This is a genomic window from Pedobacter duraquae (assembly GCF_004362245.1).
GTDB lineage: Bacteria > Bacteroidota > Bacteroidia > Sphingobacteriales > Sphingobacteriaceae > Pedobacter > Pedobacter duraquae.
The window spans coordinates 57,672-173,014 of record NZ_SNWM01000007.1 but is presented as its reverse complement, the minus strand read 5'-3'; the positions used below and the strand labels follow the sequence as shown (position 1 = coordinate 173,014).

General features: G+C 41.8%; 100 protein-coding genes and 1 tRNA gene (2 of these 101 cut by a window edge). 41 read left to right on the top strand and 60 right to left on the bottom strand.

What is annotated here, in order from left to right:
- On the bottom strand, nucleotides 1–603 hold the 5' portion of the coding sequence (locus CLV32_RS22065; protein ID WP_133559142.1) for a DUF6624 domain-containing protein. The gene continues 54 nt to the left of window position 1, outside the view; the window shows 603 of its 657 coding nt (coding positions 1–603); its start codon is at nucleotides 601–603; its stop codon lies beyond the left edge, outside the window.
- A 138-nt stretch (nucleotides 604–741) separates the two neighbouring features.
- Complete coding sequence (locus CLV32_RS22060; RefSeq protein ID WP_133559141.1) at nucleotides 742–1,950, bottom strand: porin; 1,209 nt, start codon at nucleotides 1,948–1,950, stop codon at nucleotides 742–744.
- Between the two features lie 259 nt (nucleotides 1,951–2,209).
- On the opposite strand from CLV32_RS22060, the gene CLV32_RS22055 reads away from it, so the two are divergent.
- The 3 genes from CLV32_RS22055 to CLV32_RS22045 all read left to right on the top strand — a co-directional run bounded on the left by CLV32_RS22055 (nucleotide 2,210) and on the right by CLV32_RS22045 (nucleotide 8,244).
- Nucleotides 2,210–4,411 carry a family 78 glycoside hydrolase catalytic domain gene (locus CLV32_RS22055; RefSeq protein ID WP_133559140.1) on the top strand — a complete coding sequence of 734 codons (2,202 nt, stop codon included), beginning with the start codon at nucleotides 2,210–2,212 and terminating at the stop codon, nucleotides 4,409–4,411.
- Between the two features lie 200 nt (nucleotides 4,412–4,611).
- On the top strand, nucleotides 4,612–7,383 hold the full coding sequence (locus tag CLV32_RS22050; protein ID WP_133559139.1) for an outer membrane beta-barrel protein: 2,772 nt from the start codon (nucleotides 4,612–4,614) through the stop codon (nucleotides 7,381–7,383).
- A gap of 198 nt (nucleotides 7,384–7,581) precedes the next feature.
- Nucleotides 7,582–8,244, top strand: coding sequence for a Type 1 glutamine amidotransferase-like domain-containing protein (locus CLV32_RS22045; protein WP_133559138.1), 663 nt, complete (start codon nucleotides 7,582–7,584; stop codon nucleotides 8,242–8,244).
- 58 nt (nucleotides 8,245–8,302) lie between these two features.
- On the opposite strand, the gene CLV32_RS22040 is transcribed toward CLV32_RS22045, so the two are convergent.
- Nucleotides 8,303–8,374 (bottom strand) — tRNA-Arg (locus tag CLV32_RS22040).
- Nucleotides 8,375–8,379: 5 nt separating this feature from the next.
- Nucleotides 8,380–10,488 carry a methionine--tRNA ligase gene (gene metG, locus CLV32_RS22035; RefSeq protein ID WP_133559137.1) on the bottom strand — a complete coding sequence of 703 codons (2,109 nt, stop codon included), beginning with the start codon at nucleotides 10,486–10,488 and terminating at the stop codon, nucleotides 8,380–8,382.
- Between the two features lie 40 nt (nucleotides 10,489–10,528).
- On the opposite strand from metG, the gene CLV32_RS22030 reads away from it, so the two are divergent.
- Complete coding sequence (locus CLV32_RS22030) at nucleotides 10,529–11,425, top strand: S66 peptidase family protein (protein ID WP_133559136.1); 897 nt, start codon at nucleotides 10,529–10,531, stop codon at nucleotides 11,423–11,425.
- Between the two features lie 128 nt (nucleotides 11,426–11,553).
- Here the strand turns inward: CLV32_RS22030 and CLV32_RS22025 are convergent, their stop codons facing one another.
- The 5 genes from CLV32_RS22025 to CLV32_RS22005 form a co-directional block, all read right to left on the bottom strand.
- Nucleotides 11,554–13,014, bottom strand: a complete 1,461-nt coding sequence (locus tag CLV32_RS22025; protein WP_166642003.1) for a RagB/SusD family nutrient uptake outer membrane protein — start codon at nucleotides 13,012–13,014, stop codon at nucleotides 11,554–11,556.
- Between the two features lie 10 nt (nucleotides 13,015–13,024).
- Nucleotides 13,025–16,159 carry a SusC/RagA family TonB-linked outer membrane protein gene (locus CLV32_RS22020; protein ID WP_133559134.1) on the bottom strand — a complete coding sequence of 1,045 codons (3,135 nt, stop codon included), beginning with the start codon at nucleotides 16,157–16,159 and terminating at the stop codon, nucleotides 13,025–13,027.
- Nucleotides 16,160–16,471: 312 nt separating this feature from the next.
- The gene (locus CLV32_RS22015) at nucleotides 16,472–17,980 is read right to left on the bottom strand and encodes a SusD/RagB family nutrient-binding outer membrane lipoprotein (protein ID WP_133559133.1); all 1,509 of its coding nucleotides are present in this window, start codon (nucleotides 17,978–17,980) and stop codon (nucleotides 16,472–16,474) included.
- 10 nt (nucleotides 17,981–17,990) lie between these two features.
- On the bottom strand, nucleotides 17,991–21,122 hold the full coding sequence (locus CLV32_RS22010; RefSeq protein ID WP_133559132.1) for a SusC/RagA family TonB-linked outer membrane protein: 3,132 nt from the start codon (nucleotides 21,120–21,122) through the stop codon (nucleotides 17,991–17,993).
- Between the two features lie 153 nt (nucleotides 21,123–21,275).
- On the bottom strand, nucleotides 21,276–23,747 hold the full coding sequence (locus tag CLV32_RS22005; protein WP_133559131.1) for a M14 metallopeptidase family protein: 2,472 nt from the start codon (nucleotides 23,745–23,747) through the stop codon (nucleotides 21,276–21,278).
- Nucleotides 23,748–23,872: 125 nt separating this feature from the next.
- Here CLV32_RS22005 and CLV32_RS22000 point away from each other — a divergent pair, with 125 nt between their 5' ends.
- Nucleotides 23,873–25,174, top strand: a complete 1,302-nt coding sequence (locus CLV32_RS22000; protein WP_133559130.1) for a UDP-N-acetylmuramoyl-tripeptide--D-alanyl-D-alanine ligase — start codon at nucleotides 23,873–23,875, stop codon at nucleotides 25,172–25,174.
- Here the strand turns inward: CLV32_RS22000 and CLV32_RS21995 are convergent, their stop codons facing one another.
- Genes CLV32_RS21995 through CLV32_RS21985 form a run of 3 tightly spaced genes read right to left on the bottom strand, consistent with a single transcriptional unit; the run spans nucleotide 25,175 to nucleotide 28,271 of the window.
- Nucleotides 25,175–25,642, bottom strand: coding sequence for a gliding motility lipoprotein GldH (locus CLV32_RS21995; protein WP_133559129.1), 468 nt, complete (start codon nucleotides 25,640–25,642; stop codon nucleotides 25,175–25,177).
- The gene (locus CLV32_RS21990; RefSeq protein ID WP_133559128.1) at nucleotides 25,635–27,122 is read right to left on the bottom strand and encodes a PSP1 domain-containing protein; all 1,488 of its coding nucleotides are present in this window, start codon (nucleotides 27,120–27,122) and stop codon (nucleotides 25,635–25,637) included. The genes CLV32_RS21995 and CLV32_RS21990 overlap by 8 nt, the downstream gene beginning before the upstream one ends.
- Nucleotides 27,123–27,128: 6 nt before the next feature.
- The gene (locus tag CLV32_RS21985; protein WP_133559127.1) at nucleotides 27,129–28,271 is read right to left on the bottom strand and encodes a DNA polymerase III subunit; all 1,143 of its coding nucleotides are present in this window, start codon (nucleotides 28,269–28,271) and stop codon (nucleotides 27,129–27,131) included.
- Between the two features lie 86 nt (nucleotides 28,272–28,357).
- Between CLV32_RS21985 and ruvX the strand changes: the two genes are divergently transcribed.
- Genes ruvX through CLV32_RS21955 form a run of 6 tightly spaced genes read left to right on the top strand, consistent with a single transcriptional unit; the run spans nucleotide 28,358 to nucleotide 32,713 of the window.
- On the top strand, nucleotides 28,358–28,771 hold the full coding sequence (gene ruvX / locus CLV32_RS21980; protein WP_133559126.1) for a Holliday junction resolvase RuvX: 414 nt from the start codon (nucleotides 28,358–28,360) through the stop codon (nucleotides 28,769–28,771).
- A gap of 12 nt (nucleotides 28,772–28,783) precedes the next feature.
- A complete protein-coding gene (locus CLV32_RS21975) occupies nucleotides 28,784–29,419 on the top strand; it encodes an O-methyltransferase (RefSeq protein WP_133559125.1) in 636 nt (211 codons plus the stop codon).
- 1 nt (nucleotide 29,420) lies between these two features.
- Entirely contained in the window at nucleotides 29,421–29,990 is a 570-nt protein-coding gene (locus CLV32_RS21970) for a glucosaminidase domain-containing protein (RefSeq protein WP_133559124.1), read from the top strand.
- A gap of 6 nt (nucleotides 29,991–29,996) precedes the next feature.
- A complete protein-coding gene (locus CLV32_RS21965; protein ID WP_133559123.1) occupies nucleotides 29,997–30,872 on the top strand; it encodes a glucosaminidase domain-containing protein in 876 nt (291 codons plus the stop codon).
- A 46-nt stretch (nucleotides 30,873–30,918) separates the two neighbouring features.
- A complete protein-coding gene (locus CLV32_RS21960; RefSeq protein ID WP_133559122.1) occupies nucleotides 30,919–31,671 on the top strand; it encodes a hypothetical protein in 753 nt (250 codons plus the stop codon).
- 52 nt (nucleotides 31,672–31,723) lie between these two features.
- A complete protein-coding gene (locus CLV32_RS21955; protein WP_133559121.1) occupies nucleotides 31,724–32,713 on the top strand; it encodes a DUF3078 domain-containing protein in 990 nt (329 codons plus the stop codon).
- 1 nt (nucleotide 32,714) lies between these two features.
- Here the strand turns inward: CLV32_RS21955 and CLV32_RS21950 are convergent, their stop codons facing one another.
- Entirely contained in the window at nucleotides 32,715–35,156 is a 2,442-nt protein-coding gene (locus CLV32_RS21950; RefSeq protein WP_133559120.1) for a DUF5916 domain-containing protein, read from the bottom strand.
- 173 nt (nucleotides 35,157–35,329) lie between these two features.
- Here CLV32_RS21950 and ffh point away from each other — a divergent pair, with 173 nt between their 5' ends.
- Both ffh and CLV32_RS21940 read left to right on the top strand, forming a co-directional pair.
- Complete coding sequence (gene ffh / locus CLV32_RS21945; RefSeq protein WP_133559119.1) at nucleotides 35,330–36,670, top strand: signal recognition particle protein; 1,341 nt, start codon at nucleotides 35,330–35,332, stop codon at nucleotides 36,668–36,670.
- 64 nt (nucleotides 36,671–36,734) lie between these two features.
- Nucleotides 36,735–38,273, top strand: coding sequence for a YifB family Mg chelatase-like AAA ATPase (locus tag CLV32_RS21940; RefSeq protein ID WP_133559118.1), 1,539 nt, complete (start codon nucleotides 36,735–36,737; stop codon nucleotides 38,271–38,273).
- Here the strand turns inward: CLV32_RS21940 and CLV32_RS21935 are convergent, their stop codons facing one another.
- The 5 genes from CLV32_RS21935 to CLV32_RS21915 form a co-directional block, all read right to left on the bottom strand.
- On the bottom strand, nucleotides 38,274–38,546 hold the full coding sequence (locus tag CLV32_RS21935; RefSeq protein WP_208111076.1) for a hypothetical protein: 273 nt from the start codon (nucleotides 38,544–38,546) through the stop codon (nucleotides 38,274–38,276). It lies immediately after the preceding gene.
- Nucleotides 38,547–38,569: 23 nt separating this feature from the next.
- The gene (locus CLV32_RS21930) at nucleotides 38,570–39,973 is read right to left on the bottom strand and encodes a COG3014 family protein (protein WP_243732384.1); all 1,404 of its coding nucleotides are present in this window, start codon (nucleotides 39,971–39,973) and stop codon (nucleotides 38,570–38,572) included.
- Between the two features lie 28 nt (nucleotides 39,974–40,001).
- On the bottom strand, nucleotides 40,002–40,595 hold the full coding sequence (locus tag CLV32_RS21925) for a penicillin-binding protein activator LpoB (RefSeq protein ID WP_133559115.1): 594 nt from the start codon (nucleotides 40,593–40,595) through the stop codon (nucleotides 40,002–40,004).
- A 23-nt stretch (nucleotides 40,596–40,618) separates the two neighbouring features.
- Nucleotides 40,619–41,011 (bottom strand): hypothetical protein, encoded by a 393-nt coding sequence (locus tag CLV32_RS21920; protein ID WP_133559114.1) that lies wholly within the window; start codon nucleotides 41,009–41,011, stop codon nucleotides 40,619–40,621.
- 76 nt (nucleotides 41,012–41,087) lie between these two features.
- Nucleotides 41,088–41,657 (bottom strand): TlpA family protein disulfide reductase, encoded by a 570-nt coding sequence (locus CLV32_RS21915; RefSeq protein WP_243732383.1) that lies wholly within the window; start codon nucleotides 41,655–41,657, stop codon nucleotides 41,088–41,090.
- Nucleotides 41,658–41,803: 146 nt separating this feature from the next.
- On the opposite strand from CLV32_RS21915, the gene CLV32_RS21910 reads away from it, so the two are divergent.
- Nucleotides 41,804–42,691 carry an MBL fold metallo-hydrolase gene (locus CLV32_RS21910; protein ID WP_133559112.1) on the top strand — a complete coding sequence of 296 codons (888 nt, stop codon included), beginning with the start codon at nucleotides 41,804–41,806 and terminating at the stop codon, nucleotides 42,689–42,691.
- A 63-nt stretch (nucleotides 42,692–42,754) separates the two neighbouring features.
- On the opposite strand, the gene htpG is transcribed toward CLV32_RS21910, so the two are convergent.
- Nucleotides 42,755–44,644 carry a molecular chaperone HtpG gene (gene htpG / locus CLV32_RS21905; RefSeq protein WP_208111075.1) on the bottom strand — a complete coding sequence of 630 codons (1,890 nt, stop codon included), beginning with the start codon at nucleotides 44,642–44,644 and terminating at the stop codon, nucleotides 42,755–42,757.
- Nucleotides 44,645–44,800: 156 nt separating this feature from the next.
- Between htpG and CLV32_RS21900 the strand changes: the two genes are divergently transcribed.
- On the top strand, nucleotides 44,801–46,030 hold the full coding sequence (locus CLV32_RS21900) for a M16 family metallopeptidase (RefSeq protein ID WP_133559111.1): 1,230 nt from the start codon (nucleotides 44,801–44,803) through the stop codon (nucleotides 46,028–46,030).
- Nucleotides 46,031–46,086: 56 nt separating this feature from the next.
- Nucleotides 46,087–46,647 carry a peptide deformylase gene (def, locus tag CLV32_RS21895; RefSeq protein ID WP_133559110.1) on the top strand — a complete coding sequence of 187 codons (561 nt, stop codon included), beginning with the start codon at nucleotides 46,087–46,089 and terminating at the stop codon, nucleotides 46,645–46,647.
- Nucleotides 46,648–46,650: 3 nt separating this feature from the next.
- Here the strand turns inward: def and CLV32_RS21890 are convergent, their stop codons facing one another.
- The 3 genes from CLV32_RS21890 to CLV32_RS21880 are packed head-to-tail and all read right to left on the bottom strand — an operon-like array spanning nucleotide 46,651 to nucleotide 48,728.
- On the bottom strand, nucleotides 46,651–47,316 hold the full coding sequence (locus CLV32_RS21890; protein ID WP_133559109.1) for a hypothetical protein: 666 nt from the start codon (nucleotides 47,314–47,316) through the stop codon (nucleotides 46,651–46,653).
- A gap of 55 nt (nucleotides 47,317–47,371) precedes the next feature.
- Nucleotides 47,372–47,617 carry a NifU family protein gene (locus CLV32_RS21885; protein ID WP_133559108.1) on the bottom strand — a complete coding sequence of 82 codons (246 nt, stop codon included), beginning with the start codon at nucleotides 47,615–47,617 and terminating at the stop codon, nucleotides 47,372–47,374.
- A gap of 34 nt (nucleotides 47,618–47,651) precedes the next feature.
- Nucleotides 47,652–48,728 (bottom strand): Mrp/NBP35 family ATP-binding protein, encoded by a 1,077-nt coding sequence (locus tag CLV32_RS21880; protein ID WP_208111074.1) that lies wholly within the window; start codon nucleotides 48,726–48,728, stop codon nucleotides 47,652–47,654.
- Between the two features lie 119 nt (nucleotides 48,729–48,847).
- Between CLV32_RS21880 and CLV32_RS21875 the strand changes: the two genes are divergently transcribed.
- Genes CLV32_RS21875 through CLV32_RS21865 form a run of 3 tightly spaced genes read left to right on the top strand, consistent with a single transcriptional unit; the run spans nucleotide 48,848 to nucleotide 52,285 of the window.
- Complete coding sequence (locus tag CLV32_RS21875) at nucleotides 48,848–51,025, top strand: transglycosylase domain-containing protein (RefSeq protein ID WP_133559107.1); 2,178 nt, start codon at nucleotides 48,848–48,850, stop codon at nucleotides 51,023–51,025.
- Nucleotide 51,026: 1 nt separating this feature from the next.
- A complete protein-coding gene (gene hpt / locus CLV32_RS21870) occupies nucleotides 51,027–51,566 on the top strand; it encodes a hypoxanthine phosphoribosyltransferase (RefSeq protein ID WP_133559106.1) in 540 nt (179 codons plus the stop codon).
- Between the two features lie 59 nt (nucleotides 51,567–51,625).
- Entirely contained in the window at nucleotides 51,626–52,285 is a 660-nt protein-coding gene (locus tag CLV32_RS21865) for a phosphatidylserine decarboxylase family protein (protein ID WP_133559105.1), read from the top strand.
- A 46-nt stretch (nucleotides 52,286–52,331) separates the two neighbouring features.
- Here the strand turns inward: CLV32_RS21865 and CLV32_RS21860 are convergent, their stop codons facing one another.
- The 3 genes from CLV32_RS21860 to CLV32_RS21850 form a co-directional block, all read right to left on the bottom strand.
- Nucleotides 52,332–53,558: a Glu/Leu/Phe/Val dehydrogenase dimerization domain-containing protein gene (locus CLV32_RS21860; protein ID WP_133559104.1), complete on the bottom strand. Its 1,227-nt coding sequence runs from the start codon at nucleotides 53,556–53,558 to the stop codon at nucleotides 52,332–52,334.
- 97 nt (nucleotides 53,559–53,655) lie between these two features.
- Complete coding sequence (gene rplS, locus CLV32_RS21855; protein WP_133559103.1) at nucleotides 53,656–54,003, bottom strand: 50S ribosomal protein L19; 348 nt, start codon at nucleotides 54,001–54,003, stop codon at nucleotides 53,656–53,658.
- A 99-nt stretch (nucleotides 54,004–54,102) separates the two neighbouring features.
- A complete protein-coding gene (locus tag CLV32_RS21850; protein ID WP_133559102.1) occupies nucleotides 54,103–54,471 on the bottom strand; it encodes a hypothetical protein in 369 nt (122 codons plus the stop codon).
- Nucleotides 54,472–54,598: 127 nt separating this feature from the next.
- On the opposite strand from CLV32_RS21850, the gene CLV32_RS21845 reads away from it, so the two are divergent.
- On the top strand, nucleotides 54,599–54,955 hold the full coding sequence (locus CLV32_RS21845; RefSeq protein WP_133559101.1) for a hypothetical protein: 357 nt from the start codon (nucleotides 54,599–54,601) through the stop codon (nucleotides 54,953–54,955).
- Here CLV32_RS21845 and trmD read toward each other — a convergent pair.
- The 3 genes from trmD to CLV32_RS21830 all read right to left on the bottom strand — a co-directional run bounded on the left by trmD (nucleotide 54,952) and on the right by CLV32_RS21830 (nucleotide 56,855).
- Entirely contained in the window at nucleotides 54,952–55,629 is a 678-nt protein-coding gene (gene trmD / locus CLV32_RS21840; protein ID WP_133559100.1) for a tRNA (guanosine(37)-N1)-methyltransferase TrmD, read from the bottom strand. The genes CLV32_RS21845 and trmD overlap by 4 nt on opposite strands.
- A gap of 38 nt (nucleotides 55,630–55,667) precedes the next feature.
- Nucleotides 55,668–56,195, bottom strand: coding sequence for a ribosome maturation factor RimM (rimM, locus tag CLV32_RS21835; RefSeq protein WP_133559099.1), 528 nt, complete (start codon nucleotides 56,193–56,195; stop codon nucleotides 55,668–55,670).
- A 99-nt stretch (nucleotides 56,196–56,294) separates the two neighbouring features.
- Nucleotides 56,295–56,855: a 30S ribosomal protein S16 gene (locus tag CLV32_RS21830; protein WP_133559098.1), complete on the bottom strand. Its 561-nt coding sequence runs from the start codon at nucleotides 56,853–56,855 to the stop codon at nucleotides 56,295–56,297.
- Between the two features lie 140 nt (nucleotides 56,856–56,995).
- Between CLV32_RS21830 and CLV32_RS21825 the strand changes: the two genes are divergently transcribed.
- Entirely contained in the window at nucleotides 56,996–57,316 is a 321-nt protein-coding gene (locus CLV32_RS21825) for a heavy metal-binding domain-containing protein (protein ID WP_133559097.1), read from the top strand.
- Nucleotides 57,317–57,377: 61 nt separating this feature from the next.
- On the opposite strand, the gene pfkA is transcribed toward CLV32_RS21825, so the two are convergent.
- The 4 genes from pfkA to CLV32_RS21805 form a co-directional block, all read right to left on the bottom strand.
- Nucleotides 57,378–58,361: a 6-phosphofructokinase gene (gene pfkA, locus CLV32_RS21820; protein WP_133559096.1), complete on the bottom strand. Its 984-nt coding sequence runs from the start codon at nucleotides 58,359–58,361 to the stop codon at nucleotides 57,378–57,380.
- A 7-nt stretch (nucleotides 58,362–58,368) separates the two neighbouring features.
- Nucleotides 58,369–60,060: a protein-disulfide reductase DsbD family protein gene (locus tag CLV32_RS21815; RefSeq protein WP_133559095.1), complete on the bottom strand. Its 1,692-nt coding sequence runs from the start codon at nucleotides 60,058–60,060 to the stop codon at nucleotides 58,369–58,371.
- Between the two features lie 147 nt (nucleotides 60,061–60,207).
- The gene (locus tag CLV32_RS21810; RefSeq protein WP_133559094.1) at nucleotides 60,208–60,657 is read right to left on the bottom strand and encodes a protein-disulfide reductase DsbD domain-containing protein; all 450 of its coding nucleotides are present in this window, start codon (nucleotides 60,655–60,657) and stop codon (nucleotides 60,208–60,210) included.
- 57 nt (nucleotides 60,658–60,714) lie between these two features.
- Nucleotides 60,715–61,494 carry a biotin--[acetyl-CoA-carboxylase] ligase gene (locus CLV32_RS21805; RefSeq protein ID WP_133559093.1) on the bottom strand — a complete coding sequence of 260 codons (780 nt, stop codon included), beginning with the start codon at nucleotides 61,492–61,494 and terminating at the stop codon, nucleotides 60,715–60,717.
- Between the two features lie 43 nt (nucleotides 61,495–61,537).
- On the opposite strand from CLV32_RS21805, the gene rsfS reads away from it, so the two are divergent.
- The 4 genes from rsfS (at nucleotide 61,538) to CLV32_RS21785 (ending at nucleotide 65,934) form a co-directional block, all read left to right on the top strand.
- Nucleotides 61,538–61,912 (top strand): ribosome silencing factor, encoded by a 375-nt coding sequence (rsfS, locus tag CLV32_RS21800; RefSeq protein WP_133559092.1) that lies wholly within the window; start codon nucleotides 61,538–61,540, stop codon nucleotides 61,910–61,912.
- Nucleotides 61,913–61,992: 80 nt separating this feature from the next.
- Nucleotides 61,993–64,092 (top strand): ATP-dependent zinc metalloprotease FtsH, encoded by a 2,100-nt coding sequence (gene ftsH, locus CLV32_RS21795; RefSeq protein WP_133559091.1) that lies wholly within the window; start codon nucleotides 61,993–61,995, stop codon nucleotides 64,090–64,092.
- A 49-nt stretch (nucleotides 64,093–64,141) separates the two neighbouring features.
- Nucleotides 64,142–64,786, top strand: coding sequence for a LutC/YkgG family protein (locus CLV32_RS21790; RefSeq protein ID WP_133559090.1), 645 nt, complete (start codon nucleotides 64,142–64,144; stop codon nucleotides 64,784–64,786).
- Between the two features lie 65 nt (nucleotides 64,787–64,851).
- A complete protein-coding gene (locus tag CLV32_RS21785) occupies nucleotides 64,852–65,934 on the top strand; it encodes a 3-oxoacyl-ACP synthase III family protein (RefSeq protein ID WP_133559089.1) in 1,083 nt (360 codons plus the stop codon).
- Here the strand turns inward: CLV32_RS21785 and CLV32_RS21780 are convergent.
- The 5 genes from CLV32_RS21780 to CLV32_RS21760 all read right to left on the bottom strand — a co-directional run bounded on the left by CLV32_RS21780 (nucleotide 65,931) and on the right by CLV32_RS21760 (nucleotide 70,872).
- On the bottom strand, nucleotides 65,931–67,427 hold the full coding sequence (locus CLV32_RS21780; protein ID WP_133559088.1) for a tetratricopeptide repeat protein: 1,497 nt from the start codon (nucleotides 67,425–67,427) through the stop codon (nucleotides 65,931–65,933). The two genes, CLV32_RS21785 and CLV32_RS21780, sit on opposite strands and share 4 nt — an antisense overlap.
- A 115-nt stretch (nucleotides 67,428–67,542) precedes the next feature.
- Nucleotides 67,543–68,286: a zinc ribbon domain-containing protein gene (locus tag CLV32_RS21775; protein WP_133559087.1), complete on the bottom strand. Its 744-nt coding sequence runs from the start codon at nucleotides 68,284–68,286 to the stop codon at nucleotides 67,543–67,545.
- 777 nt (nucleotides 68,287–69,063) lie between these two features.
- Nucleotides 69,064–70,164, bottom strand: coding sequence for a Nif3-like dinuclear metal center hexameric protein (locus CLV32_RS21770; RefSeq protein WP_133559086.1), 1,101 nt, complete (start codon nucleotides 70,162–70,164; stop codon nucleotides 69,064–69,066).
- Complete coding sequence (locus CLV32_RS21765; protein WP_133559085.1) at nucleotides 70,161–70,547, bottom strand: TM2 domain-containing protein; 387 nt, start codon at nucleotides 70,545–70,547, stop codon at nucleotides 70,161–70,163. The genes CLV32_RS21770 and CLV32_RS21765 overlap by 4 nt, the downstream gene beginning before the upstream one ends.
- Nucleotides 70,540–70,872, bottom strand: coding sequence for a DUF2752 domain-containing protein (locus tag CLV32_RS21760; RefSeq protein WP_133559084.1), 333 nt, complete (start codon nucleotides 70,870–70,872; stop codon nucleotides 70,540–70,542). The genes CLV32_RS21765 and CLV32_RS21760 overlap by 8 nt, the downstream gene beginning before the upstream one ends.
- Nucleotides 70,873–70,945: 73 nt before the next feature.
- On the opposite strand from CLV32_RS21760, the gene mfd reads away from it, so the two are divergent.
- Together mfd and CLV32_RS21750 are read left to right on the top strand one after the other, a co-directional pair.
- Nucleotides 70,946–74,293 (top strand): transcription-repair coupling factor, encoded by a 3,348-nt coding sequence (gene mfd, locus CLV32_RS21755; RefSeq protein ID WP_133559215.1) that lies wholly within the window; start codon nucleotides 70,946–70,948, stop codon nucleotides 74,291–74,293.
- Nucleotides 74,293–74,514, top strand: coding sequence for a DUF3820 family protein (locus CLV32_RS21750; protein WP_208111083.1), 222 nt, complete (start codon nucleotides 74,293–74,295; stop codon nucleotides 74,512–74,514). Before mfd ends, CLV32_RS21750 begins: the two co-directional genes overlap by 1 nt.
- 34 nt (nucleotides 74,515–74,548) lie before the next feature.
- Here CLV32_RS21750 and CLV32_RS21745 read toward each other — a convergent pair whose 3' ends face one another.
- The 4 genes from CLV32_RS21745 to CLV32_RS21730 form a co-directional block, all read right to left on the bottom strand.
- A complete protein-coding gene (locus CLV32_RS21745; protein WP_133559082.1) occupies nucleotides 74,549–77,287 on the bottom strand; it encodes a M14 family metallopeptidase in 2,739 nt (912 codons plus the stop codon).
- A gap of 83 nt (nucleotides 77,288–77,370) precedes the next feature.
- Nucleotides 77,371–78,180 carry a phosphatidate cytidylyltransferase gene (locus tag CLV32_RS21740; protein WP_133559081.1) on the bottom strand — a complete coding sequence of 270 codons (810 nt, stop codon included), beginning with the start codon at nucleotides 78,178–78,180 and terminating at the stop codon, nucleotides 77,371–77,373.
- Nucleotides 78,170–78,385, bottom strand: coding sequence for a putative signal transducing protein (locus CLV32_RS21735; RefSeq protein WP_133559080.1), 216 nt, complete (start codon nucleotides 78,383–78,385; stop codon nucleotides 78,170–78,172). Before CLV32_RS21735 ends, CLV32_RS21740 begins: the two co-directional genes overlap by 11 nt.
- Entirely contained in the window at nucleotides 78,354–79,295 is a 942-nt protein-coding gene (locus CLV32_RS21730) for a CPBP family intramembrane glutamic endopeptidase (RefSeq protein WP_133559079.1), read from the bottom strand. The genes CLV32_RS21735 and CLV32_RS21730 overlap by 32 nt, the downstream gene beginning before the upstream one ends.
- 52 nt (nucleotides 79,296–79,347) lie before the next feature.
- Here CLV32_RS21730 and dusB point away from each other — a divergent pair, with 52 nt between their 5' ends.
- On the top strand, nucleotides 79,348–80,355 hold the full coding sequence (gene dusB / locus CLV32_RS21725) for a tRNA dihydrouridine synthase DusB (RefSeq protein ID WP_133559078.1): 1,008 nt from the start codon (nucleotides 79,348–79,350) through the stop codon (nucleotides 80,353–80,355).
- A gap of 34 nt (nucleotides 80,356–80,389) precedes the next feature.
- Nucleotides 80,390–80,776 (top strand): Co2+/Mg2+ efflux protein ApaG, encoded by a 387-nt coding sequence (apaG, locus tag CLV32_RS21720; RefSeq protein ID WP_133559077.1) that lies wholly within the window; start codon nucleotides 80,390–80,392, stop codon nucleotides 80,774–80,776.
- On the opposite strand, the gene CLV32_RS21715 is transcribed toward apaG, so the two are convergent.
- Entirely contained in the window at nucleotides 80,773–81,468 is a 696-nt protein-coding gene (locus CLV32_RS21715) for a zinc metallopeptidase (RefSeq protein ID WP_133559076.1), read from the bottom strand. The two genes, apaG and CLV32_RS21715, sit on opposite strands and share 4 nt — an antisense overlap.
- 350 nt (nucleotides 81,469–81,818) lie before the next feature.
- Here CLV32_RS21715 and CLV32_RS21710 point away from each other — a divergent pair, with 350 nt between their 5' ends.
- On the top strand, nucleotides 81,819–83,123 hold the full coding sequence (locus CLV32_RS21710; RefSeq protein ID WP_133559075.1) for a DNA recombination protein RmuC: 1,305 nt from the start codon (nucleotides 81,819–81,821) through the stop codon (nucleotides 83,121–83,123).
- On the opposite strand, the gene thiL is transcribed toward CLV32_RS21710, so the two are convergent.
- Together thiL and nadA are read right to left on the bottom strand one after the other, a co-directional pair.
- Nucleotides 83,118–84,161: a thiamine-phosphate kinase gene (gene thiL, locus CLV32_RS21705; protein ID WP_133559074.1), complete on the bottom strand. Its 1,044-nt coding sequence runs from the start codon at nucleotides 84,159–84,161 to the stop codon at nucleotides 83,118–83,120. The genes CLV32_RS21710 and thiL overlap by 6 nt on opposite strands.
- Before the next feature lie 33 nt (nucleotides 84,162–84,194).
- The gene (nadA, locus tag CLV32_RS21700; RefSeq protein WP_133559073.1) at nucleotides 84,195–85,187 is read right to left on the bottom strand and encodes a quinolinate synthase NadA; all 993 of its coding nucleotides are present in this window, start codon (nucleotides 85,185–85,187) and stop codon (nucleotides 84,195–84,197) included.
- A 398-nt stretch (nucleotides 85,188–85,585) separates the two neighbouring features.
- Between nadA and nadB the strand changes: the two genes are divergently transcribed.
- Nucleotides 85,586–87,172: an L-aspartate oxidase gene (nadB, locus tag CLV32_RS21695; RefSeq protein WP_133559072.1), complete on the top strand. Its 1,587-nt coding sequence runs from the start codon at nucleotides 85,586–85,588 to the stop codon at nucleotides 87,170–87,172.
- Between the two features lie 8 nt (nucleotides 87,173–87,180).
- Nucleotides 87,181–87,690, top strand: coding sequence for a gamma carbonic anhydrase family protein (locus CLV32_RS21690; RefSeq protein ID WP_133559071.1), 510 nt, complete (start codon nucleotides 87,181–87,183; stop codon nucleotides 87,688–87,690).
- Here the strand turns inward: CLV32_RS21690 and CLV32_RS21685 are convergent.
- From CLV32_RS21685 to CLV32_RS21635, 11 genes are all read right to left on the bottom strand, one after another.
- Nucleotides 87,683–89,323: an Ig-like domain-containing protein gene (locus CLV32_RS21685; protein ID WP_133559070.1), complete on the bottom strand. Its 1,641-nt coding sequence runs from the start codon at nucleotides 89,321–89,323 to the stop codon at nucleotides 87,683–87,685. The two genes, CLV32_RS21690 and CLV32_RS21685, sit on opposite strands and share 8 nt — an antisense overlap.
- A gap of 144 nt (nucleotides 89,324–89,467) precedes the next feature.
- Nucleotides 89,468–91,330, bottom strand: a complete 1,863-nt coding sequence (gene mnmG, locus CLV32_RS21680; protein WP_133559069.1) for a tRNA uridine-5-carboxymethylaminomethyl(34) synthesis enzyme MnmG — start codon at nucleotides 91,328–91,330, stop codon at nucleotides 89,468–89,470.
- Between the two features lie 64 nt (nucleotides 91,331–91,394).
- A complete protein-coding gene (locus CLV32_RS21675; RefSeq protein WP_208111073.1) occupies nucleotides 91,395–91,643 on the bottom strand; it encodes a CBU_0592 family membrane protein in 249 nt (82 codons plus the stop codon).
- Nucleotides 91,644–91,645: 2 nt separating this feature from the next.
- Complete coding sequence (locus CLV32_RS21670; RefSeq protein ID WP_133559068.1) at nucleotides 91,646–93,517, bottom strand: ABC-F family ATP-binding cassette domain-containing protein; 1,872 nt, start codon at nucleotides 93,515–93,517, stop codon at nucleotides 91,646–91,648.
- Between the two features lie 166 nt (nucleotides 93,518–93,683).
- The gene (locus CLV32_RS21665) at nucleotides 93,684–94,346 is read right to left on the bottom strand and encodes a GIN domain-containing protein (protein ID WP_133559067.1); all 663 of its coding nucleotides are present in this window, start codon (nucleotides 94,344–94,346) and stop codon (nucleotides 93,684–93,686) included.
- Nucleotides 94,347–94,542: 196 nt separating this feature from the next.
- On the bottom strand, nucleotides 94,543–94,974 hold the full coding sequence (ybeY, locus tag CLV32_RS21660) for an rRNA maturation RNase YbeY (protein WP_133559066.1): 432 nt from the start codon (nucleotides 94,972–94,974) through the stop codon (nucleotides 94,543–94,545).
- Between the two features lie 10 nt (nucleotides 94,975–94,984).
- The gene (locus CLV32_RS21655; RefSeq protein WP_133559065.1) at nucleotides 94,985–98,293 is read right to left on the bottom strand and encodes a DUF4175 family protein; all 3,309 of its coding nucleotides are present in this window, start codon (nucleotides 98,291–98,293) and stop codon (nucleotides 94,985–94,987) included.
- Nucleotides 98,294–98,430: 137 nt separating this feature from the next.
- Nucleotides 98,431–98,622: a cold-shock protein gene (locus tag CLV32_RS21650; RefSeq protein ID WP_037441187.1), complete on the bottom strand. Its 192-nt coding sequence runs from the start codon at nucleotides 98,620–98,622 to the stop codon at nucleotides 98,431–98,433.
- Nucleotides 98,623–98,718: 96 nt separating this feature from the next.
- Complete coding sequence (locus CLV32_RS21645; protein WP_133559064.1) at nucleotides 98,719–99,669, bottom strand: hypothetical protein; 951 nt, start codon at nucleotides 99,667–99,669, stop codon at nucleotides 98,719–98,721.
- A gap of 31 nt (nucleotides 99,670–99,700) precedes the next feature.
- Nucleotides 99,701–100,573 carry a phosphodiester glycosidase family protein gene (locus tag CLV32_RS21640; RefSeq protein WP_133559063.1) on the bottom strand — a complete coding sequence of 291 codons (873 nt, stop codon included), beginning with the start codon at nucleotides 100,571–100,573 and terminating at the stop codon, nucleotides 99,701–99,703.
- Between the two features lie 7 nt (nucleotides 100,574–100,580).
- Nucleotides 100,581–101,834 (bottom strand): aspartyl protease family protein, encoded by a 1,254-nt coding sequence (locus tag CLV32_RS21635; RefSeq protein ID WP_133559062.1) that lies wholly within the window; start codon nucleotides 101,832–101,834, stop codon nucleotides 100,581–100,583.
- Between the two features lie 47 nt (nucleotides 101,835–101,881).
- On the opposite strand from CLV32_RS21635, the gene CLV32_RS21630 reads away from it, so the two are divergent.
- Both CLV32_RS21630 and CLV32_RS21625 read left to right on the top strand, forming a co-directional pair.
- Complete coding sequence (locus tag CLV32_RS21630) at nucleotides 101,882–103,207, top strand: D-alanyl-D-alanine carboxypeptidase (RefSeq protein ID WP_243732381.1); 1,326 nt, start codon at nucleotides 101,882–101,884, stop codon at nucleotides 103,205–103,207.
- Nucleotides 103,194–104,252, top strand: a complete 1,059-nt coding sequence (locus CLV32_RS21625; RefSeq protein WP_133559060.1) for an aminotransferase class I/II-fold pyridoxal phosphate-dependent enzyme — start codon at nucleotides 103,194–103,196, stop codon at nucleotides 104,250–104,252. Before CLV32_RS21630 ends, CLV32_RS21625 begins: the two co-directional genes overlap by 14 nt.
- On the opposite strand, the gene CLV32_RS21620 is transcribed toward CLV32_RS21625, so the two are convergent.
- From CLV32_RS21620 to porX, 4 genes are all read right to left on the bottom strand, one after another.
- Nucleotides 104,242–104,925: a M15 family metallopeptidase gene (locus CLV32_RS21620; protein WP_133559059.1), complete on the bottom strand. Its 684-nt coding sequence runs from the start codon at nucleotides 104,923–104,925 to the stop codon at nucleotides 104,242–104,244. The two genes, CLV32_RS21625 and CLV32_RS21620, sit on opposite strands and share 11 nt — an antisense overlap.
- A 4-nt stretch (nucleotides 104,926–104,929) precedes the next feature.
- Nucleotides 104,930–106,156, bottom strand: a complete 1,227-nt coding sequence (locus tag CLV32_RS21615; RefSeq protein WP_133559213.1) for an alanine dehydrogenase — start codon at nucleotides 106,154–106,156, stop codon at nucleotides 104,930–104,932.
- 64 nt (nucleotides 106,157–106,220) lie between these two features.
- Nucleotides 106,221–106,637 (bottom strand): tRNA (adenosine(37)-N6)-threonylcarbamoyltransferase complex ATPase subunit type 1 TsaE, encoded by a 417-nt coding sequence (gene tsaE / locus CLV32_RS21610; protein WP_133559058.1) that lies wholly within the window; start codon nucleotides 106,635–106,637, stop codon nucleotides 106,221–106,223.
- 6 nt (nucleotides 106,638–106,643) lie between these two features.
- A complete protein-coding gene (gene porX, locus CLV32_RS21605) occupies nucleotides 106,644–108,197 on the bottom strand; it encodes a T9SS response regulator signal transducer PorX (RefSeq protein ID WP_133559057.1) in 1,554 nt (517 codons plus the stop codon).
- 102 nt (nucleotides 108,198–108,299) lie between these two features.
- Here porX and CLV32_RS21600 point away from each other — a divergent pair, with 102 nt between their 5' ends.
- The 7 genes from CLV32_RS21600 (at nucleotide 108,300) to CLV32_RS21570 (ending at nucleotide 114,850) form a co-directional block, all read left to right on the top strand.
- On the top strand, nucleotides 108,300–109,523 hold the full coding sequence (locus tag CLV32_RS21600; protein WP_133559056.1) for an HD domain-containing protein: 1,224 nt from the start codon (nucleotides 108,300–108,302) through the stop codon (nucleotides 109,521–109,523).
- Nucleotides 109,524–109,650: 127 nt separating this feature from the next.
- A complete protein-coding gene (lpxD, locus tag CLV32_RS21595; RefSeq protein WP_133559055.1) occupies nucleotides 109,651–110,736 on the top strand; it encodes a UDP-3-O-(3-hydroxymyristoyl)glucosamine N-acyltransferase in 1,086 nt (361 codons plus the stop codon).
- Nucleotides 110,726–112,138 carry a bifunctional UDP-3-O-[3-hydroxymyristoyl] N-acetylglucosamine deacetylase/3-hydroxyacyl-ACP dehydratase gene (locus CLV32_RS21590; RefSeq protein ID WP_133559054.1) on the top strand — a complete coding sequence of 471 codons (1,413 nt, stop codon included), beginning with the start codon at nucleotides 110,726–110,728 and terminating at the stop codon, nucleotides 112,136–112,138. Before lpxD ends, CLV32_RS21590 begins: the two co-directional genes overlap by 11 nt.
- Nucleotides 112,135–112,920: an acyl-ACP--UDP-N-acetylglucosamine O-acyltransferase gene (gene lpxA / locus CLV32_RS21585; protein ID WP_133559053.1), complete on the top strand. Its 786-nt coding sequence runs from the start codon at nucleotides 112,135–112,137 to the stop codon at nucleotides 112,918–112,920. Before CLV32_RS21590 ends, lpxA begins: the two co-directional genes overlap by 4 nt.
- 11 nt (nucleotides 112,921–112,931) lie before the next feature.
- Nucleotides 112,932–113,549 (top strand): ABC transporter ATP-binding protein, encoded by a 618-nt coding sequence (locus tag CLV32_RS21580; RefSeq protein ID WP_133559052.1) that lies wholly within the window; start codon nucleotides 112,932–112,934, stop codon nucleotides 113,547–113,549.
- Between the two features lie 88 nt (nucleotides 113,550–113,637).
- Complete coding sequence (gene efp, locus CLV32_RS21575) at nucleotides 113,638–114,198, top strand: elongation factor P (RefSeq protein WP_133559051.1); 561 nt, start codon at nucleotides 113,638–113,640, stop codon at nucleotides 114,196–114,198.
- A gap of 85 nt (nucleotides 114,199–114,283) precedes the next feature.
- Complete coding sequence (locus CLV32_RS21570) at nucleotides 114,284–114,850, top strand: 5-formyltetrahydrofolate cyclo-ligase (protein ID WP_133559050.1); 567 nt, start codon at nucleotides 114,284–114,286, stop codon at nucleotides 114,848–114,850.
- Here CLV32_RS21570 and CLV32_RS21565 read toward each other — a convergent pair.
- Nucleotides 114,840–115,343: the 3' portion of a formimidoylglutamase gene (locus tag CLV32_RS21565; RefSeq protein ID WP_133559049.1), read on the bottom strand. The gene runs 474 nt beyond the window's last position; only the last 504 of its 978 coding nucleotides appear in the window; its start codon lies off the right edge, out of view; it ends in the stop codon at nucleotides 114,840–114,842. The genes CLV32_RS21570 and CLV32_RS21565 overlap by 11 nt on opposite strands.

The following is a 115,343-nucleotide window of genomic DNA, read 5'->3' as shown; positions in this document are numbered from 1 at the left end:
ATTGGCCTCTACAGTAGTATCAAAGCCCATTTTCCTTCTCCGTTTGTTAACTCCGGCGGGATCCTGAATAGGGAAAATAATCATTTCGGACTTGCCGTTTTTTAGCTTTCGATAACTCCCCTGAGTACCATAAATCTGTGGCTTTCCGCTATACATCAATACACGGTCTTCCATCAGGGCAGCATATTTCTTTTCTACCTCTCCCTTTCTGGCTGCCTCCTGAACAAGGGTAAGGTAAGATGCAATCTGATTAGAGTGCTGGAGCACAGACCAGGCTACACTGCTACTTTCCTTGCCAACAAGTGTTTTTCCAGGATAGCCATATTTGAGCATGATTTGCTGGATGAGTCGCGTGTTACTGGTGTCGGCCTCAATCATCAACTTATTGAGGCCGTTGAAGAAATTAGTGCTATCAAGTTGATAAACGATGATCAGGGAATCTCTTTTGGCTTTGTCGATTCCATTTGCAAAATATTCCCTGAATTTCTGGTCTTCATGCAAAATGCTATCCAGCCGTTTTTTTAAAGCGGGCAGGTATTTCTGTTGCGCCCGGGCGGTACAAAGTAATGTGATGCACAAGAACAAAGTGAAAAAGTATCTCATAGCAATATGGGTTATGTTAAAGCAAACATAACCCATATTGAAATTTGTGAATTGTATTTTTCGGCCATTAACATTATCCTGTTTTTTGCTGATGCAACCTTCGGTGTTTGTCAAACAGTCAGGCTTGGTAAATCTATCTTAAAAATTGACCTGTGCCTGTAGCCGGAGCAGGTTGCCTTTTTGCAGATTGTCCTGCAGTTCGTGGTCTTCGAATCGCCTGGAAGACATCGTATATTGACAAACCAATTCGAACTGCTTAACAGGCTGCCATTCCAGGCCAATTTCAAGCTCTTTAACATCGTATGCACGGGCATCAAGTTCATGTTTTTTGCCGCCATTATAATAATGGGCGCGGGCGAAGGGAATCAGTACTTGTTTTTTTATTTTCGTGAGATAGGATAAGGTAACGTAACCGCCATTCAGATTTTTAACCTCAATGGAGTCTGTTGCTTTATTATACGTTGGTCCTTTCCCCACATTATATTCCGCCTGAATCCCAAAAGGCTGCGGATATAGGATAAATGACGCAGCAACCCGCTGATCCAGATAATTGCGATCGGCTTTAACCTTTACGCCCTTGCTGGTTTGACTTTCTGTTACGTTATAGGCACCAGTATATCCCTGAATAGATGCTTCTACAATTTGCTTTCCGATGGCTATAGGATAGGTAAACCTGGTAACCCAGTGCTGTTGGTTATTGGCCTCAGGCTTGTTTGCCGTCTGCCCGTTGAACAGGCCGAAGGCAAAAACACCGTAATCGCCAGAACCTTTCAACCCTTGTTTTACCAACATATCGAACCGCGCACGAATCTTTTTTGGCGCCCAATAAAAAAAGGCACCCAGGTCACGTTCATTAACAAAAGCGCTGTTGGTACCATCAGCACGATCCATAGGGAGGCGGTTTTGACTGGACTGCATATTCTCAAAACCGTAGGGTATTTTACTTTGCCCAAGACGGATCCTGAATTCATTCTTGTCATCCAGCCCCAGATCAAAATAAGCGTCGCGCAGCTGTCCGAAGTTGAGGTTACCGGACGAGCCTGCAGTCGCAAAATCGGGTTGCAGATAGAAATATACACGCTTGCTGATCTGCCCATAGAATACCAACCTGATGCGGCGCAGAAAAAGTCCGCCATTATCACCCCAACTTTTATCTCCCTGCTCATTTTTAAGTTCCGGATTTGTTTCCAGCAGTCTGTTATATCTGAGTTGGGCGTATCCTCTAATTGAAAAAGTATCGTACCACTTTGGTGCTTTTGCTACGGTGTCTGTTTGTTGTGCAAATGATGTTGATGTAACCAGCAAAAACAATAAATGAATTGCAATAAGGGTCTTTGATATTTTCATGCTAATCGGCAAGGTTAACAAGACATTAAGTTTGTTACCGCCACAAAGATGTTAAGTCTATGTTAAGACAACATTCGGTATGAGTTAATTAAATGTTAAACTTTGTACATGACTTAATATTATTCTAATGGTTTTTTAATGATCAGTCAGATCAATCATTTAATGATCAACCATCCTGTACTGTAGGTTTGAAACAAAGAAAACTTAAATTATATTCGTTTTTGTTTCATGATAGGACACACAAATTAGTTAAAACGGTATGTTTAAAAACGCAACGCTCTTTTTTATTGCTATTCTTTTAAACGTACAACTCTTCGCGCAAAAAACAACTGTCCTAGCCCCAAAAGGATTGATGTGTGATCTAATCGCTGCAAAGTCAAAACCAGCCAATGATAAGGCGGTTATTTTTAATAAAAATCCGGGTTTCAGTTGGGAACAAAATAAGAGTGGGCAAAGCCTTAAGCAGACGGCCTATCAATTGCTGGTATCAGATAATCTCATGCAGCTGAATAAAGACATTGGAACTATTTGGAATTCAGGAAAAATAAGCAGCTCCAACTCTTCGGCCGTATTGTTTAAAGGCGCAGCATTAGCGCCAGGTAAAAAGTACTATTGGAAAGTTAGAATTTGGAACGGTCAGAGTGTGGCAAGTGCTTATTCATCAGCTGCCTCATTTATGACCTCAGCTGAATTATCAGACTATAAGAATCCCAGCTATCCGCTACAAATCACGGGGCAGAAGCCAGTCTCGATAAAGACAATTGATAGTTTTTACCAGGCGGATTTTGGAAAAGATGCGTTTGCTCAGTTAAAAATGGAGCTGTTTTCGAAAACAGCTGGTGATACGGTCGTAATAAGATTAGGTGAAACCCTCGATCAGGAGGGGAATATCAATAGGAAACCTCCAGGCACAATTCGTTATGCAAGATATGTATTGACGCTAAAAAAAGGTCTGCACACGTATAAAATCAACCTCAAAAAAGACGCTTTCAATACGAAGCCTGCAGCGATGAAAATGCCTGATTACATTGGCGAGGTTACCCCGTTCCGGTATTGCGAAGTTGAAGGTTATGCATTGCCATTAGATAAAAATACCCTGACCCGGTTGTTTGTGCACTATCCTTTTGATGATCATGCAGCATCTTTCCACAGTTCAGACCCGACGCTGAATGCAATCTGGGATCTGTGTAAATATGCTATCAAGGCAACATCGTTTCTGGGCATCTATGTAGATGGCGACAGGGAACGTATCCCTTATGAAGCGGACGCATACATTAACCAACTCAGCCATTATGCCGTGGACAAGGAATTTACGATGGCCCGCAATTCTCATGAGTACCTGATTACTCATCCTACCTGGCCAACAGAATGGAACCTTCAATCTGTGTTGATGGCCTGGAATGATTATCTGTACACAGGAGACAGCAGGTCGATAGCACACTATTATAAAGATCTTCAGGCAAAAACACTCGTTTCCCTTACTGATTCCACCGGTTTGATCAGCACATTGAACGGACGCCTTACCGACGAGGTTAAAGCATCGATACATCGTGGAAATGGAGCATTAAAAGACATCGTAGACTGGCCGCTTAATACCGAAACCGATGGTTTTGTGTTCACCAAATACAACGCTGTGGTCAATGCTTTTCATTATCGAAGCCTGATTATTATGGAGCAGATTGCGACAGACCTCGGAAAGGCTACAGATGCGGAAATGTATAGAAACAAGGCTGCAAATGTTAAAGTTGCATTCCACAAAATGTTTTTCGACAGCAATAGGAAAGTCTTTGTAGATGGAATAGGAACAGATCATGCATCTTTGCACGCCAACGCTTTTGCTCTGGCTCTGGGCCTGGTGGATAGTAAAGATGTAGATAACGTATTGGCTTTTATCAAATCCAGAGGTATGGCCTGCAGTGTATATGGAAGTCAGTTTTTATTGGACGGGATCTATGATGCCCAGGATAGCGATTATGGGCTGTCACTGTTAACATCTAAAACCGACAGGAGCTGGTTCAATATGCTGAGGGTAGGAAGCACCATCACGTTAGAGGCTTGGGATAATAAATACAAACCTAATCAGGATTGGAATCATGCATGGGGAGCTGCTCCTGCAAATATTATTTCGCGTAAGCTAATGGGCATAGCGCCAATCACCCCAGGCTGGACGAGCTTTGTAATAAAACCTCAGATTGGCACATTGAAGGAAGCACAGATTACTGTTCCAACAATTAAGGGTACAATCCTGGCAGCTTATCAACAAACCAGGGATTGGTTCATTGCCAACATTGAGATCCCAGGAAACACCACTCCTAAGATTTATCTCCCACTAAAAAACGGATCTCCGTTTAAGGTATTCCTGGATGGCAAACTTGTTAAGGCACAGCAAATCAACCGGACAGCTTTTGTAGAACAAGTAGGCTCAGGGAAACATACACTCAAAATTGTTTATCTGAACTAGTTTTATTTGGCAGAAATCCAATTTATTTTGCAGCAACTACAGCTATCAGTGTTGATTTTAAATCTTTGACACAACCCTCTACGCAACAACATCTACGAAAAACTTCGTAACAATTCTGTTATTGGGTAATATCGCTAAAACTAATTGATTCGTTTATGCAACGTTTTAGCCAATCTGGCGTCTGGTAAGTAGATTCTAATATGATGAAGAAAATTTTACTTGCGCTCGTTTTAATGTTTTCCACCCAATTATTGTTTGCCCAGAAGGGAACAGTTACTGGAACATTGGTGGATAGCACCAATCACAAAAACACATTAAATTACGCCACCGTTTCAGTATTTAAAGGAGCTGACACCGTTTTAACAACGTATAAACTATCGGATGATAAGGGTATATTTAAGATTCCCAATCTGGATTTAGGTATAAAATACCGCCTGGTAATTAATGCCTGGATGTACAATATATTGCGAATGGAAATAACGCTCACCACAGCGGAGCCGAACTTAAACCTGGAAAAATTATTCCTTTCCGAAAAAAGAAATAACCTGAATGAGGTTGTCATCCTTTCCGAACGGCCACCAATCATAGTAAGAAAAGACACTATCGAATTTAACGCAGAATCATTTAAAACTTTGCCTTCTGCGGTTGTAGAAGACCTGCTGAAAAAACTACCTGGAGTGGCTGTTGCAGCCGATGGCTCGATACAGGTTAACGGCAAGAGCGTGAGCAAAATTTTAGTCGATGGTAAAGAGTTCTTTGGTGGCGATCAACAAATGGCGACAAAAAACCTTCCCTCAAATATTATAGATAAAGTAATGATCAGCGATGATCCTGAAGCGAAACGCAGGGATCTGGATTTGTTAGCCGGTAATACCCCACAGGTTATCAATTTGAAATTGAAAAAAGCAATTAAAAAGGGGGCTTTCGGAAAGTTATATGCCGGTGTTGGCTTAAAAGAACTTTATGAAACGGGAGGGATCATGAACTTTTTCAGGGATACCACGCAAGTTAGTGTCCTGGCTTATTCAAATAATATCAATAAACCAGGCTTCAGCATTGGAGACGTTTCGCGGATTGGCGGTTTTAGCAGGGCGGGAGTTAATTCGGTTAGTATTGATGGAGATGTCTTCTCCCTAAATAATGTTAGTTTTGGGGGATCTTCTACAGGGATCCAAAAATCAGCAGGTGCAGGTGCAAACTTTAATACGCTAACCAAAGGAGGGATCAAGCTTAACGGAAAATATTTCTTTGGACAGGGAGATAATCTTCTTGAACAGCTGGTAAATATCGATCAGAATTTAGGAAACGATAAATTATTTTCAAGCACCAATACCAACAAACGGAGCAAGAGCTATAGCCATAATTTTGGAGGCAAAGCAGATTGGAAAATAGATAGTTTAACAAATTTCACCTTCGAACCAACGGTAACGCTCAATTTACTTCGTAACCTAAACAATGAGCAGCTGGAGAGTAGAAATGGCTCCAGTGAGCTGGTAAACAGCGGAATAAATAGCTCCAGATATACAGCCAACAACGCAGAGTATTCCTTGCTGACCAGCTTATGGAAAGATTTTAAAAAATCTGGACGGTCTTTCAATACGAGTGTAAGTATCACTAAAAGAGACAACCTGAGCGATAATTTTAACAATTCGACTACTAATTTTTATGATCCTGTATCTACTGCGTTTTTAGATCAGTTAAGAGATAATAACATTAGGAACTTTGGGATCTATCTAAGCACAAACTACAGTGAACCGATTAGCAAGAAATTAAGTTTAAGGTTTGCCGTTAACGCAAATTATATTGATAATGAGAATGCACTTTACACTTTCTATAAAGACCCCCTAAATCAAGCTTATGATGTTGCGGTGCCTGAATTATCCCAGACTGTTGCACAGAGTGGGTATAAAGCGAATGCACGCATCAATTTGAGATGGAAATTGAATAAAGACCTGAGCATTCAACCAGGATTTGTTTACAACATGATTAGTTTAGAAAATGGTTTCAGCAGCTATCCATCATTTGATCAAAATTTCCAGTTCTTTGCCGCCTCCTTAAATATCAACTACAAGGGCTATAGTTTCAGTTATACGCCTTCTTTTAGAGAACCTGACGTAACTTATATTCAGCCTGTAGCCAATAACACAAATCCATTTTATGTACAACTGGGAAACCCTAACTTACTACCGGCAAGATCTCATCAGATCAACCTGAACTTATATAAATATGATACCAAACGTAGCTTAAATTATAGCCTTAATGCGAATGGGGCTTTGCAAAATGATGCGGTAATTATGGAAAGAACTATTGATCAGGGAATACAGACCAATAAACCAGTTAATGCCGATGGAATTATCAGGTTGCATATGAACGGGAGTCTGAACAAGGACTTTAAAAGCGCTAAAAGACAGTTTAGTATTGGCGGAGGCTTTTTCGGAAACTTTAATAGAAATATCGTTTCTGTTAATGGACTAAGAAGTTTTGCCCGTACTTATCAGATAGGCCCAAGGGCCAATGGCAGGATTAATCTAAATGATAAGATGGAGTTGGGAGAGACCTATAGTGTTGTCTACAACAAAAGTGCTTATGATGATTCGTTTTACAGGGATATCAACTTTTACACCCACAGTAGTGAAACAGAATTCATAGTACGCTTACCCAAAAAAATGGTCTGGGAAACTACCTATAGGATTCAGCACAGCACCCAAACCGTAGCGGGCTATAACAATGATGTTAAGATCTGGAATGCCGCTTTAACACTACTGTTTATGAAAAATGATAGGGCACAGTTGAAATTTGCAGTAAATGATATATTAAATGCAAATACCAGGAGGTACGTTAATATTATTGATAATTCTGTTAGGGATATGCGGATTAATAACCTGGGCAGACATGGTTTAGTAACATTAACATACAACATCCAGAACTTTGGTGGAAAAGTTGGTGGGAAGGATACGTTCTTTAAGTTCTAAACCAAGGATACATACGATCAAAATAGTTTACGTTAACTCATTTATCTGGCACAAATCCCCTCATATTTTGTCGTGATGAACACCCCGATCTCGTAATATCTTTGCGGATATTTGTTAGGAAGAAAACACATCTAATAAAATAAGAGGTATGCAGAAATTAACATTGCAGGTACAAATGACCATCAACTTAATAATCCCATGAAATTTCTTTTAACTTCTGCCGGGATTAGCAACACGAGCATCCGAAATGCATTGGTTGATCTGCTGGGCAAGCCCATTGCTGAGTCGACTGCACTTTTTGTACCGACGGCGATATACGCTATTCCCGGCGGCACAGAGCTTTCCAGAAAAGTAATCTGCGGATCTTTAGGCGACTCTTTCTGTGACCTAGGCTGGAAGTCATTAGGGTTATTGGAGCTAACTGCTTTACCTACGCTGAAACCGGAACTTTGGTTACCTATGCTTCGGGAAACCGATGCTTTATTGATTGGAGGTGGCGACTGCCAGTACCTATGCTATTGGATGAAGCAGTCGGGCCTGGCAGATCTGCTGCCACCGATACTGGCGAAAATTGTCTATGTGGGTTTAAGTGCCGGTAGCATGGTAATGACCCGCTATGGAACTACTTACGGTAATCATGCCTTGCCGGCAGAAACGGGTAAATCCTTGAACATCCTTGATTTTGCCATCCACCCGCATATGGATCACGAATGGTTTCCTGAAAATTCCATGGCCGAGCTTGAGAAGTTAGCCGCAACGCTTCCAATACCGTCATACGCGATAGATGACCAAACAGCTATCAAAGTTACGGCAGATGGACTAGAAGTTATATCAGAAGGGCATTGGAGAGTTTTTGGGTGATAAACAAAAAAGCCTCTCTGCAATCAGAAAGGCCGTTTGACTTGTTAAAATTTTTACGTGGTCCCGACGAGAATCGAACTCATATCTAAAGTTTAGGAAACTTCTATTCTATCCGTTGAACTACGGGACCATTGCCTATTTGATCACGCTACCAGCGCTATGATTTTCCACAGGAGCCACAAAAGTAAGTTTTCCTTCTGAATTTTCAGACATTAAAATCATTCCCTGTGATAAAATTCCTTTAATCTCACGTGGCGCGAGGTTAACAACAACGCTTACACGCTGCCCAATAATATCTTCGGGCTTATAGTGCTCTGCAATTCCCGAAACAACGGTACGCTCGTCAATCCCTGTATCCAGGGTTAACTTCAGCAGCTTCTTGGTTTTCTCAACTTTCACTGCGGCGGTAATAGTTGCTACCCTGATGTCCACTGCACTAAAATCTTCAAAAGAAATGTTCTCTTTGGCAGGTGCAACAACAGCGTTAGCCAGTGTATTTTGCGCTTTGCTCGCATTTAGCTTGTCAATCTGTGCCTGGACCTGTTCGTCTTCAATTTTCTCAAACAAAAGCTCAGGTTGGTTCAATTGATGACCACGTTGCAACAAGCCCATTTTTCCGGCATCAGCCCATAAATAGCCGCCATAATTGAGCATCTTCATCAACTTATTCGCTGTAAAAGGAAGGAATGGCTCAATTAAGATCTCTATAGTTGCGGCAATCTGTAAGCTAATATTCAGGATCGTTCTTACCCGGTCTTCTTCTGTTTTAATTGCTTTCCAGGGCTCAGTGTCTGCCAAGTATTTATTACCCAAACGGGCCACATTCATCACTTCGGTAAGGGCTTCTCTAAAACGGTACTGCTCTATCGAGGCACTAACCTTTGCCGGATAAGCAGCAAGGTCTTCTATCACCTGCTGATCTTCTGCGGTGAGCTCCATGAGCATCGGCACCTTACCTTCAAAGTATTTATGTGTGAGCACCGTTACCCTATTGATAAAATTGCCAAGCACAGCAACAAGCTCATTGTTATTTCTCGCCTGGAAATCTTTCCAGGTAAAGTCGTTGTCTTTAGTTTCGGGAGCCGTTGCAGTTAATACATAACGCAACACATCCTGTTTATCTTTAAAATCTATCAGATACTCATTTAGCCATACCGCCCAGTTCTTTGAGGTAGAGATCTTCTGCCCTTCCAGGTTCAGGAATTCATTAGCAGGCACGTTATCAGCCAGGATATAATCCCCATGAGCCATTAACATCGCCGGGAAAATAATACAGTGGAAAACGATATTGTCTTTACCAATAAAGTGAACAAGCTTGGTTGAATCGTCTTTCCAATATTCTTCCCAATGTCCTTTTTCAACACCATTCTGGTTGATATAAAACTCTTCGGCTTTGGGATTCCAGACATCAAGATTAGCGTAGTTGAAAAGCTCCTTGGTAGCAGAAATATAACCAATAGGTGCATCAAACCAAACGTATAAAACCTTGCCATCTGCTCCTTTTACAGGAACCTTAACACCCCAGTCCAAATCACGGGTCATAGCACGCGGGTGAAGGCCTGCTTTTAACCAGCTTTGACATTGACCATATACATTAGGTTTCCATTCCTTGTGGCTCTCTATATAGGCTCTTAGTCGATCTTCATACTGATCAAGCGGCAAAAACCAGTTTTTTGTTTCCTTACGCACAGGAGGTTCTCCGGAAAGGGTAGATTTAGGATTGATCAGGTCGGTTGCATTCAGTGTAGTCCCACAGTTTTCACATTGATCACCGTAAGCGTGTTCGAAACCACAATTTGGACAGGTCCCGGTTATGTAGCGGTCAGCAAGAAAAGTCTGTGCTTTTTCGTCGTAGTACTGCTCAGTGATTTCCTCCGTAAAAACACCCTTGTTGTAAAGATTTTCAAAGAAATCTGAAGCCGTCTGGTGGTGGGTTAATGACGATGTTCTATGGTAGATATCAAAAGACACGCCAAATTCCTGAAAAGAATCCCCGATAATTTTGTGGTATTTATCAACAACCTGTTGCGGGGTAATTCCCTCTTTTTTGGCTTTTAGAGTGATAGGAACACCATTTTCATCAGAGCCACAGATAAACTTTACGTCCCTGTTATTTGCGCGCAGATAACGCACGTAAGTATCCGCAGGAAGGTAAACTCCAGCGAGGTGACCGATATGCACTGGTCCGTTGGTATATGGCAAAGCCGCTGTAACGGTATATCTTTTTATTTTACTGTTATCCAAAACTATTTTTATTATTTTGCCAAAGATAAGGGTTTTACCAATGATTCAACAGCCGCCACATTTAAAAAAAGGGGACAAACTTGCAATAGTTTGTCCGGCAAAAAAACTACCTAAACGAATAGACGATGCGGTAGCGCTGTTGCAGGAATGGGGTCTGGAAGTTATTATAGGCGAAAGTGTATACGCCTCAGAAAATCAGTTTGCCGGCAGTGACGCCTTGCGTGCTTTAGACCTCCAACGTTTTCTGGATGATCCGGAAATCAAGGCAATTATTGCCGGCAGGGGTGGATACGGTACCATCCGTATTATTGATGAACTGGATTTCACAGTTTTCAATGCCTTTCCAAAATGGATCATCGGCTTTAGCGATATCACCGTGTTACTATCCCATCTACTGGGCGAGAATAATACCATGAGTATCCATGGCCAAATGCCCTATACCTTTAGTGATGCCAGCAACGAATCACTCTTATCGCTGCACAACGCCTTATTTGGAAAACCAAACATATACAAGATCCCTCCATCTCCGTTAAACATCCCTGGAAACACAGAGGGTGTATTGATTGGAGGAAATTTAACACTGCTCGTTATGCTGTCCGGCTCAGTTTCGGAAATGGATTATACCGATAAAATTCTTTTTCTGGAAGATGTAGGAGAGCAAGAGTCTTCAATCGACAGGATGATGCGCATGCTGAAAAGATCAGGAAAATTGGCCCGGTTAAAAGGTTTAATTGTTGGTGCCCTGAATGAGATTGAGACCGAAACAATTCCTTTTGGAGAGACACCACAGGAAATCATCCACAATCTTGTAAAAGAATATGGTTTCCCGATTTGTTTTGATTTCCCGATTGGACATATTGATGACAACAGAGCAGTCATTCTCGGGCAGCACGTTGCGCTTCAAGTTTCAGCCGAAGGGGTCACTTTTCAGTCCTAAATCGTAGGTCCGCGTATAATTCGCAGAGAGTTTTCCGATACTGTACATAAAAAATGCCCTGATAGCGAACTGTCAGGGCATTTTTAGTGTGGGATACTTTTTCAGTACCCTAACCTATATACTGAGATCTATGGATTCTGATCAGCAGCAGTGAAAGATTTGTTAGTGTTAATCTCAGACTGAGGAATTCTCATTAAGAATTTAGGAGAAGCATCAGGCAAAGTATAAGTCACCGCATCAAAGTTTGGTGCGCCGTGATTTCCAGCTCCTGTAGGTCTTACTAAACCTTGTTTAAGACGTTTGATGTCATTCAATTGGAAACCTTCACCATATAACTCGATTCTTCTTTGTAATAAGATCTCGTTAAGCAATGCAGTTCCTGTACCAGCGAAAGCATAAGAAGGGTTTTTAGTTTTAACCAAGGTAGTTAATACTGCTAACGCATTTGCATCATCACCTAATCTAGCAGAAGCTTCAGCTTCAATCAGATACATCTCACCTGCACGCATCAACAGATAATCACCATCCCAGGTAGAAGCGCTAGGCTTTCTGAATTTTAAGATTGTATAATCTGGCAATCCCGTAGTACCTGGCGCTTTGAATGCTGTTTTGCGAGCATCAGTAGCTGGGATTTGATCATAAAGTGCTTTAGTAATCTTTTTGTAAGAACCTAAACCTGCGTATCCAGATGCAGTGTTATCCATGTGCGAGAAATACGACGCATAGATTGTAGCCTGCTCGATGTTTACAGTTAAGCCCCACATCCACTCAGTATTTGTTGTAGAAGAGAATCCTGCGTTATACGTAGCGCCAGACATAGGAGCGATAGTTCCACGTGCTTTTTTAGCATAGTCTCTTGCAGTAGCGTAGTCTTCCATTTGAAGTGCAACACGGGCAATAATACCCTGAGTTACTGCGACACTAATGTGAGATTTAACTGTTTGCGCTTTTCCCGTTAACAAAGTCTCAGCTTGTTTCAAATCCGCAAGGATCTGAGTATAGTCTTGCTGAACTGTTCCTCTTGGGTTACCAACAGAGGTAGGCGTTGTGTACAATGGAACACCTGGCTTAGTCTCATTACCTTTGTAGGTTTGTTGAAAGAAGTTCACCAGATAGAAATAAGAGTGTGCTCTGATTGCTAAAGCTTGGCCTTTGATATCTTCTCTTTCTGCCGGAGTTCCGGTAGCGTTGTCGATATTGGCAATGATTCTGTTTGCGTTGTTAATTAGGGTATAGTAGTAATACCAGATACGCTCAGACCTACCTGCATCAGCAGCACTTGCATTTGCAGTGTACTGATAATCGGTGTTAAACCAACCATAACCTTGTGCGTGAAGCACAATGTCTGTACCCATTAAGTCTGAAACAATCTCGTAAGATTTCTGACCAAAGTTACCGTGGTTAGTATAAGATGTATACATCATTCTATAAGTACCTTCCAATGCAACTTGTGCACCTTTGGTAGTTGCGAAAACAGTTTCGCCAGAAACATCTGCCGTAGGCAGTGTTTCCAGGTATTCTTTTTTACAGCTGCTTACTGCAAGCACGCCAGCCAAAAGAAAGCCGAATTTTTTAAAGTTATTTTTCATTTTGCAGATATTATAAATTAACATTTAAACCTAAAGTAAACGTTCGGTAGATAGGGTATGTGTAATCAGACACACCTGTGATAGAGCGCTGAGGATCCATACCTTTTGGTCCGTCGAACGTCCACAATTTAGCATTATCAACAGTACCGAAGATTCTTGCGCCTTGGATACCTAAAGTAGTAGCCCATCTTTTAGGCATTCTGTAGCCGATAGATGCATTTTTCAAGTTTACAAAAGATGCGTTGTATAAGAATCTTGTAGAAACACCTGATTGAGTAGCTAATGCGTTCTGAACTCTAGGTACATCCGTAACCTGTCCTGGTGTAGTCCATCTATTTAAGATGTCTGTAGACCAAGCTGTTCCATAACTACCTACGTGCATTAAGCCTGCATAGTTTCCATCATAGAACTTTCCACCTTGTTGACCTGTGAATAAGAATGACAAATCGAATTCTTTGTATGTGAATGTGTTGGTCAAACCACCAGTAATGTTAGGTAGAGATGTTCCTTTGTAGTAGAAACTAGCGTTGTTGATATTGTTAATGGTGATACGTTCACCTGTTGGTTTACCCGCCGCATCCAATTTATCCTGATAGTATAAAGCGTCTCCGTTTGCAGGGTCAACTCCAGCATATTCTTTGATCCAGAAATCGTAGATTGATTTACCAACCATTAATTTTTTGGTTCCAGAAATGAGCTCTTCTTGAGGAAGCTTAGTGATTTTATTTTTGAAGTGTGTAAGGTTTAGATCAACTCTCCATTCGAAATTCGATGTACGAACTGGTGAATAACCTAAAGATACGTCAATACCTCTGTTATATAAGGTACCAATGTTTTGTGTGATCGTTGAAATACCTGTTGACAATGGAAGTGGCACAGGGAATAACAAGTTATCAGAAACTCTATTATAAACCTCTACAGTACCTGATAAACGGTTGTTGAACATAGCAAAATCAACGCCAATGTTGGCATTTTTGCTTTTTTCCCAAACAAGATCCGGGTTTGCTAATGAATTGATCAAAGCACCTGGAGCATTTACGTTGTTGTTACCTAACTGGTACAAACTTAAAGTTGGATAGTAGTTAGTACCTAAGTCCTCATTACCTTGCTCACCGTAACTCGCTTTCAGTTTCAACTCATTAATCCATGTAGCACTTTTCAAGAAATTCTCTTGAGAAAGTCTCCACGCAGCACTTGCAGAATAGAATTGACCCCATTTGTGTCCGTCAGCAAATCTTGATCCACCATCTGTACGGAAACTTCCAGAAACGAAATATTTGTTTTGAAAGTTATAATCTACACGGCTAAAATAAGCCTCGATCCTGTGGTCATACTGATATGAAGTAGATGCTTCAGGTGTAGCAGCTGGAGCTAACTCACTTGTACCAGGGAAAGGGAATCCAGTTCTTGTAGCAGAAAGTACATTCTGTCTGAAGAAATAGTTTTCATGACCAGCCAATACAGTCAGGTTATGATCACCGAATGACTTGTTCCATGTTAATACCTGGTTGAAGGTATATGTAAACTGTCTGTTCATTTGTTTTGTTGAACGACCAGCTACGTTATCTGCATCTCCGAACAATGAGTTCTGGAAAGTAGTGGCATAAGCATCATAGTAAGTACTAGCTAATGTTGATCTTAATTTGAAGTCTTTCAGGAAAGTCGCTTCTAAATAAGTATTTGCATTGATGTTGAACGGCTTAGTACTACGGTCATCCAATGGTAAAGTACCTAACAAGTTAGAGTTAGGAGCATAAGGCCTTAAACCCATTTGATTTGCTTTACCGTAATCTAATGCATTCTGACCTGTGGCAGGATCAACGATATACGCTCCTGTAGTCAGGTTTCTTTGATAAACCGGATAAATAGGACCCATCATACGGCTGTAGTAAAAAGGGTTAGTTGTTGCAGTACCAGTAGCTACGTTATTAGCCTGATCAGTTAATGCTCCGTCCATACTCACTCCAGCCTTTAACCAGTTTCTAACTTGTGAATTCAAGTTCAATCTGATGTTGTATCTTTCGTAATCTGTGAATTTGGCAGTACCTTCTTCTTTCAAATATCCCATAGAGACATAGTAATCCGTTTTATCACTCGCACCACTAATGTTCAAGTTGAAATCCTGTCTTTTACCAGTTTGGAATAAAACGTCAGACCAGTTATCTTCCCAAAGCAATTGCGCATTAGGGTTTAATTTCCCAGTAGTAGGATCTACTAATGTGTTTCCGGGAACGTTGTAAGCGTTATACACCAATCCGTTAGCACCAGTTAACACGTTTGAAGCATTTTGACCAGCTACAGCACGTGTTTGACCAGAAGCAAGTTGTAAACGGTTTCTTGTAGCTTCCCACATCATTTCGTAGTAATCTTTAGAGCCCAAACGATCATATTCAGGAATACCACGAGTACTCCAGCCTGTTCTCAGGTTGGCATTAACTTGTGGAGTACCTTTTCTACCTTGTTTACTTTTCAGCATGATAACACCATTCGCACCACGTGAACCATATAAAGCAGCTGCAGCAGCATCTTTCAATACCGTTACGCTCTCAATATCATCCATTGATAAAGAAGCGATTGATCCGTTGTAAACGGCACCATCTAAGACATATAGCGGAGCAGAGCTTGCGTTAACAGAACCCACACCACGAATTAAGATAGATGCACCACTTCCCGGCTGACCGCCACCATTTGTCACAACGATACCCGGTACAAGACCTTCAAGTGCTCTAGTTACAGAAGTTACTTGTTGTCTACGTAAGGTTGTTGCATTAACAGTACTTTCAGATCCTGTAAATGACGTCTTTTTAACAGTACCGTAAGGTACCTGGACGGTAACCTCATCTAATGATTGTGCATCAGTTCTTAAAGTAACATTTACATTTGTTTTGTTGCCAACCGAGGCCTCTGTTCCTTCATATCCTACTGAAGAGAATACAAGGACAGCACCTGAACTTACTTGGATAGAAAAGACACCGCTTGCATTGGTGATTGCGCCGGTTCTCGCACCTTTAATTTTTACTGTAACACCTGGTAATGGTGTACCATCTTCTGATGATTTAACAGTACCAGTAACTGTTCTTTCTTGCGCAATTGCAGAGACTGCAAATAACATAAGTAAGAACAAACTTTGTAGAAGTTTTTTCATGAATTTTTAATTTAAGTATGTAATAAATGCTAAATATAAAATTTTCACACAATAAACTCAAACACTTACATAATTAAATTGTTAATTCTTGTTGCTTTCGATCCTTTCTATCCCTGAATTACAAATTCTTTTTTGTGAACGCCACGCATTCAAGCAAGAAATCTTGTATTAATAAAAGAATAATTAAGTCAAAAATAAAATACTAAGGACTTGGGCATTAACCACCTTACATTGTTAAGAAATTAAAAAAATTCCAAAAAAAACGTCCGGCACAAATAAGTACCGGACGTTTTTTTCCAAAAGATTGTATTCTTATTTAAATAACCAGATTGGTGTATTTAATTCATCAGGACCTTGACTTGCGATTACTAATTTATAATTAGCAGCATTTAAGCTTGGCTCATCATTAGTATATGCTTGTCTTACCGGGATCTTACCACCGATGTTTTGAGGATAAGCAGATGGAGTTAATACAGGGAAACCTGTTCTTCTCCAATCAGACCATGCCTCATAACCGTAACCCATGTAGTTAGCGATCCATTTTTGTGTAATGATCTGCTCTAAACCTGTAGCAGGTACGTATGCAACACCAGCCTGAGTGTAGTAAGTAGCCGGAGCAGTTACACCGTTCAAGGTCATGTTTGCAGCAATTGCAGCAAGGTAAGTAGTTGCAGCCTGAGCTTCGTCTGGAGCACCAGTGATCCATCCCAATTTGTAAGCCTCAGCTTTAGAGAACAACACCTCAGGATAAGTGAAGATTCTGATTGGTGAATTTTGTGATCTGAAAGCAGTTCCAATTAAAGATATAGTTCCCGGGTTACCTACTTTTCCTGGTAAATATTTAGCTGCCAATGCTTGAGTCAAACCGTACGGCATACCTACGTAAGTACCATCAGTAGTCTTGTCAGCATAAACTGGAAGTCTAGGATCTGAAAGAGAAATTAACTTATTAACCATAGTATTACTTGTAGCATAGTCATAACGACCAACAACCTGGTAGTTGTAGTAAATGTTATTCTCGTTTGCAGACTCTCCTAAAGTTAAGTATGTAACGTTATCAGCATTAGAGTTAATTACTCCAGCAGCTAATGCCAGATTAAATTCTGCTTTACCTGTTGTAGGATCTGCTTTAGATAATCTTAAAGCCATATTCATACGAATCGTTGCAGCGAAGATTTTCCATTTTGCAACAGAGCCTGAGAAAAGAAAATCTCCTTTTACTGTAGCACCGCCATCAAATTGCGCAGCAGCTTCTTTCAATTCTTTAAACAAAGCAGTATAAACCTCTTGTTGTTTGTCGAATTTAGGAGTTAAGAAAGCCGCTCCCTGTAAAGCCTGGCTGTAAGGGATATCTCCCCAACGATCAGTAACGTTTTGTAGGTAAAATGCTTTTAGGATACGCGCAGTAGCAATTTGATTTGCATTCGAGCCACTACCTAGAACACTTGGTAAGCTCTTAGTTGCAGCATCGGTATTCAAATTAATGATCGTTGTTAAATCTTCAAGCGGATTGTTATAAATACCTGTGTAGTTATAAATTTTAGTATTGTAACGTGATTCTGATGTGTATAACGTCTCAGAAATCTGTTGTGTATACAACTTAGGTGCATAGTCGTTGATAATACCTGGCGCAGTAGCTACAGAAGTTGAAGCCGTTGTTCTGCCCATGTATCTTTCAGCACTTGTTAAAAGCAATTGAGGTACCGCTGAAGATGGAGAGTTCGGACTCACATTGATGTCCCCAAAGTCTCCCGGTTTGCAACCACCAATAACTGTTATTGCTGTGGCTACAAGGAATAGGTTTAAAATATTTTTTTTCATGTTGGTAAGATTAGAATGTCACTTTAAGGTTAAGACCGATAGTTCTTGTTCCTGGCAACTGTCCACCTTCGATCCAGCTACCAGCTGACTCTGAAGGATCAATTCCCGGAACTGCAGTATAGATCAACCATGGGTTACGTGCAACAAGTGTTAATGATGCTCTTGAAGCTTTGATTTTAGATGCAAAACTAGCTGGCAAAGTATAACCTATAGATACTTCTCTTAGTTTAACGTAAGTAGCTTTATAAGTTTGCTCTTCCCATGCATAAGGGATATAGCCTTCGTAATAGTCTTGAGCACCAATGTAAGTTGTGTTAGGCTGGCCGTTTGATGCACGCACTCCCGGAATCAGGATACCTCCACCGTTTGCAGGATCATCACGTTTAGGATTTCCTTTATCATTCAGGCCTGCAGTTTCTTCAGCAAGACCTGATCCGAAGGTATTACCTCTTGTTACAGAGAATAATTTACCACCAATCTGGAAATCTACTGATACACCTGCCGTAAATTGTTTGTAAGTAACGGATGTAGTTAAACCACCTGTTAAATCAGGAACAAATGACCCCAAGTTATGGTTATCTTCCAAGATAGGGAAACCGTCATCATCGATTAAGGCAACGCCATCAGCGTTACGTTTGATACCGGTAGTTACGATAGAACCCCACTCCTGACCAACTCTACGCTCAACATTGATACGTGGTGTACCAGTGTAACCGAATGAATCATAAGGGAAATTGTCTAATCCTGGGTAAAGTGCAACGATTTTGTTTCTGCTTCTTGCAAAGTTTGCATTGATATCCCAGGTAACATCTTTAGTTCTGATCGGCGTACCACCCAAGGTAAACTCGATACCATGACTCTTGATCTCACCAGCGTTAACAAGTGCTGTAGAGAAACCTGTTGATGATGGCAAGCTTAGAGAAATGATTTGATCTTTAGATGATCTGTTGTAGTAGTTGAAACTGAATCTCAGTCTGTCTTTAATAAATCTCAAATCGATACCTGCTTCATATGCTGTTGATAAAGCTGGTTTCAAGTTTGCATTTGGAATCTGGTTAGGAACAGTTAATGAAGGATTCGTTCCATAGAATCCATTAGAAGAATAAGTCTGGTAAATGTTGTACGGATCTAAGTCAGAACCTGTACGACCAGCGGATACTGTAGCTTTACCAAAAGAAAGGAAATTGTTTTTAGGCAATAAATCTGTGAAAACAAAGGCTAATGAACCTCCACCATACAGATAAGAGTTGTTAGCATCTGGTAATGATGACGACCAATCGTTACGGATGTTCAAATCCAAGAATAACAAGTTGTTGTAGCTTGTTGAGATAAATCCGTAAGCACTTCTAACTTTTTTGTCTGAACTTGTGTTTGTGGCAACAGGTCTGTCTTTAGAAGCAGAAATGTTGTAGTAGTTAGGCACCGTAAAACCACCGGCAGTAGAACTGTTCAGGTTTTCTGCACGGTTGATACGCAACTCACCAAAAGCACCCGCATTAACACTGAACTGACCGAACTTTTTGTTGAACAAAGCGTCCAATACAAAGTTGTTCTCTCTTGAACGAGATTGTCCTGTTGTATATTTCTCCAGATTTAATGTTCCTGAGTTTACCCTTGAATCAGTGAAGCCGTTAGAATAGTTACCTTTAGCTGTGAAGTCAATAGAAACCTCTGGAATTATTTTATAGGTAGCAGACATCAATCCAAAGACTCTTGAGCTGTTATTTACAGCAGTATTTAAATATGATTCTACATATGGATTATCCCAATATTTAGGACCCAAACTTCTTGGTCCACCAATATTCCAGGTAGTAAAAGTACCATCAGGGTTTCTGAAGTTTTTCAATTTGTCGATCTCCAAATCACGGTGGAACCATTGACTGAATGATCCTGTAGTTTGGTTACCGTAACCCTCAGCAGGTCTGTTGAAATAATTAATCACGTTAAAGTTAACCTGAGTATTAAAGATCAATTTAGGAATTGGTGTGAATGTAGCATTTACACCTACCCTGTTCTGATCCATTTTAGTGTTGGGAGAAACACCTGTTTGATTGATATTGGTATAAGAAGCTCTTCCGTTGAACTTATCAGTTGCCTGAGAAACAGCTACGTTACTGTTATTCTGGATACCAGTCTCATAGAAATCACGTACGTTGTTAGGTTGAGCAACCCATGCTTGTTGTTGTGCATACTGTGGATCATATTTGTTCCAGGCATACCAAGGAGCATAAGGCTGTCCATCGAATTTAGGACCCCAGCTCTCATCAACTGAATAGTCATAGTATCTTGCACCGTTCATTGCTGCTAATGCAGGAGCATCAGTTGCAGCATTGTAGGTGAATTTATTCCAAACCTGTGAAGCACCACCACCATATTCATTTTGATATTTTGGTAATGTAGCAACGTTTTCAAAAGTAGTTGTATGATTTACCTCAATACCTAAACCTTGTCTTAACGCACGTTTAGTTTTGATTACAACCACACCCGCATCACCACGCTGTCCATACAATGAAGTAGCAGCAGGGCCTTTCAATACAGTCAGGTCTTCTACATCGTCCATGTTAACACTTGTTGAAGGAACAACTACCCCATCAACTACGTATAACGCATCACGACCACCATCAATACTACTAATACCCCTAACACGGATAGAAGAAGTTCCGAAACGCGCACCTGATCCACCAAGAACCTGAACACCCGCAATCTTTCCTGCCAATGCAGTACCTAAATCCGGTTGCTTAGTCTGAGTAAGTTCAGATCCTTTTAGAGACTGTTGTGCTGTACCGATAGAACGCTCGGTACGCGAAATACCTAAAGCTGATGTAATAACTACCTCGCCAAGGGTTTTTGTATCAGTAAGCAATGAAACGGAAACTGATGATCCTGTGATTGCCACTGTTTGTGGCAGGTATCCCAAATAAGAGATATCCAGTGAAGTGATATTTTCTGGTACGCTGATAGAGAATGTACCGTTTGAACCGGTTGTGGTACCAATTCTGGTTCCTTTAGCTCTAACTGTTACACCGGGAAGTGGAAGCCCATCATCCTTGCCTGTAACTGTACCAGTAACTGTTCGGTTTTGTGCCATTGCAGCTGCTGCAACAAGCACGACCATGAACAAACTTAGTATAAGTTTTTTCATAAATTAAAATAAATTAGGTTAGTTAATAGTTAATAATAATCCAAGTTACAAAATAGGAATTCAATAACTCAAATTATTTTAACAAATTTTAACAAATGTCCTTATTTATCACTTTATGATGCAATAAACGGCTACTGAAACTCCTATTATTTGTTAGTTCAACAAAAATACCGCGTTTACGAACATTTGTTTACCGCTTTCCCAGAAAGATCTGAACAAAACATCCCCTCCAAGGTATACAACGTTGCCCCTTCCATAGCTTTCAGCTCCAAAAAGCATCCCTTTTTCGAGTTTAGCCCGCACTTTCTTACCCGCCAAACCAGAAACAAAAGCATCTGCAGATAGTGTACCCACATTAAATCCGCTCTCCAGAGGTTCGTAAACTTTGTCGTCCGTTTTTAAAGTATAGTAGACTTTTCCTAGTCCAAAAGACAATGGATGGCTTGCATCTAGGTTAACCTTATATATTGCTCCCGGAATAGCGTCCGAAAAATCCTCTTTATCATCGTACCGGCGTACAACGGGCAGGTCTGTTCCTGGTGCCATCACTCTTTTCTTAATTCCGTAAGGCTTTTTATCTGCAAATGCAGCAATGGCTTCTTCCATCAGGATCAGCTTGCCTCCTTTTTCCACCCAGTTGGCTACCCCTTCACTCAATTCCTTTCCATAACTTCCGTCTGGAATAATTAATACTGTTGTTGTACTAAGATCGAGACTGCGAATTTGCGACATGCTGATCATCGTTACCGGATAATTAAGCTCCTGTTCAAAATAATGCCAGATTTCTCCAACTGCCTGTGATGAAGTTTCTGTTCCGGACAGGACTGCGATTTTCGGAACCGGCAAGATGCCGTAGGCTCCTGAACCCAGATCCTTACCCTGATCTACAAAGCCACTGCCAATAGTTTTAAACAACAGGCCAGTTTGCTGCTCTATCAAAGCAATTTTTCTACTTACCCCGGCACGCTCGTTCTCCAGCCTGTAAATCAATAAAGAACCTGGTTTAAATTCTTCACCGCCCGCAGCAAATCCCTGATCTGTGATCCGCACCTTGATGCCTGCTGTCTGCAGCGCAATTAAACCTCGGGCATCTGCAGCAGATTCCCAGTTTAATACCCAGGCGTAGGGATTAGCAAGCTTGGTATAAGCCAAAGTCTTCTCTTCGGGCGCATCATATTTACCCTGAACAGAAACAGGTAAAGCCAGCGCGCTTAACCCGTAGGCATAAGGGAGTGCCCAGGCTGTAATGTCGTAAGTAGCAGAATCTGTAATCGTGGTAGATGGCTCCATCAATACATTTGCCAGTACCGCGGCTGGCTGGTGCAGGTTAATGACCAGGTCATTTCGCTCCACTTTGTAGCTCTCCTTTTTACGGTTCATATAATTTACTCCGCTCACGGTTTGGTCTGCACCAAACTTATAAGCGATATGGTTCTTCTTTAACAGTGCCGCCAGCTTTTTGATACGTGCCAGGTTCTCCCCTTTAACTACGTAAGTTTGGTAAGCTCCGGGAGGGGTAGCTGTTGATTTTTGAAAGTATTCTTTGAAATGACTCACCAGCTGCCCGGCATTGGCAGAAACAACCTCAAGTGTCGCAATACCCGTAGTAAAATGGTGATCAATGCGGTCTTTAAGGGTAAGCGTATCCCCATCGGCTGTTACTACAGCAAGTCCGGCATTAATTCCTCCTTGCTCGTAAGTCATCCCTACAGCACCATTATATAATGGATAAGTATCTCCATAAGATGGGTATAAAAGATCAAACCGCTCTTTCGTAAAATACTGCCAGCCTTTTTCGTCAAAATATTTAGCGTTATTTTTGCCTACCGTTACCTGGAAGGAACGTTGCCATGGCGTGATATCCTGATGTACAGGTTCTGCTGCCGGAGCAAAATAATAAGGCGCATTATAACTCTGCTCGTGATAGTCTACATGTACCTCGGGCATCCATTCGTGATATAGTGCCTGACGCTGCTGAGTTTCTACCTGCGTTTGCCATGCCCAGTCTCTGTTCAAATCAAAATAGTAATGGTTTACCCTTCCTCTTGGCCATGGCTCAAAATGTTCCCGGGATTGTGGATTAACATTCGGTTTTTGTGCGCTTACTGCATTGTAGAAATTTACATACCGTTCACGTCCGTCTGGGTTAAGGCAAGGATCTAAAATTACAACAGCATGTTTTAACCATTCCTGCATGGCCGTCGATTTGTCTGTCGACAATGTATATAACATTTTCAAGGCCGTCTCTGTTGAGCTCGCCTCATTGCCGTGTACATTATAACTCAGCCAAAGAATTACCGGCTGCTTAGCCAGGTCTACTGATCCAGCAGATGCTGTGCTCAGTGCAAGATTAGTTTTTCTGATCTCCTCCAGGTTGCCCATGTTTTCAGGTGCCGAAATTACAGCCGCCAAAAGCTCCCGCCCCTCATAGGTTTTCCCATAGCTAATGAGTTTCATATTCGTATTCATTCCGGCTACATACTTGTAATAATCGACCACCTTTTGGTGTGGTGTAAAATGTGTACCCAGTTCATACCCTAAAAATGCAGAAGGACTTTTGATCTGCGCAGTTGAAGTGGTAATAGCGAGGATAGAAATTAATAGGGCGGGTAAAATTCGATTCATGTTTGGAAATTGTCAAGGCAAATTAACAAAGATTACCGATTCTTTCTCATCAAATCTATAAAGAGTGTTTTTTGTTAACCAACGATAATGTAGTTTTGTATACATATATATATGTATATACAAAAATGGGGCATACTGAATTTCTATACGCACAATATCTGAATCATCCTGTTATCTGCACCGATACAAGGGCAATTTCCGAGGGATGTTTATTTTTTGCCCTTAAAGGTGATAATTTTGACGCCAATACCTTTGCTGTAGAGGCCCTAGCTGCCGGTGCGTTCCTTGCTATTGTTGACGACCCTAAGTTTGCTGGTGTTGAAAACATGCTTTTAGTTCCTGATGTGCTCATAATGTTGCAGGATCTTGCCCGACACCACAGGCAACAGCTCAATATTCCGGTTATCGGTTTAACGGGGAGTAATGGAAAAACAACAACTAAGGAACTGATCAATGCCGTGCTTTCAGAGAAATATAAAACTTATGCCACGAAAGGAAATCTGAATAACCATATTGGGGTACCATTAACTTTATTAGCAATTGGACATGATATTGAAATTGCTGTCGTGGAGATGGGGGCAAACCATCAGCTTGAAATTGAATTGCTCTGTAGCATAGCCCAACCTACACATGGCCTCATCACCAATGTAGGCATGGCGCATCTGGATGGTTTTGGAGGATTTGAAGGTGTTAAAAAAGGCAAAGCAGAACTTTATACCTACCTCAAACAACATGAAGGATTCGCCTTTATCAACAGAGATAATCAGCACCTGCTGGAAATGGCAGCAGCCGCAGGTTTAAACAAGATCGTCTATTACGGCACCGGCACAGAAAATACTGTGTCAGGAACATTGATTCAATCAGATCCATTTCTGGAGCTATCCTGGTCTGCCGGAAAAGAAAAAACGCAAACCATAACGCAATTAACGGGATCATATAATTTTGAGAACATGCTTGCTGCAGTATGTATCGGCTATTTCTTTGGTCTTAACACCGTAGAGATCCAGTCGGGAATTGCCGGTTATAACCCAAAAAACAATAGGTCACAACTTAGTAAAACCGAAAGGAACACAGTAATCTGTGATTTTTACAATGCCAACCCAAGCAGTATGCTTGCGGCGATAGATAACCTGAACGCCATCTCCGGTAATCATAAAGTCGCCATTCTTGGAGATATGTTTGAACTGGGTCCTGAATCTACAGTGCAGCACCAGCTGATTGTAAATCACGCAGCAGATCGCGCTTCAGGAAAGCTGATTTTTATTGGAAAACACTTCAAAGCAGTGGAAGAGCCAGATAAAGGACTGTTCTTTGATAACCCTGCCGAGGCCGGGGCTTACTTAAAGGATAATCCTATTGATCAAAGCCTGATCTTGTTGAAAGGTTCACGCGGAATGGCGCTGGAAAAGCTATTGCCTTTACTTTAGCTACTTTGTTGACACCGTTAAACCGCCATCACTGATCTCTTTAAGCGGGTTGTCGCGCATATTTTGCTCCACCTCAAGCTCGTACTTTCCAATAACCGGGAAGCTGAAGTTGGTAAGCAGGGGAAGCTCATACGTGTATAAATTTCCCGAACCCGAACCCAGCCACTGCCCATCAACCTGAGCAAGCCGGTATTCCATGCGACGGGTAACAGTTTTTCCATCCGGGCCTTTCAAACGAAATAGCACAAAGATATTAGCATACCGATAGTCTGTAGTGTGCCTAAGCTTGAAGTAGATGTTGTAGCGCTGGGTTACATCTTTAACATCAACACCGACTTTCAGCTTATTCACATAACTCCAGTTACGTTGGGGCATAGCCACATTAAGATCAGCAACAGTGTTCGTATTACAACCACTACTGCCAATCCCAACGATGCATATCAGTATTAAAAAAAATAACTTATTCATTTTTAGGCTTGTCTGGAGCAGGCTTTTTTCTACGGTTATTTCTGTTTCTATTATTTCTATTGCCGGATGCAGGCTGTCCGGCCGTTCCTTCTGGCTTTTTCTGCTCTGCAGGAGCCGCACCTTCCGGTTTTCTTACAGCATCATTATGCCTTTGTTGCACTGCTTTCGGCGGACGCTCCTGCCTGTTTTCTTTACGCTCCGGCCTATCTGTTCTCACTGGCCTTTCAGTCTTCTCAGCTGTCGGACGATCAGTTCTAGCAGGTCTGTCATTACGGTCGCGGTCTCCACGGTCTCCACGGTCTCCACGGTCGGGTTTTCCATTGTTGTTACGGTTATTTGGATTGCGGTTGTTTCTGTTGTTATTATTCTTATTTCTAGGTTTCTCGTCGAGCCTGGTTAAGCTATCCTGACCAACAACATTCTCATAATCGTGTGTTTTCTCGATCGGAGCAGCACTTTCAAGCTGAACAGCTTCTTCCTTCAGATTGTTGGGCTTCTGACCTTTTTTGTTCATCGCCATAATCTCCTTCACGCGATCCACCTTAAGTGGAATCCAATCTTCCATATTCGGGTAGCTAAACCACATCAATTTTTTGAAGATATCTGTTTTCTGGTGACGTGCTACGCCGATCTCCGTCTGCAGGTTCTCAATACGATCCGGAATATCCTTTAAGGCATCAAGATAAGTATCAAGCTCATAATTTAAGCAGCATTTAAGCTTTCCGCACTGGCCGGCAAGCTTAAGCGTGTTTAATGACAAGTTCTGGTATCTTGCCGCAGCAGTAGAAACAGTCTTGAAATTGGTTAACCAGGTAGAGCAGCAAAGCTCGCGACCACATGATCCGATCCCCCCCAGTCTTCCGGCTTCCTGACGCATTCCAATCTGACGCATCTCTATACGCACACGGAAGGTCTCTGCCATCTTTTTGATCAGCTCCCTAAAATCCACCCTGCCTTCAGCAGTATAAAAAAAGGTTGCTTTAGTCTTATCACCTTGGTAGTCTACATCACTGATTTTCATTGATAAACGCAGATCCAGCGCCAGTGTGCGTGCCTTGTGCATAGTTTCCCACTCCAGGTCTTTCGCCAGCTTCCACTTATCTACGTCGGCTTCACTTGCCTTTCTGTAAATTTTTCTTGTTACCTGATCTAACGGTGTTTTGCGTCTTTTCATCTGCATCCGCACCAGCTCCCCCGTTAACGAAACATGACCGATATCATACCCGCCCGTGGCACCTTCTACAGCAACCAATTCACCAATTTCGAGGTAGATATTATCATTATTAAGGAAAAACTCCTTTCTTGCTCCTTTAAACTTTACTTCGATAACTTGAAAAGGTATATAATTGGATGGCATATCCAAATTTGATAGCCAATCATAAACTTCTAACTTCTGGCAGCCGCCCGTAAGGCAAGAGCCATTACTTTTGCAGCCTGAAGGGGCGCAACCGCCACCCGTAGAACAACTTCCACATCCCATAACTAACTATATATATTGAGTCCCTTTCGGGAACGATTTAAACTTAATTGTCTTAACTAATTGTAAAGATACATCTAAAAACAGAATTTTAGGATTTGCGTTCCGCTCGATGTGATAATGTGCTTTCTCCAGCTCATTAATGATGGCCTCTGCCATTGGCAGGTCCAATACATGGGCAGAAAGTTTTTTTGCAGTATCCAGTGTTCTTGCCGGTAATTTCACCAGGTCTGCCGCACCGCTCAGGATCAGACTGCATTCTCGTAGAAAGCTAATCCCATACTTCAAAAAGTTTTTCTGGTTCTCCCGTCCCCAGCCGGCAAGCTGCTCGGTAAAGGCAATCATGTCTAAGACCCTGTTGCCATAGCCCATCCGCAGCCATTCAGCAAATTTATCGGCATTGTCGTTTGTTGCATGAGCGAGTAAAGCCTTTGCCTCAATCAGATTACCATCTGCCAGGAAGCTGTAGGCCGCTGCCTGATCAGCATCAACACCATGCTGATCTACCAGATAACTTTCGATGCAGTGATCCGTCAACTTCGGGATCTTCACAATTTGCGTGCGCGATAAAAGTGTCGACAGGATCTGTTCCTGATTACTCGCTACCAATAAGAACAGCGTATTCTGAGGAGGTTCCTCTATAATTTTAAGTAAAGCATTTCCCTCTTTATCCAGAAACTCCGGCAGCCACATGATGAGTACTTTAGTCTCTGCTTCAAAAGCTTTATAGCTTAATTTCTTGATGATGTCATGACATTCAGCGATGTTGATATTCGCCTGTTTATTCTCGGCATTTAATTTCGAACGCCAGATGTCCAGGTCGGTATATGGATCCTGCAGCAGCATTGAGCGCCACTCATCCAGCACATCAATAGCTGTCTTTACATCTTTGGAAGCGAAGAAAGGGTATGAAAAATGCAAATCAGGGTGTATATACCTTTCGTACTTCCGACAGGAAGAACACACTCCACAACTATCTGTAGGTGTTCTGTTTAGACAGTTAATATATTGTGCATAGGCAATGGCCAGCAGCAAAGCCCCGGAGCCGTCGCACGACAAAAACAGCTGCGCATGACTTACCCGATTCTCTTCAACCGTTTGTATCAGATGACGTTTGGTACTTTCCTGCCCGATGATATCTTTAAATTGCATTTGGTGCAAAATAGCGATTTTTTTAAGAGAGCCCTAAAAATGTGCCTTTTTATATTTTGCTATCTTTGCCCCAACTAATGTTAGCTATGCCCAGAATTTTAGCTTTTGATTACGGTACAAAAAGAATAGGAATTGCGGTAACAGACCCCCTGCAGATCATCGCCACAGGACTGGATACAATCCACCCCAAAGATATCCTGGAGTACATCCGCAGATATTTGCTTGCCGAGCCTGTTGAAGCTTTTGTTTTTGGAGATCCCAAACAAATGGATGGCAGCCCTTCAGACTCCAAACCACATGTTGTAGGCTTCTCGCGGTCGCTAAAAAAAGTATATCCAGACATCCCCCAGTTTTGGGTTGATGAAAGGTTTACTTCTAAAATAGCACAGCAAACAATTATGCAAAGCGGACTTAAAAAGCAGGATCGCCAAAATAAAGAAAGAGTAGATACCATTGCCGCAACCCTGATCCTACAATATTTTATGGAGCAGCAGCGTTAATTACATTACAATATGACGATCATCAGCGAAGACCTCCAGCAATTACTGCTGGCTTATTGCGAACCTGAAAGTGAGTTGCTAAAACGCATCGACAGGGAAACTCAGCTTAAAGTGCTGATGCCAAGGATGCTCTCCGGACATTATCAGGGTCGGGTGCTCAGCATGCTTAGCAAATTGCTGGCGCCAAAAAGAATTCTTGAAATCGGAACCTTTACCGGTTATGCCACCCTTTGCCTCGCCGAAGGACTTGCAAAAGACGGAAAGTTATACACATTAGATATCAACATCGAGCTGGAAGACATGGTCAGGAAAAATTTTGCCGACTCAGAATTCAATAATCAGATCGAATACATAATAGGTGACGCCACACAGACTGCACCTGCGTTAGACGAGCTTTTTGACCTCGTTTTTATTGATGCCGACAAAAAAAACAATGGCGTTTACTACGACCTGATCTTTGACAAAATCAGGCCTGGAGGAATTATTATTGTTGATAATGTGCTATGGAGTGGAAAAGTACTTAGCAATCAACAAGATAAGGATACAAAAAATATTACTACATTTAATGATAAGATGGTGGCAGACACCAGAGTTGAGCAACTGATTCTCCCCGTTAGGGACGGTTTATTTATCATAAGAAAAAAATAATATGATCAGAAAACTACTAATTGCCGGGCTTTTCACAGCCTTTATAAGCGTAGCAGCACACGCACAAACAACAACCCAAAGTTATATCGATAACAATCTGGCGAAGGCCAAAGAACTGATGCGGGTAAATCATATCCCCGCAAGCATCATCCTCGCTATTGCCATCCATGAATCCGCAGCCGGGACAAGCAAAATTGCCAAGTACCTCAACAATCATTTTGGCGTTAAAGGATCCAACAACAGCACAAAAATTCATTCTGCTTATAAAGGATACGAAACGGTATCAGATTCTTACGACCACTTTATTGAATTTATGCACAACAGGACCTCTTTCAGTAAACTGTTTGACCAGCACGACCAATACGACTACCTGGGCTGGGCCCGTGGGATTCAAAAAGGTGGCTACGCGCACAGCCGCCTGTGGTCTTCGCAAGTAATCAACCTTATAAAAAAATATCAACTCTATAAATACGACGACGAACCGATCGAAATGCTTCCAACCCTGATCCCTGCTTCGATATCGATTTTTTCGCTTAGCAAGCCTAAAAGGGTCGCACTCTCGATTAAATAACTTTAAATGAAGTACAGACTACTCTTGCCCATACTCGCTGTGGTGTTATTAAGCGCCTGCAAATCCAGACAATACAGCCGCAACAACAGACAAATTGAAAAAGCAGCTGTAAAAAACAATCCTAATTACAGCACATATACTACACTAAGCTATATCGATCAGTTTAAAGCGGTAGCAATTGAAGAAATGAATACCTACGGTATTCCCGCCAGCATCACCCTGGCACAGGGGATCCTAGAATCGGGTAGCGGAAACAGCAGCCTGGCAAAATATGCCAATAACCACTTCGGCGTAAAATGTACCTCCGAATGGAAAGGTAAGGGTTATTACAAAGATGATGACCAGCGGAATGATTGCTTCAGGGTATATAAGGATGCTCGCGAATCTTATAAAGACCACTCAGAATTCTTAAAGCGGAAACGGTATAGCTTCTTATTCGAGCTGGACAAGAACGATTATAAAAATTGGGCACTCGGACTAAAGCAGGCTGGCTACGCCACAGATGTTAACTACCCAAACAGACTGATCGGTATCATCGATAAATATCAGCTATATCAGTACGACCAGCCTGAATCTGAAAATCAGAAGCTTAAAAGGGAAGATCGTGTATTTACTGAAATCAACGCCAACATTCCTAAAGAACAGAAGAAATTCGCTCCCGTGGATGTGCCTCCTTCAAAACAAATCAACACTACTACAGCGCCGGTAATGACGCCTGATCCATCAGCAACTCCCGATGGAAAAACCTATACTGTTAAACAGGGAGATACGCTGTACAATATCTCCAAAAGGTATAACCTAACGGTGGATGAACTTAAAGCCCTGAACAACTTGACTGATGCTGGCATCAAAATTGGCCAGAAGATTCAGGTAGTTAAATAATGTTAATATGTGGCACGCATTGTGCCTATATTGTAGCTTTGCATCAATGAGATTCTTTTATTTGTTCTTTTTCATGACGGTTGTAGGCTTTGCAGCGTGTGCACAGGAAAAACCGGTACAGGGCTTTGTGATTGACCGCGAAACAAATCAAAGGCTTGCAAAAGTTTATATCTATAATTACCATACAGACGAAGGCCTATACAATAATCTTAAAGGAGAGTTTTCTACCAAAGCCAGTGTTGGTGATACGCTGTTTGCCGCCCTTCAGGGTTATGCAATTGATACCCTGATCTATAAAGGACAAAATGCAATCTATTTCAAATTAAGGCCTTTGGTTATTCAACTGAAAGAAGTGTCGATCGTCGGATCATCACTGACCCCAAAAGAGCGCTTCGAAAAAACAAAAAGAGAATACAAATATGCTACCGATCGGGGTAGTAGCAAAGACTTACTAAACCTGGGATCTGGAGGTGTAGGATTGGGCATAGATGCAATCTATAACCTCCTTAGTAAAAGAGGGAGAAATGCCCGCCACCTGCAGGAAATCCTGGAAAAAGATTATCGGGAACAGATTATTGACTTCCGCTTCAAACCTGAATATGTAAAGCAGGTACTCGGCCTTTCTGACTACGAACTCCAGGATTTTATGCAACAGTATAGACCCAGTTATGACTTTGTTTTGTCGGCCTCAGATTATGCTTTTATCATCTATCTGCGCAATAGCGCCGCGGCTTATAAGCGCAATCCAAGGGCATTCAGGCTTCCCGCATTGCCCAATGTCAAGATTGATAAGCTTTAAAATAATTACCCTTTGCCTGTAATTATGCCAATTTTTCATTTCCTTTGTAACAATGAGTCGTTTATTTATTTGCTTATCCGTTTTACTGACCATTGTTTCCACAGGCCTTAAAGCACAGGAGATAGATACTATTCCTATTAACACAAAGGATCTTAACCTCAGACTTAAGCGCAGCCCCCTGCCTTCAAGACTGGGTACCATCACCTTTAAACCTGTAGTACTTACACCAACAATTATCAATGCGAAAGTAAACTACTGGAAAACGAAAACATCGGTAGGAATCAACCTCAACCAAGCTGCTTTTAGCGACAACTGGACTGGTGGTGGGGTAAACTCCTTATCGCTGGCCGGATTAATCAACTACAAAGCAGAATATAGCAAAGAAAGCTATAGCTACGTAAGTGAGGTGATCCTGAACTACGGAAAAGTAAAAAACAAAAACCAGCTGGAGAAAAAGACAGTCGACAGGATTTACTGGGATAACAAAGCTGCTATACAATTATCTAAGAACTGGTATTTCTTCGGTTCCCTCAATTTTGAGTCGCAATTTGATAACGGATATACCTATACCAGGGATGCGAATAATCAGGAACACGAAAATTTAATCTCGAAATTTATGTCGCCGGGTTACCTTACGGAATCTGTCGGTTTTGAGTACAAACCAAGCAAATTCTTCTCTACACGACTAGGTACCGGAACCGCCCGTCAAACTTTTGTATTAGATACTAACATCATCAAGAAAAACAACTATGGTGTTGAACTGGGCTCTAAAATCAAAAACGATCTGGCTTTCCAGGTAGTAACAGCTTTTGAAAAAGATATCTTTGAAAATGTAAACCTCAAAACAAGGTATCTTTTGTTTATCCCCTATGACGCGCTCGACAAGGCCAATCACCGCCTGGATGTTGCTGTAACAGCAAAAGTAAACCGGTATATGAACGTTTCTGTAACTGGTGTTGGTTTGTACGACAAAAAGACCGCAGCAAAGATCCAGGGCAGTCAGACACTCGCCCTGGGCCTGATGTTTGTTTTTCCGCGATAGTCTAACGTTTTTTCTTTTTTCTGAGATCCAGATAGTCGATGTAGTATAACACCTTTACCGAAACGCTGTTGTTCTGTGGTCCTGAAAGCACATCCCCTAAGTTATTGGTATATTTTTTTGTGTAATAGGTATCGTTACGCTCAGATATGTCCTTATAATTTACACTAAGCTCACTCCCCGGAGCGAACGTCCAGATATAACTCAGGTCAATATTAAATACATTATAGTTCCTGTCCGTCCCGGTAAGGGCTGCCCCACCATACTTGCTCAGCGTGCCATCACCATTCAGCATATAGAAATCCTTGTTTCTGCGATCAGACCAGTAATGACGCACACGCACATTGATTCCCATTCTGTTGGTGAAGCTGTATTTGGCATCGAAAGAGTTTTCTACAGTATTCCTGTCATATCTGGAGAAAAAAGTCTGGCCGGCCTGACTGGCTACCCAGTTCACGTAGTTCTTTGTTGGCGTGTAATCCAAATCCAGACCCAGGTTAAGCCTGTCGCTGAGACGTAGGTTCTGAAACAGATAGAAGTTCATACTGTTCCCATCAAACAGCTGTCTCTTAGTCAGGATAAAATCTCCCCCAAAGTTATATGCTTTGGCGCGGTTAGGATTTACGAAGACCCTGAATGTGTACTCTCCCGGGCTCTGATACTTCATGCCGTTCCGTGCTTCGTAAAAATCATTACCCTTACCTGTATAGTTTAAATTAAACTCCAGGGACCAGAAATTCTTGAACTGTACATACGGACCAACTTCAGCATAGAACTTCTGAAAAGCACCAGGATTATACATCCTTGAGTATCCCACCTGTGCGTAGGATAGAAACTTATTATACCACTTTCCAGGTTTATAAATGTTATAGTGTACCGTTCCCACCTGGTCAAGGAAGTTGTTGTTGGTATAAAAACCCATATCTGAAGGATCGAATTTTTTGTCGGCCAACTTCTGACTGTAGCTCCAGGTAAAAGTACCGCTCTGTTTCCCTGTTTCCAGTTCATAGCTGTAGCCCGTGCTGCCAGGGTTTCCCCCGGTACCGGTCAGGTAGCTCATTTTACCCGCACCGCTTACATAGTACTCATTTTTCTTGTCGTTCAAACTAAACAGTGCTGCCGTAACGTTGGCATCGTAAGCGTTTCCCTGACGCAATACATTGGTATTGATCAAACTTACTGAACTGTTGTTTTTCAATGACTGATCAAGCACAAAAACATTGTAGTTCGTTAATGGCTGACTCTCAATTTCACGTCTGTTGCCCTGTGCATCTTCTACTGTTGCATGCATGGTATTCGTAACCGCATTAAATATACCCACGCCCAGTCCCTTTGCTGTTCGGCCTGACACCTTAGTTGCGTTGAGCACCTTGCTTTCCTGTGGTGATTTTATCACTGTTTCGCCCGGTCTGATCTGACCAGAAATATCTTCAAAATAGGATGGTGATGCCCCTATCCTTCGTGAATAAAATAAATCTCCTTTATTAAACAGCTCGGTTCCCTCGGTAAAGAACTGCCGGTTCTCGTTAAACTTCACCTCAAACGGCGTAAGATTCAGAATCCTGTTATCAGACTGTACCTGTCCAAAATCGGGAATCAATGTCATATCCAGCGTAAAGCTGTTGTTGATCCCGTATTTAACATCCATCCCCCCGTTAAAAGAGGCTGTTGTATTTTTTACACCGGGAATATTATTCGGATAATGGTTCACATAGGCAGAAACATATGGTGAAAAAGATAACCTCAGCGGAGCCTCTATTTTCTCCAGTCCCTCTAAGGTACCAGCCTGGTTAATAAAGCCACTTACCTTCGGATCTACAAAATTCCAGAAAGTCTGCGTATTCTCCATAAAGTTTTTCCTGACCAGATTGACACCCCAGTTCTGGATATCCCTGCTCGAAAAACGAAGGGCTGAATAAGGAATTTTAAACTCAGCAGTCCAGCCAGTTTCATCAATTTTTACATTGCTGAGCCAGACAGCATTCCAGTTGGAATCTTCACCACCCACCTGCGAATATTTAGCATCAAACTGCACACCAGCAGCCGTCACATAAAATCCATAGCCGTTGATTCTGTCAAGAAAAGTATCAAACACAACCCCTATAAAATCGGCGCTTCCTATCTGATCCCGGGATACCAACTCGTGCGAAATGCTATCTTTAGGATTAAACATCCGCGCTGCCACATAAATCGCGTTGTCATCATAAACAAACCTGACCTCAGTGCGTTTATTTGGCCGCTCAACCTGGCCCGGATTGGGATTACTCTGGATGAAATTTGTAGCAACAGGCGCTCCCTCCCACACAGCGTCGTCCAAAACACCGTCTATTTTCGGCGCTATGGTGATTCTTCGGGCACTTATTTTCTTCGCCGGCACGGGAACTGTCTGCGCAGAAACCGTTATGCACGAACCAAGTAATAATAAGGAGAGTAGGGCGGATTTCATCGTCTAAATTTGATACTAAGACACCATCATTGCCGGATATGTTGCACGCAACAGAAAGTTTATTTTCTATTTTATCAGACAATTGCATAAAGATGGACACCCTTAACTGCAATTACCGTCAAAAATTAATAACTTTGTATTCACAAAAAATTGAACACTAAGCATTAAAGACAATGTTTGAAAATTTACAGGATAAGTTAGACCGTGCATTTAAAGTTTTAAAAGGACAGGGAAGCATTTCGGAAATCAACGTGGCAGAGACCATGAAAGAAATCCGTAAAGCATTGCTGGATGCCGACGTAAATTATAAAACAGCAAAATCTTTTACAGATGATGTTAAAGAAAAGGCTTTAGGCTTAAATGTACTTACTGCCGTTTCTCCGGGTCAGTTGCTGACTAAAGTGATGAACGATGAACTGACTGCCCTCATGGGTGGTGAGGTTACCGATCTGGACCTTAAGAATAACCCAACAATTATATTAATTGCCGGACTGAATGGTGCCGGTAAAACCACTTTCTCAGGAAAGCTGGCTAACTTCCTTAAAAGTAAAGGCAAGAAACCTTTACTGGTTGCCGGCGACGTATACCGTCCGGCGGCAGTTGATCAACTTCAGATCCTTGGTGGACAAATCGGAGTTCCGGTATATGCAAACATTGAATCTAAAGATCCTGTTGCCATCGCGTTAGAAGGTATAGCTGAAGGTAAAAAACAAAATGCCAACGTAATCATCATTGATACTGCCGGCCGCCTCGCTATAGATGAGCAGATGATGGATGAGATTGCTGCCGTAAAACAAAGTACCAAGCCGCATGAGATCCTCTTTGTTGTGGATGCCATGACCGGTCAGGATGCTGTAAATACGGCTAAGGCTTTTAATGACAGGCTTGACTTTACCGGAGTTGTATTAACCAAATTAGATGGTGATACCCGCGGTGGTGCTGCATTATCTATTAAATCTGTTGTCAACAAACCGATCAAATTTATCGGTACCGGCGAGAAAATGGAGGCCCTGGATGTTTTCTATCCAGACAGGATGGCTTCTCGGATTCTCGGTATGGGTGACGTGGTTTCCCTGGTTGAACGTGCACAGCAGCAGTTTGACGAGAAAGAAGCCGCAGAACTTCAAAAGAAAATCAGAAAGAACAAGTTTGACTTTAACGACTTCTATAACCAGATTCAGCAGATCAAGAAAATGGGTAACATGAAGGATCTGATGGGCATGATTCCCGGCGTAAGCAAAATGATGAAAAACGTGGAGATTGAAGATGATGCTTTCAAAAATATTGAAGCAATTATCCAGTCTATGACCAAATACGAACGCGAAAATCCGGATAGCATTCAGCAAAGTCGCCGTCTGCGCATCGCGAAAGGTTCAGGTAATAAAATTGAAGAAGTTACTAAGCTCATCAAACAGTTTGAAGACATGCGTAAGGTGATGAAACAATTCTCTAACCCTGCTGCCGCAGCTAAAATGATGCGTGGAATGCCTAAAATGCCACAAGGCAAAATGTAATTTAAACTTTATTACCACAAATATCCCGGCTTAGTATAGATTGGCATATCTGAATTAAATAGATATGCTGGTTAAAACTTTTGGAAGTGCCATCTATGGTGTCGATGCTTTTACAATTACGATCGAAGTAGGCATCGGTGCAGGAAACAAATACCATATCGTTGGCCTCCCCGATAATTCTGTCAAGGAAAGCCTGCGGCGGATAGAAAGTGCCGTGCAGACCGCCGGACTGCGCATGCCGAGGCAAAAGATCGTCGTTAATCTCGCACCCGCCGACGTTAAAAAAGAAGGATCCGCCTATGATCTTCCGATTGCAATAGCTATTCTCGCTGCCTCCGGACAATTGGAGAGCACAGAACTGGGGAATTTCTTTATGATGGGGGAACTTTCTCTGGACGGCGGACTTCAACCCATTAAAGGCGCATTACCTATTGCCATACAAGCTAAAACAGCTGGATTTAGAGGATTTATCCTTCCTAAAGACAATAGTCGTGAGGCGGCTGTAGTAAGTGACCTTGAGGTCTATGGCATGGAAAACCTCATAGATGTAATTGCATTCCTCAACAAGTCCAAATCTTTTAACCCTGTAGTGATAGATACCCGTGAAGAGTTCTATCGGAATGTAAACCGTTATGAGCAGGATTTCTGTGATGTAAAAGGTCAGGAAAACATTAAACGAGCCCTGGAAATTGCCGCCGCAGGCGGTCATAACCTCATCCTTATCGGTCCGCCGGGAGCAGGGAAAACCATGCTGGCTAAAAGACTTCCGGGTATCCTCCCGCCATTAAATCTGCAGGAAGCACTCGAAACTACCAAGATACACTCCGTAGCTGGAAAGCTTAGTGCAGCAGATGCTTTAATGACCGAACGCCCCTACCGCAGCCCACATCATACCATTTCAGATATGGCCCTGGTTGGTGGTGGCGCTAATCCACAGCCCGGCGAAATTTCCCTGGCGCACAATGGTGTTCTTTTTCTGGATGAATTACCTGAATTTAAACGTGCCGTGCTGGAAGTGATGCGGCAGCCTCTGGAAGACCGTAAAGTAACTATATCACGTGCCAGGATGAGTGTCGAATACCCCGCAAGCTTTATGCTCATCGCCTCTATGAACCCCTGCCCGTGTGGTTACTACAATCACCCCGACAAAGAATGTATCTGTGGCCCCGGCGTAGTGCAAAAGTACCTGAGTAAAATTTCCGGCCCCTTACTGGATCGGATAGACCTTCATGTGGAAGTAACGCCCGTTAACTTCAATGAACTCACATCAGCCACAAAGGCCGAAAAAAGCGAGTCCATAAGAAACAGGGTGATCAAGGCCAGGAATGAGCAGACGGTTAGATTTAGCAACCAACCCGGCTTGCATTACAATGCCCAGATGGCTCCAAATATGGTTCGCAGTATCTGCGAAATCGACGACGCCGGAAGGCTGCTGATCAAAAAGGCAATGGAAAAACTTGGCTTATCAGCGAGGGCTTACGACAGGATATTAAAAGTTTCGCGTACCATTGCTGACCTGGCAGGCAGTGCTGAAATTGAACTGGAACATCTGGCGGAAGCCATTCACTACAGAAGCCTGGATCGCGAAAACTGGGCTGGATAATTAATCTTCCTCTTCGTCCTCAAAACCGCCTTCTTCATCTTCCTCAGGCTCGGGAACATAATCCATAATTTCTTTACCTATCGCGTTGATCTCTTCATCTGCCTCAAATAAAGGTAATGCACTCTCCGGATCAAGCTTCAGCCACTGCATATCTGTATCCTTTTGGATCTGCGTGTATTCTTTCCCTTCTTTAAAAATTGTGTATGTATCGTTACCCTCTGGAAAAACAGCATAATGCGTTTCTCCGATGTGAATATCAAATGGTTCTTGCATCCCCAAAGATCAGAATTTTAGGTTTATTTTAATGTCGAATAGTTGTAAAAACTAAGCCTCCCATTTCCAGTCACACGGAAAACGCGGGTAACTACGTTACCATCGGGTGCATTCAGACTCAAATGAATTGTATTATCCCCACTTTTAAGCGGTATACGGACATAAGATATTGTTGCTGGTAACGTTTGCCAGTTTCTGGTATCTGCCTGCTCAGAAAGCAGGTTATAGAGTTGTAAGCCGTAACCCAGTCCTTTAAGCAGGCCGTCGTCCTTTCCGCCCTTTCCGGTGCCTTTGGCGCTTTGGCTAACCAACAATTCTGCTCCCTTTTTAACAGCCAGACGCGACAGTGTCTTTGCCATTTCCCGGGCAAATCGTTGCTCTAAAGTTTTAAAGGCAAGCACACCGATATTTTCTGCTTGCTGCAGTCGTACGCTATCTGTGCCATTTCCCAGCGTAGCACCTGTATAATACGATGGCCGGGATACGTAAACCGGATAGGCCACACGTAAGCTCTGAACAGATTTCTCATTGAAGTTATCACCGTAATAACTTTCGTAAAATGGCACTACAATGTTTCCGTCAGTAAAGGCAAAATCTCCGTTACTACCTCTGGCAAGCACAAAATCACGCTCTTGTTTAATTGGTGCCAAGCCATTCTCCCAGAAAAACACCAGCTCTCCACCATCGGCCAGCTTTGGTGCTTTAAGTTTGAAAATAGATTCGAATCGTTGTTTTTCCTCATCAAAACCATTTTGAGCAGCCGTCCTGATCACGTCCTGCTTTAATGTCAAAGGCATTTTTGTGCCATAATAAGTAGTATCTGGCTGCTTAAGATAGAGCTCCGCAGCATTCCGATAAGAGATAAATGCGTTATTCACATCCCCGGTACTTTCGTAGAGGAGACCTTGAAACATCAGCGAAAAAGCATCCGCAGCATACCTGTTTTTGGAGCTTCCAAACTTGTCGCCCTGCTCCTGACTTTGTAGCGTGATGCGTCTGGCCTCTACAATCGCATCTTCAGGCTTGTTCAAGTATACATAATTTAAAGCCTTATAATAATGGATCATAAACTTCTCGAAGTCCTCTCCTTTATACGTTTGATTCATGGGATTTAGTAAGGTGCCTACTGCGGCATCCATTGCACCACCCAGGCCATGCTCCAAAAGGCTATCGGCAAGGTTAAAGTAGCTGTTACTTGCTGTATAGTCACCGAGCAAGTGGCTTGTCCGTCCCTTCTCCATATAGAAAAGCAACTTGTTCCTCGGTTTCTGAAGTACCTTATTCTGATTCAGCGCAGCCTGTGCTTCAGGATAACTTCCCGCAGCAATCTCCTTATAATAGGGCGTAATCTTATCATTATAGCTGGCGCAGCTATATAAACAACAAACCAGTCCTATAAAGATAGAACCTTGCAGAAAGCGCCGCATCAACATATATATTGTGTTATAGGGGCGATTAATTCTTAACGTATTTGGCAATTTTCTTATCACCGATCCACACCACTTCGTTGGTCTGAATATTTGTAAGTTCAAGATTAACCTGATAAGAAACAACTTTCTGACGTTTGTGTGCATCCACAATAGAATTGATGGAACCTTGCAAAATATAGTCAGCTCCGCTTTCCAGACCAAACTTCTTCATGGTAGATACCGATGCGTTAGTTTGCTGATCAGCTTTCTCACCTCTAAGCTCCTCGCGTTTTTTCCCGCCTTGCACAAGACCTATACGTTGTGTTTGAAGAAAAGCCTGCTCAATATCCTTGATAAACGTTTCTGCCTCAATGTGCTCATGACTTTTATTCTGTATCATACCTACAATTACTACTGGCTTTTTACCACCGTGTTGCTGTGTGTGGTTGCTTAACCAAGCCGCGTTAAGGATGTTATTGGTCAATTCCTGCGCAACCATCCGGGAATCGGTGTTGTTCCAGTTTCCACTAATGTCTATGGTCTCTTCTGGATTTACGCGTGTAACCTGTCTTGAGCAGGAAGAAACTAAAATTGCCGATACCGCAAAAGCTGCAATGGCTATCGATTTTTTAAATTGCATGGTATAAAAATAAAATTGTGTGTCTAGTGGTAAAAACGATGTGACCTGCCGCCTATACGAAACGTAGGGGCAAAGAAACTATTTCCAAATCCGTTATAATAGCCTCCGCCGAATGAGGGGTAAAACAAAGAGTTGCCATAACCATAGTTCTGGTAATATCCCGAATTGTAAAAGGCAGCATTACGTGCCCTGCGTTCCTGCCGGCGCGTGTCACGTGCCTCATACCAGTCGTAAGCCTTATATGTGTTCTGCACCGTTGCTCCCTGATCACTTGTCAGCGAGTCGATCATCCTGCTATATTTACCGGCACTCTCCCGTGCCCTCGGGTTCTGATCAGGATCAAAACTCCCTTGTTGAGCACTTGCAGTCACAGCCAGCCCAAACATTGCGATCGTAAAAAATAAACTCCTTTTCATAATTGAAGTATTTATATAAACAAAAATACCTGTTAGAAATTGCGGATACAATTATTTCGGGGTATTTAACATTTTTTTACATAAGGATTAACTGTTGTATAAATTCAACAAACTTTTTGCTGTTGTAGTTAGCGGCACCCTCTTCATTGTAAGAGATTCGACCTTCCTTATCAAACACGACAGTGGTAGGCAAAGAACCCTTAAAAAGCTGTTCAGGAATGGCGCTGTCAACTTCGTAAACAGGTAAGTCAAACTTCTTACGGTTCATGTACTGTTGTGCCTTAGGTAGATTGCTATCGCCATCTACCAGGATAAAAACAACATTCGGATCATTCTTAAATCTTTGATACAGTTTATTAACCGATGGCATCTCTGCCTGGCAGGGAGGACACCATGTTGCCCAAAAATTTAAGAAAACAACTTTTCCCTTCAGGCTTCCCAAATCGACAACCTTACCTGTAGCATTTTTAAAACGAATACCGGCAAGACCACTAACAACGCTGTTTTCTGCCGGAGCACTAATCCCCGGCTTAAAAAGGCCAATTTCCATCAGGCCCCTTAACACCAGAGCCTTTGATGAAGGCACGAAAACAATCACCAGTAGGATGATCACAAAAAAGATGTTCCACCCGTTTTTCTTTACCATCGCCAGATCCATAGAATTAAATAAAATCAAATGTAGTCAATACCCCGCAAAAACAACACCATCCAAATCCATACAACTTAAGGGCCTGCTAAAAACAAAACCAGTCTCCGTAAATATTGTTATTGTTCTATAACTAGAAATAATTTATGAAAAACGGGCATTATTTTAATGTTGCTCCAGGTATCTGGGGAATGCGGACCATCCTGGTAAATCTCTATATGGTAGCTGCCGGAGGGCAGAAATGGATTCTTGTTGACTCGGGCATGCCCGGAAATGCCGGTAAAATCATAGAAATGGCAGAAGAGCTTTTCGGTGCCAACAACCCGCCCGAAGCGATCTTCCTTACCCATGGCCATTTTGACCACCGTGGATCTGTACAGCAACTGCTAAAACAATGGAATGTCCCTGTATTTGCTCACCACCTTGAGCTTCCTTATCTGCAGGGAAAGGAAAATTACCCCGATCCCGATCCTACAGCAGGTGGAGGACTCATGTCTGCCCTTTCTTTCCTCTACCCGAAAACTCCGATCAACCTCGGTGCACAGGTGCGCCCACTTCCCTCCAATATGTCAGTGCCTTATTTGCCTGACTGGACCTATATCCATACGCCAGGACATACCCCCGGACATGTTTCTTTCTTCAGAACTACTGATAAGGTTTTAATTGCCGGCGATGCTTTTGTAACAATCCATGCCGAGTCAGCACTAGACAATATCACGTTGAAAAGAACGGTTTCCGGACCGCCTAAATATTTCACACCCAACTGGATCTCCGCAGCATTTTCAGTAAAAAAACTAAGAGATTTACGCCCAGCTGTCGCCGCTACCGGCCACGGACAGGTGATGCGTGGTGAAGCACTTAATGCCGGACTGGATAAATTGGCGAACAATTTCCAGGAACTGGCAATGCCCAAACACGGTCGCTATGTAGCGCAGCCCTACCCATCAGAAAAAATAGCCGCCAATACCCTGATCTCTGTTCTCGCTGTTTCAGCAGTAATCGGCTTCCTTGTAGTGAAAAGTTTAAAAGACTAAATAAAAAAAGGGCGTTACCAAATCCTGAGATTCGATAACGCCCTTCGTCTATTTTAAAGCTGGTTAGATTAACTCTACACTTCTGCTTACAAATTCTGTCAACTCTGCTCCTGTTAACATCCCTTGAGCCAATAAAGCCAAATCCATAGCCTGTTTAGCTAACTTGCCTTGTGCTTCTGCATCTGTTGTTTCAAGAATTTTCGCAATCAGCTTATGGTTTCCGTTGATGGCAACTTTATAGTTGTCAGGCATACTTCCGTAGAAGCTCATGCCGCCACCCATCTGTGCCATATCTTTCATCCTGCGCATAAACTCATCCATTGTTACTGTTACCGGCAACTCTTCTGGGTTTAGACCTACAATCTCTACATTGAAACCTGGTTTAGTAATCGCTTTTTCGAAAACTTCTTTTACTGTCTTAGACTGGTCTTCTGAAAGTACGGACTCCAATAACTCATCTTTCTCAATTAGCTTGCTTGCTACGCTCGAATCCACACGTTTTAAAGAAGTCTTCTCTAGTTTTTGCTCCAGCGTATTGATAAAATGATTGTCGATAGGAGAGTTCATCAACAATACATCATAGTCTTTTTTGTTTGCCGACTGGATAAAGCTATCCTGTTTAGATGGATCATTACTATAGATATATACAACTTGTCCGTTTTTATCCGTTTGATTGTCTTTTACCTTATCATGGTACTCGCCAAGCGTAAATTGTTCATTTTTAGTATTGGTTAGCAATGCGAAGTCTTTAGCTTTATCGTAGAATTTCTCTTCGCTTACCATACCGTATTTCACGAACAGACCAATGTCGCCCCATTTCTCTTCATAACCTTTACGGTCTTTATTGAAAAGTTCCTGAAGTTTGTCAGCTACCTTTTTAGTAATATAGCTGTTGATTTTTTTAACATTGCTATCAGCCTGAAGGAAACTTCTCGATACGTTTAAAGGAATATCCGGAGAGTCAATTACACCATGCAACAACATCAGGAATTCAGGAACAATATCTTTTACTTCGTCGGTAATAAACACCTGACGTGAATACAACTTAATCTTATTGCGTTGGAGGTCGAGATCATTTTTAACCTTAGGGAAGTATAAAACACCGGTCAGGTTAAATGGATAATCTACATTCAGGTGGATCCAGAATAAAGGATCTTCTGAGAACGGATATAATTGTTTATAGAAATCAAGGTAATCTTCGTCTGACAAATCAGCAGGTGATTTTGTCCAGATCGGATTTGTGGTATTGATGATCTTATCAACCTCAACAGACTTTGTTTTAGGCTTGCCTTCTTCATCTTCGCCATCCGGCTCCTGAACTGTTTTGGTACCAAACTTAATTGGCACAGGAAGGAACTTACCATATTTATCAAGGATTTCCTCCAGCTTGCTTTGAACAAGAAACTCTTCAGACTCAGCATTTACATGCAGGGTAATGGTTGTACCACGCGTAGTACGGTTGCCCTCAGAAATTTCGTAAGATGTACTTCCGTCACAAACCCATTTAGCTGGCTCTGCACCATCCTGATAAGAGAGCGTTTGAATCTCCACAAGATCCGACACCATGAAGGCTGAATAGAAGCCTAAACCAAATTTACCGATGATTTCGTTCGCATCTTTAGCATCTTTGAATTTCTCTACAAACTCACTTGCACCAGAAAAAGCAACCTGATTGATGTATTTTTTAATCTCTTCAGCAGTCATCCCCAATCCATTATCAAGGATACTAATCGTCTTTTTCTCTGCATCTAAAATTACCTCTACCAAAGGCTCTCCCAGCTCCCCATTATATTGACCTAATGCAGCAAGGCGTTTGATTTTCTGTACAGCATCAACGGCGTTGGAAACCAACTCGCGTAAAAAAATCTCGTTGTCTGAGTACAGGAATTTTTTAATGATCGGAAAAATGTTCTCGGTGTGTATGGAAATACTTCCCTTTTCTTCTATGCTCATATATTGAATTATTTTGTTTTATCGTTTATTAACATCCTCTATCAAGCCCTGTTCCAATTGGAAAATATTGTCAATTTGACAGATCGATTTCGTCTTCCAGACAGCGCTTGAAAAATTATAATCGCGTGATATATTTCTCTGTATCTTTGTCATCCAATGGAATACAATGTTCATACCCTGCCCAACGGCATACGCTTACTTCACGTACCTTCTGCATCTGCAATCTCTCACGCCTGCATTTTAATCAATAGCGGTTCCCGCGATGAGCAGCCTGAAGAATCGGGCTTGGCGCACTTTATTGAACACCTGGTTTTTAAACGCACAGAAAAAAGAACGACTAACCAAATCCTGAATAGACTGGAAAGTGTGGGCGCAGATCTTAATGCATATACGACTAAAGAATACACCTGTATCCATGCTTCCTTTCTTAATCCATACCTGGAAAGAACACTGGAGTTATTCAACGACATCGTATTCCACTCTACTTTCCCCGAAGAAGAACTTGACAAGGAAAAAGGAGTGATCCTGGACGAAATATCTTCCTATCTGGACCAGCCTGAAGAAGCTATCTATGATGATTTCGAGGACCTGGTTTTTGCCAACCACTCCCTTGGCAGGAATATCCTGGGCACAAAAGATTCTGTAAGTGCGTTTACAAGTGCCGATATCCGCAGGTTTATGGCTGCCAATTACCATACAGACAAAATGGTAATTGCTGTTATAGGCAATTATTCATTTAACAAACTGATCAAAACTGGCGCTAAACATTATAGCGATATCCCATCCAACCTATATCATCCAACACGACAAGCACCGGAAGAAGTACCTATTGTAAACGAAGTAATCAGTAAACCGATCAGTCAGGCACACGTGATGCTTGGTGCCCAGGCGTATTCATTATACCATCCTTACAAAACCGGCCTCCTGCTACTCAACAACCTCCTTGGCGGAACAGGCATGAGCTCCATCCTTAATCTGCAGTTGCGCGAGAAATATGGAATCGCCTACACCATAGAAAGTGGTTATAGCCCACTGAGTGATACAGGAATCTTCACGCTTTACTTCGGCACAGATCAGGAAAAAGTAGATCGCGCAATGTCGCTGATCTTTAAGGAATTTAAGAAACTCAATGATCACCCACTCACAGAAGTCCAGCTTCAGAAAGCGAAAAATAAGTTTATAGGTCAAATCGCCCTTGGTGAGGAGAACCGCATTGGCCTGATTATTTCTATGGCCAAAAGCCTGATCGATTACGATCATATCGATGATCTTGAAACTGTATTCCGAAAAATCCAGGCTGTGTCGACCGGTGAAATGGCTGAAATTTCACAAACACTACTGAATCCTAAAAATCTTAGTGCCCTAACTTTTTATCCTTTGCCTTAATATTTGTATTTTTGCAGGATGCGGCATATTGAGCGCTGCACAAATAACATTAAACCATGAAATTACCTATTGTAGCTTACGGCGACCCAGTTTTAAGAAAAGTTTGTACAGCAATCGAACAAACTTATCCTGACCTGCAAAAACTGATCAGCAATATGTTTGACACCATGTATGCTGCCAGCGGTGTTGGCTTAGCTGCACCTCAGATCGGCCTCCCGATTCGCTTGTTTATCGTTGACACAGGTGAAGATGAGGATGGTAATCCAGGCTACAAAAAAGTATTTATCAATGCCGAGATTCTCGAAGAAACAGGCGAAGCCTGGGCTTTCAATGAAGGTTGTCTGAGCATCCCAAATGTAAGGGAAGATGTTTTCCGTAAACCTAACATCAAAATCCGGTATGTTGACGAAAATTTTGTTGAGCACACCGACGATGTTACCGGCATGCCTGCTCGTGTAATTCAACACGAATACGATCATATTGAAGGTAAACTATTTACTGACACCCTGGGCCTGTTACGCAAAAGAATGCTCAAGTCAAAGCTTGATTCTATTGCAAAAGGAAATGTACGTACGGATTATAAAATGAAGTTTCCACAGCAAAGTAAAAAGAGATAACGCCTAGTTATCGCTTTCCCTGCTCTTATCACCATTAAAAATTTGCTGCATTAGCTTGCCCCAGGCAAAAGGATTTAGCAGAGGATTGGTCTGAACCATGTTTTTATTCAGCGCACGGTCGTGCGCCAAACGCCAGTTGATATTGGAGATTTCCCCCGCATCACGGGATAATGTTTGCAGCATTCCGCTCAGCTTTTTGCCAGACAGATTTTTCCGCGCAATTTCATAATCATCATCAGCAATCTTCAGGGACAGGAAATCCTTCGTAAACTCCTCTGCGGTGGCCCATGGAAGAACGCGCACCATTGGAAGATACGTAATCTCTGATTTCATCCGTACCATCTGGGTATACTGACTGCTGTTCAACATCGTTGGGATCGTCATCTCCACTTTAGAAAAGCCAATTGCAGTATATTGCAGGATATCTCCCGGATGTACAATGATCGAAAAATACCCCTTATAATTGGCAGCGTAGCGTTGACTGTTCGTGATGTTGGTAATCGTCACGTATGGTATAACACTATTGCTATCCACATCCGTAATAATCCCTGAAAATTGAATCAATTTATCTCCACGCTCTAATCGCTCTTCGCGCTCTCCAACAACTTTTTGCTGAGCGAAGAGGCCAAAAGAAATTGACACCAACAGAAGGGAAAAAATATACTTCATTTTACAAAAGTACTTTGAATAAGGATATTGGGTAGTTAAAATGTGTTAAATTGAGCTATACAGGCTCTGCCAGATTTACTGCAACTACCGAGGTGATCTCAGGCACAGCCTTCATGATCGCCTGCTCAATCCCAGCTTTCATGGTCATGAAGCTCATTTTACATGAGCCGCAGTTGCCTAAAAGTTTCAATTTAACAACCTTATCTGCCGTAATCTCTTCAATAGCAACATCACCTCCATCAGCTATCAGATAGGGACGGATGGTTTCCAGTGCTTGCTCTACTTGTTCGGTTAGATTCATTATGTAAATTTAAAAATATAAAAATAGTAATTTTTTAACAATTAACGGCTCCGACATTCTGTATCGAGATCTGTTGTGCTACTTTTCCTGCCAGCTCAGCAAATACTGCCGACAATGGACTTTCTGCATTTAGCGCAATTGGCGTACCACTATCACCTCCCTCACCAATGCTCTGTACAATTGGGATCTCTCCAAGGAAAGGAACATTAAAGGTTGATGCTAATGCTTTACCCCCATCTTTACCAAAAATATAATATTTGTTTTCCGGTAATTCTGCAGGCGTGAAATACGACATGTTTTCAATAACACCCAACACAGGGATATTGATGCTTGGCATCTGGAACATCGCAAGCCCTTTACGTGTATCAGCCAGTGCAACCTGCTGTGGTGTGGTTACAATCACCGCTCCGGCAATAGGGAAACTCTGTGTAATGGTAATATGAATATCTCCTGTTCCCGGCGGAAGGTCTACAATCAGGTAGTCCAGTTCGCCCCAATCTGCATCGTTAAATAACTGTTTAACGGCATTGGATGCCATCGGTCCACGCCATGGTACAGGCTGGTCAGGATCCGCAAAAAAGCCCAATGACAATAGCTTGATTCCATACTTTTCTATTGGCAGGATCAACGTCTTGCCATCAGCAGTCTCACGCGCACTTGGCTTGGCAGATACCAGACCAAACATCGTAGGCACTGATGGCCCGTAAATATCTGCGTCAATAAGGCCCGTTTTTGCGCCGTCTTTTGCCAGGGCAATGGCAAGATTGCTGGCTACAGTAGATTTTCCAACACCTCCTTTTCCTGACGAAACTAAAATGATGTTTTTTATGTTATTAAGCTGGGTAGTATCCATAGGTTTGGTTACGCGCGAAGTGATATTAATTTCGACCAGGGCTTCCTGACTAACAAAATATTTGATCGCATTCAGACAAGCATTTTTCAACATGTCCTTCATCGGACAGGCTGGTGTAGTTAGCTCAAGGGTGAAACGTATATTTTTATCTTCAACCTCCAGGTCCTTGATCATGTGCAGGGTAACCAGATCCTTTTTAAGATCAGGGTCTTCCACATTTCTAAGTGCCGACAACACTTGTTCTTTGGTAATTATCATTAGTACAAAATTAACAAAACATAGCCACAATTAATTGATTTTAGGCTTTTTAAACGTAATTTTAACACGAAATAAACATTTGCTTTTTACGTTTTAGCGATAACCTTCTATTTTACAGCATGCAGTTTCCCAAAATTAACATTCCTAAAAAACACTTAAAGATCGGTGCCTGGGTTTTAGGAATTTTTCTTGTCATCCTAGTTATTTTGGGATCTATCGCTTACAGCAAACGCGAAGCGCTCCTTAAGAAAATGATAGCCAAAGCGATAGCTAAAGCAGACCACGACTATGGCCTTGAGGTAAAGATTGGAAAAGCGAGATTTACAGGTCTTAGCACTGTTAGTCTGAGCTCCATTTCCGTAGTCCCTAAAGAGCGTGACACGCTGTCAACAATCAGCGAAATGTCTGTTGGCGTTAAACTGCTCCCGCTTATTTTTGGTAACGTAAAACTCTCGGAACTTAAGCTCGATAAAGGAAAACTCAATGTCGTTGTCCGCGATTCAATCACCAACCTTGATTTTATCCTGAAGAGGAAGAAAAAAGATACCGTTACCAAAAACAAGGTAGACCTATCACAGATCGCAGAGAACCTGCTCAATGAGGTGCTCTATAAAATCCCCGATAACATGGAGGTCAAAAACCTCTTGTTTCAGTTGAACGACAATGACACTGCGCAACTGAAGTTTCTGACTACCGTAGCGACAATTGATGATGGAGACCTCAAGTCTACCATCCTTGTAAATGATAAACAGGCAACATGGCATGTTAACGGAAAGGTAAAGCCCGGTAAAAAACAAATGGACGTGCTCTTCTTTGCCGACAAACAGAAGGTTCAGCTCCCTTACCTTAACAATAAAATCCATGCTGTACTGAGTTTCGACACTGTACGCACGCAACTGAAGGATGCTGCTTACAGCGGTGATGATTTTAAGATCTCGGGCTCCTGGTCGGTCCGCAACCTGTTGATCAACCATAAAAGAATAGCCTCAAACGATATCATCGTTCCTACCGCACGGGTAGATGCAGATATCCTGGTCGGATCAAATTACCTGGCCCTGGATAGCTCCTCTACAGTTTACCTCAATAAAGCCGAAGTACACCCGTACCTGAAATACACACTCACAAAAGATAAAGTTTACGAAGTCAAGATGCGCACCGGAGAACAGGATGCACAGGCCATTCTGGATGGTTTTCCACAAGGCTTGTTTGAATCACTTGAAGGCCTGAAAGTATCTGGCAAAGTGAAATATGACCTTGATTTTTATATGGATACCGCCATTCCCGATAGCGTAAAATTTAGTTCTACGCTAAAACCTATTGGGTTTAAAATCCTGAAATGGGGTAAAACAGACTTGCAGAAAATCAACAGCACTTTTGTGTATACGCCCTACGAGTATGGCAAGCCGATGCGCGACATTACGATTGGCCCCACAAACCCAAACTTCACCCCATTGGGTGACATCTCCAGCAACTTCAAAAATGCCTTGTTAACATCAGAAGACCCTTCTTTCTTTAGCCATAAAGGTTTCGTAGAAGAATCTATCAGAAAATCTATTGCCGTAAACTTTAAGAAGAAAAAGTTTGTACGCGGTGGTAGTACCATTTCCATGCAACTGGTTAAAAATGTCTTTTTAAGTCGCCAGAAAACACTTGCCCGCAAGGCCGAAGAGATTCTTATTGTGTGGCTGATCGAAAATAACAGGCTAATCTCTAAACAACGCATGCTGGAAGTCTATTTCAACATTATAGAAATGGGCAGGAATGTGTATGGAATTGGTGAAGCATCCAGGTATTATTTCGGCAAAACACCAGCAGAACTCAATGTAGGCGAAGGAATCTTCCTTGCCAATATCGTTCCTAACCCTAAAATTGCCCTGTTCAAATTTAATGGCGATGGTAGCTTAAAAGAATACCTGCACCCCTATTTCCGTTATATGGGGAATATTATGGCCCGTCGTGGATTAACACAGGCTGATACAACAGGCTACGGCTTCTACAATGTACGTTTGAGAGAAGGCCTGAGACAATATCTGCTTCCTGATACCATCAGTGTAGATACTACTGCTTTTGACAGTGATGAGCCCGTAATGCCTGCCGTAAACACCCAGGATGCCTCCAAGAGCCTATTTGACAGGATCTTTGGCGGAGGAAAAAAAGATACCACAAACAACCAGGCCATAAAGCCTGCAGATACCGTAAAAACCAGAAAGCAGCTGCGCCAGGAACGCCGGGAGCAGAAGAAGCGCGAGAAAGAACTCGAAAAAGCTAAAAAAGCCAACGGGGGCGAACCCGGTTAACATGCATAAAATTCAAGTAGCAGACAGAGCATTCGGGATCTTCCTGGAGAACGAAAACATCAATAAAAGAATTAGCCTCATCAGCATTCAGCTCAATGTAGACTATGAGGACCGCTGCCCGCTGTTTATTGGCGTGTTAAATGGTAGCTTCATGTTTATGTCCGACCTGCTTAAAGAAGTGAGCATTTCATGCGAGGTAGCCTTTATAAAGGTCTCTTCTTATGAAGGCACAGAAAGTACCGGCGCCATCAAAGAGACCTTCGGACTGCCCCAGGATCTGCATAACCGGGATATTATTATCGTAGAAGATATCGTGGATACTGGCTTTACATTGGAGCACATCCTTGCTCAGGTGCACGCTCAAAAGCCGGCTTCCGTAAAAGTTTGCAGTCTGCTGTTAAAACCCGAATCGCTTAAAAAAGAAATTCCAGAACTGGAATATGTAGGCTTTGAAATCCCCAATGAGTTTGTTGTAGGCTATGGCTTAGACTACAACGGCCTGGGTCGCAACCTCAAAGACATTTACAGGGTGATCGATTAAGATCATTCTCTAAATCCTAATAATTTTTTACATTTTTGCAGTATTAAGAATTTTCCATCATGACCATACATAAAGAAGGATACACAACGATAGCACTAACCGTGCTTTTTATTTTTGTGTTAAATGCATTTATTGATTACAAATTTGCAGACCTTGCCTGGCTCAGGTGGTTCATCTACCTTTTCTCACTCTCCCTGTTCCTGATTGTACTGCAATTTTTCAGAAATCCATCGCGCAGTTTTACCGCCGGAGATAAACTTATTATCTGCCCTGCAGATGGTAAGGTCGTAGTAATTGAAGAAACAGAAGAACCTGAATATTTTAAGGATAAGAGACTACAAGTGTCTATTTTCATGTCACCAGTAAACGTACACATCAATAGAAATCCTATTTCTGGTGTTGTGGCCTTTTTTAAATACCACCCCGGCAAATATCTTGCTGCCTGGAATCCGAAATCATCCACAGAAAACGAACGTACCACTACCGTAGTAACACATAGCAATGGCACACCAGTCCTGTTCCGTCAAATCGCCGGTGCATTGGCCAGAAGAATAGTCTGGTATATTAAAGAAGGTGATGCCGTAGAACAAAGCAAAGAGTTTGGCTTTATTAAGTTCGGTTCCAGAGTAGATATTTTCCTGCCACTGGGTACCAAGGTCAACCTGGAACTTAACCAGGTAGTGAAAGGAGGAATAACAGTCCTCGGAGAACTTAGCTAACAAAAAAAACCTCAGCGTTTGCTGAGGTTTTTTTTATGTCCGGTAATTAAACGAGTTGTTTCAAGGCAATTTCAAATGCCGTACTTGATAATTTAACCGGTTCAGCAGATACATCATGCACTGCTTTTAAAGCTTTGTAGATAATATCAGATGCATCAGAGAAAATCGCATCGTCACTCATCTCTACATTTTTTTGCATCAGATAAGCAAATACACGTGCCATACCACAGTTAGAAATGAAGTCGGGGATTACCGCTACATGCGCATCCGCATGCTCCATAATACTTCCAAAGAAGATCTCTTTATCCGCAAAAGGCACGTTTGCACCACAGGCAATTACTTCCAGTCCGCCGTTGATCAATTGATCCACTTCAGCTTGCTGAACCAGCCTTGATGCCGCAGCAGGAACAAAGATCTCTGCATTCAGCTTCCAGATCTCCTCGCTCGCTACTTCAAAAGGAATTAGCTCATCGGCAACCAGCGTGTTTCCATTTCTGTTGTTAAACAAAGCGATAATCTCCTCCATAGAGAAGCCCTCAGGCTTGATCAGGCCGCCAACACGGTCAATGATCCCGATAACCTGTACGCCACGCTGAGTAAGGTAGTAACCCGCAGCAGCAGCAACATTTCCCCAGCCCTGTATTACCGCGCGCTTACCTTTGATGCTACCACCCCAGATGTTATAAAAATGAGCGATTGATTCAGACACCCCGTAACCGGTGATCATATCAGCAACCTTATATTTTCTTTTGAAGTCGGGCGTATAATTTAAATCTTCCAGCACCTTGGATACACCATATCTTAGCTGTCCAATCTGATGGATCCGTTCGTTTTCACGGGCATGATAGTGACCGTTGATCACGCCTTCCTGAGGATGCCAAAGCCCGTAATCCTCAGTAATAGGAATTACTTCGTGGATCTCATCGATGTTAAGATCGCCACCTGTACCATAATAACTTTTCAATAGGGGCATCACCGCTTTGTACCAGCGCTGCAGCACTTCCTTTTTACGGGGATCTGCAGGATCGAAGTTGATTCCCGATTTAGCACCCCCTATCGGTGGGCCGGATACCGTAAATTTCACTTCCATCGTTTTGGCCAGCGACTCAACCTCGCGTTTATCCAAACCCTTACGCATGCGTGTACCACCACCAGCAGCACCACCACGCAACGAATTGATCACTACCCAACCTTCAGCTTCAGACTCTTTATCCTTCCACTCAAATACGATCTCAGGTCTCTTCTCCTCGAATTTTTTTAACAGTTCTTTCATATACTTGATTTTCAGGCTCCTCATCCCGCTGGAATGTGAGCAAACAAAAAAACCTCCCCGATAGCATCGGGAAGGTTAAATATGTATAAAGGATAAATTAAACCCTTTTAGATTTGATACGAGCAGCTTTACCAGTCAATTCGCGCAGATAGAATAATTTAGATCTGCGAACTTTACCGCGGCTGTTCACTTCTACCTTATCGATATTTGGAGAGTTGATAGGGAAAATACGTTCAACACCAACACCGTTAGACATCTTACGAACTGTGAAAGTTTCGCTAGCGCCTGCGCTGTTACGTTGTAATACTACGCCTTGGTAAATTTGAATACGTTCTTTATTACCTTCGCGAATTTTATAGTGAACACTCACTGTATCTCCTGATTTGAATGCAGGAAACTCATTTTTTGCGATTACCTGCTCTTCAACAAATTTTACTAAATCCATGATTTTAAGCTATTAAACCGATTTTTTGTTGTTTAAAATCGGACTGCAATATTAGGAATTTTATTTCAGAAAAAAAAGGGAATTTTATTTTTTTCCACATTACTTGATATTTCCACAATTTCGCTGTTCCATCCAGGTCTTGAAGAATTGCCGGCCGGCGGGACTTTCCAAAAAAATTTTAGGATATTCGATATCCTTCAATTCCTCAAAGATCTGCTTAAATGTTTTCCCTACCGGCTCATAATTCAATAAGGCATTAGGCTCAAGTCCAAGCAAGATCTCCAGTAAGCGAACCTTCTCATGCGGAATATCCTGATGATCACTCAACTTAATATTTCTGTAATTCCTGAAAGTGTTAACAGATATCTTCAGCAGACGCGGAAAAAGCTCCTGCGCCTGCCTGTTTTCCTTAACGGTCATCTCCTCTAAACAGGCATCAATTCTATATTTTTTCAAATCTCCGGTCATACAATTATTTATGGTTAGATTAAAAATTTTGTTTATTTTTATCAAAATAATGGAGGTTTCGCGTAAAATACTCATGTAAACATACTTATTTTTTTGGTAAAAACGTTAACAAAAACCTTATTAAATTATGTACATCAAAACTGTCGTAGATGGACTATTAAAAGAAAGAAATAGAAACTTGAGTTGGCTAGCCAAGCAAATGAACCGTACTTTCGATGGTCTAAAGTTGAGTTTAGTGAAAGGTTCCATAAAATACACAGACTTGCAAAACATGGCCAACATCCTGGAGGTGCAGCCAAAAGTCTTTTTTGAAGACAATACCGCGCTCTACGAAGCAAAAAAAGCGAGGAATATTCTGGCAGAAAAAACCGGAGAATACTCTGCAGTAAAAAGAGATTTGGAAAATTGTGCAGAGTTAGTTACCACCCTGAAGGCACAGATTAAGGACAAAGAGAAAATTATCTCCTTGTTAAATAAAAGCTAGTCTTCCAGCAGATCCGGCCGCCGCTTTTGTGTTCTGAGTAATGCCTGTTCGTGCCGCCATTCGGCTATTTTAGCCTCGTGTCCCGATAACAGGATTTCCGGAACCTTATACCCATTCCAGTCTGCAGGCCGGGTGTAAACAGGTGCATCCAATAACTCTCCCTGGAAGCTGTCAGAAAGCGCCGAGGTTTCGTCATTCAGGACACCCGGAATAAGTCGCACAACAGCGTCCACAAGTACCGCAGCTGGCAACTCCCCGCCAGAAAGCACATAGTCACCAATCGAAATCTCTCTTGTGATATAAATATCCCTGATACGCTGATCAATTCCTTTATAATGTCCGCAAAGTAACATGATGTTTTGTTGAGACGACATCTGGTTGGCGATGCTCTGATCAAGTGTTTCTCCATCAGGGCTCATAAAAATAATCTCATCATATCCCCGCTCTGATTTTAAAGCCTCGATACAACGCGCAATCGCATCAATTCCCATTACCATACCGCTACCGCCGCCATAAGGGTAATCGTCTACACTCTTCTGCTTATTAACAGAATAGTCGCGCAGATTATGCACATGAATTTCCGCGATTCCTTTTTTTTGCGCACGCTGCAGGATAGAGTGTGCAAAAGGACCGTCTAACAAACCGGGAACTACAGTGATGATATCGAAACGCATAGAACAAAGATAAAGGATTATGTGAGCTTTGGGTCTGCTTAAGCTGAAGTGTAAATTTCAAGTAGTCCATCCGGCAGATCCAACAGGATCGTCCCTTCGTCCTCATCAATCTCTACAATGATGTCTTCATTTAAAGGAAAGAGAACGTCTGTAAATTTATAGTGAACAGTCGCAACAAATTGTTGTGGGTATTCGTTCACTTCTATAATCTCTCCCAATTCCCCATGCGTCTGGTCGGTAGCAATGTACCCTTTCAGATCCATGTAAGAAAAGTCATCATCAGAAGTATCCGGCATTTTATCCAGTGGCAGATAAATCTTTTTACGTACCAGTGCCTGCGCCTTATCAATATGGTCGATATCGTCAAAGTAGAAGTTACCGGTATTATTGGTCTGCAGCTTATACGATTCCGTAAAAAAAGGAACCATCTTCCCGCTAATCTCAGCAAAGATTACGTCCAGGTCCAGTAACTCAGGTTCTTCATATTCAAAAAACAACTGCAGCTCTCCCTTCAAGCCCTTTGTTTTCGTGATATATCCAATATAAAATGCCTCTTCTTGTGTCATGGGTATTGCGTGATGGCCTGCACAATGCAAACCGCTTTAAATAAAAATAGCGAAGAAATCTCAGAGATCTCTTCGCTATGAATCCGGAACCGGCTTGAATTAAGCGTTACCTTCTTCAGTTGTTTCTTCAGTAGCAGGAGCTTCAGTAGCTACTTCATCAGTAACTTCAGCAACTTCTTCTTCTGCAGGAGCTTCTTCTACAGGTGCATTTTTGATCGCAAGAGCAGCAGCACGATCGCTGTTTTTCTTAGCTTCAGCAGCAAGAGCAACTTTTTTAGCTTCATCTTTCGATTTAGTCAGGTTGTCTTTTTTACCTTCAATTTTACCACCTTTAGCGTCTAACCACTCAGCAAATTTTGCATCAGCTTGTTCAGCAGTTAAAGCACCTTTTTTAACACCACCTTCTAAGTGTTTTTTGTATAAAACACCTTTGTAAGAAAGGATAGCACGACAAGTATCCGTAGGCTCAGCACCTTTGTTAACCCAGTCTAAAGTTTTTTCGAAATCAATTTCGATGGTTGCAGGATTGGTGTTTGGGTTATAAGAACCTAAACGCTCAATGAATTTACCATCTCTTGGAGAGCGTGAATCTGCTACTACCACGTGGAAAAAAGGTTTCCCTTTTTTACCGAATCTTTGCAATCTGATTTTAGTTGCCATAGTTTCTTTTGTTTATGTATTCAACATAGTTCCCGGAGCTACATGCTTGCGGGGCTGCAAAAATAAGTAAAATCCTGCTGATTACCAAGACGCTGTAACAATTTTCATCCAATGCCATCCAAATAATAAAAACAACTACTATGCTGATCACAACCACAAACACCGTAGAAGGAAAAAAAATCGTTAAATATGTTGGCCTCGTAACAGGAGAGACCATTATTGGTGCAAATATTTTCAAAGACCTGTTTGCCGGAATCCGGGATATCGTAGGTGGCCGCTCAGGCTCTTATGAGCAGGTTTTAAGGGAAGGTAAAAACACAGCAATCAATGAGATGCAGCAATATGCAGCAGCATTGGGTGCCAATGCCGTAATTGGTGTAGACTTGGATTATGAAACAGTAGGTTCTGGAGGTAGCATGCTTATGGTTGCTGCTTCAGGCACCGCAGTTATCATAGAATAACATACAACAAAAAAGGAGATCTGGCTGCCCAGGTCTCCTTTTTACTTATCTCTTTTCCTGATTATAAAGACAGGATCTCTACCAATTTTAACCATGCAGGTGTAATCTCCTCTGCATCGATGTGCTTAATAGCATGATCGAAAGGTGTAAATACAACTTTTCTGTTGATCTGACCCACCATTTCTCCTGATCTGCCTTCCAACAAACCCTCAACTGCCGCTACGCCCAGTCTGCTGGCAAGCACCCTGTCCATACAGCTCGGCTTGCCACCACGTTGAATATGCCCGAGTACAGAAACACGAATATCATATTGCGGAAACCTTTCCTTAAGCGCTTCAGAAACATTAAATCCACCACCAATTTCATCGCCTTCGGCAACAATGATGATTTTGGATGCTTTGTCTTTCCTGCCCATCTCCAAACGTGTAACCAGTCCGGCAATACCCATATTTGCTTCAGGGATCAGGATAGCCTCAGCACCAACGCCAATACCACTCCGCAAAGCAATCAGTCCCGAATCCCTGCCCATCACCTCTACGATGAATAAACGGTCGTGAGACTCCGCGGTATCCCGGATCTTATCTACGGCATTAATTACGGTGTTGATCGCCGTATCGTAACCAATGGTAAAATCTGTTCCCGCCAGGTCATTGTCTATTGTTCCCGGCAATCCGATTACCGGAAAATTATGCTCTGTAGCAAAAAGGTTAGCTCCGGTAAAGGTACCATCTCCACCAATTACGACTAAGGCATCAATGCCGGCAGCAACAAGTTGTTCGTGGGCCTTAGCGCGCCCGCCAATCGTCCGGAAATCATCACTCCGCGCAGTTTTTAAAATCGTTCCTCCACGCTGGATAATATTGGCCACAGATTTCCTGTCCATCTCGATAAAATCGGCATGGATCAATCCTTCATAACCACGTAACACGCCTGTAATTTCCAGGTCGTAATAGATCCCCGCTCTCACTACTGCCCTGATGGCAGCGTTCATCCCGGGAGCATCGCCACCCGATGTTAATACTGCAATTTTTTTAATCTTGTTCATCTATATCTTATTGCGCGGCTTTAAATTTGTCAAGTCCGCTTTGTAAGTATGCTGCATATTTCTGCGCATCAAATTCTGCTCCCTGAGGTTCTACCAGTGGCTTCAGATCATGACCCGCAAGCACATAAAAAGGCTGTGAGTTCGATCCATAATTAGTAGCCTGGAAATCTCCATTCCACCAGCCCAGGTCGTCAGTATTGTGTTTTAAAATCTTTGAGTAATGAACCTGCGCTGCCGGCATCTTGATCTTACGCTCATCTACATAAAGTTGAATCAACACGTATTCTTTGATCAGGTTACCAACTTCTGGTTTGATCCATACGTTATCTTCCATCCTGCGACAGTTTACACAAGCCCAACCTGTAAAATCAAGCATTACGGGCTTATTGACCTTTTTAGCATATGCAAGTCCTTCTTCTAAATCAAAGAATGGTGTAAAGCCTACAGGTTTCTTAAATACATCGTCATATTTCACTTTCACAGGCATCGAGGCATCGCCGCTTGCTGCAGCGCCACCACCTCCGGCAGTAAGGATAAAATCCTGAGTATTCATCGGCGGAGCCAGCCCGCTCAACACACTTACAGGTGCTCCCCAGAGTCCGGGAACCATATAAATAGAAAAGGCAAAGGCAAGCATAGCCAGGAACAACCTTGGCACAGAAATGAATGGAAGGTCACTGTCGTGAGAAAATTTGAGCTTACCCAACAGATATAATCCCATCATTACGAAAATTACAATCCACAATACCAGGAACACCTCCCTGTCAAACCATTCCCAATGCCATACCAGGTCTGCTGCCGACAAAAACTTTAAAGCAAAAGCAAGTTCCAGGAAACCCAGACATACCTTCACACTGTTCAACCATCCGCCAGATTTAGGCATAGAGCTTAAAAAGCCAGGGAAGATTGCCGAGATCGTAAAAGGAAGTGCCAATGCCAGGGCAAAGCCAAACATCCCGATAGCAGGACCAAGCAATGTTCCTTTAGAACTTGCTTCAACCAGTAAGGTTCCGATAATCGGACCTGTACAAGAAAAGGAAACCAGGGCTAAAGAGGCTGCCATAAAGAATATGCCCCCCAAACCTTTGCTGGTATCAGCCTTCTGATCAATTTTATTGACGAATGCACTTGGCAGGGTTATCTCAAACGCGCCAAAGAAAGAAATGGCAAATGTTACCAGCAACAGGAAGAAGAAGAAATTAAACAGCCCGCTTGAGCTGAATGCATTTAATCCCGCAGACCCGAAAAGCACGGTAATCAATAAACCAAATACCACATAGATTACAATGATGGATAGCCCATAGATCATGGCCTGCCCTATTCCTTTTTGTTTACTGCCCGCACGTTTTGTAAAGTAGCTAATGGTTAATGGAACCATTGGGAAGATACAAGGCATAAAAAAGGCCAGGAAACCACCAATCAAGCCGGCAATAAATGTTTGCCACAAGGTTTTTTGGACTTCCGACTTATGTGTTACTATGGTTGCTTCTTTTTTAACTTCTTTAGCAACGGTATCTTTTGCGATCGTATCAGACACAGCAGCTTTCCCTGCAGTATCACCGGCAGAGCCGATGGTGGTAAACTCGACATCCGAAGGCACAGAAGTAGTATCCTGCAACCTGGCTACGGCAAACAACTGACTCGAATTTAACGTGAAAACTGACAACATTAAAATGAGTCCGAAAATGACTTTCCTCATAAAAACTTTTTATGGCCGTGAAATTACTTATTATTTTTTTATTTTAAGGGTTAAGCTTTTGCTGCAACGAAGTCAGCAGCGGCATGTCAAAAACAAAAAAAGAGCGCAATTCCCTTGCGCTCTCCTCTATATATCGTGTTTAACAGCCTATTTAACCTGTACACTGAAAGGAACCTCACTTGGTGGAAGGCATTTCCGATCGTTACATGTCATAAACTCAATCGTTCCTTTTACAAGCGCCTGACCTTTTACCAGTTTCACCTTCTGTGAAAACACAACTTCGTTTTCAAAGTAACTTACATTCATCGCGAATGTCTTTTCATATTTTGTGATCGCCTTAGGCTCTGCAGTTACGCCAACTTTGCTGAATTCTTTAGATGGCGCAAACTTGATCGTGGTTTTAATCGGGCCACCTGGTTTTACATTCTGCGAATACACATGCCATCCATCTTCAATTGTTGCTTTAAGATAAACGACAGCCTCTGTGCTGCTGATTTTTTTTGAGCCAAAAGCCCATGATACAGGATCTTCGATTTGTGCCGAAGCGCCAAGTGCTGTAGTAATTAAAAGGGCAAACAATAAGGTTAATCTTTTCATTGCGGTTCTTTGTTTTTTGTTTTATGAATTCTAGTAGTAGTTATTTATGGACTCCCGTTATTGGGAATAGTTTAAAAATTCAATCTCTTTAAAGTTATAGTAAAAAGTTGTATCGTTTCTGCGCAAACCGAGCAGCCCCTCCGGACTTATATCCGTAATCTCGCCCTCAAAAGTTTCGTCACTTTGTCGGTATTCGGCAATTTGACCAAATCTATACAAATGCGCCAAGTAATCCACTTTTAACGAAGCATAATTTCCTGTTTTCAATTTCAAATAATTGCTTTCGATATGACTACAAATTTCTGCTAATAGTTGGATTAAATCAACATCCTGTTGTAAAATTCGACCCAGGGAAGTTGCTTTTGCGGCGATGGTATCGGTAAACGTCCGCTGGTTCACATTTAATCCTATGCCAATTATGGCTGATTTATAGGTGTTTCCCGACAAAATGTTTTCTATAAGCATTCCTGCAAGTTTCTGATTCCGATAATAGATATCGTTAGGCCACTTTACTTTGACATCCTCCCCAAGCCAACGCACCAAAGCATTTCTCACAGCCAGACTAATCACCATATTAAGCAAAAACTGATCGGATATCTTTAAAAATGTCGGTTTTAACAACAGCGTAAATGTCAGGTTTTTCCCGGGTTCTGTGTACCAGGTCATCTCCTTTTGCCCTCTGCCGGCATATTGGTGGTCTGCCATAATAACAGTCCCTTCTGGTAATGGCTCGGATTTTGACACCAACAACTTCATAAAGTTATTGGTAGAATCAACCTCTGATAATTTGATAAGATTTTGACCAACAAATAATGTTGAAAAAGTGTTATTTTGCAATTGTTGATTTTATATTTGTTGTTTATCAAAACTAAAACATTTAATGGTAAAAAAGAAAATCGTTAACCTTTCTACATACCTCTCAGAAATAGCCGTACATGGCATCCAGGAAAAAAAAGGAAATGATATCGTTCGGTTGGATCTAAGAAACCTGAACAGCTCCGTTTCAGATTATTTTATTGTATGTAATGCAGATTCTGCAACGCAGGTAAAAGCTATCGCCGACAGCGTGGAAGACGAAATTTATAAAAGCACACAAACCACCCCATGGCGTAAAGAAGGCCAGGAAAATGCCGAATGGATCATTCTTGATTATTTTGACATTGTAGTTCATATCTTTAAAACTGAGAAACGTGATTTCTATGGGATTGAAGACCTGTGGGGAGACGCACAGACCACCAGTTATCAGAGTGCCTAACCCTAACAACCAAATACACTTGTATTAAAAGATGAAGATGTCGCAAAACACTTCATCTACTTGAAAAAAACTATTGTCAGATGAAAGAAAAAGAAAATTTAAATACTAAGCCCAAGCTGATTAAAAGGATTCCGAATATCCCTAAGAAACCTCAAAAGGGATCGAAATTCAATATCTTTTGGGTATATGCTGCCATTATCGCAGGTATTATCCTGCTTCAGTTTCTGTTCAATACAGATACCAGCAAGCCTATTCCTTACCGCACCTTCGAAACACAGATGTTACTTCCTGGTGATGTAGAGAAAATTATTGCCTATAAATATGAAGACCTAGTACGGGCGGATGTATTTATCAAAAAAGACAAGTTAAAAGAAGGAAAATACGACGCCTACAGAACGAAAAATAACTTTGGATCAGCAGAAGGGCCAACGGTATATTTCAATGCAGGCTCTATGGACGCTCTTGATACACAACTTAAAAATTCCCAAAAGGATGTTCCTGAAGCTCAACAGGTATCTGCAGTGAAAGAAACAAGACAAAGCACCTTTAATTCCTGGTTCTTTACCGTGATCATCCCGGTATTGCTTTTCGCAGGTTTCTGGATCTTTATTATGCGTAAAATGGGTGGCGGCGCCGGTGGTGGTGGTGGCCAGATTTTTAACATTGGTAAATCTAAGGCTACATTATTCGATAAGGAAAGTCAAGTTAACGTGACATTTAATGATGTTGCCGGATTAGAGGAAGCAAAACAAGAGGTTATGGAAATCGTAGATTTCCTGAAAAACCCTAAAAAATACACCAACCTGGGCGGTAAGATCCCTAAAGGAGCCCTCCTTGTCGGTTCGCCTGGTACAGGTAAAACATTATTGGCTAAGGCAGTTGCCGGCGAAGCACAAGTGCCTTTCTTCTCCCTGTCAGGATCTGACTTTGTGGAGATGTTTGTAGGTGTAGGTGCATCCAGGGTAAGGGATTTGTTCAAACAGGCGAAAGACAAAGCACCATGTATCATCTTTATTGATGAGGTGGATGCAATCGGTCGTGCCAGAGGTAAAAACAGCATGATGGGTGGAAATGATGAGCGTGAAAATACGCTGAATCAGCTGCTTGTCGAAATGGATGGTTTCGGTACTGATTCTGGTATCATTATCCTGGCAGCTACCAACCGTCCTGACGTATTGGATACTGCATTGTTGCGCCCCGGACGTTTTGACAGACAAATCTCTATCGATAAACCAGATTTAGTTGGTCGTGAGCAAATCTTTAAAGTCCACTTGAAACCAATTAAAACAGATGTTATTGTAGATGCTAAAAAGCTGTCTGCACAAACACCAGGTTTTGCCGGTGCAGAAATTGCAAACGTATGTAACGAAGCAGCGCTGATTGCTGCCAGAAGAAATAAAGAGACTGTAGACATGCAGGATTTCCAGGATGCTATTGACCGTGTGATTGGTGGTCTGGAAAAGAAAAACAAAATCATTTCTCCTGAAGAAAAACGAATCGTTGCTTACCACGAAGCAGGTCACGCTATTGCAGGCTGGTTCCTGGAACATGCAGATCCATTGGTTAAAGTATCTATCGTTCCACGTGGCGTTGCCGCGCTTGGTTATGCACAGTACTTGCCAAAAGAGCAATTCTTGTATACTGTTGAGCAACTGACTGACGGAATGTGTATGACATTGGGTGGGCGTGTAGCAGAAGACATCGTATTTGGTAAAATCTCTACAGGTGCACAAAATGACCTGGAAAGAATTACCAAGCTTTCCTATGCCATGGTAACGATCTATGGTATGAATGATGCTGTGGGTAACGTATCGTTCCACGATCCGCAAAATGAATATAACTTCAATAAACCATACTCTGAGAAAACATCTGAACTGATCGATCTTGAGGTGCGTAAAATCATCTCTGGTGCATACGACAGAACAAAACAGCTGTTGACAGACAAACGCGAAGGTTTAGAAAAACTGGCTCAGAAACTTTTGGAAAAAGAGATCCTGTTCCAGGCTGACCTTGAAGAAATCCTTGGGAAGCGTCCTTTTGAAAACAGGACTACGTATGACGAATTTGTAAACGGAACCGGAGACCAGACTCCCGCTGCCGAAGGTTTGATTCATTCTGGCGTAGGCGAAACCACAGATCCTTCTGCGGTAATCAGCCCGGCCAAATCTGAAGAAGCCTAATTTATTGGAGCCAGCTCCCCCTACCGGAGCTGGCTAATCCATTCTACCTATGAAGGAAAATGTCTCTTCTAAAGAGTTAATGTTAAAAAAAATAAGGAAGGCGCTGCTTGAAAAACGCGATAATCCTTATCCTAATCTGGAAGAAATTCCTGTTTATAAGCACAACGATGAGTTGCTGGAAATCCTCTTTGCCGAACAGCTGACAGGAGTATCCGGCAACTTTATTTTTTGTGAAAACGGCATAGACTTCGTCGAAAATATCCTGGAGCTCGCCGATAAGTATAAATGGAGAAAGATTTATTGCTGGGAAGAAGAATTGCAGCAGCTACTTAAAGAATACGAATTCCCTTTTTACAGTACAGATAAAGACTTCGATATGGCAGAGGTAGGTATTACTTCCTGCGAAGCTTTGATTGCCCGCAACGGCTCTGTAATGGTTTCCAATAAACAAGCATCCGGTCGCCGTCTCAGCATCTATCCCCACCACCATATCGTCATTGCCAGAACCGGTCAGCTCGTACTCGATCTGAAGGATGCCTTTCAACTGATCAAAAATAAATATGGCGCCAACATGCCCTCGATGATCAGCACCATTACCGGCCCCAGCCGTACCGCAGACATCGAAAAAACACTTGTTCTTGGTGCCCATGGCCCGAAAGAAATATTCGTATTTCTGGTTGACGATTTCTCCTGAAATTTGTAATTTCGATAAATTTATATTAGTTTTATACTGTATACCAAAACAGTATACGGTACTAAATGCGCAATAGCACCCCCCTATACTCTGTAATAACCGGAACAGGAAGCTATATTCCGGAGAATGTTATTCCCGGACATTCTTTTCTGGAAGCAGCCTTTTACGAAAACGGCCTCCGCATAGATAAAGACATTCACGAAATCATCGAGAAATTTTCTGAGATCACTGAGATCGTTGAGCGCCGCTACGTAGGTGCCGACATGTTGAATAGCGATATCGGAAAAATTGCAGCACAACGTGCTATTGAAGATGCTGGAATTGATAAAGAATCTCTTGATCATATTATCTTTTGTCACAATTTTGGCGATATCAAGGCGGGTTCAAACCGCATGGATATCCTCCCGGCATTGGCCGTCAAGGTAAAACAGGCATTAGAAATAAACAATCCGGACTGTGTGGCATACGATATCATCTTCGGTTGCCCGGGTTGGGTGCAAGGTGTTATCCAGGCCAACTATCTGATCAAAAGCGGCGATGCCAAACGCGTCCTCGTCATTGGCTCCGAAACCTTGTCAAGAATAATTGATCCGCACGACAGAGACAGCATGATCTTTTCTGATGGTGCCGGAGCTGTAGTTTTGGAGGCCCGCGAATCTGAAGAACCTATAGGTATCATCTCCCATAAAACACAGACATATGCTGTTAACTATGGCTCACTCCTGGTTATGGGAAAAAGCCATAACCCAGATGAAAATACCGGTAACACGTATATGAAAATGAATGGTCGCAAGCTCTATGAGTTTGCGGTAACAAACGTTCCACAGGTTGTAAAGCAGGCAATAGATAAGGCAGGGATTAATATTACCGACATTAAGACCGTATTTATCCATCAGGCCAATGGAAAAATGGACAATGCCATCATGAAACGCCTGTTTAAATCATATGGCCTGGATGCTGTTCCTGAAAACCTGGTACCAATGACGATTTCCTGGCTTGGCAACAGTTCTGTGGCAACAGTACCTACATTACTGGATCTGGTTAAAAACGGAAAGGTAGCAGGCTATCAGATCAAAGCTGGCGAATATGCTGTATTTGCATCTGTAGGCGCAGGCATGCACATCAATGCCTTTGTGTATAAATTCTAATCTGACAGGTTTTTAAGTCCTTGTTTAGCCTCATTGGCTATGCTGTTCTTAAATTCATGATCCTTCATATTAATAGCCATGGCATAATACGTCTTGGCTTTTTCTTTATCCTTTAACCTCGAATAGATTTTTCCCATCTGCAGGGCTGCATTGGATGCAAAGTAAAATTTCGTGTTCTTACCACTATTGATCGCATTCTGATAATAGTTTAACGCGGTCTCATCACGCTCAAGTCCGTCGTAAATCCTCCCCAGTCGGTAATAGAATTCTGTCCGGTCTTTGAGCCCCGAATAATCTGCCGCACTTTTTCCAGCAAATACCGCTAACGCCCGGTTCAGATACCCCCCATCAAACAAGAGCCTTGCTTTGAGCAGGTCAGTATTCGACACACCTGCAGCGGCGTCAGCAATCGCCTGTCTGTCTTTTTCAATGAAAGCGTACCCATTGTTCTTAACTTTGGCCGCAAAGGCCATATAGCTGCCTATATCACCTTTTAATATGGAGATCCACGACAAGTGCAGGTTTGCAGATTTAATGTAATTGGTGCCCTTATATCCTTGTAAAAAACGATTAAAATAGGTTGCTGCAGTCAGGTCAAGTTTGTTCAGCTTAGCTAGTCCGGTGAGATAATCCAGATAAGGAAAATCTGCATATACGTCGCTGGAAGGCCTCGACGCCAGAATGGCAATAGCTTCTTCATTGTGTCCGTTTTTCAAACAGACGTATGACTGGAGATAACTTTTAAGCAAACTACTGTCTGAAATACGTTGGGTAAATTTCATCGTTTTAGCATAGGCCTGCGGACTATGTACAATATCTGTTAGCGTAAATGCGTAGTAAAAGACAACTTCTTCGTAAAAGGGTTCAAAGCTGGATTTGGGCAGGTTTTCGGCTAGTTTATCTAGTATCGCCAGGCCCTTCTGGGTATTTCCGCTGATCCCGAAAGTTGCCAGAGCCGACTTAAGCACACCATCAGGCATATTTCCGAGAAATACATTTATCAATCCGATACCTTTCATATTTAAATGAAAGCCCGGAAATTTCTTGGCATTGGAGTTCAGCATTGAGTTGGCCCGTTTTACCGCCTTCGCCGACGTGAAGTACTCTCCATATTTTCCGTGCAGTAAGGCCCATTGCAAATTGATCTCTGCCTGAGCATAGAGATAGTATGGAGAGCCTTTGTCTTTATCGCCCTCTATCCTATCCAGTCTGTCGTCATACCGATCTTTTAAACGGTCAAACTCCAGTTTATTATCAGAAGTGATGAGGTAAAAATAATCTACATAATTCTCCAGTAAAGGCACAATGGAATTATCGGGATGCACGCGTTTCTCAGCCGCAATCAGTTGCTTTGCAGTATTGAGCCGGAGCTCAAAAACAGCCTGATAAGCCTTAAAACAATTGGCATTGAAATCAAAATTTGCCTGTGCAGTAAAAGGATTACTCAGGGCAACACCAAAAAGCAACAGGAACAGATATTTCTTAATTAACATTCAGTCATTCTATATAAACAGATTACGTAACAAAAATTAAGCCTTTTTGATTTTTGCCGGACACAAAAAAAGCCGGCAGATTGATCTGCCGGCTTTTACTCCTATTGCTATAGGATTATGCGATAATTAACTCTTGAGTCAAAGCCTCATCAACAAGGATTCTTCCGCAATGCTCGCAAACGATAATTTTTTTGCGTTGACGGATATCCAATTGTCTTTGTGGTGGAATCTGGTTAAAGCAACCTGAACAAGAATCCCTGTCGATCGTTACTACAGCAAGACCATTAACCGCGTTAGTTCTTAATCTGCCATAAGCAGTAAGTAAACGTTCTTCGATTTCAGTTTCTGCTTTCTCAGATTTTTTCAAAAGCGCTTGCTCTTCTTTCTCTGTTTCTGCAGTGATAGTCTGAAGCTCTCCTTTTTTGATCTCAAGATCATTCTTTCTTGATTCCAGATCAGCTAATGCTTTGTCGTATACTTCAGTTTTTGATGCAATTTCGAAACCATGCTCTCTGATTTTTTTCTCACAAACCTGAATCTCCAATGATTGGATTTCTACTTCTTTAGTTAAAGCATCATACTCACGATTGTTTTTTACGTCTTTCAATTGTGTTTCGTATTTCTTGATCAGGTTCTGAGCTTCCTTGATCATATTTTTACGACTCACAATAGCATCTTCGGTATCATCCAATTCGCCTTTAAATTTTTGAATACGTGTTTCCAATCCAGCAACCTCATCTTCTAAATCTGCTACTTCCATTGGCAATTCACCACGGATCTGACGGATTTTATCGATTTTAGTATGAAGGGTTTGTAATTCGTATAAAGCTTTTAGCTTCTGCTCTACAGTTTGTTCCATTAAATGAAATAATTTATTGGTATGTTTATTTTTAACTGATTATCAGTATTTTAATCGTTTAATTTCCTTAAAAGGATTGTCAAATTAGTACAAAATCCAGATATCCTGATCTTGTCCCGGATCTACAATAGCCAGTTAAAGCTTGCAAAGATAAGTATAATTTTTCCTATCACAGATATAATTTACTATAAACCTGTTGTTTGTGACTGTCCAGATCAGCGGTATTCTACTGTCTGCTCTTGGTGAGCCATTCCAAAAATATTGGGTACAACGCACAATTAGAAATATAGGGCCAGATCTGTTGCGCACCGTATACCAGATATTGCCGTGTAAGCCAGGAGTAAACCAAAATCACCAAAGCCGATTCAAATTTGCTGGAAAGACCCAAAAGACAACCCATACATCAGCTTGAGGAAAATTGCACCTGAATACCAGGTGCGCCCATAGTGCATTCGAGGTGATACCAAGATTGCTTCGGTGTTGAGTCGGTGTTCGGTCGGTGTTGGTTCGGTGTTGGTTCGGTGCCGGACCGACTCAACACCCTTTCAACACCGATGCAAGTCCGATGCAATACCAAGGTAATCTTGGACGCACTACGGGAGCACTTTGGGCTCAGTATGGCCTCACAGAGGTCTTTACTGCATTCCTAACTCTACGTTACAGGCTTTCGTTCCTAAAATCTTTATTTGAGAAATTTGTGTTACAAAAAAGCCCATGTAGTAGTCGCGCCTGACTAATACATGGGCTGTAGTAAAATATCCTAAAAATGCTTAATTTTTATCCTTTGAAGTAACTTACGGGATTAGTACTGATCCGGGTATGTTGAAACAGGAATTCAGGGAATTTCTTTTGCAGTGTATCCACCAGAAAAGCAGAAGTAAACTGTTCACTTTCAAAATGTCCAATATCCGCGATCATCAGCTTCTGCTCGGCATCAAAAAACTCGTGGTACTTGAAATCAGCAGTAACAAAGGCATCGGCACCAGCCGCTATAGCATCTTTGAGCAGAAAGCTCCCAGAGCCACCACAAACGGCCACCTTTTTTATTTTTCCAGGGCGCATTTCAGTATGGCGAATTACGCTGGCCTGCATCCGGTGCTGCACGCGCTGCAAGAATTCGTAGCCGTCCAGTTCCTGATCCAGCCAGCCAATCATACCTGCACCTACAGTTTGGAGTTTATTTTCCAATGAATAGATGTCATATGCCACCTCTTCGTAAGGGTGGTTTTCGAGCAGGGCGAGTAAAATTTTTCTTTCATCGGGTGCCTTGAAGATCAACTCTATCCGAACCTCCGGCTCTGTGTGCAACACACCTGGATTTCCGGCAAAAGGATTGCTGTCTGCAGCGCCTTTAAACGTACCAAAGCCTTCCGCATTAAAGCTGCAGTCGCTATAATTACCAATATGTCCGCCTCCGGCTTCAAAAAGCGCTTCACGTACTCCATTGGCTTGCGCGATGGGGCAGAAGGTCACTAGTTTTTTCAGGATGCCGCTTTTCGGACTTAATATCTTAGGATTTAAAATTCCTAACCTGTCGCAGATCACCTTATTCACACCTTCAGCCATACTATCCAGGTTGGTATGTATCGCATATAGCGCGATATTATGCTGAATAGCCTTGATAATTACACGTTCCACATAGGTTTTACCATTCAGCTTTTTTAAGCCTTTAAAAACAATGGGGTGGTGGGTAATAATAAGATTGCAGTTGTTGGCTATCGCCTCATCCACAATTGCCTCTGTGCAATCCAGGGCCACAATCGCGCCGTGTACTTCCTTTTCCGGATCACCAACAAGCAGTCCGGAGTTATCATAAGATTCCTGATAGGATAATGGCGCAAGACTTTCCAGATAACGGGTAATCAGGCTTAACTTCATAGATTTGGATTGTTGTTTATTATCGGATTAGCAAAACCCATTCTTACCATCTGCAGACTTTCGAATACCATTTTCTGGTTGTATTCAAAGGCCAGGCTTTTATGGTTAATGAGGTCAATGATCGTTCCAATAAAACATAAACCTACTGTAAAGAAATATAAGATTCCCATACCTATTTGTCCGACTAAAAAGCGGGATAAACCTGGGACAAAAAAGCCGAGGATACAGTACAATACCATATCATCCGGATTACGTCTTTTGCCTCCGTAGATCATTAGAAATCCTCTTAATTGTTGCTCAGTAAGCCCTGTTGTTGCACTTTGCAAATAGGAATACTCTTGTGGAGAAATCCCTGGCAGGGTCATAAATGGTGAATCAAACATAATAGCGCTCCTTTTCCTTTAAATTCTTTGTTTTATAGCTTGTCCATTCCATTCTGGAAAGGATAAAAATTCTGTAACCAATAATACCTAATGCAGGTATTCCAAACCAGTGCATCCTGAAACTACCCATGATTTCTCCCTGAAACAGGAGCGTAATTGCTCTCCCCAACCCACATCCCGGGCACCAGCTAAAGCCCATATTGGCAAGCGGGCATAAGCTCAGGTGTAACGCGCTCTTATCCGTATGCGGCGCTGCTGTTGCAAGCAAAAACAACGCCGAAATCCAGATCACCAATTCAAGGGGAAAACGGTTAAAGGATTTCATTTTGCTTTTATTTTTAGATGTATAAATACGCCTGATGTTACATTTAAGCAAATCATTAATATTATCTTTGTATGTGAACATCCGCGAACTGATCGATAAATATAAAACAGATGAGCGCATTGTTGCATTGGCTAAAGCCCTCAACCAGGGTAAAGGTAGCAAACTTCAGCTAAAAGGGCTGGTAGGCTCTGCTGATGCAACAGTTGCTGTAACAACGTATTTCCTGCTCCACAAACCACAGCTTTTTGTTTTGCCCGACAGGGAAGAAGCAGCCTATTTTCTGGGCGACCTGGAGAGTATCCTCGATAAGGAAGTATTACTTTTCCCTTCTTCATTCCGGAAAGGATTTGACTTTACACAGATCGATACCGCCAATGTGCTGAACAGGGCAGAGGTGCTTAACGAACTTAACCACCATTCTGAATATGGTAAGATCGTGGTGACCTATCCCGAAGCGCTTGCCGAAAAGGTAATTGACCGCAGTGTACTTGAGAAAAACACGCTTGAAATTGCTTTAAATGCAAAATTGGGTATTGATTTCATCAATGAGTTCCTGATTGACTATGATTTTGAACGTACAGATTTTGTGTACGAGCCAGGGCAGTTTTCGATTCGTGGCGGGATTGTAGATATCTTCTCTTTTTCTCACGACCTCCCTTACCGCATTGAGTTTTTTGGCGATATCGTAGAAAGCATCCGCACCTTTGAGATTGAAAGTCAGCTGTCGGTTGATGATGTGAAAACACTCACGATCATTCCGAATGTACAGTCAAAATACTTAACTGAAAACAACATCAGCATCCTCGATTATATCGATAAGGATACCCAGCTCTGGTTTAAGGATGTGGAGTTTACCCTGGATATCATTAAAGCAGGCTATAAAAAAGCGTCTGAGCTCTGGAAAGCTTTACCCGCAAAGGAAAAAAATGAAAATCCAGACTGGATAGATCCGAAATATGGCTTTACAGACGAGAAAATGGTGGCCGATATTGTCCATGATTTTCCGCTCGTGGAATTTGGAAAACAGTTTTTCTATCAAACGGATCTGGTTTTTCCTTTCGAGACTAAACCACAACCTTCCTTTAATAAGGATTTCAACTTATTGATCCACAACATTAAGGAAAACGAAAAACAGGGTATCCATAATTTCATTTTTTCCAACTCTCCGAAACAAACAGAAAGGCTCTATGCTATTCTGGATGACATAGATAAAACGGCTAAGTTTACCCCTGTAAATATTTCGCTGAGGGAAGGTTTTATAGATCCCCAGCAGCATTTTGCCTGCTATACGGATCATCAGATCTTTGACAGGTTTTATAAATACAAACTCAAGAAAGGTTATCAGAGAAGTCAGGCTATTACTTTAAAAGAGCTGCGTGATTTGAAGCCTGGTGATTTTGTGACGCATATTGACCATGGGATCGGTAAATATGCCGGACTCGAGAAAGTGGAGGTTAACGGCAAGACCCAGGAGATGATCCGGCTGGTTTATGCTGACAATGACCTGTTGTATGTAAACATCAACTCATTAAACCGTATTGCCAAATACAGTGGCAAGGATGGAACAGCACCTAAAATGAATAAGCTGGGCACCGAGGCCTGGGATAAGCTAAAAAAAAACACTAAAAAAAAAGTTAAGGATATCGCCCGCGACCTGATCAAATTGTACGCCATGCGGAAGTCGCAGGTAGGTACAGCCTTTGATCCGGACGGCTATCTGGAAACTGAACTGGAGGCGTCATTTATCTATGAAGATACCCCGGATCAGGAAAAAGCTACACTGGATGTAAAGAAGGATATGGAAGCTCCGCATCCGATGGACAGACTGGTTTGCGGCGATGTGGGCTTTGGTAAAACGGAGATTGCTGTCCGTGCGGCTTTTAAAGCTGTAGCCAATGGAAAACAAGCAGCCATACTTGTACCAACAACTATCCTGGCGCTTCAGCATTTCAAGACATTTTCGGGCCGTTTAAAAGACTTTCCATGTACGATTGACTATATCAATCGTTTCAAGACAAATAAACAAATTAAGGACACGCTGGCGCGTTTGGCAGAAGGTAAGGTCGATATTGTTATCGGTACCCACCGTTTGCTGAGCAAAGACGTTAAATTCAAAGATCTGGGCATCATGATTATCGATGAGGAACAGAAGTTTGGCGTAACAGCAAAGGAGAAATTAAAGGCCTTGCGTGTGAATGTCGATACGCTTACGCTAACCGCCACACCGATTCCACGAACCCTGCATTTCTCATTGATGGGTGCGCGGGATCTTTCGATCATTAATACCCCACCACCAAACCGGCAGGCTGTAAATACCGAACTTCATGTGTTCAATGATAAGCTGATCCAGGAAGCCGTACAGTTTGAGCTTGATCGTGGCGGACAGGTTTTCTTTATCCATAACCGGGTAAACGACCTGACGCAGCTGGGTGGGCTTATACAAACGCTGGTGCCGAAAGCGAGAATCGGCATAGCCCACGGGCAGCTTGATGGTGATCAGCTGGAGGATGTGATGCTCGACTTCATCAATGGAGAAAAAGATGTGCTGGTGGCGACAACGATTATTGAGGCCGGCCTGGATATCCCTAATGCCAACACCATCATCATTAACCATGCGCACATGTTCGGACTGAGTGATCTGCACCAGATGCGTGGCAGGGTAGGACGCTCCAACAAAAAAGCTTTCTGTTATTTATTGAGCCCTCCGTTAAGTACCCTAACTTCTGAGGCACGCAAGCGCCTGAGCGCCATTGAGGAATTTTCTGATCTGGGAAGTGGCTTTAACATCGCCATGCGGGATCTTGACATCCGCGGTAGCGGAAACCTGCTGGGGGCAGAACAGAGTGGCTTTATTGCAGAGATCGGCTTTGAAATGTATCATAAGATCCTTGATGAGGCTATTCAGGAGCTGAAGGGGGATGAGTTTAAAGATCTTTTTAAAGATGACCCGCAACGTCCTTTTGTGAGCTTTACCCAGGTGGATACAGATCTTGAATTGTATATTCCTGATGGTTATGTAACCAATATCACGGAGCGTTACAACTTATATACAGAGTTGTCTAAAATCGATAACGAGCCTCAGCTGATGGCTTTTGAAGCATCACTGAAAGACCGTTTCGGTCCGGTGCCGAAGCCGGTAAAAACGATGATGGATGTATTGCGCTTGCAATGGGTAGCCCGGAAGCTGGGCTTCGAAAAACTAAACTTTAAAAAGGGCGTGCTGAGGGGCTATTTTATTGCCAACAAGCAGTCGGCTTATTTTGATTCTACAATGTTTAACCAGGTGTTGCATTTTGCGCAGCTGCACCCGAGAATATGTAATCTGAAGGAAGTAAAAGACAGTCTGAGGATCGCTTTTGAAAACCTGAATACAGTTAATGAAGCGATAGAAATGCTCAACATGGTAGCCCAGGAAAGATGATGAACCCACAACTGTTGCAGGATCTGGTAACCCAGAGAATGCCGTTCGGCAAATATAAAGGCCGTTTATTATGCGATTTACCAGAGCCTTACCTGGTTTGGTTTCATCAGGAAGGTTTCCCTCCAGGAAAACTGGGTCAGCAGATCGCTACACTCTACGAGATCAAGCTGAACGGACTGGAGTATCTTTTAAAGCCATTAAAAAACAAAAGCGGGTACTAAGACCCGCTTTTTGTTTACAAACTATATGTTTAGCTTATTTCGTTGTATATAACTGATTAAACAGCAATTTGAAGGTACCATGCGTTTGTGCCCTGAAGGTAATTTCAGGACCAAAAGCAACAAGTCTTCCTTTACCTATCGGTGCTTCAAAAGCAGCTACACCGTCTTTTAGGTATGCTTGTCCCCATGCCCATCCGCTGCGCAATGGTGTAGCAGAACCAAACCAGGCTAAAGGTTTGATGCGTCCGTCTGCAACGGCGTCAGGAGAGATCTTAAATACCGGGCTGTTGTCAAAATACAAATCACCCAGATCTTCCATACCCCAGTTAGCCGGGTTTTTAGTGTCGTAATTCACCTGCAATACACTTCCTGGAATGTAGTATTTCTCATCAGGTAACCTTCTTTCTTCACCATTAGGTCCCATCTCGACAATAGCGTTACGCAAAGGAAGCTTCAGGTGGAAAGCCAGGTTGGTACTGCTTCCGATAGCAATAATATCACCACCTTCTTTCATGAACTTCTCTAATTCAGGAATTGATTTGGCAGGAGTTAAACGACCCAGTTGTTTACGGTATTCTTCAGGTACATCTTCTGGTTTAGGTCCGGCACCGCCTCGGCCGCCAAATCCGGCATTGGCATTTGTTTGAAGCGCTGGAATAGCACCATCAGGGAAAATAATGGCATCGTATTTAGCTTTTAACCCACCAGCATCGATATCAGGAGGATAAATTACCGTTACGTTGAACTGATATTGTTCCATCATCCATCTGATCCATCCTGAAGGCATAGATCCTCCATATTGGTCATATAAAGCAATTTTAGCTGGCTTAATTGCCTGCAGACTTTTCGGTTTTGAGGCGGCAGGGGTAACCCTTACACCCAGCTCCTTAATTGCTTTATCAAGGGTTGACTTTGCAGATCCTGCTACATAAAATGATCCATCAGCGGTATTTCTTGAAACAGCGATACCCGCTTTCAATAATTCGTTAACCACTTCGTAAGAATCATTTGAGGCTGCGCTCAAAGTATATCCTGAAGCAGATTTGAGGGCGGCAGGCTCTGCTTTTTGCAATTCTCCGTAAGCTTGTTTTACAAACGGTCCGTTGAAGTCTTCCAGCACGCGGTCAAACTTAACATTCATCATGTAAGCCAGTGTCCAGCCTGCAGCATCATAAGGAGCAATTGGAGGGCCACCAGGATACTTAAAGTCATTCGGGTGATCTTGTGGCTCAAACATGTCCAGGATATGCGGTCTGAAGGCCTGATCTGTTTTCACAACGTAAGATCCCTTAGGGTAAGTCTTTCCATTTACTGAAAATCCTGTTGTAGCTTTTTGAACTACAATACCAGTTCTGATCAGCGCATTGAGGAATTTTACGGCAGTAGTGAAATCCGGTTGATCTGCAGAGAGGATATACCCACGTGCGTCTCTTAATGCAGGAGCTTTCATTACTGTATCATAATATTTAACCGGCATAGCACCTCCACCGCGTTCAAATCCGCCTGGTGCTGGTGTTGCTGCTGTTTTTCTGTCTTTTGCAAAGTCTGCATTAATATCTTCAACACGTTTCGGCGACATAGTCCAGTAGTCTTTGCTACCCCTGTCGATCGAGTTTTTACCCATTACGTACATGTTGTACAATAGCTCGTCACTATAGCGCTGTGCGTAGTTTAATACGGCATAGTTCAGCGATACAGAGTAGTCAATAGATTGTTTGAACAACCATTTTTGTGGTACGATTGGTTTTGGCGAATCACCGTTCGGTAATAAACGTGAAGGCACCAAAGGAATAGTCATAGGAGTAGGGTTACCGATGATTTCTGTAAGCAGACCAATCATATTATGGAAATACGTTGTGGTACGCAAACCGCCATTATACCAGGTAGAATATACAGAACCTCCGCGTTGGGTGTAACCACCTTTATCTTCAGCAATCAGGCGGCTGTGCATTGCTGCACCTACGGCATCAAGACTGGTCATGATCAGTGGATCAAACACATAGTTAAAAGGATCACGGTAAGGAGGGCCCGCTACTACCGTTCCGGCAGGGCCGGTTTGGTGGTGGTTGTACATGATCTGTGGCAACCATTCCACAAATAACTGACGACCGATATTCTGGCTTTCTTTCATGTTCAGCATGTAGAAATCCCTGTTGTTATCGTGGCCGATATACTTATTGTAAAGTCTTGGAACACCATTGGTAGTTCTTTTCAAAGGATCTTTATCACGCATGTACCAGTTGGTTACAATTTCTTGTCCATCCGGGTTAGCATGCGTCATCAACACAATCACATTATCCAGGATTCTGTTGGTTTCTGCATCTTTGCGTGTAGCGAGATCATACGCTGTTTCTATCAGCTGATGTGCACCAACAACCTCATTGGCATGCAAACCTCCATCGATCCACACCACTGTTTTACCTTCCTGAGCAAGCGATTTTGCCTGGGCAGGGGTTAGGCCTTCAGCATGTGCCAATCTTTGAGAAATCTGTTTGTATTTCTCCAGGTTTTTAAGGTTTTCTGGTGATGATACCACCAGCATCAGCTGAGGTCGTCCTTCTTCAGTTTTTCCAATTTCTACCAATTTAACTCTTGGAGAAGTTGTGGCAAGCTTTCTGAAATAGGCTTCAGTTTGCGTGTAGGTTGCAAGCTGATAATTATCACCAATGTCGAATCCAAAGTGCTCTTTGGGTGTCGGGACAGTTTGTGCCACCAGCTGTTCGGTACTCATGAAGAGCAGCAGGGCAAAGGTCAGTAAGTAAGGTTTTGGCATAATTGATCTGTATTAATTTAGGTAGAGTAAATATAGATCAGAAACCTTTTGATTGTATGGCTGTTACCGATTTGTTACAGCAGTTAGTACAAAACGAGGTATAAATAGGCAAAAACTATAGGTGCAGCGATCAGCAGACCGTCAAACCTATCCAACAAGCCCCCATGGCCTGGCAACAGCGTTCCCGAATCTTTCACATCGAGACTTCTCTTCAACATGGATTCTACCAGGTCGCCGATTGTTCCAAAGCATACAATCAGCACAGCCATGCCTGCCCATACAAAACCATTCACTTCCTTAAAGAAGAATGAAACGATCAAGCCTACAAGGACGCTTACAAAGACACCACCGGCAAAACCTTCCCAGGTTTTTTTAGGCGAATGACGCTCGAACAGTTTGTTCTTTCCCAGTTTTCTGCCAAACAGGTAAGCACCGGTATCACTTGCCCAAAGCATCAGCATAAATGCCAGCGGGAAATGGAAATTATATACTTCGCTATCCTTGATAAAGCCAAGGGCATAATAAAAACTGAAAGGGATCATCACGAGGATAAGACCCAGAAACGTATAACCGATATTGGTGAAGGGGTTCTTTTCCTTACGGTATAATTCGGCTATAAAAACACCAAAGATAGCGGGGATAATTAACAGGAGATATTTACTATCCAGGTTAAAAAACTGGCGGGCTGCGAGGCCTCCGAACAGGAACAATCCGGCAAGATAGCCCAGTAGCAAATGTGGCTTTACCTCTGCCTTTTTAACGAGCTTATAAAATTCAGATAGGCTCAGCAGGCTTAAAACAAGGTAAAATAAGGTAAACACCGTTCCGCCCAGCAGTACTGAAGCCAACATAACGATGGTAAAGAAAAATGCTGTGATTGCCCTAGTCTTCATTGCTGCTGTCTGCTTCGATATGCGCCTTTGCTCTTTCTACATTCTCATTCTGCACCATCACATTGTTGAGTCCAAAAACTTTATAGGAAGAATCCTGCTGATTTAATACTACTGCAGGGATATCGTTTTCTATCAGGCTTTGTTTGATGATCTCGGCGGTAATAGCATCTTCGCTAGAGAAGACCTTGGTCCAGTTGTTTTCCATGTGATGTTGTTTGTTTTTTAAAATAATATAGGGCAAAGATGGTTAAAAGGATGCTGATGCCATAACCTATCCAATTGAAATTACTGGTATTATCGGCCGAATTAAGCGGCATATTATGTTTTTGCAGGTAAAGCGCCAGGCATACAGCATAGCCATTATTCAGGAAATGGGCAAACATGGTGTACCACAAACTCCTTGTCCAGAAATAAATATATCCAAAAAGGGCACCCAGTAACATCCTGGGGATGAATCCAAAAAACTGCACGTGGATGGCGCTGAAAATAATTGCCGACAACCAGATTGCTACATGTGGGTTGCCTGCCATGCGGGTTAGCGAACGCTGGATACCACCCCTGAACATCAGTTCTTCGGCGATGGCTGGAAGTATGGCAATCATGAACATATTGACTGCAAAGTCCCAGGGCTTTCTTACGGTGAGCAGCTCGATTGTCATGCGCATCGTTTCATCTTCTTTCTCCCGCATCCAGCTTTCCAGGGGCTTCAAAATTCCTGGTAATGTCATTTTTTGATTAATCAATCCCGTCAGTTCTGTAATCGGTGAGGAAACAGCCATGATTACAAATACTGATAAAAGCAGTAAGGCCTGTGGCTTTTTGAAGCCATAAAAATCATCCAGTTTTTTTCCTTCTGTCCAGGCTAGCGCAATAGCTGGTGCCATAAAAAGGCCCGTAGTAGTCAGGATCTGCACAATTTTTAATCCATCGAGGTATTTTGGATCACCGCTCATGAGTCCTGCAGGATCCATCAATATATTTGGCCCGTACAGTACAGCAAGTATTGCAAAGCTGAGGATCGTACCTATGAAAACGCCAGCAAGGGCATATCCACCAAGGATAAGTAACTGTACATAAGCACTATTTTCTGCGCGGCTTCTTTGAATCAGGTTCATTATTTGTATTATTTGTACCTTTGTACTTAAATTTTGGTTTGAAGATAGAAAAATGTCTGTAAAGATAGGAAATATAGATTTGGGGGAGTTTCCCTTATTACTTGCCCCGATGGAGGATGTGAGCGACCCGCCGTTCCGATATGTGTGTAAGCAAAGTGGGGTTGATCTGATGTATACGGAATTTATTTCTTCGGAAGGTCTTATCCGTGATGCTGCCAAAAGCAGGCAGAAACTTGATATTTTTGAATACGAGCGCCCAATTGGCATCCAGATCTTCGGAAGTGAGATTGATCATATGCGTGAGGCTACGGAAATAGCAACATTGGCAGGTCCCGATCTGATGGATATCAATTATGGATGTCCCGTTAAACAGGTTGCCTGCAGAGGCGCTGGTTCCGCATTGTTGCAGGATATCGACAAAATGGTAAAAATGACAGAGGCCGTAGTGAAGGCCACCCATTTACCTGTTACTGTTAAAACCAGGCTCGGTTGGGATGATACCACAAAAAATGTAGAAGAAGTAGCAGAAAGATTACAGGATATTGGTATCCAAGGACTTACTATCCATGGTAGAACCCGGGCACAGATGTATAAGGGTGCTGCCGACTGGAGTTTGATCAGGGAAATTAAGAGAAATCCGAGGATCAAGATTCCTATTTTCGGGAATGGCGATGTTGACAGTATCCGTAAGGCTGCAGACTGGAGATTGGAATATGAGGTGGACGGTATCATGATTGGCAGGGCAGCTATTGGCTATCCCTGGATTTTCAGAGAGATCCGTCATTTCTTCAACACAGGTGAAATTTTAGCCGGTCCTTCTGTAGAAGAACGCGTTTCTGTTTGCAGAACGCATTTTGAGAAATCGATTGAATGGAAAGGCCCGAGGGTAGGTGTTTTTGAAATGAGAAGACATTATGCCAACTATTTTAAGGGATTACCAGACTTTAAACCTTACAGAATGCAGCTGGTCAAAGAAGAGAACATAGAGACAATTCATGCTTTACTTGACGAAGTGGCAGATAAATTTCAGCACATTGAACCAATCCGCGAAATGGCTTGATTTTTGAAAAACGAATTGCATAAAGGTTAATATCATGGTTACAGCAATCACACAAGGCGTAAAAATATCAGTAGAGACAGTTTATCAGGACGCTTATTCCAATCCTGCTGACGAAGCTTTTATGTTTGCATATAAGATCGAAATTGAAAACCTGTCTGACTATGCCATCCAGCTGATGCGCAGACAGTGGTTTATTTTTGACTCTAATGGTACCATTAAAGAAGTGGAAGGCGAAGGTGTTATCGGCGTTCAGCCCGTGATAGAGCCTGGGCAAACCCATGCGTATGTTTCAGGATGTCAGATCACTACAGAAATAGGTAGTATGAAGGGAAATTATGCTATGGTTCGTTTAGTTGACGACACTGCATTTAAAGTTGACATTCCTGAATTTCAATTGATTGCACCTTACCGCCTTAATTAATCACGCCCACGGCCAAATAACATACTGGTATAGTAAACCAGATTTCCCAGCGCACCTATCGTAGCTACAATGTAAGTCATAGCCGCCCACCATAAGGCATCTTTTGCCTGGGTATGTTCTTTTTCAGAAGGCATTACTTTGGGATTGTTTTTAAGCCATCTTAAGGCTCTTTTACTCGCATCAAGCTCTACCGGAAGGGTAATCAGACTGAAGATTGTTACGAGCGTAAGTCCTACTACTCCAATTCCCAATAAAAAGGGGTTGCCAGTAAATGCAATGAGGGCCACACCAAGAATCATCACCCATTGCAGGAGGTTGGAAGTTATGGTAACTACAGGAACCATATCTGAGCGCAACTCAAGCCAGTCGTAGCCCATAGTATCCTGTATCGCATGCCCACATTCATGTGCTGCTACAGCTGCCGCGGCAACACTTCTACCATGATAAACATCAGTACTTAGATTTACGGTCTTATCTTTCGGGTTATAATGATCAGTAAGCTTGCCTTCGGTACTCATCACTTTTACGTTGAAAATACCATTATCCTGCAGCATTTTTTCTGCTACCTCAGCACCGGAATAGCCGGAATTCAGCTGCATCTCCGTATAGCCTGCAAACTTATGCCTGAATCTCCATTGAACAAACATGCTTATTATCAGCACGGGAATGATCACAACTATGTACGTTTCCATTTCCTTTTCCTTTACTTCATCTGACTAATCAGAATCAAAAAGCGTTCCCTCTTTTCAAAAATACACTATGGCTATCGCAGATCTGTTTAAATAAGACCGTTTATATTTTTACTTATCAACGGAAAATTCGACACAAATAACTGATATATAGACTTATTTAAAACAATACCAAAATGTATAGGTTTGATCATGCTATTTTATTTGGAGATTAGATCGTCTATAATAAAATACACTAAAACCTTATTGTATCGCTGATATCAGTCTAATTTACGCTTATAAAGTTATATTTAATTACTAATATAATTTGATATTTATCAGCAAAAATCGTAATTTTAATAAAAATATTAGTAATGGAAATTGTTGCGTGCGTCCTTCTTTTAATTCTTTGTGTGCTGATCATATTTTTAATAAAAAAATCAGGACAAGGAAATTCCCAGGCTTTATTGGATTTGAAGGACACTGCACTTTTCAAGGCTGAGCAAGCGTTTCGGGAGGAGAAATTAAGACTGGAGCAGGAAATAATTAACTTACGCGATGACCTGATGCTGGCGCATAGCCGCGCTGTTAGAGCCGAAGAAAATCTCAATGCACAATTGACCAAGCAGCAGGAGCAGGCTCAATATCTGATGGAACTTCAGCAGAAATCAAGGATGGAATTTGAACAGATTGCCACTAAGATATTGGATGAAAAAACCGCTAAATTTACAGAGGTGAACAGGAGCAGCATGGATTTACTCTTGACTCCACTGAAAGAGAACATCAAGGCATTTGAGCAGAAAGTTGAGAAAGTTTATAAAGATGAATCTGATGAACGTAATACTTTACGTGGGGTAATTTCTCAGCTGATGCTGCAGAGTAAGCAGATACAGGAAGAAGCTGGAAATCTAACGCGTGCATTAAAAGGAGATAGCAAGAAACAGGGCAACTGGGGTGAACTTATACTGGAACGTGTGCTTGAACGCTCAGGTTTGGTTAAGGATAGGGAATATCGTGTTCAGGCTTCGTTACAGCACGCTGAAGGCAACCGGATGCAACCGGATGTGATAATTGACCTCCCTGATGAAAAACACATTGTAGTGGATGCAAAGGTATCACTTGTAGCCTATGAGAGATTGGTATCTGCAGATACTGAAGAAGACCGGGAATTGTTTTTGAAGCAGCATATTGTTTCTATCAAAAGTCACATACAGAATCTTTCGGGCAAGAACTACCACGATCTTTACCAGATCAGCTCTCCGGACTTCGTATTACTTTTTATTCCGATAGAATCATCTTTCGGACTGGCGGTGCAGGCAGACGCAGAATTGTTTAACTACGCCTGGGATAGGAAAGTGGTACTCGTTAGTCCATCTACCTTACTGGCTACGTTACGCACCATATCAAGCATATGGAAACAGGAAAGACAGAACAGAAATGTATTGGAAATTGCCCGTTTAAGTGGTAGCATGTACGATAAGTTTGTGGGCTTCCTGACGGATATGGAAGGGATTGGACGTAACATCAGACAGAGTCAGGAGAGTTACGACAAGGCATTGAACAAATTATCTACCGGGGCAGGTAATTTGTCCAATACTGCCGAAAAGATCAGGAAACTCGGCGCTAAAACCAATAAGCATATCGATGCTAAATTCCTGGATCATGAGGATACCTTATGATTTTTTAAAGGCATTCCATCCCTGAGCCTTTAGCTCATGAACTACACTGGATTTTGATATCATTTTACAACCTGAATTCAGGTCTGTAATGTGTCCGATTACGCTAATATCAATATCGTTTTTCAGCTTACTATAATCTGATTGCTTAATAGTAAACAACAATTCGTAATCTTCACCACCGTTTAATGCACAAATTGTTGGATCTAAACCTAGTTCCCTTGCAGTCTCATAGGTCATGGGATCTATCGGTAATTTTTCTTCATAAATGGTACAACCTTTTTCGGATTGCGTACATATATGAAATAATTCTGATGCCAAACCATCTGATACGTCGATCATTGAGGTCGGCAAAATATCCATTTGGGCTAGTAGATCAACGATATCCCTGCGACCTTCCGGTTTAAGCTGACGCTCAATAATATAATCCTTACCCTCCAGATCTGGCTGAATATTAGGATTTTCCAGATAAATCTGTTTCTCTCTTTCTAGAATTTGCAGTCCAACATAAGCACCACCCAAATCACCAGATACGCAGATCAGATCACCCTCACCGGCTCCATTACGATAAACAATATCTTTTTTATCTGCGTAACCGATACTAGTTACACTAATCACTAAGCCCTGTTTGCTCGATGAAGTATCTCCTCCGATCACATCAATATTGAATTTATTGCAGGCCAGCTCAATTCCTTTATAGATTTCCTCTACAGCCTCGAGCGGAAACTTGCTCGATATGCCGATAGAAACCGTTATCTGGGTTGCCACACCATTCATTGCATAAATATCACTCAGATTAACCTGTACTGCCTTATAGCCCAAATGCATCAATGGTACATATGCCAGGTCAAAATGGATACCCTCAAGCAAAAGGTCTGTAGAAATAAGTACCTCTTTACCTTCAAAATTAAGTACTGCGGCGTCATCGCCAATTCCTTTGACGCTACTCTCGTGGCGAACTTTGAAGTTTTCAGTCAGGTGTTTAATCAGCCCGAATTCGCCGAGTTCTGCGACATCTGTACGCTCTTTATTTTCAAACATATTTTGTTCAACTAAACTGTATTCAACCTGGGACTAGAGACCCAGGCTTGCTGAAATTTCCAGCATTCTTTCAATTGGTTTTCTGGCTTTTTCAATAATATCCATAGGTACTGTAACCTCTGGCAGGCCATTTTTCAAACAGAGATATAATTTCTCTAATGTGTTTCTCTTCATATACGGGCAATCGTTACAAGCACAGTTATTATTCGGCGGTGCCGGAATAAAAGTTTTTGTTGGGTTTGCCTTCTCCATCTGGTGGATAATTCCACTTTCTGTAGCTACAATAAATTCTTTAGCATCACTGTTGATACTGTATTTGAGCAATCCTGTTGTAGAGCCTATATAATCGGCCATTTCCAGTACTGCTTCTTCACATTCCGGATGGGCAATAAACTTCGCTTCCGGATGTCTTGACTTCAATTTAGTTATTTTCTCTCTCGAAAAAATCTCATGTACCATACATGCACCGTTCCACAATACCAGATCTCTGCCTGTTTTCTTAGCAACCCAGGCACCCAGATTTTTATCTGGTCCAAAGATGATCTTCGTATCTTTTGGTAAGCTCTCTACAATCTGTACCGCATTGGTAGAAGTACATACGATATCACTTAATGCTTTAAGTTCTGCAGTACAGTTTACGTAAGTAATCACCACATGATCAGGATATTTTTCCTTGAATTTCTTGAACAAATGTGGCGGACAACTGTCTGCTAATGAACATCCTGCCTTAAAATCTGGCAATAAAACAGTTTTTTCTGGCGACAGAATTTTCGCTGTTTCCGCCATGAAATGTACGCCGGCAAAAACGATCACATCTGCTTCAGTTTTGGCTGCTTCCTGAGACAATCCAAGACTGTCGCCGATATAATCGGCAATATCCTGAATGTCCGGTTCCTGGTAATAGTGGGCTAGGACTATGGCATTTTTTTCTTTTTTAAGTTTTTCAATTTCTTCAAACAGATCTAAAGTCGGATCAATCTTTTCCTCTACAAATCCTTTGCTGTTTAACTCCTCTAAGGTATCCATTTTTAACAGTTCAATAAATTATAATTATTTAATATAAGTAGACTTCTATTGTTTATTAGTGTGTTGATAACGTTGGTAAAAATCTTTTTTTAATGCTTTGAAATGACTTATTCTATACTTATCAACATTTATATTTGTTTTTATTTTAAAATATCAGCTGATTAATAGCAAGATATTAAATGAGACCAAAACTTATCAATACCAATATGTGTATTGTTAGTTACGGTTGAAAACGTTAATAAACTATGCAAAGTTGCGCATAAATACTTTAAAAGATTGTGTGCAATTATCATTTTAGCTTAGCTTTAAACAATCAAGATTATTTGTTCTATTTATTTATACAAGTAGTTAACACTTTTACCAACGTTGTTAACAACTTAACGGAATTCTGAATATTAATGAGAAAAGTGGATTTTCTGGTCATAGGATCAGGTATTGCAGGTTTAAGCTTCGCTTTGAAGGCTGCAAAGCACGGAAAAGTTTTAATTGTGACTAAGTCAAATGAAGACGAATCCAACACGAAATACGCACAGGGTGGGGTGGCAGTTGTTGTCGATAAAGATGATTCTTTTGATAAACATATTGAAGATACGCTGATAGCTGGCGATGGATTGTGCGATCCAAAAATTGTAGAAATGGTTGTTACTGAGGGCCCTCAGCGAATCCAGGAGATCATTGACTATGGGATTCAGTTTGATAAAGATACTTCGGGTGTTTATGATTTAGCGAAGGAAGGTGGCCACTCTGAGCATCGCGTTTTGCACTACAAGGATGTGACAGGATATGAGATTGAGAGTGTATTGCTGAAACAGATTCATGAGAACGACAACATAGAGATATTAACACATTACTTCTGTTTGGAGCTTATTACCCAACATCACCTTGGTGAGTTTGTTGACAAGAGTACCAAAGTTATTAACTGTTTTGGTATATATGCCTTTAATACAGAGCTTAACGATGTGGAAAAGATCTTGGCGAAGGTTACGGTGATGGCTTCCGGAGGGTGTGGGCATGTGTATTCCAGTACTACAAATCCGGTGATTGCTACTGGCGATGGAATGGCGATGGTGTACCGTGCAAAAGGAAAAGTGAGAAATATGGAATTTATTCAGTTCCATCCAACGGCATTGTATAACCCTGGGGAGTATCCTGCGTTCTTGATTTCTGAAGCTGTTCGCGGGTTTGGTGGAGTGTTGAGGAGAAAGAATGGCGTAGAGTTTATGTATGAATACGACAGCAGGGGATCCCTGGCTTCACGGGATATCGTGGCACGTGCCATCGATGCAGAGATGAAAAAATCGGGTGAGGAGTTCGTTTATCTTGATATTACGCACCGCAAGAAAGCTGATATTTTAGCTCATTTTCCTAACATATATGCTAAGTGTTTGTCTATCGGAATAGATATGACCAAGGATTTTATCCCGGTTACACCGGCGGCACATTATATGTGTGGGGGTATTTTGGTAGATGAAAATGGAAGAAGCTCCATTCACAATCTTTATGCTTGCGGGGAATGCTCGTCGACAGGACTGCATGGTGCTAATCGGTTAGCGTCAAATAGCTTGCTTGAAGCACCTGTTTTTGCACATCGGATTTACCTGGATGCCATAGCACAATTCGAAAAAAATGTTATTCCTGAAGCTATTCCGGAATGGAACGAACATGGGGTAACACAATCAAATGAAGATATTCTGGTTACTCATAATTTGCGGGAAACGCAGAAATTGATGAGCGATTATGTCGGTATTGTGCGCTCAGATTTCAGGTTAGACAGGGCAATGCGGAGGTTATTTTTACTGTTTGAAGAGACTGAAGAGTTCTATAAAGCTAATAAAGTATCCGTTAAATTATGTGAATTGCGCAATGTAATACAGGTTGCTTTTATTATTATAAAATCTGCTAAAGCAAGGAAGGAGAGCAGGGGATTACATTACACTACGGATTATCCGGAGCATGCAGCTATACTTACAGACACTATTTTTTAGAGGAATTTATGCCAGTTATTCTACCAGTAAAAGACACCTACCCAACGTGGGGAGAAAATTGTTTCATCGCGCCAAATGCCACAATTGTGGGGGATGTTCGTATGGGACATAATTGTTCAGTATGGTTTAATGCCGTAATCCGCGGGGATGTGAATACGATCACGATCGGTAATGATAGTAATATTCAGGATGGGGCGGTGATTCATGCTACCTATCAGAAGGCAGCTACAACAATAGGAAATAGGGTCTCAGTAGGCCATAATGCTATCGTCCACGGCTGTACACTGGAGGATCATATTTTGGTTGGAATGGGAGCGATTGTGATGGATAATGCTGTAGTAGAGCCTTATGTAATTATTGCAGCCGGCTCGGTGGTATTGGAAAATACCAGGTGCGAGTCGGGCTTTTTGTATGCGGGAACACCTGCAAAAAAAATAAAGCCGATAACTGATCAACAGCGTGAACTGCTGGATAAGTTACCGGATAATTATATTATGTATGCTGACTGGTTTAAATAGGTAGTTCTTTTGGAATGGCTACTGTTTGTTTTTGTACCCAGTTGGCGCGGATTGTGAAATCTTTTGGTTCGTTATAAATTTGTTCAGGCTGAATTCCTGAACGTACATTTCCGGTATCCCATTTTCCATTTTTGTTGGTGTCATATATCATTCGCAGGAAGTATTTTCCAGCCCGGTAATTGCGGAATGTAACCGTCGTATCGGCTTTAATAACCAGTTGATTTACCACTTCTTTTTTATCGTTTATAACCTGAACAACATAACTTTTATTAGGTTCTGGTACTGATATTTTTAGGTCTAATGTACCGTAATTATCGCTTTCGGCTAACTCAAATTTCTTTTTGAAGGCCTTGTTTTTTGAAGCGAAAGGCCCAGTAAACGAACCTTCAGTAAATTCAATTTCATAGATAGTTCGTTTTGCCCAAGGGAAACGAACGATATAAGAGAGGAAGTCTGTGCTGTCCTTTGTAAGCTGGAAATTAGTTCTTTTAACAGAATCTTCCAGAAGTATGATCTTGCCAGGATCTACTGCCGTTATGGGCATGGGAAACGTTAATCTAAATGGATTATTTGGGTTTAGAAGATTTCCTTCCAGGTTATCTGCAGGTATTAGAGCACGTTGATAAGTGTCTTTTTTACCCCGTGTTAGCTTAACAATTTGTTGTAATTTACCTTCTTCAAGAATGCTTACTTTAACTGAATCGAAGGATAGATCATTTAACCATACACGGACGGAGTCGTTGGTTTTACTGAATTTAATTACTTTTCCTGCATCCAGGTTAGCTGGTTCAGTCAGGGTTATACTTGGTTTTCTAAGCTTTTGATTCCATGTCATCAAGATACTTCCATCAGAATTTATCTTTCGCTCCAGCAATCTAAATATCGACGGATCTTCCTTAAACAAACGGATTTTTTGGTCTGTTATGGCCGCTTTTAGCTTGATGGTATCTTTGGTAAACCCAATTTCATCACTGATTTGCTGGTAGATTTTATCGCCGCCACCGGTTTCTTTGATTGCATACAATCGATAATTATCAGCCCTAAGATTTTGCATTTTAAAATTGCCGCTGCTATCTGTGGTCGCGTAAATAGATGGTTTTCCTTTTCCTAAAAGTGTATCACGGTTAAGCGGTAGTATAAATGCGGTAGCATCTAGAACGGGTAGTCCGGTAATCGCATCTGTAACTTTACCAGATAGCGAGAGCGAGTCTAGCTTGGGGCCGGTAGAGAATACATAAGTAAAATTTTTAACAATATTGCTTTCATTGATGTCGGCGATCATTTTTCCAAAATTGAGCGTATACGTCGTATTCTTTTGAAGTGAATCTCGGAACGTTATCTCTAAGGTTTTTTGTTTTACTTTCAGTTCTGGCTGACGTTCAACATCAGGGGAGATGTTAAATTCTTTAAACTGATCCTGGAGTTTGAAATATTCGTCAAATTCTATAGTTACCTTTTTTGCTGTAAAATTGGTGCTTAGATTTTTCGGTTCCATTTTCAAAACCTTTGGGGGAGTTTTATCTCTGGGTCCGCCTTCCACGCTTTTTGGGCTAGCGCAGCCAAAAAAACAGAAAACCACCACCAGTTGGCAGACCCAAAATATATATTTTAAGGAATTTTGATTTTTGGTCATTATAAACGCTTTTAATTAATTAGGAGTCTTTTTGGATGGATATGATTAAAATATGTTGAAAGTTCTTTATATCGGTTTATTTGCGGTCAAAATTTATATATGTATCTATTCTGGTAAATATCTATAAATCAGATTGTTATTTATTTATCTACTCATATGAACCATTAGAACCGAGATGTCTGAAGGAGATACACCGGAAATCCGCGAAGCCTGACCTAAAGTACGTGGTTTAATCTTTAATAATTTCTCTCTGGCTTCTTTAGATAGCGAACCGAGTTGTGCATAGTCAAAATCAGGGTTAATATCCTTATCTTCCATTTTTTGCATTTTATTCACGATGTCCATTTCTTTTTCAAAATAGCTTTCGTACTTAATTTTGATTTCAGCTTGTTCAATTGTTTCCTGATCGAATTGTCCAAGAACATCTTGAAGCGGTTGGCTGACTTTGGCAACGTCGTTGATGCTTACCTGTGGTCTGCTAAGCAGGCTGAATATTTTTACATTTTGATTTAATGGGGTCGTTCCAAGGTTTTCGAGCATTGTATTTGCGGTACTCATGTCAATGCCTTGTTTTCTGCTAAAAGCGAAGATATCATCAGAGTTTTTTATTTTTTGATTTACAATGTCAAGTCGCTCATCACTGATAAGACCAAGTTGATGTCCGATAGGAGAGAGGCGGATATCTGCATTGTCTTGTCTTAATAGCAGGCGGTGCTCTGCTCTTGAGGTAAACATTCTGTAAGGCTCATCGGTACCTTTGGTTACAAGGTCATCTATTAATACACCTATATAAGATTCTGATCTTTTGAGAATCAGTTCTTGTTTTTCGTGTACTTTTTGATGCGCATTAATTCCAGCCATAAAACCCTGACTAGCAGCCTCTTCGTATCCGGTTGTTCCGTTTATTTGACCTGCAAAATAGAGATTTGCTACCTTTTTAGTCTCCAAAGTGAGATTTAATTGGGTAGGTGGAAAGTAGTCATATTCGATAGCATAACCTGGTCTAAACATTTTGGCATTTTCGAAGCCTGGAATTTGAATGAGTGCACGATATTGTACATCTTCTGGCAAAGAGGTTGAAAACCCGTTTACATAAATTTCACAGGTATCCCAACCTTCAGGCTCAACGAAGATTTGATGTCTGTCTCTCTCGGCAAATCTGTTAATTTTATCCTCTATAGATGGACAATATCTAGGTCCTAACCCTTTTATTCTACCCGTAAACATGGGTGACTTTTCGAAGCCTTCTTTTAAAGTTTCATGTACTTTGGAATTGGTATATGTGATCCAGCAACAGCGTTGGGCAGTAGGTCTCTGTACATTTGTATATGAAAAACGACCTGGATTTTCATCGCCCCATTGCTCTTCCATCAATGAATAGTTCAACGAGCGACCGTCTATTCGGGGTGGGGTACCGGTTTTCATCCGGCCTGCTTCGAAGCCTAAGCTAACTAATTGTTCAGTAATTCCTGTTGCAGCTTTCTCACCTGTGCGGCCTCCACCAAACTTTTTTTCACCAATATGAATTAATCCATTTAGGAAAGTTCCGTTAGTTAACACGACGGATTTGCCCAGAATTTCTACGCCGATTGATGTTTTTACGCCTACGACCCTGTGGTTTTTGATGATAAGACTACTTACCATATCCTGCCAAAAATCAACATTTGGGGTGCGTTCCAGTGCTAGTCGCCACTCTTCGGCGAATCTTTTTCTATCATTTTGTGCGCGTGGACTCCACATTGCAGGACCTTTTGAGAGGTTTAACATGCGGAATTGAAGGGTAGTTTTATCCGCAATTATTCCCGAATAACCGCCCATTGCATCAATCTCTCTCACAATCTGCCCCTTGGCAACTCCGCCCATTGCGGGGTTACAACTCATCTGTGCAATGGTCTCCATATTCATGGTGATCAATAGGACTGAGGAACCTAAATTTGCAGCAGCGGCAGCGGCTTCACAACCCGCATGTCCGGCACCTACAACGATAACATCATACTCTTTAAACATGATCTATATTATTATGTTTCACGTGGAACTGCGCCTCTGTAAAGCGCTAACTCCCGAGGTTGTTTCACGTGGAACGTTTGTTTTTTAAACTCATTACAACGCCGTATAAGGAAACAATTGCCCATACGGTTTCTAAAATTACAAAAGGCATAAAGCCAATTAACCAGGAAGAATAGCCCGCTAAGGCAGATCCAACCAAGTTTAAGCTACTGTATAATAAACTTTGCGGGCTAATTACCTTCAGAATCTGAAGTAGAAAAGCAAGCAGTAAAATGGATACGCCGAGTGTAGCGATAAGGTCTGATGTAGCCATATTTAGTTGTTTTTTTCTGATAATTCCAACCAGCGTTCCATAGTTTTGTCCATGAGTTTATTCAGACTTTCGATGTCTTTTGTGACACCTTGAATACCGATATAATCAGCCGAGTCAAAATCATTTAACGAACCTGTTAATGTATTGATTTTTTCTTCAGTGGTGGAAATAGTCTGCTCAAGTTCCTCTAATTCCCGTTGCTCTTTGTAGGTTAATTTTTGTGAATTGTCCTTTTGAAGAGCTGCGGCCGTTGGAGTGTTCTTCGGAGCTTCTTTTGCTTTTTCTTTAGCAACTTCCAAAGATGTTCTATATTCGGAGTAATTGCCATTATAGATACTAACCTGACCTTCGCCTTCCATGATAAATAATTGCTCACTCATTTTATCAAGCAAATATCTATCGTGAGAAACAAGCATCAATACACCAGGAAAATTTTCCAAAAATTCTTCGAGCACATTTAAAGTGTCGATATCCAGATCATTTGTCGGCTCATCCAAAATTAAGAAATTTGGATTCTGCATAAGAACCTTCATGAGGTGCAAACGTTTCTTTTCTCCACCACTTAATTTTTCTACCATGCCATGTTGTTTTTTTGGCGGGAAGAGAAATAGGGTAAGTAACTGGGAAGCGGAAATTGTTTGGCCATCGGCCATCTTGATATATTCAGCATCTGACTTAACAATATCAATCACGCGGTCTTTTTCATTAAAGGCCAAACCACCTTGTTTGTAATATCCAAACACTGTAGTTTCTCCAACGCTAACATTTCCTCTTTCAGGATTTAAGTACCCTGTTAAAATATTAAGCAGCGTGGATTTGCCAGTACCATTTTTTCCGGCAAGCCCAATACGATCAGCTTTTTTGAAAACATAGCTAAAATCATTGATGATTTTCTTGTCGTCGAAGCTCTGGCCAACATGATCAAGCTCAAGGATCTTATTTCCCTGTCTTGACATCTTTACTTTTAATGTAATATCTTGTTTGTCAGATGTTTGCTTGGTTTTTGCGTCCAAATCGTAGAATGCATCGATTCTAGACTGCGATTTGGTCGTTCTGGCGGCAGGCATACGGCGCATCCATTCTAATTCTTTCTTCAAAAGGTTTTTATTCTTTTGGAATGTTGCCTCATCTGAAGCTTCCCGTTCTGATTTCTTTTCCAGGAAGTACGCATAATTTCCATTGTACGTGAAAGTTTTGCCTTTGTCCAATTCTACGATTGTGTTACATACGTTGTCCAGAAAATATCTGTCGTGCGTAACCAGTAGAATAGTCTTATTGCCCGAAGTAAGCAATTTCTCCAGCCATTCGATGGTATCAATATCAAGATGATTGGTTGGCTCATCGAGAATATACATCTCAGGATCTTCAATCAGAAGCTTAGCCAGAGCGATCCTTTTTTTCTGACCGCCGGAAAGCGTAGAGATTTTCTGTTGCAGGTGAGTAATTCCCATGCGACTGAGGATTGTTTTAATCTCATGTTCATATTCCCAGGCATTATGCTCGCTAAGTTCTTCGTACAAACGATTCAACTTATTTTCATCTGGATTTGGATCTTCAATCAGCTCTTCATATTCTTTAATAAGTTGCTGTTGTTTATTTTCCAGTGAGAAGATGAAGTCGCTGATCGAATAGTTATCTGGAAAAGTAGGCTCCTGATCCAGGAATCCAATCTTTACAGATTTATTTTTTACGATCTTTCCTTCCAGGGGGTTGAATTTTTCTGCCAGTAATTTAAGCAGGGTACTCTTCCCCGCACCGTTGATACCAACAAGCGCTACGCGCTGTCCCTGTTGTATACCCAGTGTTAGTTTTTTAAATAGCCACTCATCATGATAAGCATGACCCAGGCCTTCAGCTGCAATTAATGTGCTCAATCTGTGTTATTAACGATAATTTATGAGAAATAATTACAAAAGTAAGCAATAATTTATTGGATGGTGTGTGGCTACCTGTAAGTGAATGTAATTTTCGGCTACTGTATAAATAAAAAAAGACGGGAACCACCCCGTCTTTAACTAAAAACTAAACCTATATAAAATGCTATTTACTTAAATCGGTTAATGATACTTCTTCAAAAGTCAATGTTTTTGAAGTGCTGCTTTTTGGATGGGCAGCAAGGATAGTATTACCATTTCTGGTATCGATTGTTGTGTTCTGTGCTACAAAAGCGTTCATGTTAACTACGGAGTGTCTGCTAATCAATGCGTTGTAATCATCGGTAGTACCTGCGATCGCTAATTTAGCGCCATCATAGACTTCGGTGAATAAAGAAGCGGTATGTGTTGTAAGGCTTGCGGTAGCTTGATCCTTCAGCGATACTGTCAACGCAGGCACGTAAAAGCTGCCCTGTGTGCTCACTTTGGCGTGTTCGGAAGCTTGGATACTGGTTAGGTTGTTAACGTGCGCTACAACCGTTAATTTTTGTGATTTAAAGGACGATATTCTCAATGTTGATCCTTCCTGTTGAACGAGTGCGTTATTTGCATAATAATTATCGTAAACTTTCACGCTTTCGTTTTTATCCTGGATCAATATGAGTTCCACATTGCCTGACACGATAATGGTATTGATTTTTTTTGGGGCCGAGATTGAAGTAACATTAGCCAGTTTATTGAAATCGTCTGCTTTTGCGGTAGAATTGATTGTAGTTAAAGCGATTACAGTTAAACTTCCAGCTACTAATGTTTTGATATAATTTTTCATGTGATTTTAATTTTTGTCCTTACGGGCGCTTTTAATTATTTTGTTGTTTTGTAGTTAAGACGCAGGTAAGGGCAAAAGGTTGCATCAGCAAAGTGCTGAATTATACCAGCATAGGGAAGTATTCGACGAACGCCGTTATTTAGCCGATCAAAATTTTAAACCTTGACCGTATTCTTGGTATTTTTGTTTGTGGATGTTATTCAGGTAGTCTGGAAAGATAAAGATCTTCCTTACCGGTCATGATAGCTTTTGCAGCTTTTGTTTTATCAGGGTAACCAAGCAGGTGCAGGGTACCGTGAATCATAACTCGGCAAAGTTCGTTCCTGGATGTGCGCTTAAATTCAGTTGCATTTTCCCTGATCCGATCTATACTAATAAAAATATCTCCTACAATCGTTTTTAGCTCCTCTGAGTTATCGAAAGTTATTACATCAGTATAGGTGTCGTGATCCAGATATTGTTGGTTCATATGCAATAAATACGCGTCCGAGCAGAAGATGAAATTTAACTCTTCAAGTTCAAAACCTTCTGACAGGATAGTTTGCAGAATCCAATTCCTGATATCGGTTTTACGTTTGAGGTTAAAGGTGATATCTTCAGTAAAGAAATTGATGTTTGGTTTTGCCATGGGAATTCTTTTAACGGCCCGAATTTAGGGATTTAAAATAAGTAGAGATCTTATTTTTATAGTAATCGTTAAGTTTCGGTGGAACTTTTCTGATCTGTTCGGTCTGCGTATGTTCTGTTTTTTTGAAGGCTTCTATCATCTTGATAAAGGCAGGGGGCAAGGGTTTTCCGGCTTTGCTTTCTCTTTTTGAATCTTCGTCCTGTTCACGTTGTGCTTGTTCAGCATCCAGCATTTTGGTAAGGAGGTTACGCTGTCTATTTATCGTTTCCTGCTCTATTCTTTTATTAACTAGTTCCCTTTCGGTAAGGGCCATATCCTTAATCATCTGGTTTAAATTCCCCATTTTACCCTTACCATCCTTGTTTTGTTCCTGGTTAATCTTCTGCATGGCTTCGCGGATCATTTGTTGCTGCTGGGCCATCTTGGCGAATTGCTCAGACATTTGTCCTTTAGGCACATTTCCCTGGTTGCCATTTTTCTGCATTTCATCTTTCGCCTTTTGCATATTGTTATTGAGCTGTTCCTGCATTTTTTGCAATTGTTGCATGCTCTGTTGTTTTTTCCCTTTACCTCCGCCTTTCTGATTTTTCTGGTTTTGGAGCTGGTCGAGTACTTCACTGAGCATGAGCGCAAGGTTGTTCATGCCGGTCATTACATATTGTTGGTTTCTATAAGCTTCGGAAGTTAGGCGATCGCCGAGGTTAGTCAGGCTTTTGTCCATATTAAATCCAATAGTCTGGACCTCGCCCGTTACTGTTGATTCAATTTGCGGCACCCGTTTGCTGAGTGATGAAAGGCTGTCAGCGATGGTCTTCATATTATCCTTAATGCTTTTTTGTTTCTGTACCTGGCCGTTAAATGCAGGATCTGTAATGTTCATCTTCCTTAAGGAAAGCATTACCTTTTCCTGGTCGAATGAGGTGCTAAGGACATTTTCCAGAAGCTTGCGTATTTCCTGTGCATTGACGTTATTTTCTGTTTCTTCAGACTGCTGCTGCATATCGCTGAGGTTTTGTGCAAGTTGTTGCATTTGATCGCCAGCTTGCTGCTGACTTTTTGCTGCCTTATCTTTTTGGTTCTGGTTTAGCATCTGCTGGCTTTCCTGCTGCTTTTTGCTAATGTCATCTGTTTGCTTTTCAGGATCTTTAAATTCATTTGGACGTTCCAACTGCTGGTTCTTCTCTTGTAGTTTACCAAGTTCATTTTTAAGCTGTTCAAAATCTTTCGTTAGCTTATCCTGCTGCTGCTGGAGATCTTTTGACGACTGTTGTTGGGTAGTTTCCTTGCTGAGGTCTTTTTGTGCTTTGGCAAGTTCATTAAGTCGATCAATTTTATTTTTTAGTTCCTGATCAAACTCCAATTGCTTGTACAATTCCAAAATTCTATCCATCTCGTTCTTCAGCGTCTTATTGTCCATCTGCATCTTTGAAATTTCTTGTTTTGTCTGATCCTTGTTATTTTGATTCATCAACCGCTGAAGTTTTTCCAAAAGTTGCTTTGTCTTATCGTCAAGTACATCATTAAGCAGGTGATCCAGCTGTTTCTGTTTTTCTAATAATTCTTCATTCAATACCTGGTTAGCCTCTTTTTGCTCATTATTTTCGGCATTGAGCGATTTAATGTTTTTAAGGGTTTCATTAAGTTCTTTTTGTTGACTTAACAAAGCTTCAATTTCTTTTTTATCATCAAATGAGACCTGTTGCTTATCCAGCAATTTGTCTGCGATTTTCTTACTGTCTTTCTCAATATTTTTAGCCTGTTTGATCGCTTTATCCATCTGGGCTTTTAGTTTAGCACTATTTTTACTTAATGTTTCTGCCATTAATTGAGCACTTGGCAACTGATAGGCGTTGATTGCCGTGCGGCTGTGTTTGGCGCCATTTACACCATCATTGTCCGCGATATCAAAATAGTATTCCAGTTGATCTCCAGGAGTGATATTTAATTCGTTAAGGTTCCATGTATAGCTGAAGGACTGTTCTTTCAGGTCTCGGCGGATGGGGATAAGCTTTTTAACAACGGTTTTTTGGCCGCTTTTTGCAGTGAGTGTATAATGAAATGCCAGCGCACTAAAACCATGATCGTCGGCAACGGTTCCTGTAAAATAAAAAAGCCTGTTGCTGGTCGAGTCCAGCACTGACTTTATGTTGATTTCTGGCAGTTGATCCTTGATCACCAGGAGCTCATGGTTTACAGAATCAGATGATACAGCGCCAAAGCGCTCTGGCATCAATAAATATGATCCAGACTGGCTGATTCTTGCGGTAATTGCAGTTGTATTGCCGGGTGCAGTTACTCTTTTGCTGCTGCCATTGAGTTTAAATAACAAGCTTGAAGTATGCTCCGTAGCTATTTTCCAGGTCACTACAGTTCCTTCAGGCAGTGTGAGGTCACCCACATTATTTACCATCTCTGAATTTCTGCCAAGGTATGCGGGAAATCTGAGTGTAGCCTGCATTGCCAGAATGGCTGGCCGAGCCAATACAGTAACGTGAAATGTTTTAGAATTGAATCCGCCTGCCGTAAAGTGAACGGCCATATCCTGCTGCAGGTTCTGAAAGGTGTGTTTAAAGCTGCTGATGTTTTGTTTTTCCAGCTTATAAGTATTTTGTCCATCATTAACATAAACATCCTGTGGAAGCTCATTGCCGCTCAGTTTAAGGGCTATTGTTAAGTCATCACCCTGTGTAATAGTCAGCGATTTACTGGCAAGGTCAAAAGTAAATGGAGCTTCGGGCAAAATTTCCTGATCAAATTTCAGGAAGCTGTAGGTCCCATTGCGTAGAATAGCAGGAGCAAGCACCGCCATAAACAAAATGATAGCTATGGGGATTAAGAGATATTTGAGATACTTGCGGTTATCGGCAAAGTGTATGGCGCTGGAAAATGGAATGGGTTTCATCTCGACGATCTTCTGGTCGATTCCGGCAAGAATGAGTGCGCTGGATTGTGGCGACTTTTCTGCCAGGGCCTTTAATTGCAGGGTATTTAATAGCTTGTCCTGCACAGTAAAAAAATGCTCGCCGATGATCGCTGCGGATTGCTCCAGACTGAGGCCCTTACTCAGTTTCATCAATGGAATCAACGGTTTAATTACCCATATCGCAAGTACATAAAGGCCCGAAAAAATAAAGGCAAAGAATATTGCTGTTTTTGCAAACACACTGGGGTGGAGAAAATAGACCAGCAGGAAAGATAGGAGGTAGAGACCCAAAACAAATGCCAACGTATAGATACTTCCCCGGAGTAGCTTGTTTAAGTAGAACTTCCGGGTAAAGGCATTGATTTTAGAAATTAACAGGTCATAATTGCTTTCCATAGGCTAATTAAGCAAGAGGCTGCTTCACAAAGCTAAACAACGGAAAGGGTTTATTAAAGGATGAATTGAAAAAGCCTTTAAAATAAAAAAGCTTTCCGGAAACCGGAAAGCTTTTTGTACGAGTATGATATAATAATCTAGATTACTTTAACATTGATCGCATTCAAACCTTTTTTACCGCTTTCAACATCGTATTCTACTTTGTCGTTTTCACGGATTTCATCGATAAGGCCTGTTGAATGTACAAAAATTTCGCTATCGCCGTTAGCTGGTACGATAAACCCGAAACCTTTAGTTACATTAAAAAATTTTACTGTTCCTTCTTGCATTGTATTATGTATTAAAAAATTAAGTGTGCAAGGTAAGCATTATTTTTCTATAATCTGCAAATGCTTCATTTTTTGGGAAATATATCTAAATAGCTGTTACTTCGCCTTTAACCGTCCCACAACGTTGATTGTAATTTCGGAAGGATGGGGCATTTGAAAAGTGCTCCCGGGCTCAATTTTAAGCATGTTTTGAAGATAAACGGAAATGATACCCTGTAATACTTTTTTGCGGGCCTCAAGATACTCTGGTATATCATTCCTGAACGTGTTGAGATGAATTTTGCCATTTTGATCCACTACTGCAGTGAATGAATAGGCAAAATCCTGATATGCTTTATAGATGATGATTTTATATTCGGGAAAAAGATAATCGTAAGCCTTGGTTCTTCCGGCCAAAACATCTACTGAGCTTAGCTTTTCTACTGTAATAGATTTACTTAGCGGAATAAGGTTTACCGGAATTCTTCCAGCAAAGGCGCTGTCGGCATTTGTAGGATTACGGATTGCACGGGCAGTTAATTTTTTGATAAATGCCGTATCCGCTGCTGTAGGCCGCTGAAGTTGTGCGGCGGTTGTTTTAAGTACCTTGCTGATATACTCCTCGGAGTAATAGGTAATGCGTACATCGGAGCGGATATCATTGGCAATTTGCTTGTTGTTGACCTGCAGACGCTGCATCTGGATGCTGTCTTTGCTGATCGACTTTATTCGGAACCATTCGGCGGCGAAGTTATAGACATCGCCGTGATCGAACATCAGGTGAAAAGGTTGCATTCTTTTTTTCTGAGGGCTATAGGCAAGCACAGTGTCGTTAGACACAAATTGGATTATCCAATTAGGCTCCTGCTGAAATCCCAGTTCACTAAAAGAAAGGCCATTGCTGAAACGTCTTTTTACTTCCTGATAACGGATCCCTTTGATGGCAAGGAAATTATGGCGTGGGCGGAGTGTATCTCCTGGATCAAGCTTTTTGCGTTCTATCTGCTGGCAACTGCCGAAAAAAAGGGTGATGCCGCATACAACGGCCAGGCAATATATTTTCATCATCGTGTGTTCGGGCTTTTACTATGCAAAGATATCAGGGTTTTTTTGTGATTAAGAGCACATTGGCTACTTTTCTTTGCCCTGCATGATCCCATAATTTGTTATCTGAGGGAAAATTGATGACTCCGTTGTCGCCTGCGCCTTCTACCCATAGCGTAGTTGAGCCGCCTCCATCAAGGTTGATTGCCGTTAAACAATCCAGCCAGCGCATAATCTTGTTCAGTTCGTGCAGGCTCATACCTGCCGATTGCTCATTTCTTCCATCAACTGTAAGCAGTATGATCTTGCCATCTTTTTTTATGCCTACAGCCGTTCTGGGATGGCGTAAGGTAGTAAAACTGGTGGTGTCGAGGCCCTGAGTTTTTCCTTTAAATGACAACATCGGGCCACTCAGTAATATATGTTCAGCGTTGAGCGACTTTTCCCAGGTTGACTTGCCATTCCATTGCTCCAGTTTTAATTTGCCGTTGTGAATTGTTATGGCAGAACGTTGGTGTCTGGCACGGATGCCGTTTTTTTCAAGTCTGTTCTCCGCAATTATGGTATCTCCATATTTTAGAAAATCTACTGATCCTCCATTTTTAACGTCGAAAAAACTTCCGTTAACTGCGGCAATCGCGTTTTTTTCCAACGCAAAATCAGCAGTGGTTTTCAGAAGCTTCCTGTCATATCCGAGATCAAATCCCCACTGGTGTTTTTTTGGCGTTAGTTCCAGATAGCTGATGTTTTCATTGGCATTGAACAAGTCATGAGCAGTAAAATGTGCGACTTTTAAAGATACATTTGAGGAGATAACTGTTTTTTTCCAGTCTGCGTTGACCAGTTTTACTGAGTCTTTATCTTGCGCTAAAACGGCAAGAGAAGTGGCAGATAGCAGGAAGAAGAAGATTAGGGATCTTTTAATCACGATAAGCTTAGATTCTTTTTTTTAAAGTTATGATTTTATATACAACTTCGCCATCTCTGAATAATTTGAGAATACATTTCCGGCCGTCGCCGGCTTTTAGAAAATCATTGATAGCCTCCAAGTCTAGCTCGGCAACGGGATGTAGATTTACGCCTAGAATTTCATCTCCAATCTGAACGCCTTCCAGCTCTGCGGGCGATCCTTTTTCGATTCGCCCGATCATATAATCCTTGAGGCCTTCTCCCGATTGATAAATTTCGAGTCCTGACATATCATGTTCAAACGGCTTTTTGAAATTCTGGTTAGGTTTAAAAAAGAAAACATGGTTTTCGTAGTCCATGATGATGTCGAAACGGCTTAATATATCGGCGCCAATAATTCCGTTTCTGCCTGTCCTCAGTGCTTTTAATGGACCACCTTCATAATCAGGATAAGATACCAGTGTGTTTTTGATCTCATAAGGGCCGATGCTGACTAGCGGTGCACGTGCTATGTTTCCTGTTACGAGGCCTCCAAACCCGACACCTAAATTAGCAGGAATGCTGTACGCTGGGAGGGGATACTTTTTTCCGTCTAAGATCTCCAGGGAGAGGCTGTTACTTGCTCCGCTATCCATGAGCAGTTTAGACTTTCTTGGCTCCATGCCTTGTGTTTGAACTGAAAGATCGATATAGGGCTTATTTAAAATCAGTTCGATAGGAAGTCCTATTCCTTTGCGCCTGAAGGGCACATCATGCTTATAAAATGTTATGCTACGTGTTGAATATTTAAGTTTAACAACAAAACTATTGAAGAAATAAGAGCCTACCAAGCCGTGGATGGGCGTGCCCAAATAGTTCGATAGACTGAAGAAGTCTTCTTCCAGAATTGCCGCTGGCGTGTATGTAAGCGTAGCATGTCCAATCTGAGTTTCCAGAATGATGGATATATAGGCATCAAGATCTTCACCGTTTCCTGCTCCGCCAACCTTTACCTTTCGGAGTTTGCTAAATTGAAGGGAGTCGAGGATCGACGGATCAGTGATTAGCATTGCGCCGACACCGGTATCAAGGATAAAATTATAAGGTCCTTTTTTATTGATGTACACGGGAATAACGATCAGATTTTTGATTAATCTAAAGCTAATGCGTTCCTTTTTTCTATTGCCTTTCAATTTAAATTCTTGCGCATAACTGGGTACACTCAGTACATGAACGGTAATAAGTATGATCAGAATGGCCTTGAGGGGGCCTTTACCGTAATGATTCTTTGGCGAAACCATTAATATTTGTATAAATTCACTGAAAATATACGATGTATTGTTTGATTATGTATAAAATACGACACTATTATTCACTTGGCCTCTTCCTGATGATCGCAGGGCTTTTCTTTCAAAGTTGCAGTGCTGACCGGCGCATTGCCCGTGCTATGAAAAGAACGTTCAATACATCTCAGGTTATCAAACAATATCAGGTTGGCTTTGCGCTCTATGACATCAGCGGTAAGCAGATGATTTTTGAACGAAATGCAGAGAAATACTTTACACCGGCATCAAATACAAAGCTATTCACTTTTTACGCGGGCCTGAAACTCTTATCAGATTCTATCCCCTCATTACGTTATGTAGAACGTGGGGATTCATTAATTTTTTGGGGAACGGGAGATCCGTCCTTTCTGCAGGCTGAGCTTAAAGGTGTGCGCGCGCTGGATTTTTTACGGCAGAGCGACAAGAAATTGTTTTTTGCAGCCGGAAGGTATACAGGTGATTTCTATGGAAAAGGGTGGGGTTGGGATGATTACAACGCCTATTATCAAGCGGAAATCAATGAACTGCCTATACAGGGCAACCTACTTCATGTTACTGAACGGGGAGGAAAACCATTACTAACGCCTCGTTTGCTTAGCGATTGTGTGTTGATGGATTCGGGAAGCAAAAGCAGAAATTTTACCATTACCCGGGATTTCAATGAAAACAAATTCCATTATCCTAAAGTGGTTATACCAAAGGGGTATAGTCAGGATATCCCTTTCAGATTGAGCACCAATTTAACCTTGCAATTGTTAACTGATACGTTAAATAAGCCGGTTGAAGTGATCCGGAAGGACATGCCGGCGACAGCGAAAACAATCTATAATATGAAGACTGATTCGGTGTTGCGGGCGATGATGTTACCTAGTGATAATTTTATAGCAGAGCAACTATTGCTCGTATATGCAGATCGAATTTCACCAACGCTTTCTGCGGAGGTAGCGATCGGCTACATCCAAAAGAAATACCTTTCTGAATTGCCGGATGTACCGCGTTGGGTAGATGGATCTGGACTTTCACGCGGAAATCTTTTTACCCCGCGGGATATGGTTGCAGTTTTGGATTCAATCTACGTAACGATACACGATGATAAGCGGTTGTTTTCGTTGCTACCTGCTGGTGGTAAGACGGGGACGTTAAAAAACGCATATCCGAAAACTGACCAGCCTTTTGTTTACGGAAAAACAGGTTCATTGTCAAACAACCATAACCAGAGCGGCTATGTGCTGACTAACAAAGGAAAGATTTTCATTTTTTCTTTCATGAATAACAATTTTGTGCTTCCAACGGCAGAAGTACGTAAAGAAATGGTGCGTATTATAACCTATATTCATGAAAAATATTGAGCAACTGAGTCATTTGCCAGGGGCGCTATCAGCAACAATCACTGTTGGAAATGCGACGTACTTATATTTTGGAGGGACAGCATATCTGGGAATCCCGCAAAATGTAGCTTTCCTCCAGCATTATGTTCGTGGTTTAAGCCTGTTTGGGCTGAATAATGGGACCAGTAGAAATAATAACGTACAGTTGAATATTTATAATGAGGCGGAAGATTATGCTGCTGGCTATTTTAAGGCTGAGGCGGCACTGATCACTTCCAGTGGCTATCTTGCTGCGCAAATGGCTGCTCAGTATGCAGCCACGCTTGGGCAAATTGCTTATGCTCCCGCTACCCATCCTGCATTATGGCTGGACGGGAATCCGGGAATTGAGGGAAGTTTTACAGCATGGGGAGAAAGGATTAGCACAGAGATAAACCAAAGTGATGTGCAGGATTGGGTATTAATTAGCAATTCGATAAACAACCTTTTCCCGGAGGTTTATGATTTCGGGTTTTTAAGCCGTTTAAAGCCAGGAAAACGGGTGACCTTGCTGATCGATGACTCGCATGGCATTGGCATCTTGAACAACGGTATTGGAGCACAACGGGTAATTTCTGGAGTTGATGTGATTTATGTGGCGTCTATGGCCAAGGGGCCGGGCGTAGATGCTGGGCTGATATTGGGATCTTCGGCACATATCTCTGCTTTGAAACAAACGCCTCAATTTCCAGGAGCATCGCCGCCAACTGCTGCAGGTCTGTACGCCTTTATGCAGGGCTCAGCAATCTATCGGGAGGAGCATGATCAGCTTTGTGACTTACAATACCACATGATGAATCAAGGGTTGGTACAGGATAATTTTGAATATATCCCGGAATTTCCTGTGTTTTTACACCGGGATAGCGGTCTGGCTGACCGGTTGCTACAGCAAAGAATACTTATTTCTGCTTTTCCATATCCGGATAGCAATGGACCCCGTATTAACCGGATTGTTCTGAGTAGCTGGCACACGCAATTTCAGCTGGATACTTTGATTCAGGTGTTAGCTAAAGCAATTAGAGCATAGTAAACGGGATATCCATCAATTCATATCCCTGCCATCCTCTAAAATCAAAGTGCCACCATTCGTTATAGATTACTTTAAAACCATGTGCCTGCATGGTATTGATCAGGAAGTCTCTGTTTTTTATCAGTTTGACGGGAAGGTTGGCGTAATGAGGTGCCGCTGCGGGCGCGAAACTGTCATAAGGTGTCGGCATTGGGATATCTCTACCTGTTTTAAGATCAATGAGGGTTAAGTCTACCGCGCAGCCACGGTTATGTTTCGAACCTTTTGCGGGGTTGGCCACAAAGTTTTTGTCGCTGGCTTTTTGATAAAAAGCGACGGTCACAGCATATGGCCTGTAGGCATCAAAGATCTTAAGTCCATATCCTTTTTTACGGAGTTCTTCCTGTATTTTTTTTAGCTGCGCTACCACCGGCTTGCGTGCAAAAGCCTTGCCCTCGCTGTACATTACCTGTTTCATGAAATTTCGGGTTGTAGCATAGCGGATGTCGAGCACAATATCGGGTATAACTTTTCGGATTTCTACGAGCTGCTTATCAGGATTTGCGGCGTATGATTTTATATACTCAACTTTAGTATCAATAACCTTTAAGCCATATTCGTTTTGCTTGTCTTTTTGGGCGCATGAGCTCAAGCAGAAAAAGCAAAAGGGAAGCAGCAGAAGCTTATTCATGCAATTATTGATTGGAAACAATGAGTAAATTAATGTCTTTGCAAGGCAGATTGAACATATTGGCCAGATCTTTACTAGTGAGATGTCCCTGATAGATGTAGACAGCCTCGCGGATGCCCGGTTTGTCCCATATCACATTCATCAGACCACCCATATCTCCTATGTCTACCAAAATAGGCGTAAAGATATTCGTTAGCGCGTAGGAAGCTGTTCGTGGAACTCGTGAAGCAATGTTAGGTACACAGTAGTGGATAACGTCATATTTCCTGAAAACGGGATCCTTATGGTTTGTTACTTCGGAGGTCTCGAAGCATCCACCCTGGTCTATGCTGACGTCGATTACTACGGAGTTTGGTTTCATGCGGCTCACGGTTTCCTCCATTACAATGCAGGGGCTTCTTCCATGTGATGCGCGGATGGCACCGATTACGACGTCACATGTTGTAATTGCTTTACCAAGCACGATGGGTTGCATCACAGAGGTGAATACTCTGCTTCCGAGGTTATTCTGCAGTCTGCGCAATCTGTAGATCGAACTGTCAAAAACCTTCACTTCAGCACCTAATGAGAGCGCTGTGCGTGCAGCATACTCGCCAACAGTACCCGCCCCAAGGATCACAATCTCTGTAGGAGGAACACCGGTGAATCCACCAAGCATCAGACCTTTTCCACCAGTTACGTTACTTAGGTACTCTGCTGCGATGAATATTGATGTAGCACCGACAATCTCGCTCATTGCGCGCACTACGCTGAGGATGTTACCCTCGTCGCGCAAACTTTCAAAGCTAAGGGCATTGATTTTTTTTGCCAGCAGGGCCTTCAGGTAGCTTTCTTTTAGGGATCCCATTTGTAAAGCCGAGATCAGTGTCTGACCTTTGTGCATCATTTCGATTTCATCGAAGGTTGGTGGAGCGATTTTAACAAGGACATCTGCGTCAAAAACTTCTCTTTTATTAAAAGAAATAATTGCGCCTTGTTCGCTATAATCCTGATCAGAGAAGTTGGCTCCTACGCCGGCACCCGTCTCGATAACGACTTTGTGGCCGTTGTTGACCAGTAAAGCAACAGATAAAGGTGTAAGTGCGATTCTATTTTCCTGGAACGAGATTTCCTTTGGGATACCAATATGAAGGCTGTTATTTCTGCTTTTAACTTCAGACATGGTTTCCTTAGGCTGAATCAGCCCCTTCTGGGCGATCGACGCCATATCCTCTCTAAAACCTGTGGCCATTGCTGTTTTCTTCAATTATTTCTATAAAATTAGTAAAACAAATTAAGGCGGGAGCTACAATTTCCTAAATTTTAGTGAAGTTGATGCGCCTTCCGGTCTCGCTGGTAATCGAGATTTGCACCTTGATGTATGTTGGGGGCAGTAGCTCGGCGACTTTCTCAGGCCATTCGATCAGACAGATATCACCTGAATAAAAATAGTCTTCATAACCGATGTCATAGGCCTCCTGTAAGTTCTTAATCCGATAAAAATCAAAGTGATAAAGACTTCCATTTGGGGAAAGATATTCATTAACAATAGAAAACGTGGGGCTCGACACCAGGTCTGTAACACCTAACGCAAAGCATATTTCTTTGATGAAGGTTGTTTTTCCAGCTCCCATATCACCTTCAAAAATAAAGAGCTTTTCATTGCCTGCAAAAACAAGCAGCTCAACCGCTGCTTGTTTCAGATCATCAGGATGTTGAACTTCTAGTGTCATAATTGCTTATCTGGGACTATAGGTCGCTACAGGAATAATCATTTCTTCCAGTGAAATACCACCATGTTGGAACGTTTCATTATAGTAGTTCACAAATTGGTTATAGTTATTTTGATAGACGAAATAGCGATCTTCTTTCGCGAAGATATAATTGGAACTGATGTTGATCTTAGGGAGTTGTGCTTCGTGTGGATTTTTGATCAGAAATACTTCTTTGGCATTGTAATTCAAATTCCGCCCTTGTTTGTAGCGCAGATTGGTGTTTGTGTTTCTGTCTCCAATAACTTTACTCGGATGTTTAACACGAATCGTTCCGTGATCCGTTGTGATAATGAGCTTGACATTTTTCTGAGATATTTTTTTAATCAGGTCAAGCAAAGGTGAGTGTTCAAACCAGGATAGGGTGAGTGAGCGGTAGGCTGCATCGTCATTTGCAAGTTCACGAATCATCTGCATATCGGTACGTGCATGTGACAACATATCTACAAAGTTGTAAACAATAGCATTAAACTCATTTTGCATTAGGTTGTTGACTTGTTCTGTAAGGGCCTTTCCATCATCATATGTCAAGATTTTATGGTAGCTGAATTTGCAGTCTTTTCGCAAGCTTCGTTTGATCTGATCTTCCAGAAATGCAGCTTCGTGCATATTTTTACCGCCCTCATCATCGTCATTTTGCCATAGCGATGGGAATCGTTTTTCCATTTCCAAAGGCATCAGCCCAGAAAAAATGGCATTTCTGGCGTACTGCGTTGCTGTAGGCAGGATACTCGAGTAAGTGTCCTCCTCGTCGAGGCGGAAATACTCAGAGATCAGTGGATTTATAATTTTCCATTGATCATAGCGTAGGTTGTCAATCAGGATGAAAAAAACCGGAGTGGTGGAGTTAATGTGGGGGAAAGCTTTCTTTTTTAGTAGCTCGTTAGATAAAAGGGGTGCTTTTTCTTTCCCGTTTACCCAACCCAGGTAATTGTCTTCGATAAATTTCGAGAACTGCATATTGGCTTCTGACTTTTGCATCGTCAAGATCTCGTGCATTTGAGGGTCATCGAGTTTTTCCAGCTCAAGTTCCCAGAACACAAGCTTCTTATAAACATCAACCCACTCTTCATAACTGAGCTTATCGTTGAGTGTCATACCCAGGCGTCTAAAATCCTGTTGATAGGCCATGGATGTTTTTTCGCTAACAAGTCGCTTATTGTCGATAATCTTTTTGATAGTTAACAATACCTGCTTAGGGTTCACAGGTTTGATTAGATAGTCGTCGATCTTAGAGCCGATCGCATCTTCCATCAGGTTTTCTTCCTCGCTTTTGGTAATCAGCACGACGGGAATGTCACTTTTAATGTTTTTTATTGCAGAAAGGGTTTCTAAACCACTCATTCCGGGCATGTTTTCATCAAGAAACACCAGGTCAAAATGTTCTTTGCCGAAGGCTTCCAGCGCATCGTTACCGTTTGTAAAGGTGGTAACATGGTAACCTTTTTCGTTTAATAGTAATATATGAGGTTTTAATAAGTTGATTTCATCATCAGCCCATAAAATTTTCGTTTCCTGCATTTCTGATTTTTTATTTACATTAAATCCTTAAAAAAAGAGATCTCTTTCTAAAGTATGAATAAAAATAGCAATTTTTGTACCGTATAATTTATATCGCTGAGATTGAATAAAAAGAAAATTATAAATGATCCTGTTTATGGATTTATAAATATACCCTCTGAACTGGTTTTTGATCTGATTTCGCATCCTTATTTCCAACGACTCAGATATATTAAACAACTTGGAATGACCCATCTGGTTTATCCGGGTGCTTTACATACACGTTTTCATCACGCATTGGGTGCTATGCACCTGATGGGATTGGCTATAGAGGTGCTTAGAAGTAAGGGACACGAGGTTTCGAAAGCTGAAGAAGAAGCGGCAATTATTGCAATTCTATTGCATGATATTGGTCATGGCCCATTTTCCCACGCGCTGGAGCATAGTTTGGTTAACGGGATCCACCACGAGGATATCTCCATGCTGATCATGGAAAATCTAAACAAGGAATTCGAAGGTAAATTGAGCCTGGCAATAAGTGTGTTTACGGGGAAGTATGACCGAAAGTTTTTGAATCAGTTGATATCAAGTCAGTTGGATCTGGACCGAATGGACTACCTCAACCGGGATAGTTTCTTTACCGGCGTGAGCGAAGGCGTAATCAGTTTTGATCGGATTATTAAGATGTTCAATGTTTATGAAGACGAGCTGGTTATTGAGGAAAAGGGGATTTACTCTATAGAGAATTTCCTGATTGCCCGTCGACTGATGTACTGGCAGGTGTACCTGCATAAAACGGTAATTGCAGGCGAACAATTGCTGGTCAAAATTCTGGAACGAGCGAAAAATCTTAGTCTGCAGGGAGCTGAATTGTTTGCAAGCCCCGCGTTGGCTCATTTTCTAAAAAATACAGTATCTGAAAAAGCTTTTTTTGCTGACCCGGTACATTTAGAACAATTTTCAAGGTTGGATGATCAGGATATTTTTACCGCGGTAAAAGTATGGACGCAACATGACGATAAGATTTTATCCCAGTTGTGTACGATGCTTACAAGAAGAAATCTCTATAAAATTGAAATTACAAATGAAGCTCCTGATGAAGCGCGAATGCTACTTCTTAAGGAAAATACAGCTGCGACTTACAATATCTCGGGAGCTGATGCCTCATACTTTGTGTTTACAGCTGCTATTATGAACAGAGCTTATAATGCGGGTAATAGCAATATTAACATTTTATTAAAGAACAATACCATCATAGATATTGCAAAAGCATCGGATTTATCTAACTTAGAATCTTTGGATAGAACTGTTAAGAAGCATATTTTATGCTATCCACGCATCATTTAGCATTATTTAACATTTAATTTGGTTTTTAATAGCGTTTTTAGCGTTTGAAACGTTTGAAGGCCAGAGAAAGGAACAGATCCTAAAAAGGCGAATTTGTTCATATCGATTTAACATATAACTTTGTAAAATGCAATTCACTGCGAAGCAGATCAGCGAAATCTTAAGTGGTACTATTGAGGGTGACGAAAACATCCAGGTAGGCGAGCTTTCTAAAATAGAGAATGGTAAGGCTGGTGCTTTATGTTTTTTGTCAAACCCGAAGTACGAAAACTACTTGTATACCACAGAAGCATCGGTTGTAATTGTTGGTGCTGACTTTGTGCCTAGCCAACCTTTTAAAGCTACTTTAATAAAAGTAAAAGACCCTTATAGCGCTTTTTCTGTATTGCTGGAGAAGTACAATGAAGTTCTAAATCAGGCAACAGAGCAGACCGGCATTGAGGAGCCTAGTTTTGTTCATCCATCAGCTAAAATTGGCAAAAATGTATACATTGGAGCCTTCTCCTATATTTCTGAGCATGCTGTTATTGGTGATAACACAAGGATTTCAGCACAGGTATACGTGGGCTACGGTGTAGAAATTGGTACCGATTCTGCATTGCACCCCGGAGTCAAGATTTACAATAGATCTGTTGTTGGGAACCGCGTTATTATCCATTCCAATACCGTTATTGGCAGCGATGGATTTGGCTTTGCACCGCAACCCGACGGCACATATTCGAAAATTCCACAGATTGGAAATGTTGTTATCGAAGATGACGTCGAAATCGGCTCCAATACGGCGATAGACCGTGCTACAATGGGATCTACTTATATCCGTAAGGGCGTAAAACTTGACAACCTGATTCAGATTGCCCATAATGTTGACGTTGGCGAACACAGTGTTGTAGCAGCGCAGTCGGGTATTTCCGGAAGCTCTAAACTGGGTGGAAATTCTGTTATTGGCGGACAAGTTGGTATAGCGGGACATTTATCACTGGCGAAGGGCACACAGATCGGTGCACAGGCGGGAATTAACTTCAGCATCGCAGAAGAAAACAAACAATGGCATGGAAGTCCGGCACAGCCTTTGCGCGACTGGATGCGCGCTTCTGTGATCTTTAAACAATTGCCAAACGTAGAGAAGCGTATTGCGGCCCTGGAGGCAACGATTGTAAAGCTTAATGCAATTATAGAACAAAGTATTACATTACCTAATAACAATGAACGTTAAACAAAAAACGATAAAAGGCGAGATTTCTGTACAGGGAGTTGGTTTACATACGGGGGCAAACGTTACACTAACGTTTTGTCCGGCACCAGAAAACCATGGCTTTAAGTTTCAGCGTACTGACCTGCCTGATCAGCCGATTATTGACGCAGATTGCGACAACGTGACTGACACGGCACGAGGTACAACAATTTCGCAGAACGGCGCAAGCGTAAGTACAGTAGAACACGTGATGGCTTCGTTGGTAGGAATGGACCTTGATAATGTGCTGATTAAGCTCGATGGTCCTGAGACACCAATAATGGATGGCAGTGCAATTCTGTTTCTTGAGGCGCTGGAATCTGTTGGATTTGTACTACAAAGCGTGGACCGCGAATATTTCCAAATCCCACACAATATCACCTATACCGAGCCAGATAGAAAGGTTGAAATCGTTGCGATGCCGCTTGATGATTACAGGTTCACCTGTATGATTGATTATAATTCTCCGGTACTAGGCAGTCAGCATGCCGGGATATCGAGTATTGCTGAATTTAAAAAAGAGATAGCATCATGTCGTACGTTTTGTTTTCTGCACGAGCTTGAATATCAGCTACAGAACAACCTGATTAAAGGTGGAGATTTGAATAATGCCATTGTTATTGTAGATAAGGAAGTTACCCGTGAAGAGTTGGATCATCTGGCTAAAATCTTTAAAAGATCAGCTATAGATGTTGCCCCTCAGGGAATTTTAAACAATATGGAGCTGCGGTATCAAAATGAGCCTGCCCGTCATAAATTATTGGATATGATCGGCGACCTTGCTTTGGTAGGCGTACACCTGAAAGGGCATATTATGGCTGCCCGTCCGGGTCACGCTGCTAATGTGGCTTTTGCTAAAAAGATAAAGGCAGCCATTAAGAAAGAGAAGAATAAGAAAATCCAGCATGTGTACGATCCTGCTGTGAAACCGCTCTACGATGTGATGCAAATCATGGATATTCTGCCACACAGACAGCCATTCCTGTTCATCGACAAGATCCTGGAACTTTCTAAAACGCATGTTGTTGGTGTGAAAAATGTCACCATGAACGAAGAATTTTTCAAAGGACATTTTCCAGGAGCGCCGGTTATGCCTGGTGTTATCCAGATTGAGGCGATGGCACAAACAGGAGGTATATTGGTTTTGAGTACTGTTCCCGATCCCAGAAATTACCTTACCTACTTTTTAAAAATCGACAATGTCAGGTTCAGAGCTCAAGTTCTACCTGGTGATACCATAGTTTTCAGATGTGATTTGATGGAGCCTATCAGACGTGGCATCGCCCAAATGAAGGGTGTTGGCATGGTTGGTGAGAAGGTTGTTGTTGAGGCAGAGATGATGGCACAAATTACAAAAGTTAAAGAAAGCGACCGCGTATCATGATACAACCCCTAGCGTATATACATCCACAAGCTAAGATTGCTGATAATGTTGTGATTGAGCCGTTCGCGGTGATACACAAAGATGTTGAAATTGGTGAAGGCACCTGGATCGGTTCCAACGTCGTGATTATGGACGGTGCCCGAATTGGTAAGAACTGCAGGGTATTTCCAGGCTCAGTGATCTCGGGAATACCGCAGGACCTGAAGTTTGCCGGCGAGGTAACTACGGCTGAGATCGGTGATAACACGACGATCCGCGAATGCGTTACCATTAACAGAGGCACGAAAGACAAGTGGAAAACCGTTATCGGCAGCAATTGCCTGATTCAGGCTTATTCTCATATTGCGCACGATTGCGAAGTTGGTGATTATTGTATCTTTTCAAACAGCACAACTCTGGCGGGACATATTACCATTGGAAATTATGTTGTTCTGGCGGGCTTGGTAGCAATCCATCAATTTGTTAAGGTTGGGTCTCACGCTTTCATCACCGGAGGTTCATTGGTGAGAAAAGACGTTCCTCCGTATGTAAAGGCGGCTAGAGAGCCTCTATCGTATGCCGGAATTAACTCGGTAGGTTTAAGAAGAAGGGGATTTCCTTCGGAAAAAATCAATGAAATTCAGGAGATTTACAGAGTTCTTTTTGTAAAACATAATAATGTAACCAAAGCACTAGACATGATTGAGGCTGAATTTGCACCAACGGAAATCCGTGATGAAATTGTTGATTTCATTAGAAATTCAAATCGTGGTGTAATGAAAGGTTACGGCTCTGGTAGCTAAACTCGTGTAGTATGCTGATCGAGCTTAAAAATGCAGGGCGCAGGTTTAACCAGGAATGGATCTTCAGGCACGTAAACTATACGTTTGCATCCGGTGGCAGGTATGCTGTGCTTGGACCAAATGGTTCTGGTAAATCAACCCTATTGAGTTTGGTCCTGGGCAATCTTTCAACTTCCGAGGGTGGGGTTACTTACACAGAGGCGCATGAAATTCCCGTTGACGAGATTTATAAATACGTTAGTTTTGCCGCACCGTATCTTGATCTTATCGAAGAATTTACGCTTCAGGAAACGATAGATTTTCACTTCAGATTTAAAAACATACACCCTTCGGTTCCGGAAAGTGGGATCTTGGAGTTGCTCGGGCTAACAAAAGCTCAGGATAAGGCGTTGAAATATTTCTCATCGGGCATGAAGCAAAGAACCAAACTGGCATTAGCCTGTTGCTCGGATACACCGATGCTGGTGCTTGACGAGCCAACATCAAATCTCGATGTACAGGGGATAGATTGGTACCAGCAACTGATCTCAGATTTCACGACAAACAGGCTCGTAATTGTGGGTTCTAACCAAGAGGTAGAGTATGGTTTTTGCGACCAGTTCGTGTCCATAACGGATTATAAAAAATAAATTATATTTACTATTGTAGAATTCAAAAATAGTCTTTACCTTTGCGGCACGAAATCGGGTCGAAAGTTTAGACACAATTTCAAGTAAAATGGCAAAAGCATCTGAAGTAAAAAGTGGTAATATCCTTCGTTTTAACGGAGAATTGGTACAGGTTGAGGAGTTTCTTCACCGTACTCCAGGAAACCTAAGAGCATTTTATCAGGCAAGGATGAGAAACATCAAGTCCAACAAGCTGGTAGAATACAGGTTTCGTACTGATGAAGAAGTAACGATCTGTCGTGTAGAAACGAACGATTATCAATACCTATATGAAGACGGAGATTTCCTTGTTGTTATGGATAATACGTCTTTTGAACAATTTAACATTCCTAAAGCTTTATTTGGGGATAGCGTTAAATTCTTAAAAGAAGGTATGAATGTTATTGTTGCTTTTGAAAGTGAAGAGCCTATCATGGCGCAGACACCTGCACACGTGGAGCTTGAGATAACTTATACAGAGCCAGCTGTAAAAGGCGATACTTCAACGAACGCATTAAAATATGCGACTGTTGAAACAGGAGTAGAGATTAAAGTTCCTTTGTTTGTTAACCACGGCGATAAAGTTAAGGTTGACACGCGCACAGGAGATTATATAGAAAGAGTAAAATAAGAATTTTCATAGTTTAGTTTTAGGTTTAGGTTGATTGTGGCTTCGGAGTGGTTCCCGAAGCCATCTTTTTTTAACTTTGTTTCTGATGAACAAATCTGAACTTAGAAAACAGGCGATGACAGAGCGGCGATTGATCGATCCTAGTGCGATTAAACGATTAAACGAGCAATTGTTACAGCGCTTTTCTAAACTTGATTTTAGTGCAATCAGCGTATTGCATATTTTCCTTCCTATTGCTGAGAAGGCTGAGCCTGACACGTTCCAATGTATAAATTGGCTCAAAAATCATCATCCACATATCAAAATACTGGTTCCGAAAGCCGATTTTAGGACGGCTTTGATGACGCATCATGAATGGCGAGGTATGGACTATCTGGAGAAGAGTACCTTCAATATTCTGGAGCCGCGTTCTGAAGAAGTTTACAAGGGGTTGATTGATCTTGTAGTTGTTCCGTTACTTGCTTTTGATAAGTGTGGATATCGGGTAGGGTATGGGAAAGGATTTTACGATCGATTTCTTGAGGGCTCGGATGCGCTAAAGGTGGGGCTTTCTTTTTTTGAGGCTGTCGACGAAATTTCGGATGTTGACGCCCTTGATGTCAGACTGGATCTTTGTATTACTCCTGATAAAATCTATTATTTTAATACTTAGACCGCTGTGATTTAATGAAATCTGTGATCAGGTAGCTGATTGTTTTACCTGTCTGTAAGTCTTGTCGGCCGTCTATCAGCGTCGCAGCAGCTTCGCAGATATGAAGATAATTGCATTTTTTATCCAGGGAAAGCAAAATGGCTCTGAGTGTGTTTAAGTGGATTCCACTTGGCGTGGCTGCACTTGATAACACGCCCATAATTGTGTCCATGTCTATCTCTAACCCTAGAGGATGTTCCATGTCCTCGACAAATACTTTAAAAGAAGCACCAATATCTGGTGTGAGCAAAAGATCTTCGAAATATTTCACGCTTATGTTGCTGTTCTGCATGATGGTGTTGAGCATAAAGCTATTCAGGTAATTCTGCTGTAGTCCAAATACCCCGTATTTAGCTAAATAACCGGCGCTAAGCGCATAACTTAAGCCATTCCCACTATGTCTGCCGTCCAATGTTCTTAAGTCTGCATGAGCGTCGATATTAACTACATTGAT

Bases quoted from the DNA above. Each gene is read 5' to 3' on its own strand.
- CLV32_RS21570 (WP_133559050.1), top strand. From the start codon at position 114,284: ATGAACAAATCTGAACTTAGAAAACAGGCGATGACAGAGCGGCGATTG.
- CLV32_RS21960 (WP_133559122.1), top strand. From the start codon at position 30,919: ATGAGATTCTTTTATTTGTTCTTTTTCATGACGGTTGTAGGCTTTGCA.
- CLV32_RS22045 (WP_133559138.1), top strand. From the start codon at position 7,582: ATGAAATTTCTTTTAACTTCTGCCGGGATTAGCAACACGAGCATCCGA.
- CLV32_RS21715 (WP_133559076.1), bottom strand. From the start codon at position 81,468: ATGGAAACGTACATAGTTGTGATCATTCCCGTGCTGATAATAAGCATG.
- CLV32_RS21950 (WP_133559120.1), bottom strand. From the start codon at position 35,156: ATGAAATCCGCCCTACTCTCCTTATTATTACTTGGTTCGTGCATAACG.
- rimM (WP_133559099.1), bottom strand. From the start codon at position 56,195: ATGACACAAGAAGAGGCATTTTATATTGGATATATCACGAAAACAAAG.
- CLV32_RS21865 (WP_133559105.1), top strand. From the start codon at position 51,626: ATGACCATACATAAAGAAGGATACACAACGATAGCACTAACCGTGCTT.
- CLV32_RS21830 (WP_133559098.1), bottom strand. From the start codon at position 56,855: ATGGCAACTAAAATCAGATTGCAAAGATTCGGTAAAAAAGGGAAACCT.
- CLV32_RS21645 (WP_133559064.1), bottom strand. From the start codon at position 99,669: ATGATGAAAATATATTGCCTGGCCGTTGTATGCGGCATCACCCTTTTT.
- mnmG (WP_133559069.1), bottom strand. From the start codon at position 91,330: ATGTTTAAAGAGTATGATGTTATCGTTGTAGGTGCCGGACATGCGGGT.
- CLV32_RS21970 (WP_133559124.1), top strand. From the start codon at position 29,421: ATGATCAGAAAACTACTAATTGCCGGGCTTTTCACAGCCTTTATAAGC.
- CLV32_RS21735 (WP_133559080.1), bottom strand. From the start codon at position 78,385: ATGGAAAACAACTGGACCAAGGTCTTCTCTAGCGAAGATGCTATTACC.
- CLV32_RS21785 (WP_133559089.1), top strand. From the start codon at position 64,852: ATGCGCAATAGCACCCCCCTATACTCTGTAATAACCGGAACAGGAAGC.
- CLV32_RS21770 (WP_133559086.1), bottom strand. From the start codon at position 70,164: ATGAAGTTAAGCCTGATTACCCGTTATCTGGAAAGTCTTGCGCCATTA.
- CLV32_RS21910 (WP_133559112.1), top strand. From the start codon at position 41,804: ATGAAAAACGGGCATTATTTTAATGTTGCTCCAGGTATCTGGGGAATG.
- CLV32_RS21860 (WP_133559104.1), bottom strand. From the start codon at position 53,558: ATGAAAGAACTGTTAAAAAAATTCGAGGAGAAGAGACCTGAGATCGTA.
- CLV32_RS21890 (WP_133559109.1), bottom strand. From the start codon at position 47,316: ATGAAGTATATTTTTTCCCTTCTGTTGGTGTCAATTTCTTTTGGCCTC.
- CLV32_RS21730 (WP_133559079.1), bottom strand. From the start codon at position 79,295: ATGAACCTGATTCAAAGAAGCCGCGCAGAAAATAGTGCTTATGTACAG.
- CLV32_RS21780 (WP_133559088.1), bottom strand. From the start codon at position 67,427: ATGTTAATTAAGAAATATCTGTTCCTGTTGCTTTTTGGTGTTGCCCTG.
- CLV32_RS21750 (WP_208111083.1), top strand. From the start codon at position 74,293: ATGAACCCACAACTGTTGCAGGATCTGGTAACCCAGAGAATGCCGTTC.
- CLV32_RS21690 (WP_133559071.1), top strand. From the start codon at position 87,181: ATGCCAGTTATTCTACCAGTAAAAGACACCTACCCAACGTGGGGAGAA.
- dusB (WP_133559078.1), top strand. From the start codon at position 79,348: ATGTCTGTAAAGATAGGAAATATAGATTTGGGGGAGTTTCCCTTATTA.
- CLV32_RS21995 (WP_133559129.1), bottom strand. From the start codon at position 25,642: ATGAATAAGTTATTTTTTTTAATACTGATATGCATCGTTGGGATTGGC.
- porX (WP_133559057.1), bottom strand. From the start codon at position 108,197: ATGCAGGAAACGAAAATTTTATGGGCTGATGATGAAATCAACTTATTA.
- CLV32_RS21675 (WP_208111073.1), bottom strand. From the start codon at position 91,643: ATGGCTACATCAGACCTTATCGCTACACTCGGCGTATCCATTTTACTG.
- CLV32_RS21740 (WP_133559081.1), bottom strand. From the start codon at position 78,180: ATGAAGACTAGGGCAATCACAGCATTTTTCTTTACCATCGTTATGTTG.
- CLV32_RS21790 (WP_133559090.1), top strand. From the start codon at position 64,142: ATGAAGGAAAATGTCTCTTCTAAAGAGTTAATGTTAAAAAAAATAAGG.
- CLV32_RS21940 (WP_133559118.1), top strand. From the start codon at position 36,735: ATGCTGGTTAAAACTTTTGGAAGTGCCATCTATGGTGTCGATGCTTTT.
- CLV32_RS21990 (WP_133559128.1), bottom strand. From the start codon at position 27,122: ATGGGATGTGGAAGTTGTTCTACGGGTGGCGGTTGCGCCCCTTCAGGC.
- CLV32_RS21620 (WP_133559059.1), bottom strand. From the start codon at position 104,925: ATGAATAAGCTTCTGCTGCTTCCCTTTTGCTTTTTCTGCTTGAGCTCA.
- ruvX (WP_133559126.1), top strand. From the start codon at position 28,358: ATGCCCAGAATTTTAGCTTTTGATTACGGTACAAAAAGAATAGGAATT.
- trmD (WP_133559100.1), bottom strand. From the start codon at position 55,629: ATGCGTTTCGATATCATCACTGTAGTTCCCGGTTTGTTAGACGGTCCT.
- CLV32_RS21810 (WP_133559094.1), bottom strand. From the start codon at position 60,657: ATGAAAAGATTAACCTTATTGTTTGCCCTTTTAATTACTACAGCACTT.
- lpxD (WP_133559055.1), top strand. From the start codon at position 109,651: ATGCAATTCACTGCGAAGCAGATCAGCGAAATCTTAAGTGGTACTATT.
- CLV32_RS22025 (WP_166642003.1), bottom strand. From the start codon at position 13,014: ATGAAAAATAACTTTAAAAAATTCGGCTTTCTTTTGGCTGGCGTGCTT.
- CLV32_RS22005 (WP_133559131.1), bottom strand. From the start codon at position 23,747: ATGAATCGAATTTTACCCGCCCTATTAATTTCTATCCTCGCTATTACC.
- tsaE (WP_133559058.1), bottom strand. From the start codon at position 106,637: ATGACACTAGAAGTTCAACATCCTGATGATCTGAAACAAGCAGCGGTT.
- CLV32_RS21590 (WP_133559054.1), top strand. From the start codon at position 110,726: ATGAACGTTAAACAAAAAACGATAAAAGGCGAGATTTCTGTACAGGGA.
- rplS (WP_133559103.1), bottom strand. From the start codon at position 54,003: ATGGATTTAGTAAAATTTGTTGAAGAGCAGGTAATCGCAAAAAATGAG.
- CLV32_RS22020 (WP_133559134.1), bottom strand. From the start codon at position 16,159: ATGAAAAAACTTCTACAAAGTTTGTTCTTACTTATGTTATTTGCAGTC.
- CLV32_RS21975 (WP_133559125.1), top strand. From the start codon at position 28,784: ATGACGATCATCAGCGAAGACCTCCAGCAATTACTGCTGGCTTATTGC.
- CLV32_RS21935 (WP_208111076.1), bottom strand. From the start codon at position 38,546: ATGCAAGAACCATTTGATATTCACATCGGAGAAACGCATTATGCTGTT.
- CLV32_RS22030 (WP_133559136.1), top strand. From the start codon at position 10,529: ATGATTCAACAGCCGCCACATTTAAAAAAAGGGGACAAACTTGCAATA.
- CLV32_RS21665 (WP_133559067.1), bottom strand. From the start codon at position 94,346: ATGAAAAATTATATCAAAACATTAGTAGCTGGAAGTTTAACTGTAATC.
- lpxA (WP_133559053.1), top strand. From the start codon at position 112,135: ATGATACAACCCCTAGCGTATATACATCCACAAGCTAAGATTGCTGAT.
- CLV32_RS21825 (WP_133559097.1), top strand. From the start codon at position 56,996: ATGCTGATCACAACCACAAACACCGTAGAAGGAAAAAAAATCGTTAAA.
- CLV32_RS21615 (WP_133559213.1), bottom strand. From the start codon at position 106,156: ATGGCCACAGGTTTTAGAGAGGATATGGCGTCGATCGCCCAGAAGGGG.
- nadA (WP_133559073.1), bottom strand. From the start codon at position 85,187: ATGGATACCTTAGAGGAGTTAAACAGCAAAGGATTTGTAGAGGAAAAG.
- CLV32_RS21915 (WP_243732383.1), bottom strand. From the start codon at position 41,657: ATGGTAAAGAAAAACGGGTGGAACATCTTTTTTGTGATCATCCTACTG.
- rsfS (WP_133559092.1), top strand. From the start codon at position 61,538: ATGGTAAAAAAGAAAATCGTTAACCTTTCTACATACCTCTCAGAAATA.
- CLV32_RS22055 (WP_133559140.1), top strand. From the start codon at position 2,210: ATGTTTAAAAACGCAACGCTCTTTTTTATTGCTATTCTTTTAAACGTA.
- thiL (WP_133559074.1), bottom strand. From the start codon at position 84,161: ATGTTTGAAAATAAAGAGCGTACAGATGTCGCAGAACTCGGCGAATTC.
- pfkA (WP_133559096.1), bottom strand. From the start codon at position 58,361: ATGAACAAGATTAAAAAAATTGCAGTATTAACATCGGGTGGCGATGCT.
- CLV32_RS21875 (WP_133559107.1), top strand. From the start codon at position 48,848: ATGCAGTTTCCCAAAATTAACATTCCTAAAAAACACTTAAAGATCGGT.
- ffh (WP_133559119.1), top strand. From the start codon at position 35,330: ATGTTTGAAAATTTACAGGATAAGTTAGACCGTGCATTTAAAGTTTTA.
- CLV32_RS21880 (WP_208111074.1), bottom strand. From the start codon at position 48,728: ATGATAATTACCAAAGAACAAGTGTTGTCGGCACTTAGAAATGTGGAA.
- CLV32_RS22060 (WP_133559141.1), bottom strand. From the start codon at position 1,950: ATGAAAATATCAAAGACCCTTATTGCAATTCATTTATTGTTTTTGCTG.
- CLV32_RS21850 (WP_133559102.1), bottom strand. From the start codon at position 54,471: ATGACCGGAGATTTGAAAAAATATAGAATTGATGCCTGTTTAGAGGAG.
- CLV32_RS21765 (WP_133559085.1), bottom strand. From the start codon at position 70,547: ATGTTTGATTCACCATTTATGACCCTGCCAGGGATTTCTCCACAAGAG.
- CLV32_RS21625 (WP_133559060.1), top strand. From the start codon at position 103,194: ATGAAAAATATTGAGCAACTGAGTCATTTGCCAGGGGCGCTATCAGCA.
- CLV32_RS22050 (WP_133559139.1), top strand. From the start codon at position 4,612: ATGATGAAGAAAATTTTACTTGCGCTCGTTTTAATGTTTTCCACCCAA.
- ybeY (WP_133559066.1), bottom strand. From the start codon at position 94,974: ATGGCAAAACCAAACATCAATTTCTTTACTGAAGATATCACCTTTAAC.
- CLV32_RS22010 (WP_133559132.1), bottom strand. From the start codon at position 21,122: ATGAAAAAACTTATACTAAGTTTGTTCATGGTCGTGCTTGTTGCAGCA.
- CLV32_RS22015 (WP_133559133.1), bottom strand. From the start codon at position 17,980: ATGAAAAAAAATATTTTAAACCTATTCCTTGTAGCCACAGCAATAACA.
- CLV32_RS22000 (WP_133559130.1), top strand. From the start codon at position 23,873: ATGGGGCATACTGAATTTCTATACGCACAATATCTGAATCATCCTGTT.
- CLV32_RS21655 (WP_133559065.1), bottom strand. From the start codon at position 98,293: ATGGAAAGCAATTATGACCTGTTAATTTCTAAAATCAATGCCTTTACC.
- CLV32_RS21775 (WP_133559087.1), bottom strand. From the start codon at position 68,286: ATGGAACAAACTGTAGAGCAGAAGCTAAAAGCTTTATACGAATTACAA.
- CLV32_RS21930 (WP_243732384.1), bottom strand. From the start codon at position 39,973: ATGCGGCGCTTTCTGCAAGGTTCTATCTTTATAGGACTGGTTTGTTGT.
- CLV32_RS21965 (WP_133559123.1), top strand. From the start codon at position 29,997: ATGAAGTACAGACTACTCTTGCCCATACTCGCTGTGGTGTTATTAAGC.
- CLV32_RS21845 (WP_133559101.1), top strand. From the start codon at position 54,599: ATGTACATCAAAACTGTCGTAGATGGACTATTAAAAGAAAGAAATAGA.
- CLV32_RS21685 (WP_133559070.1), bottom strand. From the start codon at position 89,323: ATGACCAAAAATCAAAATTCCTTAAAATATATATTTTGGGTCTGCCAA.
- CLV32_RS21745 (WP_133559082.1), bottom strand. From the start codon at position 77,287: ATGCCAAAACCTTACTTACTGACCTTTGCCCTGCTGCTCTTCATGAGT.
- CLV32_RS21760 (WP_133559084.1), bottom strand. From the start codon at position 70,872: ATGAAATCCTTTAACCGTTTTCCCCTTGAATTGGTGATCTGGATTTCG.
- CLV32_RS21885 (WP_133559108.1), bottom strand. From the start codon at position 47,617: ATGAATCTAACCGAACAAGTAGAGCAAGCACTGGAAACCATCCGTCCC.
- CLV32_RS21955 (WP_133559121.1), top strand. From the start codon at position 31,724: ATGAGTCGTTTATTTATTTGCTTATCCGTTTTACTGACCATTGTTTCC.
- CLV32_RS21900 (WP_133559111.1), top strand. From the start codon at position 44,801: ATGGAATACAATGTTCATACCCTGCCCAACGGCATACGCTTACTTCAC.
- CLV32_RS21650 (WP_037441187.1), bottom strand. From the start codon at position 98,622: ATGCAAGAAGGAACAGTAAAATTTTTTAATGTAACTAAAGGTTTCGGG.
- ftsH (WP_133559091.1), top strand. From the start codon at position 61,993: ATGAAAGAAAAAGAAAATTTAAATACTAAGCCCAAGCTGATTAAAAGG.
- CLV32_RS21985 (WP_133559127.1), bottom strand. From the start codon at position 28,271: ATGCAATTTAAAGATATCATCGGGCAGGAAAGTACCAAACGTCATCTG.
- CLV32_RS21920 (WP_133559114.1), bottom strand. From the start codon at position 41,011: ATGAAAAGGAGTTTATTTTTTACGATCGCAATGTTTGGGCTGGCTGTG.
- CLV32_RS21580 (WP_133559052.1), top strand. From the start codon at position 112,932: ATGCTGATCGAGCTTAAAAATGCAGGGCGCAGGTTTAACCAGGAATGG.
- CLV32_RS21815 (WP_133559095.1), bottom strand. From the start codon at position 60,060: ATGAGGAAAGTCATTTTCGGACTCATTTTAATGTTGTCAGTTTTCACG.
- CLV32_RS21630 (WP_243732381.1), top strand. From the start codon at position 101,882: ATGTATAAAATACGACACTATTATTCACTTGGCCTCTTCCTGATGATC.
- htpG (WP_208111075.1), bottom strand. From the start codon at position 44,644: ATGAGCATAGAAGAAAAGGGAAGTATTTCCATACACACCGAGAACATT.
- def (WP_133559110.1), top strand. From the start codon at position 46,087: ATGAAATTACCTATTGTAGCTTACGGCGACCCAGTTTTAAGAAAAGTT.
- apaG (WP_133559077.1), top strand. From the start codon at position 80,390: ATGGTTACAGCAATCACACAAGGCGTAAAAATATCAGTAGAGACAGTT.
- CLV32_RS21925 (WP_133559115.1), bottom strand. From the start codon at position 40,595: ATGCAATTTAAAAAATCGATAGCCATTGCAGCTTTTGCGGTATCGGCA.
- hpt (WP_133559106.1), top strand. From the start codon at position 51,027: ATGCATAAAATTCAAGTAGCAGACAGAGCATTCGGGATCTTCCTGGAG.
- CLV32_RS21710 (WP_133559075.1), top strand. From the start codon at position 81,819: ATGGAAATTGTTGCGTGCGTCCTTCTTTTAATTCTTTGTGTGCTGATC.
- CLV32_RS21635 (WP_133559062.1), bottom strand. From the start codon at position 101,834: ATGGTTTCGCCAAAGAATCATTACGGTAAAGGCCCCCTCAAGGCCATT.
- efp (WP_133559051.1), top strand. From the start codon at position 113,638: ATGGCAAAAGCATCTGAAGTAAAAAGTGGTAATATCCTTCGTTTTAAC.
- nadB (WP_133559072.1), top strand. From the start codon at position 85,586: ATGAGAAAAGTGGATTTTCTGGTCATAGGATCAGGTATTGCAGGTTTA.